Here is a 112,331-nt window from a genome sequence, read left to right as displayed (position 1 = left end):
GCGAGGAGAGCGACGACGAGTCGCTCGGCGGAGCCGACATGCACGCCCGGACCTCCGGACTCGCCGACTACTACGCCCTGGACGAGCACGACGCCATCCGCCAGGCCCGCCGCGTCGTCGCCCGCCTCAACCACCGCAAGGCGCATCCCGATCCGCTGCCGGCCGAGGAACCGCTGCACGACCCCGAGGAGCTCCTCGGCATCGTCCCGGCCGACCTCAAGACCCCTTTCGACCCCCGCGAGGTCATCGCCCGCATCGTCGACGCCTCCGACTTCGACGAGTTCAAGCCGCTCTACGGCACCAGCCTCGTCACCGGCTGGGCCACCCTCCACGGCTATCCGGTCGGCATCCTCGCCAACGCCCAAGGGGTGCTGTTCAGCGCGGAGTCGCAGAAGGCCGCCCAGTTCATCCAGCTCGCCAACCAGCGTGACATCCCGCTGCTCTTCCTCCACAACACCACCGGCTACATGGTCGGCAAGGAGTACGAGCAGGGCGGCATCATCAAACACGGCTCGATGATGATCAACGCGGTGTCGAACTCGAAGGTCCCGCACCTCTCGGTCCTCATCGGCGCCAGCTACGGCGCCGGCCACTACGGCATGTGCGGCCGCGCCTACGAGCCCCGCTTCCTCTTCGCCTGGCCCAGCGCCAAGTCCGCCGTCATGGGGCCCGCCCAGCTCGCCGGGGTGCTCTCCATCGTGGCCCGCCAGTCCGCCGCCGCGAAGGGCCAGGCGTACGACGACGAGGCCGACGCCGGCATGCGCGCCTTCGTGGAGGCGCAGATCGAGTCCGAGTCCCTGCCGATGTTCCTCTCCGGGCGGCTGTACGACGACGGGGTCATCGACCCGCGCGACACCCGCACCGTCCTCGGCCTGTGCCTGTCGGCCGTCCACAACGCCCCCGTCGAGGGCGCCCGTGGCGGCTTCGGCGTCTTCCGGATGTGAGCCCGCACATGACGAACCTGACCTCGCTCCTCGTCGCCAACCGCGGCGAGATCGCCGTCCGCGTCCTGCGCACCGCCCGGGCGCTGGGCCTGGACACCGTCGCCGTCCACTCGGACCCCGACGCGGACGCCCTGCACGTCCGCGCCGCCGACGCGGCCGTACGGCTGCCCGGCGCGTCCCCCACGGACACCTACCTGCGCGGCGACCTGGTCATCGAGGCCGCCCTCGCGGCCGGGGCCGACGCCGTCCACCCCGGCTACGGATTCCTCTCCGAGAACGCCGGCTTCGCCCGCGCGGTGCGGGCCGCCGGGCTCACCTGGGTCGGACCGCCGCCGGCCGCCATCGAGGCCATGGCCTCCAAGACCCGGGCCAAGGAGATCATGCGGGCCGCCGGGGTCCCCCTCCTCGACCCCGTCGACCCGCACGGGGCCACCTCCGCCGAACTCCCCCTCCTCCTGAAGGCGGCGGCCGGCGGCGGAGGCCGCGGCATGCGGGTCGTACGGGACCTGGACGCGCTCGAGGAAGAGCTGGAGGCGGCCTCCGCCGAGGCGCGCTCCGCCTTCGGCGACGGCGAGGTCTTCGCCGAGCCCTACATCGAGCGGGGCCGCCACGTCGAGGTGCAGATCCTCGCCGACTCCCACGGCACCGTCTGGGCGCTCGGCACCCGCGACTGCTCCCTCCAGCGGCGCCACCAGAAGGTCATCGAGGAGGCCCCGGCGCCCGGACTGCCCGAAACCCTGCGCGCGAGCCTGTACGAGGCGGCCACGGCCGCCGCGCGCGCGGTCTCCTACGAGGGCGCGGGCACCGTGGAGTTCCTCGTCACCGCCGACGGGCGTCCGTACTTCCTGGAGATGAACACCCGCCTCCAGGTGGAACACCCGGTCACCGAAGCCGTCTTCGGGATCGACCTCGTCGCGCTCCAGCTGCGGATCGCCGAGGGCGCCGCCCTGCCGGCGACCCCTCCGCAGCCCGCCGGCCACGCCGTCGAGGCCCGTCTCTACGCCGAGGACCCGGCCCGGGACTGGCGTCCGCAGACCGGGGTCCTGCACACCCTCGCCGTTCCCGGCGAGGTCCGCGTGGACACCGGGTACGCCGACGGGGACACCGTCTCCGTCCACTACGACCCGATGCTCGCCAAGGTCGTCGCCCACGCCCCGACCCGCGCCGAGGCGGTACGCGCCCTCGCCGCCGCCCTCGCCGGAGCCCGGATCCACGGGCTCACCACCAACCGGGAGCTCCTCGTACGGTCGCTGCGGCACCCGGACTTCGCGGCCGCGCGGCTCGACACCGGCTTCTACGGGCGCCACCTGCCCGTCCTCACCGAAGCCGCCCCGGACGACCCGGCCCCCGCGCTCTCGGCGCTGGCCGCCGCCCTCGCGGAGGCCTCCCCCGCCCCGGACGCCCCGCTGGGCGCCCGCCTCGGCGGCTGGCGCAACCTGCGCTCCCAGCCCCAGACCCGGCGGTACATCCTGGCGGGCGCCGCCGACGGCGCCGCGTACGAGGTCCGCTACCACCACGCCCGCAGCGGGCCCCCGGAGCTCGTGGACCGGCCCGGCGTCCGCGTCCTGGCCGCCGCGCCCGAACGCGTCACCCTCGAAGTCGACGGCGTCCGGCGCGTGTTCCACGTGAGACGTCCTACGAACGGGACGGGCGCCGGCGGCCCCGGCGACATCTACGTGGACTCCGCGTACGGCGGCGGCCACACCCTCACCCCCGTACCCCGGTTCGCGGACCCCCAGGACCGCACCGAACCGGGCTCCCTGCTCGCCCCCATGCCCGGCACCGTCGTCCGCGTCGCCGAGGGCCTCGCCCCCGGCAGCTCCGTCACCGCCGGGCAGCCCCTGCTCTGGCTGGAGGCCATGAAGATGGAGCACCGCATCCTCGCTCCGGCCTCCGGCACGCTCACCGCGCTCCACGCCGTCACCGGCCGACAGGTCGAATTCGGCGCCCTGCTCGCCGTCGTCCAGGAGGAACCGCCCGCATGAGCAACACCGTTGTGGAATCCGATGAGCACAAGGCCCTGCGCGCCGCCGTCGCCGCCCTCGGGCAGCGCTACGGCCGCGAGTACCTCGCCCGCGTCGCCGACGAGGGCGCCCACCCGGACGAACTGTGGGCGGACGCCGCCAAGCTCGGCTACCTCGGGGTCAACCTCCCCGAGGAGTACGGCGGCGGGGGCGGCGGCATCGCCGAGCTCTCCATCGTCCTGGAGGAACTGGGCGCCGCGGGCTGCCCCCTCCTCATGATGGTGGTCTCTCCCGCCATCTGCGGCACGGTCATCGCCCGCTTCGGCACCGAGGCCCAGAAGCGTGCCTGGCTGCCCGGCCTCGCCGACGGCACTCGCACCATGGCCTTCGGCATCACCGAGCCCGACGCCGGATCCAACTCCCACCGCATCACCACCACCGCCCGCCGGGACGGTGACGCGTGGGTGCTGACCGGACGCAAGGTCTTCATCTCCGGCGTGGACATCGCCGACGCCACCCTCATCGTCGGCCGCACCGAGGACGCCAGGACCGGCCGCCTCAAGCCCTGCCTGTTCATCGTCCCGCGCGACACCCCCGGCTTCACCCGCTCCGTCATCGACATGGAACTGCACGCGGCGGAGAAGCAGTTCGAACTGGTCCTGGACGACGTGCGCCTTCCCGCCTCCGCCCTCGTCGGCGACGAGGACGCGGGCCTCCTCCAGCTCTTCGCCGGCCTCAACCCCGAGCGCGTCATGACCGCCGCCTTCGCGATCGGCATGGGCCGCTACGCCCTCGCCAAGGCCGTCGACTACGCGAAGACCCGCCAGGTGTGGAAGGAGCCCATCGGAGCCCACCAGGCCATCGCCCACCCCCTCGCGGCCGCCCACATCGAACTGGAACTGGCCCGTCTGATGATGCGCAAGGCCGCCCTGCTGTACGACGCGGGCGACGACATGGGCGCCGGCGAGGCCGCGAACATGGCAAAGTACGCGGCCGGCGAGGCCTGCGTACGGGCGGTGGACCAGGCCGTCCACACCCTGGGCGGCAACGGCCTCACGCGCGCATACGGCCTCGCCGCCCTGATCGTCGCCTCCAGGGTCGCCCGCATCGCCCCCGTCAGCCGCGAGATGATCCTCAACTTCGTCTCCCACCAGACGCTGGGCCTGCCGAAGTCGTACTGACCGCCCCCGTCGCCGCGTCCGGGCGGAGCCCGGGCAACGGCGGAAGAAGGGGTCCCCGGACGGAGTCCGGGGGAGGGTGGGGGACGGGCCCGCGCAGCGGTACCCCGCCCCCGCCCGCCCCCACCGCAGGCGACCCCCTCCCCGCAGGGGATACTTCCCGACCGAACCACCCCTCCGGAGGAGACATGCCCCCACTGGTCCACGCCGCGCGAGCGCCCCTCACCACGCTCACCCTCGACTCCCCGGCCAACCGCAACGCGCTCTCCGCCGACCTCGTCGCCCAGCTGCGCGAAGAGCTCGCCGCGGCCGCCGCCGACCCGGCCGTGCGGGCCGTCGTCCTCACGCACACCGGCACCACGTTCTGCGCCGGCGCCGACCTCAAGTCCCCCTGCGACCCCGCCGACTTCCTGGCCCTGCTCCGGGAGATCAACGACCTCCCGCTGCCGGTCGTCGCCCGCGTCACCGGACACGTCAGGGCGGGCGGGCTCGGGCTCCTCGGCGTCTGCGACATCGCCGCCGCCGGGCCCGGGTCCACGTACGCCTTCACCGAGACCCACCTCGGCGTCGTCCCGGCCGTCATCTCCGCGCCGCTGCTCCCGCGCCTGGACCCGCGCGCCGCCGCCCGCTACTTCCTGACCGCCGAGACCTTCGACGCCGCCGAAGCCGCCCGCATCGGCCTGCTGACCCTCCACGGAGACGACGTGGACCAGGTCCTCGCCCCCGTCCTGGCCGGCCTGGCCAAGGCCGGACCGCTGGCGCTCGCGGCGACGAAGCGCCTGGTCACCGAAGGAGTGAGGACCGCCCTGGAACGGGACGGAGCCGCGCTCACCGAGCTGTCCGCCCGCCACTTCGCCTCCGCCGAGGCCCGGGAGGGCATCACCGCCCGCTTCGAGCGCCGGGACCCCTCGTGGCTGCGCTGACCGCGACCGGCGGCCCCAAGCAGGCCCGCAGCCGGGTCACCCGCCGGCACCTGCTCGAGGCCGCCGTCGCCTGCCTCGCCGAACAGGGCTGGGCCCGTTCCACCGTCTCCGTCGTCGCCGAGCGCGCCGGGGTCTCGCGCGGAGCCGCCCAGCACCACTTCCGCACCCGCGAGGAACTCTTCACGGCCGCCGTCGAGTACATGGCCGAAGAGCGCTCCGCCGCGCTGCGGGACCTCTTCCCCCACGGCGCGGCGGGCGCCGCCCGCGCCGACGTCGTCGCCGCGCTCATCGACCTGTACACCGGCCCGATGTTCCGCGCCGCCCTCCAGCTGTGGGTCGCCGCCTCACACGAGGAACCGCTGCGCCCCCGCGTGGCCGAGCTGGAAGCCCGCCTGGGCCGCGAGACCCACCGCATCGCGGTGGAGCTGCTCGGCGCGGACGAGTCGGTCCCCGGCGTACGGGAGACCGTGCAGGGCCTGCTCGACATGGCCCGCGGCCTGGGCCTGGCCAACGTCATCACCGACGACGCCGCCCGCCGGGCCCGCGTGGTCGCCCAGTGGTCCCGGATCCTGGACGCGACCCTCACGCCGTGAACGCGCGACGGGCGCCGCACCCCCGGAAGGGGTGCGGCGCCCGTCGATCGCGGCGGCCCTGTGCGGTGGCAGCCTGCGCCGGCCTGCCCGGATCAGGCGGTCTCGGCCATGTCGGCGTAGCCGGCGATCTCGTGCGGGTTGCGCACGCCCGGCCCGGTGTAGCGGGCCGAGGGGCGGACCAGGCGGCCCGTGCGCTTCTGCTCCAGGATGTGCGCCGACCAGCCGGCGGTACGGGCGCACGTGAACATCGAGGTGAACATGTGCGCCGGGACCTCCGCGAAGTCCAGCATGATCGCGGCCCAGAACTCCACGTTGGTCGCGAGCACCCGGTCGGGGCGGCGCTCGTGCAGCTCCTGCAGGGCGGCCTTCTCCAGGGCGGCCGCCACCTCGTAGCGGGGGGCGTTCAGCTCCTTGGCCGTACGCCGCAGCACGCGGGCGCGCGGGTCCTCGGCGCGGTAGACCCGGTGGCCGAAGCCCATCAGCCGCTCGCCCTTGTCCAGCGCCTGCTTCACGTAGGCCGTGGCGTCGCCCGAGCGCTCGATCTCCTCGATCATGCCGAGGACGCGGGACGGCGCCCCGCCGTGCAGCGGCCCGGACATGGCCCCGACCGCGCCCGACAGGGCGGCGGCGACGTCGGCGCCGGTGGAGGCGATGACGCGCGCGGTGAAGGTGGAGGCGTTCATCCCGTGCTCGGCGGCCGAGGTCCAGTACGCGTCGACGGCCTTGACGTGGCGCGGGTCCGGCTCGCCCCGCCAGCGGATCATGAACCGCTCGACGACGGACTCGGCCTTGTCGATCTCGCTCTGCGGGACCATCGGCCGGCCCTGGCCGCGGGCGGACTGGGCGACGTACGACAGTGCCATCACGGCCGCGCGCGCCAGGTCGTCGCGGGCGGTCCGCTCGTCGATGTCGAGGAGCGGTTTCAGACCCCACACCGGGGCGAGCATGGCGAGGGCGGACTGCACGTCCACCCGGATGTCACCGGAGTGGACCGGGATGGGAAAGGGCTCGGCGGCCGGCAGGCCGGGGTTGAAGGCACCGTCGACCAGCAGACCCCAGACGTTCCCGAAGGAGACGTGGCCCACGAGGTCTTCGATGTCGACGCCCCGGTAGCGCAGAGACCCGCCCTCCTTGTCGGGTTCGGCGATCTCCGTCTCGAACGCGACGACTCCTTCGAGCCCGGGTACGAAGTCGGACATCAGGCGGCTCCTCAAATAGTGCGAACACGCGCGGCTCCCGGCGTGATTCGCGGTCCGGCGCGGTCATCCCCGTTGATGCCCGGAACGGCCGATGGTCACCCGTACGGGACCGTCGGACCGGCCCCAAGATTTTGTCCGTTCCCCATGGCGCGGGGAAGCGTGACATACGGCACACTCGTATCCGCCCTGCTGGGGCAGGATGGCCGTGTGACCGATCAGCACCATGACCCAGCCGTCATGCGCAAGCAGTACCGCTCCCACCTCGTCGCCGAGGAGAGCCTCGCCGAAGACCCCATGGGCCAGTTCGCCCACTGGTTCAAGGACGCGGCCGAGGCGAACGTCTTCGAGCCCAACGCCATGATCGTCTCGACGGCGACGCCCGACGGGCGCCCCAGCTCCCGCACGGTGCTGCTGAAGCGGTTCGACGCGCGCGGCTTCGTCTTCTTCACGAACTACGGCTCCCGCAAGGGCCTCGAGATCGCCGCGAACCCCTTCGTCTCGCTGCTCTTCCCCTGGCACCCGATCGCCCGCCAGGTCGTCGTGACCGGCACGGCCGCGCGCATCGGCCGAGACGAGACGGCGGCGTACTTCCGCTCCCGCCCCCACGGCTCCCAGCTGGGCGCCTGGGCGAGCGAGCAGTCGACGGTCGTCGCCTCGCGCGCGGAGCTGGACCGCCGCTACGCGGAGCTGGAGGCCCGCTACCCGGAGGGCGAGCAGGTCCCGGTCCCGCCGCAGTGGGGCGGCATCCGGGTGGTGCCCGACGCGGTGGAGTTCTGGCAGGGCCACGAGAACCGCCTGCACGACCGTCTGAAGTACGTCCTGGACGCAGGCTCCGAGGCCGGCGGGGCCGGGACGTGGCGCGTGGAGCGCCTCTGCCCCTGAGGGTCCCGCGGCGCCCGCGAACGCAGGCGACCCGCGGGCTCGGGTCTCTCCCCCTGCAGTGGGAGAAGCCGGCCGGACGTACCGGCGAGCCCGCGGGTCGGGTGACTGCTTGGGATTGGCGCCGGCGACTCCGCCGGGCACCGCACTGGGTGCGTGCGACAACGGGCGCTTTAGCCCGCAGCCACCTCACGCGTCCGGTTTCCGTACATTGCGGCAACCACCTCCCTTCTCGTGTACGACAGAGCCTAGGCACACGGGCGCGGGGCGACAACTGTTTATTCCGGCCGCCGAACCAGGGGGGCACATGACGCAGGTGGCGCTGCCGCGCGAGTACCGCAGCAGGCCGGGATCGGGGACCAGGGCGTACGGCTTCCTGGCACTCGTCTGGTTCTGGGGGGTCTACGAGATGTCGGCCGCCCGTCACCTGCCGGTCTGGTTCAGAGTGGCGCTCCCGGTCATGACGGCGGCCTTCATCGCGTTCCTGGCGTACTCGCGCCCCCGCCGGTTCACGGTGATCGACCGCGAGGGGATCTCCGTGCGCAACGTTCTGCTGGTCCGGCGGCTGCGCTGGGCGGAGCTGCACGACATCCGGGTCGAGTCGCCGGCCGGGCGGTCCGCGGCGAAGGGCGGTCCGAGGGCCTTCGCCTGCGCCTACCTCGCCGACGGCAAGCGGGTGGGGCTGCCGTGCGTCGACGAAATCGAGACGCCTGCGATCCGTACCGAGGCGGCCCTCGTCAGGTCGCTGTGGACCGAGCTGCGCGGGCCGCAGTGGCGGCCGGAGCCGGACGCGGAGGCGCGGATCGCCCGCGCCGCGGCCCGGCGGGAGTGGTGGACGGGGTCGGGGTCGGCGCGATGGGGCGTACCCGTCGCGGGCGCCGTGCTGACCGCCGCCCTCATCACGCTCTCCGTGGTGTTCCTCGGCTGAACGGCAGCCCCGAAGACGGGACATAACGGGAGGATTGCAGGAACGGGATGTGGGCTGCGTCACGTTCCAGTTCAATTGCGTGACGTGCCGCACACGCGAACACCTGTAGGGGGCCCAGGTGACTGCTTCCGGGCGTAGTGAGACCGCCGACGATCTGCTCGCAGCGCTGCTGGACGGGATGGACGCGGCCTTGTGCGCGTTCGACGGCTACGGCGTGATCACCCACTGGAACCGCGAGGCCGAGCGGATCCTGGGCTGGTCCGCGGCCGAGGCCGTGGGCCGCAAGGGGTTCGCGGGGTGGGCCGTCCGGGCCGCCGACGCGCAGGACGTGCAGGACAGGCTCATGTCCGCCCAGGAGGTGTCGGGCCGGCAGGTGCACGAGTTCGCCCTGCTGACCAAGGACGGCGGGCGCGTCCTCGTCCGCACCCAGTCCGCCGGGGTGCCGGGCGCGGACGGGAGGCCGGCGGGGGTCTACTGCGCGTTCAGCGAGGTGCACGCGCAGATCGACCTGGAGCGTGCCATCGCGCTGAGCGAGTCCCTCATGGACGACGCCTCCTGGGGCGTCGTCCTCGTCGACGTGGACCTGCGCCCCGCCGTCGTCAACGCGCACGCCGCCCGCGCCTTCGGCTCCGGGCGCGGCGCGCTGCTCGGCCGGCCGCTGGGGGAGCTGCTGGCTCAGGGCGTGGAGGAGCTGGAAGGGGCCTTGCAGCACGTACTGGCCGAGGGTGCGCCCCCGGCACCCGTGGAGCTGTGGGTGTCGGTACGGACCCCCGAGGGCGTGCGGCGGCGGTGCTGGCGGTGCGGGTTCCTGCGCCTCGCGTCACCGCTCGCGGAGGAACCCGTACCGCTCGGGGTCGGCCTGCTGTTCCAGGACGTCACCGAGGCCCGGCAGGCGCAACTGGACACGGCGCAGCTGCGGTTCCGCTCCCACCAGCTGTACCGGGCCGGGCGGGCGGCCGCCGAGTGCGAGGACCCGGCGGAGGCGGCGGCCGTGCGGCTGGAGTTCGCCCTGGCGGGCTTCGCCGAGCACGCACTGCTCGACGTACTGGACCACGGGCCCGCGCCGGAGACCGGCTCCGGTGCCGATGCCGCGGGTCGGGGGCGGCTGCTGCGCTGGGCGGCGTGTCCGCCGGGGCTGCCGGGCCTGCCCGAGCCCGGGGTGATCCCCGTGCCGTACGAGTCCGGGCACCCGGCGGTGCAAGCGCTGGACCGGACCGGCTCGGTGCGCGCGAGTGTGCCGCCCGGGGAGGCCGATGGGCGGGCGGCCGGGCAGTGGGCGCAGGACCGGAGGTGGCCCGAGGGCGCGGCGCACGCGCTGTGCACGGTGCTGCGCAGCCGGGGGCGGAGCCTGGGGACGCTGACGTTCCTGCGCGGGCCTTCGCGGGCCGCCTTCGAGCGCGCGGACGCGGCGTACGCGGAGGAGGTCGCGGCCCGGGTCGCGGCGGACCTGGATCTGCTCGGGACGTGAGGGCCCGGGCGTGACGGCCCGGGCGTGAGGGCCCGGGCGTGAGGGCCGGATCCGGCCGGATCCGGAAGGGGCGGCCTAGTGGCGGAAGAAGATCCGGTCGCCGTACTCCTGCATGACGCGGCCGTTCCACTCGTGGCCGCCGTCGACGTTGCCCGAGCGCAGCAGCGGCGGCTCGAGCCCGCGGGCGGCGAGCTCGCCGGCCGCGGCGGCCATGACCGCCTGCATGATCGCGCTGGTCACGACGGTGGAGGCGGGCGCGAAGGGCGCCTCGATGCCGTCGAGGGTCAGCTCGGCGTCGCCGACCGCGATCTTGCTGTCGAGGACGATGTCGCAGTGGTCCTTGAGGAAGCTGCCGGAGACGTGCCGGGACTTGGTCCCGGTCGCGTACGCCACCGAGGTCACGCCGATGACCTTGAGGCCGATCGCGCGGGCGTTCATGGCCATCTCGACCGGCAGCGCGTTGCGTCCGGAGAGGGAGATGATCACGAGGACGTCGCCGTCGGAGGCCGGGCTGCTGTCCAGGACCGCCCCGGCGAGGCCGTCGACGCGCTCCAGGGCACTGCCGAGGGTGGCCGGCATGACGTCGATGCCCGCGGTGCCGGGGACGGCGAGGAAGTTCATCAGGGCGAGTCCGCCGGCCCGGTACACGACGTCCTGCGCGGGGAGCGAGGAGTGCCCGGCGCCGAAGGCGAAGAGCTTGTTCCCCGCGGCGACCGCGTCCGCGATGGCCGCGCCGGCCTCGCCGATGCGCGCGGACTCCTCGTCCCGTACCCGCTCCAGCAGGCCGATCGCGGCGTCGAAGAACTGACCGGCCAGCTTGCTCTCGCTCATACGCCGATGGCCTTCCGGGGTGGGGAGTTGGGTGAGGTGGTCGTCCGTGTCCGCCGCTCACCGTGCGGTCTGGACCAAGGGCGTGTCAATACGAGAGTCAACCCGTGGGACGAAAGGCCCGGTGAGAGGCGTGAGGAGACGGGCGGGGAGGTGACCTCGGCGTGTCGCCCGTCTGTCCGGTGCACGTCCGGATCGGGCCTTGACCTCCGGCACGGGACGGTTCACGGCGCGATGCGTCAGAATTGGGTGCAGGGCCAGCGCACGATATCCGAGGGGCACGAATGTCCGGACTGATCGATACCACGGAGATGTATCTCCGCACCATCCTCGAGCTGGAAGAGGAAGGCGTGGTCCCCATGCGCGCCCGTATCGCCGAGCGGCTCGACCAGAGCGGTCCGACGGTGAGCCAGACGGTGGCGCGGATGGAGCGCGACGGGCTGGTGGCCGTCGCCACCGACCGGCACCTGGAGCTGACGGAGGAGGGGCGGCGGCTGGCGACGCGCGTGATGCGCAAGCACCGGCTCGCGGAGTGTCTGCTCGTCGACGTCATCGGCCTGGAGTGGGAGCAGGTGCACGCCGAGGCCTGCCGCTGGGAGCACGTGATGAGCGAGGCGGTGGAGCGGCGGGTGCTGGAGCTGCTGCGTCACCCGACCGAGTCGCCGTACGGCAACCCCATCCCGGGCCTGGAGGAGCTGGGGGAGAAGGCCGAGGCGGACCCGTTCCTGGAGGACGGCATGGTGAGCCTGTCCGAGCTCGACCCGGGCTCGGAGGGCAAGACCGTCGTCATCCGCCGGATCGGGGAGCCGATCCAGACGGACGCGCAGCTGATGTACACGCTGCGGCGTGCGGGCGTGCAGCCCGGCTCGGTGGTGAGCGTGACCGAGTCGCCGGGCGGCGTGCTCGTCGGCAGCGGCGGCGAGGCCGCGGAGCTGGCGGCGGACATCGCCTCCCACGTCTTCGTGGCGAAGCGCTGACGCGCCGACGCGTTGCGGCGTTGACGCACGGATGGGCTGATGGGCTGATGGAGGAAGCGTCGGCCCCTCGGACGCTGACTCGTCGAGTGCTCGCTCGTTGAGTGCTGGGGGTCGAGCGCCGCGGGGATCGCGCGGGGCGACGGAGCGCTACGCGGGAAGGCGCCGCGCACGATGGGGATTGACGGACGGACGTTCGAAAGGGTCGCCTGTGCGAGCGGATCAAGCCGGTGTCGATCGTCGTGGACCGGCTCGGATCGGTATGGATGGTCCCGGCGCCTTTCGGCGCCGGGACCAGTCCTCCCCTGTTGACCTGGAGCCCCGAGCTCTCAAGGTCGTCCCCTTCGGACCGTCTTCCCCGAGCGGCCCGCCTCCCTGTTGAAAGGATCTCCATCGGCAGCGGCGGCCAATCCTTGAGCAAGGTCACTCGAAAGAGCGGTGTTGTCGGCGAGAACCCGGTTTTCGAATGCGGGTTCGATACTGTGGCCGGGAGCGAAGGGGGTGCATCGGCGGTGGTTCAGCGCTTCGATGTGACAGGAGCCGATGGCGTACGCCTGGCTGCCTGGGAGTTCCGGGAAGCGGCCGCGGAGCCGTCGGGCGAGCCCGCGGCCCTCTTACTCCACGGCCTGATGGGCCGCGCGTTCCACTGGGCGGGCACCGCGCGCTGGCTCGCCGAGGGCCGCCGCGTCGTGGCCCTGGACCAGCGCGGCCACGGCCAGAGCGAGCGCCCGCCCGCCGCGCCGGGCAGTTCGACGCCGTTGGGGCGCGAGGCGTTCGTGGCCGATGCCGAGGCCGTCATCGAGCAGCTCGGGCTCGCCCCGGTGACCCTGATCGGCCACTCCATGGGCGCCCTGACCGCCTGGCAGCTCGCGGCCCGCCGGCCCGACCTGGTGGCGGCGCTCGTCATCTGCGACATGCGGGCCTCGGCACTCGGCGAGGCCTCGCAGCAGGAGTGGGAGGACTGGTTCCTCGGCTGGCCGCTCCCCTTCCCGACGCAGGACGCCGCCCGCCGCTGGTTCGGTGAGGACGACCCCCGCGTGGAGCGGCCGGATCCCGGACGGGGCCGGTTCTTCGCCGAGGTGATGCACGAGGCCGAGGACGGCTGGCGCCCGCTGTTCTCGCGCCGCCAGATGCTGACCGTGCGGGAGACGTGGGTCCACGACGCGCACTGGGAGGAACTCGCCCAGGTCCGCTGCCCGACGCTGGTCGTCCGCGGCCTGGACGGGGAGCTGGGCCGGGCCGAGGCCCAGGAAATGGTCCGTGTCCTCCCGGCGGGCCAGTACGCGGAAATCCCCGACGCCGGCCACTACCTCCACTACGACCAGCCGGCAGCCTGGCGGGCGGCGGTGGAACCCTTCCTGGAGGGGATCAGGGCGACGGCGTGAGGCCGGGCGGGCGGCCGCCGCGGTGGGCGGCGCCCGGCCCGGCCGGGCCCCGGTGGACGGTCCGGGGCGACCCGGCCCGCCTCAGCCCCTGCTGACGGCCAGGAGGATCTCCGGGAGGCGGCGGGCCACCGCCGGGGCCGCCAGCCGCAGGCCGGACCAGGTGGCCAGCGTTCCCCAGGCCACGCCCAGGGGGAGCAGGATCCAGGTCAGGGAGTGCTGGTCCGCCACGTGGAGGTAGATCGCCAGGGCGATCAGCGGGGCGCTGATCAGCGCCGAGGCGAACAGGCCGCCGAAGATGCCCATCCACGCCAGGGCGCCCTGGCCCGGGGCGACGTTCTTGAAGGCGCCGTCCGTCGGGATGGAGTAGGGGAAGCGGGCCGAGGTCAGGGCCCCCGTGCACAGCATGGAGCCGAGCAGGGCCAGCGCCAGGCCCAGGGCGCCGGCGAAGCCGGGCCAGTCACCGACCAGTGCGGCCGTCACGGCGGCGACCAGCGCCGTGTACGGGACGGTGATCAGGCCGAGGGCGAGGGCGCGGGCCCGCAGTTCCGTGTACGCGTCGCGCGTGCTCGAGATGGTCTGCGCGACCATCCAGAACGCCGAGCCGTCCTGCCCGAACTGGTTGTACATCTGGACGCCGAGCATGCCCGAGGCGAAGCAGACCAGGTAGACCGATCCGGCGCCCTGGAGGGCGTTGGCGGCGGGCACGATCACGCCGACCACCAGGGCCGACACCCAGGCCGCCTTGGTCTTCGGATCGCGGACGATGTAGCGCAGGGTGCGCCGGACGACCGCGCCCGTACGTCCGTCGTCGGGGAGGAGGAACCGCGTGCCCGTGCCGCCGGCGGCGTTCGCTCCTCGCTGCTTCCCCGGCTTGGCGGCGGCGATCGTCGAGCCGTCCGGGGTGACCATGAGCTGGGTGAGGGTGCGCTCCCAGAACCGCAGGAGCAGCGCCAGGGCGGCGAGCGTGACGGCCAGTTGGGCCGCCGCCGTCCCGTACGCGCCCCGGCTCGCGGAGTCCACCATGCCGATGGCCGACGCGGGCGGCAACCAGCGGACGATCTCCTCGGCCGGCTCCAGCCGTTCCAGTCCGCCGCTCTGGAACAGCCGCTGGCCGGCCAGGTTCGCCACCTGGGCGCCCACCGCGATGACCAGGCCGCTGAGCAGCGCGAGGTCACGCCCCTTGCGGCTGGTCAGCAGCCGGACGTTGGCCGTGGCCACCGCGCGGGCGAGCGCGACGCAGCCGAGCAGCAGGAGCGGCACGGCCACCACGGCCGCCACGGTGCCCGCAGCGCCGTGGGCGAGGGCGATCGCGGAGCCGACGGCCAGGCACAGGGTGAACAGCGGCCCGACGCCGACGAGGGAGGAGACCAGCAGGGCCCGGACGAGCGGGCGCGGGCGCAGCGGCAGCATGACCAGCCGGCTCGGGTCGAGGGTCTCGTCGCCGGTCGGGAAGAACAGCGGCATGAAGGTCCAGCCGAGGGCGAGGACCGCCGCCAGCAGGACGACCACCGCGCTCGCGTGCTCGTTCCCGCGCAGCAGGGCGAGGCCGAGCGTGACGAAGAAGGCGGCGACGAGGGCGAAGGCGAGGGCGCCGAAGTACGCGGCCTTGCGCTTGGAGGAGCCCCTGAGACCGTTGCGCAGGAGCGACAGCTTGATGCGGACGAAGAGCGGCGTGAGGGAGACCGGGGCGGGCGCGGGGGGGGAGGCGGCAGCTCCGGCCGCGGCCACCGGCGAGGGCGCGGGCGCGGACGGGGACGTGTTCATCGGACGCCCGATCCGGTGCCGGTGCCGGTGCCGGTGTCGGCGCCCGTACCCGTACTGCCGGTGCCGGGGACCCCGCCCCTGCCGGCCGCTGCGCCGCCGCCGAGCCAGTCCAGCGACTCGCCCGTGGCCCGTCCCTGCGCGCCGACCAGTTCGAGGAACGCGGCCTGCAACGAGGGCGCGTCGCCCCGTACGTCGGCCAGCGGACCCGCGGCCCGGATCCGGCCGGCGGCCATGACGGCGACCCAGTCGCACAGCGACTCGACGAGCTCCATGACGTGGGAGGAGAAGACGACCGTGGCTCCGGAGGAGGTGAATCGTTCCAGCACTCCGCGGATGGTCTGCGCGGACACCGGGTCGACGCCTTCGAACGGCTCGTCCAGGAAGAGGACTTCGGGGTTGTGGAGCAGCGCGGCCGCCAGGCCGATCTTCTTCCGCATGCCCGTCGAGTAGTCGACGATCAGCTTGTGCTGCGAACCGGCCAGGTCCAGGACCTCCAGCAGCTGGGTGGCCCGGCTGTCCGTCTCCCGGCCCGGAAGTCCCCGCAGCCGGCCCATGTAGCCGAGCAGCTCGCGTCCCGACAGGCGCTCGAACAGGCGCAGCCCCTCGGGCAGTACGCCGATCCGCGACTTGACCTCGACCGGGTCGGCCCAGACGTCCTGTCCGGCGACGCTCACGCGCCCCATGTCAGGACGCAGCAGCCCGGTCACCATCGACAGCGTGGTGGTCTTGCCCGCGCCGTTCGGCCCCACCAGACCGATGAACTGTCCGGCGGGCAGCTCCAGATCGATCCCGGCGACGGCCACCTGCTCGCCGAACCGCTTCCACAATCCCTCTACCCGCACGGCGGCCGCGGCCGGCGGCGCGGTCCGCGCGCCGCCACCCACTCCGTCCGTACCGACCGTCCGGGCGCCCTGGTCCGACATGCGCCTGCCTCTCGTTCTGTTCCCCGTGTCCTGCTTTCCTCACCATAGGAGGAGGGGGAGAGGGCGGAGCAGTTACGTATGTCATGAGTTCCCCGGCGGAAATGTCCGGTCCGCGCCCCGGCCTCCGCGCCCGGCCTCCGCGTCACGCCCCGCGCCGGGCCCGCTCCGCCGCCGCCTCGCGACCGCACGCGTACGCCAGCGCGTCGATGAGCTCCTCCACGTCCGGCAGCCACCGGTTCGAGGCCGTCGGCGGCTGCGCCCACTGGACCGACCCGCGGCCGCCGATGCGGGTCGGCGGCGCGGCCGTGTACGCGCCCTCGCCCCGGGTGTGCAGGTCGAGCTGGGGCGGCTGCCAGCCGAGCTTGCGCAGCAGGTCCGGCACCTTCGCCCCGGCGCCCGGCAGGACGAAGAACAGCATCCGGCCGGCGGGGGTGGCGATCACCGGGCCGAGGGTGCGCTGCATGCGCTCGAGCCGGGCCAGCGCCAGGAACCCGGCCGAGTCCGGCACGTCGAGCGCGTCGAAGGTCCGGCCGGTCGGCAGCAGGATCGAGGCCTTCGGGTTTTTGGTCCAGAGCCGCCGCACCTGCACGGCGCTGCCCGAGGCCAGCGAGGCCCAGTCCTTCACCGACGGGTGCGCGCCCGGCGCCGGACAGTCGGCCGCCCCGCACGAGCACTGCTCCCGGCCGTCGGCGGACTCCAGCCAGGTGCCGGCGAAGACATCCCAGTGCCGTTCCTCCGTGTACCGCAGGGCATGGTCCAGCAGCGGCTCGCTGCGCTGCGGGGGGATGGGCGCGGTCTCCGTGACTCCGATGGTCTCTTCCACGTGCAACACAACTCTTGCGGTCACCGGGGGTTACGGGCGTAAACCCGCCGGGAGCCGGAGCATCGATCCTGCATACGGGGCGCATCGGTGCATCGCGGGGGGCGCGTGGGAGGGCGGGGCGCCGGAGGTGGGTAGCGACAGCACGCAATGGGGAAGATTCCCCGCACAACAGGCGGGAAGTGATCATTCCATCGGTCACCCGCGGCCTCTGGGGGTTTTTCATGGCAGCCAGGCCTCTCGTCGCCCGCCAGCCGAACGAACGGCTGCAGGCGCTCATCCAGGAAGCCGGGTGCTCCAACGCCGGGCTCGCCCGGCGCGTCAACATGTGCGGGGCCGAACACGGTCTCGACCTTCGCTACGACAAGACGTCCGTGGCCCGCTGGCTGCGCGGCCAGCAGCCGCGCGGGCGGGCCCCGGGGATCATCGCCGAGGCGCTCGGCCGCAAGCTCGGCCGGACCGTCACCATCGACGAGATCGGCATGGCCAACGGCAAGAACCTCGCCTCCGGCGTCGGCCTGCAGTTCTCCCCGACCGTCGTCGGCGCGATCGAGCAGGTCTGCGAGCTGTGGCGCAGCGACGTGGGCCGCCGCGATTTCCTCTCCGGGTCCAGCGTGGCCTCCTCGGCGCTCGTCGAACCGAGCCGCGACTGGCTGATCACCGGGGCGGACGTGCAGGTCGCGCGCAGCGGCGGCTCGCGGGTCGGGATGTCGGACGTGGAGGCCGTCCGGGCCACCACCGAGGCGCTGAAGGACCTCGACCACCGCTTCGGCAGCGGGCACGTGCGGCCGGTGGTCGTGCACTACCTCAACTCGGTGGTCTCCGGGCTGATCGGCGGCTCCTATCGCGAACCGGTGGGCCGCGCGCTGTTCGCGGCGGTCGCCCGGCTGACCGAGCTGGCGGGCTACATGGCGGTGGACACGGGCCAGCCGGGGCTCGCCCAGCGCTACTACATCCAGGCCCTGCGGCTGGCCCAGGCGGCCGGTGACCGGGCGTACGGGGGCTACGTGCTGGCGGCCTCCATGAGCCACCTGGCGGCGGAGCTGGGCAATCCCCGGGAGATCGCGCAACTGGCCAGGGCCGCGCAGGAGGGCACGCGCGGGCAGGTCACCCCCCGGGTCGAGGCGATGTTCTACGCGGCCGAGGCGCGGGGGCACGCCCTGCTCGGCGATGTGCGGGCGACGGCGGTGCTGTCCTCGCGGGCGGTGACGGCGCTGGAGCGGGCGGAACCGGAATCGGGCGACGACCCGGTGTGGATCGGCCACTTCGACCGGGCGTACCTCGCCGACGAACTGGCCCACTGCCACCGGGACCTGGGTCAGGCGGACGCGGCGGCGAGGCGGGCGGAGGAGGCGCTGCGGGACCTTCCGGCGGGCAAGGCGCGGCGCCGGGCGATCGGCCTGCTCCTGCTGGCGGCGGCGCGGGTGCAGCAACGGGAGGTCGAAGCCGCCTGCCAGACGGCCGCGCAGGCGGCGGACGTCCTCTCGGGGATCAGGTCGAACCGGGGCGCGGTGTACCTGGAGGACTTCCGGGCGCGGGTGGAGCCCTACCGGGACGAGCCGGCGGTACGGGAGTTCGGGGCCCGCCTGGAGGCGGCGTCCTGACGGGCGCCCTGACGGTGGTCCTGACAGGCGTCGTGACAGGCGTCCTGACAACTGTCGTGCCGGCTGTCCCGAGGTCCGTCCCGACGGCTGTCCGGACCGGTGCCGGGGCCGGCGGACCGCCCGCCGTCGCGACCGGTGGCCGGGGAACCGGCCGGGAGCGGGAGGGGGGAGGCCTGACGAGGAGGGGCCGGGACCGGGTAGCGTGAGCTGACGTTCCGAAGGTTCGGACAGGTCGGAGAGGGAGACCCGGTGACGGAGAGCGGACAGGACGGCCAGGGCGGCCAGGGCGGCCAGGGCGGAAGCCCCCGGGCCGGCACGCCGTGGGGCCCTCCCATGCCTGCCCAGCCGGACGCGCAGCCGGAGTACCCGCACGGCCGGCACTCCGAGGGAGGGTTCGTGGACGGCGAGCCCGCCTACGGCTACCCCGCGCCCGGCGGCTCGGCCCCCTCCTACGGCTACCCGCAGGGTCACGTCCTGGGCCCCGGCTACGAGGGCCCGGGCGAGCCGCACGGCTACGGCTATCCGCCGCTGCCCGAGGCGGTCACGCAGTACATCGCTCCGGTTCCTGCCGCTCCCGCGCACGAGGAGGCGGCGACCCAGTACCTTCCGCCGGTTCCGGCCGCTCCCGCGCACGAGGAGGCGGCGACCCAGTACATCGCTCCGGTTCCGGCCGCTCCCGCGCACCAGGAGGCCGCGACCCAGTACCTTCCGCCGGTCCCCGCCGCTCCGGCGGACCCGGCCGCCGGGTTCGACGGGCTGTTCCGCGGTGATCCCCCGAACGTGCCGACCGCGCAGGAGCCGGGGCCGCGCAGGCAGCAGCCGCGCCCGTACCCGCCGCAGCAGCCCCAGCCGTTCCAGCAGCCCCAGCCGTTCCAGCAGCCGCAGCCGTTCCAGCAGCCGCAGCGCCCGCAGCGCCCGCAGCAGGGTTACCAGCAACAGGGCCACCCGCAGCAGCCGTTCCCGCAGCAGGCGCAGCAGTTCGCGCCACCGGAGGCAGCCGCCGCGCGCAGGGTCTCGCCCGCGATCATCGCCGCCGTCGTCATCGGTCTGGCCGTCGTCGGACTCGGCGTCGGCGCGGTGCTCAGCGACGACAAGGCCCAGAACAACGACCCCGGTGCGCAGGCCGGCACCCCCACCGCAGGCGGTTCGGCCAAGGCCGGGGGCGAGGCGCCGATCGACCCGGCCCAGCCGCAGGCCGTCCAGCTGGACAAGCTGCTCGCGGACAGCAACGACAGCCGCGCCTCGGTGATCAAGGCCGTGGAGGACGTCAAGGGCTGCCGCAACCTCGACCAGGCGGCCAACGACCTGCGCGACGCGGCGCGGCAGCGCGAGGAGCTGGTGACCCGGCTCCAGGAGCTCAAGGTGGACCAGCTCCCGGACCACGCGAAGCTGAGCGCCTCCCTCACCAAGGCGTGGAAGTCATCCGCCGAGGCCGACAACAGCTACGCGGCCTGGGCGGACGACCTGAAGGGCGACGCCGAGAAGTGCAAGGACGGGAAGGCGAAGTCCACGGGCAACGACAACGCCGGCAACAAGGCGAGCGGTGAGGCCACGAAGGCCAAGGAGTCGGCGGCCGGCCTGTGGAACACGATCGCCGGCAAGTACAACCTGACCAAGCGGGACAAGAGCCAGCTGTAGCCGGCGGGCGGGACGGTCCTCCGTCCGTCCGGCCGTCCGTCCGTCCGGCCGGACACGGCACTAGCTGGCGCGCGGTGCCGATTCCAGGGTCCGGGTCATGTCCAGGGACTGCTCGCCCGGCTGGGTCACGAGGCGGCCCTGCTGGACGACCTGGAAGGTGACCTGGCCGTTGACGATGCGGGGGAAGCCGGCGACGGCGCGCATGTCCTGGTAGCGCCAGCTCAGGTCGGGGGTGAGGCCGCCGGTCTTGAAGGGCTCGGCCTGGTTGAGCTTCTGCGCGAGCTTGCGCGACGTGATCGGCTCGTCGGCCTTGAAGCGCTTCACCGCCTCGCTGAACACCGTGTACGCGATCCAGGTGGTCTGGGCGCCGCTGTCGTCGGGATCCACGGAGTTGTCGCCGAAGGCCTGCTCGGTGATCGCGCGGCGCATCGGCTCCCAGAGGGGATCGGAGGCGACCGGGTACCAGCTCGTGACGTACGCGCCCTCGAAGGGGCTGTCCTTGCCGCCGGTGCGGTCCACCATGGCCTGGCTGACGGAGCCGAGCACCGAGGAGATCTGCGGTTTGCGGTTCTGGGCGTCGGCGCGGCGGAAGGCGTCGAAGAAGGTCTCGGTGCGCGCCCCGAGGACGGCGGCCACACAGCCCTTGTCCTTGCCGTCCTTGACCGGGGCCGCGCCCTTGGCCGGGGCGGCCGGCGAGGAGTCGGTCAGCGCCTCGCGGGCCTGCGGGGTGTAGTCCGCGGAGTCCTCGGCGGCCCGGATGTCGCTGGCCTCGGGCACCTGGTTGGTCTTGAGGCCGGCGTTGAGCTGGAGGGGCAGGGAGTCGCCCGCGAGGGTGTCCGGGCGGACGAGGGCGACCTTGGCGCAGGCGCGGCCCAGCTGGTGGCCGGCGCCGGCGAGGAGGACGGGCTGGCCTCCGTTGACGGGGTAGGACAGCGTCGACTGGAACTCCTCGGAGGACACCCCGTACCCGCCGATGAACGGGATGCCCTCGGCCTCCAGCGGGGCCATGAAGGCGCGTCCGTGCTGGCTGTACGAGCCGACGACGGCGACGGCCTTCTCGGCGATCGCCCTGCGGGCGCAGTCGGCGGCGCCGCCGGCCGTGTTGTGCTCGTTGCAGGTCAGGACGCGGATCCTGTGACCGTTGATGCCGCCCTTGGCGTTGACCCAGCGCTCGTAGGTCTGGGCCATGCCGGGCATGCCGGGCATGTTCGTCGCTCTGGAGTCCTCGGGCGCGAAGGTCATGACGGTGAGGGTGGAACCGGCGCCCCCGGAGCCCCCCGAGCCTCCGGGGAGCGCCCCGCAGCCGGCGAGGAGACACGCACCCGTCGCCGTGGCCAGGAGGGTGCGGGAAAGGGCTGTCACGCGTCGCCGGGTGGTCATGTGCATGCACCATTCCGCCCCGCGGGTAACTGAAGTGTGAGGTGTGCACAACACGGGGTGACGGCCAGGTGAATTGCGGGTGGCGGCCGCGCGGAGGGCCGACGCGGTGGCGCCCGCGGGGGGACCCCCGGACCTGCGCACGGGCGCTGCAAGATCGCATATGAGGGGAACGTACGATCGAAAGCGTGACATTCGCCCAAGGTTCGAAGAACTCTTCCCGCCGCGGCGGCCGCTCCTCCACCATGGGCGGCATGCCCCTCAACAACATGCCGTGGTGGCGCTGGCGCAGCAACGTGCGCTCGGCGCTGCACATGCTTTCCGACCCCGCTTTCCAGGAGGACACCTGGCTGGCCGGCGCCCAGGGGTACGGGGACGTCACCGACGCCGTGTACCGGCTCGTCGAGGACACCTGGCTGGACAGCTGGTCCGCGGACAAGTACGTCGGCACGATCTTCCGCGACCCGCAGGAGGCGGCCCTGGTCGACCTCGCCGTGCTGCGCGTGCTGCGGATCATGCACCAGATCGGCCCCGACGCCCCCGTCTCCGGATACCTGGAGCACCACGCCTGGCCGGAGGCCGTCCGGGCCGCGCGCGAGGCCCACGTACGGCTGTCGACGGCGGACGGGGACGACCCCGACGCGCGGCCGACGTCACTGGACGTCCTGAGGATCCTCACGCGCGCGGTGTGAGGGGTGCGGTGTGAAAGGCTATGCGGTCATGAGCGATGACCCGAAGCCGCAGACCACGGCCCCGCAGCAGTACGTACTGACCCTCTCCTGCCCCGACAAGCAGGGCATCGTGCACGCGGTGTCCAGCTATCTCTTCATGACCGGGTGCAACATCGAGGACAGCCAGCAGTTCGGCGACCGCGACACCGGCCTCTTCTTCATGCGGGTGCACTTCGAGGCCGACGCCCCGGTGACGGTGGAGAAGCTGCGGGCGAGCTTCGCCGCGATCGGTGACTCCTTCAAGATGGACTGGCAGATCCACCGCTCCGACGAGCGCATGCGGATCGTGCTGATGGTGTCGAAGTTCGGGCACTGCCTCAACGACTTGCTGTTCCGCCACCGGATCGGCGCGCTGCCGGTCGAGATCGCGGCGGTGGTGTCGAACCACACCGACTTCGAAGAGCTGGTCGGCTCCTACGGGATCCCCTTCGTGCACATTCCCGTCACGAAGGACACGAAGGCGGCGGCGGAGGAGCGGGTCCTGGAACTCGTGCGCGCCGAGAACGTCGAGCTCATCGTGCTCGCCCGGTACATGCAGGTGCTGTCGGACACCCTGTGCTCGGCGATGAGCGGCCGGATCATCAACATCCACCACTCCTTCCTGCCGAGCTTCAAGGGCGCGAAGCCGTACCACCAGGCGCACGCGCGGGGCGTGAAGCTCATCGGCGCGACCGCGCACTACGTGACGGCGGACCTGGACGAGGGCCCGATCATCGAGCAGGAGGTCGAGCGGGTGGGCCACGAGGTCACCCCCGAGCAGCTGGTGGCGATCGGCCGCGACGTGGAGTGCCAGGCGCTGGCGCGCGCGGTGAAGTGGCACAGCGAGCACCGCGTGCTGCTGAACGGGACCCGCACGGTCGTCTTCCGGTAGACCGACCGGCCCCGGGCCGTCCCGGACGGCCCGCCCCGGACGGCCCGTCCCGGCTGGAGGCGGCTAGAGGCGGCTGAGCGAGGCCGCCGCGAAGAGCACGTCGCGGATGGCCTCGCGGTCGCCGGTCTGGCCGACCGCCGCTTCCTCCGGGGAGATGTGCCCGGCGGCCAGCTGGCAGAACTCGACGCCGTCCAGGGCGATCCGGGCCACCGTGTGCTCCGCCGAGGGCTTCGCCGCCGGGGAGTCCAGCGAGATGTCCCAGCCGCCCCCGCCCGCGCCCTCGATCTCCAGGTGCAGCGTCCGGCCCGGGGCCCCCGCCGCGACGAGCCCGCGCGGCGGTGCGGCGAGCCCCGCCCGCCGACGCCCGGCCAGGGCCTGCGGCAGCAGCCGGGCCGCCAGGTCGATCATGCGGTGCAGGTGGGGCGCGGAGGGCGGCTCGTACGGATAGTCCACCGCGTCCGCGATGTCCACGGCGTGGACCCAGCACTCGAAGGCCCGCTCGAGGAAGGCGTCGCTCAGGGGCAGCGCGAAGGGCCCGTAGCCGACCGCGAGTTCGGCGGCTCCCTGTCCCGCGAAGGAGACCGTGCGGACCAGGGTGTGGCCCTGCTCCCGCCACGGCTCGCGGACCCGGCGCGTGGGCGGGTAGGGGGCCGACTCCCAGAAGTGCTCCGTGCGGTCGGCCGGTCCGCTCCGCGGGGCGTCCGGGCCCAGCGGGTCGTCCAGTCCGAGTGCCGCCGCGACCAGGCCGTCCACCGACATCAGGTGCCCGATGACTCCGGCCACCGTGGTCCGGCGGGCCCGGGGTCCCTCGTCCTCGAACCACTTCAGCCGGACCGGGGTGTGCCACTCCGAGTCCCCGAAGTCACGCAGCAGTGCGTCGAGCCGCGCCGTCTCGGTGTCGTACGGGGTCGCCCACGCCGGCACCGGGATGCGGGCCGGCCGCCTGCCGAGGCAGTCCTCCAGCACGCGCGAGCGCAGCAGCGGCTTGAGGTCGAGGCTGTCCTCCGGGTGCAGCAGGCCCACGGCGTCGCGCAGCCGCAGGGCCTCCTCGGCGCAGGGCGCGCACTCGGTGAGGTGGTCCTCGACGTCCTGGGTCTCCTCGGCGGAACAGGCCGCCAGGGCCCAGGCGCCGAGCAGGGACTTCAGCACGCCGTGGGTGGGCGGCGCCGAGGGCGCGGGCGGAGGCGGGGCCGGGGCCGCGGGACCTTCGGGGGAGTCGGTGGCTTCGGTGGCTTCGGTGGGGTCCGTGAACTCGGGGAACTCGGGGAACTCGGGAAATTCGGGGAGGTCGTCGGCCTCCGGGTGCCCGGTGGGGTCGACGACGCGGGGGGCGTCGAGGGGGTCGAGGGGGGTGAGGTCCTCGAGGTCGTCGGCCGCCGCGCGCGGGCCCGGCAGGCGCGCCGGCCCGCCGCCGCCCGGGGGCCGCTCGTACGGGTCGTCGGCGTCGAAGGGGCTGGTCATCGGGACGTTCCATATCCGGAGGGTCCGTGTCCGGACGGTCCGTATCCGGGCGGGGTGGCTTCTTCTCGCGGGACGGCATTGGCCGTCGCCAGCAGTTGCAGGCCCAGCCGGAGCCGGCGCCGGGCCTCGTCCTCGCTGATCTGCAGGTCGGCGGCGGCCTGGCGGTAGTCGCGGCGCTTGAAGTACGCGAGTTCGAGTGCGGCGCGCAGGGGCGCGGGCATGGAGGCGACGATGAAGTCCGCGCGCGCGGCCGCGTTGGCGCTGCGCACCTTCTGCTCCAGTTCCTCGCTGGAGCCGCGGCCCAGCTCGGCCTGGCGCAGGCGGGCGACCGCCTGCCCCTGGGCGGTCCGGGCGACCCAGGAGCGCAGGGAGCCCTGCTTGGGGTCGTAGGCGTCCGGGTTCTCCCAGATGTAGCCGAACACCTCGCGGGTGACCCGGTCGGCGGCCTTCTCGTCACCGAGGACCCGGTGGGCGAGGTGGTGCACGAGAGAGGCGAAGCGGTCGTACAGCTCGCCGAGCGCGGCGGCCTCGCCGCGCGACAGGCGTTGCTGCATGCGACGGTCCCACCGCGGTGGAACGTCCTTCGCCATCGTGCCCCCAGCCGGCTTCCCGGTCTCACCGTCGTGCGTGTCGACCACTCGAATGTAGTGGGCACACAGCTGTCCGCGCCCGAATTGGGCGAACCTTCCTTCGGAATCCCGCCCTCCGTGGTAGAGGGGTGACACGGCGTGAACGGCGGGGCGGGGCACGCCGCATGGGTACAGGCGTACGCGCCCCGCCGCGCTCCTCGTGCGCTGGTTCGATGCGGCCACCTGCTTGCCCGCTTCGCTTAACGCGCAGGCCACGTAGGCCTTACGCTCCTGCCTTGTCTTGAACTGCACCCCACCGCACATGTGAAGGCGGAACGCCGAATATGGACAGCGCAGAATACGAGCGCAAGATCGCCGCCCGATTCGCCACCTTCGACCAGGACGGAAGCGGCTATATCGACCGGGAGGACTTCAGCGCGGCAGCGAAGGCGGTGCTGGCCGAATTCGCCGTGGCGGCCCGCTCCGACCGGGGCCAGGCGGTCTTCGCCGGCGCGGAGGCCTTCTGGCAGGGCATGGCCGGCATCGCGGACGTGGACGGCGACCAGCGCGTGTCCCGCGACGAGTTCATCACGGGCGCGGCCAAGCGGCTGCGGGACAACCCGCAGCGGTTCGCGGAGATCGCGCGGCCGTTCCTGCGGGCCGTGATCGCGGTGGCGGACACGGACGGCGGCGGCGCGACCCCGGAGGCCACGGCGCGCGTCCTGCGCGTGCTGGGCACCCCCGGGGAACTGGCCGCCCCGGTGGCGGCCGCCCTGGACGCGGACGGCGACGGCCGCATCACGGAGGACGAGATGCTGGCGGCCTTCGCCGGCTACTGCGGCGTGGCCGCTCCGGACGCGTAGCCCCGCGGCGACGGGCGGCCGGAGACGTACGAAGCGTCGTGCGCCCCCGGCCCCCCGTCGGCGTGCCCTCCACGGCACCCGGGACCGCCCTAAATCGTTTGTCGCGGGCCGGCCCGGTCGGATAGGAAGCTCGCATGCTGAAGGGCAACAAGGTCGGGCTCAGGGCCCGGCACGAGGACGACGTCCCGATCCTGCTGGCCGAGCTCTACGACGACGTGGTCAACTCCTCGCGGGCCGAGAGCGGGCCGTGGCGGCCGATCACGCCCGGCTCGAAGGACCCGCGGCTCGTGGTGGACGACACGGTTCAGGGGCACGTCCCCTTCTCGGTCGTGGAGTTGGACGGCGGCACGCTGGTCGGCAGCGCGACGCTGTGGGGCATCGACAACCACAACCGGTCCGCGCACATCGGGTTGGGGCTGCTGCCGGCCGCCCGCGGGAAGGGCTACGGCACGGACGTCGTCGCGGCGCTGTGCCATTACGGGTTCGTCGTGCGCGGTCTGCAGCGGCTCCAGATCGAGACGCTGTCGGACAACGCCGCGATGCTGGGCTCCGCCGAGCGCAACGGATTCGTCCGCGAGGGCGTGCTGCGCTCCTCGGCCTGGGTGATGGGCGAGTTCCTGGACGAGGTGCTGCTCGGGCTCCTCGCCCGTGACTGGAAGCCGGTCCCGGCCACCCTCTAGGGGGTCGCGAGGGCCGGCACGCCGCGCAGGGCGCGGCGGGCGACGTCGGCCCGGGAGGCGACCTCGGCGGGGGAGAGCGGGGCCCTGGAAGCCTCGGTACGGGCGGCCGCCGCCGGCCGGAGGGCCGTGCGGGGTTCCGTACGGGGTTCCGTACGGGCTGCGGAGCAGCTGCCGCACGGCGCGTCAGGGCTCGGCAGGGGGTCGCGGCAGACGCCGCATTCGGCGGGTGGCGCGGCGGGAGCGGCGGGGTCCCTGCGCAAGCGGGGCGGCGGGAGTTTGCGGACCAGACGGTTCGCGAGCAGGGCGCGCGCGGAGTGGACGAAGCTCGGTAGGCCGTCGGCGAGCAGCGAGCGGGCTTCCAGTTCGGACACCCCGTGGGCGAGCCACTGTTCGGCGAGCGGGGCGAGTGCGAGGGTCTCGGTGACCCCGAGGGTGAGCCGCGGCTCGAACGCGGCGATCCGCGCGAGCAGCGAGGCCCCTCGGCCGGAGGCCGTCGCCAGTCGCACGGGCTCGGGGAGGGAGGGTTCTTCTTCCCCAGTACTTCTCCCCAAGGGGGACGCTCCCGTCACGCCGTCCGCCCCCTCACCGGTTCCCGGGTCCGGCGCTTCGTCCGGCGCTTCGTCCGGCGCGGGGTCCGGTGCCGGTTCGCTCGCAGGGGTGAGCTTCGGATCGTCCTCCGGGGCGGTGCGGGGCGGCGGTGCCCCGTCCGGCCGCTGCCATGACTCCGTGCCGGGGGCGTCGGAGACGAAGGTCTCCGTGCGGACGTGCCCGGTCCGCGTGTCACGGACGGTCCGGCGCCCGTAGTACCCGTACCGGACCAGCTCGTCGACGGCTTTGGCGACTCCGCGCCGGCCGACTCCGGGGTGCTTGTCGGCGAGCGTGCGGACGTCCTCGCGGGAGCCGTCGGGGAGGGAGAGGAGGTATCCGAGGATGCCCCGTGCGGTGAAGCTGAGGCGCCGGTCCCGCAGGACTTCGTTGCCGAGGACGGTGAAGGCGCGCTTGCGCGGGCTAAGGTGGATGCGCACTGAAGTGGTTTCCTTCGGTGTCGGACCCCGGGGTGTTGGCGCACCGCCGGGGTCACCTGACTGTGTGGAGTTCGTGTCCAGCCGGGACGGTAGCGCACCCTTTTCGGCATATACCAGCCGTGGCCAATGGTGTTAACCATGCGTAGTTCCGGCCGAGTTGACGTTGGGACGTCCCGTCTCCGGGCGTGCGTTCAGGTTTGCAGGTGGCGCCGCACCTGGGTGATCACCTGTTGGGCCTCGGACCCGAAGACGGCTGACCTGTTCAGGGTGGCCCAGACCCGTTGGTAGGTGGCGACCGCGTGGCTGTCTTCCAGCCAGCGTTCCGCGTCCCAGTCGTCCGTGATCGCCAAGCGGCCGTCGAAGATCCAGAAGGGGTTGCCCGGGGGAAGTCGCAGCGAGGCGCCGAACGGGACTATCCCCAGGTTCAAGGTATCCATGCCAATGGCCCCGAGCAGGCGGTCGAGCTGCGCGGCCATGACGGTCGACGGGCAGAGCCGGGCGCGCAGAGCGCCTTCCCAGATCAACAGGTTCAGGCGGTTGCCTGGCCGGTACATCCAGTTTTGCCGCTGCATGCGGACGCGTACGGCGTCGTCGGTGTCCCGAGGGGAGTTCTGCAGCGTCTCGTAGTGCTGGAATATGTGGCGGGCGTAGTCGGCGGTCTGCAGCATGCCGTTGACGGCATTGTTCTCCCACACGTGCATGACGCGGGTGTCCGCGACGAGGGCGTTCCACGTTTCCTGCACGGGGCGGTGCCCGGCGGCCAGCTGCCGCCGCCAGGACCGGACCTGTGACTCCAGACTTCTCAGGCGGCTGTGCAGTTCGGCGTACGCCTCGGGCCGCCCCGTCGCCTCGGCCCACTGGCGGAGGTCGTCGAGTGTTGCCGTCTGGCGCCCGTTCTCCAGCTTCGAGACCTTGCTCTGCCCCCAGCCGAGGCGTTCGGCCAAGGCGGTACCGGTGATGCGCCCCTCAGGGCTGGACTCGCGCAGCTCTCGTAGGCGCAGGCCCAAGACCTCGCGTGCCTTTTGGAAATCCGTCACCGGTACCCGATCTGACTACTTGCCTGCGGAGAGTCCCGCCACGAACGTCTCGTACGGAACGGCATGGTGCCACGCCGCGTCGCGTACGAGGGACCTCTGGACGACCTCGGCCGGCTCCGTGATCAGCTCGACGTCCAGGAGCTGATCATCCTCGTCGAAGTTCAGAACCGCGACGATCCGCGAGTCGGACAACCAGTAGTCCTCGTGTGGAAGTTGCAGAACGTCTGCGTCCCTGCGCCAGAGATTCCTGATGTCCTCGCCGAGCGCGCTGTTTCGCTTGGCATTGTCGAAAAGATACAGCTGCCCCGGAGTGGGAGGGTTGTCCACGATGCGTACCCGCTCGACACGCTTGCCCTGCGCGGTCTGCGTACGGATCAGCTCGCAGTACGGGTCCTCCGGGTTCCACCGGGCAGCACCCGATTCGACGAACTGGCGGTAGGTGGCGGTACTTTCGTCGCTGGCGTAGCGGGTTCGCGTCTCCAGTCGCCAGGCCGTGTGCTTGAACGTTCGGAAGAGATCACCGAAATCGTCCAGGTCGATGATCCGCGCCCTACGGGTCACGTCCTTCGGTGCGTAGTCCACCAGTAGCTCCCTCGGGACGATCACTGCCACCTCCCCCTCGGACAGGTGCTGGAGCTGAGCGATGTCCTGCGGGTTCGTCAGTGGCGGACCGTGAACGATCACCTCGCGGCTGTCCAGGTCTTCATGAACCGAAGGGCATCCTGTGCCGCCGCTGCCCGTGCCGTTGAAACGTAACCTTCGTGCCGTCACTCGGAAACCACCTCTCCTACGGAAGGACCTGCCGCAAGAGTGACGGCTGCCCTCCGGGAAAGTCGAGGCATAGCCGGGCGAAGCGTGAGAATAGTCGGGAATAGTCTCCGTGCGGCACGCCCGTCCTTCTCTACGGTTCCGTCCATCAGCGCGATGGAGCTCGAGGGAACGGATGGTGCGACGTGGCCGTCACCAGCAAGAAGTTGTGGGAGCAGGTCTCCCAGTCCGACCCCTTCCCGAGGCCGGATGCCCTGCCCTTCCCCGGCTGCGATGTGTGTGCAGCCTTGGATGAGCAGCGCACGGAGTACCGCACGCTCCGGGACCGGAGCGGGGCGACGGACTGCAATGTCGAGATGCGACAGCACCCACACGGTGCGAGCAAGGGTTCTTCCGACCTCGGCGCGCATCTCGAACCAGTCACTGCGCGAGCGGAGAAGGCCAGGGACGGCAAGCACGCCGGGCCTCCGCAGGACAAGCCGTGGACGCCGCCGTCCCCGCCCTCCAGTCCGGACGGGAGCCGGCCCGCGCAGCCGTCCGCCCCGCCGGCTTCCCCGCCGCCGGGGAAGAAGTGAACCGGGCGGTCTGCCGTGCGGCCCTCGTGACCGCGGGGCTGCTGCGCGAGCCGTGGCTGGCGCAGGCTTTCGACGCGGTCGACCGGGAGGCCTTCGTTCCGGCGGCGGTGTGGCTCGACGTCCTGGACGCGGAGGGGCGCTGGACCTCCGTCGACCGCGCGGAGGAGCCGGACGTCTGGCGCCGCGCGGTATGGGACCCGCACCGCGCCGTGATCACGCAGCTCGACGACGGCGGCGGCGACGGTGCCGGCGGGACGGGCGCCGGCCAGTTCACGTCGTCCGTCTCCGCTCCCGACATCGTCCTGCGCAAGCTCCAGCGCCTGGACCTGGAGCCGCGCGCCCGCGTGCTGGAGATCGGCTACGGCTCCGGCTATCACACCGCCCTGCTGTGTGAGCGCGTCGGAGCGGGCCGGGTGGTGGCCGTCGAGGTCGACGCGGAGGTGGCCCGCTCCGGCGCCTCCCGACTCGCGGCCGCGGGCTACGCGCCGGAACTGATCGTCGCGGACGGTCTGCGGGGTGCTCCCGGTCGGGGTCCGTTCGACCGTGTCATCAGCACGGCGGCCGTGCGGCGCGTGCCGTACGCCTGGATCGAGCAGTCCCGGCGCAACGGTGTGATCCTGACGCCGTTCGGGACGGCGTACAGCAATGCCGGGCTGCTGCGGCTGCGGGTGGACGGGACGGGCGCGAAGGCAGAGGGCCGGTTCGTCGGCGAGGCCTCGTACATGTGGATCCGCTCGGAGCGGCCGGACGTGCGCCTCGAGGTGCCGGACGGGCCGACCGGCCGGAGGTCGCCGATCGATCCCGCGCAGGTGCTGGGGCTCGGCCATCTCCAGGACTTCGCGATCGGCCTCCAGGTTCCGGACGTTTCCTTCTCCCACCGGGGGGACGGCGGCTCCCGGCAGGTCCAGTTCGTCGACGCGGCCGGCACGTCGGCCACGATCGTCCGCTACGCCGACTGGTGGGAGGAGGGCGCGGTGCGCTCCTGGGGACCCCGCGACCTCTGGGCGGAGGTGACGGGGGCCTACACGTGGTACGAGGTGCGGGGGCGCCCGCACCTCACCCGCTTCGGTGTCACGGTCGACCGGGACGGACAGTACGCGTGGCTGGACGAGCCCGGCCGTCGGTTGGGCCGCTCACCGCGCTAGGCGTAGCGTTCGCGGAGTTTGTACTTGAGGACCTTGCGCAGGGCGTCGTTGCGCGGCAGGGCGTCCACCAGTTCCAGCTGTTCCGGGAGCTTGTGGGGGGAGAGGCCCTCGGCGCGCAGGTGGTCCGTCAGGTCGGCCAGGGTCAGCGGGGCGGCTCCCGCGGGCTGTTCGACCACGGCGCAGACGCGTTCGCCGCGTTCCGGGTCGGGGAGGCCGATGACCGCCACGTCGGCTATCGCGGGGAGCCGGTGCAGCAGGTCCTCGATCTCCTTGGCCGAGATGTTCTCGCCCTTGCGGATGATGACGTCCTTGCTGCGGCCCGTCAGGACCAGGTAGCCGTCCGCGGTGAGGTGGCCGAGGTCGCCCGTGACCAGGTAGCCGTCGGGGTCGAAGACCCCCGTGTCCTCCTCCCGGTTGAGGTAGCCCTGGCAGACGGCCTCGCCGCGCAGGCGGACCTCCCCGTCGGTGCCGGGGGGCAGGACGGTCCCCTCGGGGGTGGTGATGCGGATGGACATGCCCGCCGGGGGGCGGCCCTCGGTGGTGGCCAGGTTCTCGGCGGTGTCGTCCGGGGCGCCCATGGTGATCATCGGGACCTCGGTCATGCCGTAGCCGTGGGTGAGCTGGCAGCCCAGTTCGCGGACGACGGCGTGGTAGATCTCCGGGGGCTTGGGGGCGCCTCCGCCGGCCAGGAGGCGCAGGGTCGGGATGAGCCTGGTCGCGGGGTCCTTGCGCTGCTCGGTGAGGAACATCGAGTAGAAGGCCGTGGAGCCGCCGGCGACCGTGACGCCGTGGCGGCGGTAGCCGTCGAGGGCGTCGGGCATCGCGAACTTCTCGAAGAGGACTGCCGGGAACCCGTAGAGCAGCAGCATGACCGTGTAGTCGGGCCCGGCGATGTGGGCGAAGGGGAAGGCCATCGAGCCGACGTCGGCGGGCGTGAGGTGCAGGGCGTGGGCCAGGCAGGAGCCGCCCGCGATGAGGGAGCGGTCCGTGTGCAGGACGCCCTTGGGGTCCGAGGTGGTGCCCGAGGTCCAGTAGATCCAGCGGACCGAGACGCCGTCCCCGGGGGGTGGGGGCAGCACCGCGGGGTCTCCGTCGGGGAGGGACGCGTAGGCCTCGAAGACGCCGCGCGCGCCGAGGCGTTCGGCCATGGCGGTGTGGTCGAAGCCGCGCCAGACGCCGGGGACGGCGAAGAACTCCGCCTTGGACTCGCGCAGCGCGAAGCCGACCTCGCGGTCCCGGTAGAAGGGGATGACGGGGGTCTGGACGGCGCCGATGCGGGCGAGGGCGACCGAGAGCAGGACGGTCTCGATACGGGTGGGGAGCTGCCAGGCGACGACCGTCCCGGGGCGCACGCCCCTGTCGTACAGGCCGGCCGCGACCCGCTCCGAGCGGTCCCGCAGTTCCCCGAAGGTGAGCCGGCGGTCGTCCACCGGGTTCGCGGCCGCCTCGACGAGGACGGGGGCGTCGGGGGTCAGCGCGGCCCGGCGGGCGACGAGCTCCCACAGGGTCCGGGACCGGCCGAGCTCGACTGCGGTGTTGTCCGTCATCCCGGACCGACCTCCCCTGGCCGACAAGACCTGACGGTGAGTCAGATCAAGGGCAGAGCGTAGAGCGCGGACGCTTGTCGGTCCAGGGGTGACGGGGCTAGCTTGGATCGAGATTTCTGACGCACCATCAGATTTACGCGGGGTGCACCGGAATCAGCGCGATCAACGGAACCATTCGGCATGCGGCGAGGGGACACCATGGAACTGCCTCGGATCATCAGCGTCGACGACCACGTCATCGAGCCCGCCCACCTCTTCGACGTCTGGCTCCCGGCCAGGTACCGCGACCGGGGACCCAAGGCACTCACCGCCGGCATCGGCGAACTCGCCTACACCGGCGGCAAGTACGTGATCACGATGGACCCGGACGGTCCGCCCACCGACTGGTGGATCTACGAGGACCTGAAGTTCCCGTACAAGCGCAACATCGCCGCCGTCGGCTTCGACCGGGACGAGATGACCCTGGAGGGCATCACCCGCGAGGAGATGCGCCGCGGCTGCTGGGACCCCAAGGCGCGGCTCCTCGACATGGACCTGAACCACGTCGAGGCCTCCCTGTGCTTCCCGACCTTCCCCCGCTTCTGCGGGCAGACCTTCGCCGAAGCCCACGACAAGGAGGTCGCCCTGGCCTGCGTGCGCGCCTACAACGACTGGATGGTCGAGGAGTGGTGCGGCGACAGCGGCGGCCGGCTCATCCCCCTGTGCATCATCCCGCTGTGGGACATCGGCCTGGCCGTCGCGGAGATCCGGCGCAACGCCGCGCGCGGGGTGCGGGCCGTGACCTTCTCCGAGATCCCGACCCACCTGGGACTGCCGTCCATCCACTCCGGGTACTGGGACCCCTTCTTCGCCGTCTGCCAGGAGACCGGCACCGTCGTCAACATGCACATCGGCTCCAGCTCCCAGATGCCCGCCGCGTCCCCCGACGCGCCGCCCGCCGTTCAGGCCTCGCTGAGCTTCAACAACGCCATGGCCTCGATGATGGACTTCCTCTTCAGCGGGGTCCTGGTCAAGTTCCCGACGCTGAAACTGGCCTACAGCGAGGGCCAGATGGGCTGGATCCCGTACGCACTGGAGCGCGCCGACGACGTGTGGCAGGAGCACCGCGCCTGGGGCGGGGTCAAGGACCTGATCCCCGAGCCGCCGTCCGCGTACTACTACCGGCAGATGTTCTGCTGCTTCTTCCGCGACAAGCACGGCATCGCCTCGCTGGACGTCGTCGGCCGCGACAACGCCACCTTCGAGACCGACTACCCGCACGTCGACTCGACCTTCCCGCACACCAAGGAGGTCGCCCTCGACCACGTCAAGGGACTCGACGAGGAGACCGTCTACAAGCTGATGCGCGGCAACGCCATCCGCATGCTCGGTCTCGACCTCGACAAGGACCGGCGGACGGGGCGGTAGGCGCGGTGGACCTCACCTACACCGAGGAGGAGCAGGAGTTCCGGGCCCGGCTGCGCGCCTGGCTCGCCAAGGTGCTCCCCGAGCTCCCGGCGAAACCCTCGCCCGACGACTGGCCGGGCCGCCGCGCCCATGACACGGGCTGGCAGCGCAGGCTGTACGACGCCGGGTACGCGGGGCTGCACTGGCCGGTCGACGCGGGCGGGCGCGGGGCCACCCCGACGCAGCACCTGATCTTCCTGGAGGAGACCGAGCGCGCGGGCGCCCCGTACGTGGGCGCGAACTTCGTCGGGCTGCTGCACGCCGGCCCGACCATCGCCGCCGAGGGCACCGCCGGGCAGCGGGCGCGCTGGCTGCCGCCCGTGCTGCGCGGCGACGAGGTGTGGTGCCAGGGGTTCAGCGAGCCGGACGCCGGCTCCGACCTGGCCTCGCTGCGCACCCGGGCCGTCCGCGACGGCGACGAGTACGTGATCACCGGGTCGAAGATCTGGACCTCGCACGCGGAGGTGGCCGACTGGTGCGAGCTCCTGGTGCGCACGGAACCCGTCAGCGCGACCGTGCCCAAGCACCGCGGGATCAGCTGGCTGGCCATGCCCATGGACGCGCCGGGGGTGACCGTCCGGCCGCTGCGGACCCTGGCCGGGTCCACGGAGTTCGCGGAGATGTTCCTCGACGAGGTGCGGGTCCCGGTCGCCCACCGGGTCGGGGAGGAGAACGACGGCTGGCGGGTCACCATGGTGACCCTGTCCTTCGAACGCGGCACCGCCTTCGTGGGCGAGGTCGTCGCCTGCCGGCGGACCCTGGGCGAGCTCGCGCGCACCGCGAAGGCGAACGGACGCTGGGACGACCCGGTCCTGCGCCGCCGCCTCGGCCGGCTGTACGGCGAGTTCGGCGCGCTGTGGCGGCTCACCCAGTGGAACGTCAGCGAGTCCGAACGCTCGGGCGGCGTCCCGGGCATCGGCGGCAGCGTCTTCAAACTGGCGTACTCGCACGCGCGCCAGGAGCTGTACGACACGGCCGCCGAGGTGCTCGGGGCCGCAGCGCTCTCGCTGGACGAGGAATGGGCCCTGGACCGGCTCTCCTCCCTCTCGTACACGATCGCGGCCGGCACCTCGCAGATCCAGCAGAACATCGTCGCCGAGCGGATCCTCGGCCTTCCGAAGGGCAGGTGAGCGTTCCGTGGACTTCCAGCCGACGCAGGACCAGCGGGACCTGCGGGCGGGCGTACGGGACCTCCTGGCGGGCCGGTACGGGCGCGAGGCGCTGCGCGCCGCGGCCGACGGCGGGGCGTGCGTGGACCGGGCGCTGTGGCGGGAGCTGGGCGAGGCCGGATTCTTCGCGCTGCGGCTCCCCGAGGAGCAGGGCGGGGTAGGGCTCGGCATGCCGGAGGCGGTCCTCGTCTTCGAGGAGGCCGGGCGGGCGCTGCTGCCGGGTCCGCTGGTCGCCACCCACCTGGCCGCCGGGTCGGTGCCGGGGGCCGCGCAGGGCACGGCGGTGGTGACGGCCTTCGACCTGGAAGGCCCCTGGGTGACCCACCTCGGGGAGTCGGACGCGGTGCTCGGCGCCGCGGCCGTGCCCGCCGGGGAGGCGGTGCGGCCGGCGGATCCGCTCACGCCGCTGTCCCGGGTCCGCGCACGGGACCCCGCGTCGGCCGGGGCGTCCGAGGCGGCCGACGCGTACCGCGACGAGGGCGCGCTGCTGACGGCGGCGCTCCAGCTCGGCAGCGCGCTGCGCACGCTCGAGCTGGCGGTGGGCCACGCCAGGGAGCGCGAGCAGTTCGGGCAGCCGATCGGGGCGTTCCAGGCGGTCAAGCACCTGTGCGCGCAGATGCTGGTGCGGGCCGAGGTGGCCCGTACGGCGCTCTACGCGGCCGCGGTGACGGGCGACCCGGGGGAGGTGGCCGGGGCGAAGCTGCTGGCCGACGAGGCGGCGGTGCGGGGCGCCCGGGACTGCCTCCAGGTGCACGGCGGGATGGGCTTCACCTGGGAGGCCGACGTGCACCTGCACCTGAAACGGGCGTGGGTGCGGGCGGAGCAGTGGCGTACCGCGGCGCGGGCGGAGGAGGCGCTGGCGGCGGAGCTCCTCGGGGCCGGGCTGCCGGAAGCGGGCGTGGAGTAGCTCGCTGTGACGGCGGGCACGGGAGGGACGGCGCGGGACGCATGTCCGATTACAGAGAGTTGATATCGGTTTGTGTCCTTCGCCCTCCTCATTGCGGCCCGGTCGCGGGGGGTGGCTCCGGTACGCTCCCGGGAATGCGAGCGGTTGAGCGGCGCGAGCGCCGCACAGTATGCACCATGCCTACTCCTTCGCGCTGGAATATGCCCGAAGCGCTTGTCGTGGTGACGGAACGTCAACCATGCTGCTCCGCAAGGGGGTCACGGTCGGTGACCCCGTCCTGTCGCGAGGCGAAGTGTCCGCCGGTTCGGATGGTGTGAGCGGTGCAGGTGCTTCAGGTGCAGCTGGAGGTAGGACCGGATCCCGCCGAGGTCGGCCGGGCGCGCCGGTGGGCCCGTTCGCGGCTGGCGGGCTCGGGCATAGGGGAGGACGAGCCCCTCGCCGAGACGCTGATCCTGCTGATCTCCGAGCTGGTCACCAATGCCGTCGTGCACACCGGCTGCCCGGCCGTGCTGCGCATGCTGTTCGGTGAACCGGGGGTCCGCGTCGAGGTCGCCGACGCGAGCGACCGGGCGCCGGCCCGCCGGCAGGCCGCCGGGGACGACACGGGCGGGCGCGGTCTGGAACTGGTGGACGGTCTGGCGGACCGCTGGGGCTGGCAGCCCGAGGGCGCGGGCAAGCGGATCTGGTGCGAGGTCGACCGGGCGGAGAAGGCCGCGGCGGACCGGGCTTCGGACGGACCGGACATCCAGGAGCCGACGCACGCCCCGACGCACGGCCCGACGCACGCCCCGACGCATGCTCCGGCGAGCGGCGCGCACCGTGATCCGATCCGGGGCTCGGCCCGGGAACCGCGCTTGTACCTCTAACGAGGTGTTGACGGTTCGTCACCTGTTGATCACTCTTGTGTTGAACGATTCGTCGCGAGGGGACGCCAAGGGTTCAGTCCTGCCTTGACGAGTGCGGGTCGTGGGGTGGCGGCCGCCGTGCCGCGCTCGGGGCGTGCACGCGCGCCGCCGCCACCCACAGCGTGTCCCTGTCCTGCCCGCCCTGCCCGTCAGAGGTGCACGGGCAGGCTGAGCAGTCCCCGGTGGCGAGGGTTGGACTGCCAGCGGGCCTCGTGCTCCTCGTGCGGCCGGAGCCCGGGGAAGCGGTCCAGCAGCCGCGTCAGCGCGATCTCGGCCTGGAGGCGGGCCAGGGGAGCGCCGAGGCAGTGGTGGATGCCGTGGCCGAAGGCGAGGTGCCGGGCCGCGTCGGGCCGCCGGATGTCGAAGGTGTCGGGGTCGGCGAACACGGCCGGGTCCCGGTCGGCGCCGAGCAGGCAGATCTGTACGAAGTCGCCCTCGCGGATCGTCGCCCCGTTCACCTCGATGGTCGTGGTGGCGTAGCGGAACGAGGCCAGGCCGGACGGGGACTCGTACCGCAGGGCCTCTTCGACCGCGCCGTGCACCAGCGTCCGGTCGGCGCGTAGGGCGGCGAGCTGCTCCGGGTGGGCGAGCAGCGCGTGGATCCCGTTGGCGAGCAGGTTGACCGTGGTCTGGTGGCCGGCGACGAAGAGGAGGAAGGCCATCGAGGTGATCTCGTCCTCGGTCAGCGCGTCGCCGTCCTCCTCCCGCGCCGCGAACAGGGCGGACAGGAGCCCGTCCTCGTCCGGGTGCTCGCGCTTGAGGGCGATCAGGGCGCGCAGGTAGGCCAGCATGCTCTCCGCCGTGAAGACGGAGACCTCGCCGTCGCCCTGGCCGCCACCGAGGCTGTTGCCCCGGATCTGCAGGATCTCGTGGTCCGTGTCGGAGGCGCCGAACAGGTCGAACACGACCGCGACGGGCAGCGGCAGCGCGAACTGCGAGATCAGCTCCGCCTCGCCGGCCGTCCCGCCACCGCCTCGGCCCCCGCCGCGCGGGCCCTCCGCCTCCAGGGCGTCGAGGAGCCCGTCCACGTGCTTCTCGATCATGGGCCGCAGGCCGGCGGTGCGGCGCGCGGTGAACGCCTTCTGCACCAGGCTCCGCAACCGGGTGTGGTCGGGCGGGTCGGAGTTGAGCATGTGCGAGAACATCGCCGCGCCCGGACCCTGCGTGAGCCCGACCTGCTGTCCGAACCGCTGCACCGCCTGGTTCTTCGACAGCCGCGGGTCGACCAGCAGTGCCTTCGCCTCCGCGTGCCCGGTGACGACCCAGCCTTCGACGGCGCCGGGGCCGGGGTAGCGGACGTAGCGGATGCCGCCGGTCTCGCGCCAGCCGCGGTAGAGCTCGTGGGCGTGGTCCTGCCAGGACTCCTCGAGGACGGTGACGTCCTGCCGGTCGGCCGCGCCGCGGGCCGTGCGGTCAGCCATGGTGCACCTGCTCCTTGTCGCGTGCGCCGGCCCGGTTCGCGCTGTTCGCGCTGCTCGCGCTGCTCGACCGGTTCGCGTGGGCCGTCCGGCCCGCGCGGCCCACGTGGACGGTCTTCACGCCGAGGAGGCCGACGAGCGGCACCTCGGCGGTGAGCTGCCCGGGGGCCACGACGAGCCCCGTGCCGCGGATGTGGTCGAGCAGCTTCTCCGCGAGCGGCATGACCATGTGCCGGCCCCAGCAGCGCTCGCTGACGTGGCCGAAGGGCATGTAGCCGGGGGTGTCGTCCGGGTCGAGCGCGTCCCAGCGCTCGGGCCGGAACGCCTGCGGGTCCTCCCACAGCGCCGGGTCGCGGTGGCTGAGCAGCGGCAGCATCAGCAGGTCGTCGCCGGGCCCGATGCGGGAGTCGACGAGCGGGTACTCGGGGCCGCGGTTGCGCAGCAGGTTCCAGGACGGGGGCAGGAGCCGCATGGCCTCGTAGAGGATGTTGCGGTTCGAGACCCCGTCGTCGAAGGGGGAGCCGAGCCACAGCGCGTTCGCGACGAGTGTGGAGATGGTGAAGCACACGGGCGCCGCCGCACGCCGGTACATGCCCATGGCGTACCGGCGGTCGTGATAGCCGCCGGCCTCGGCGAAGAGGTTCGCGATGTGCGTCAGGTGCGGGCCCGGCTCCGGCCGCCGCGGCAGCAGGGCGCCGGCGACGATCGTGGTCCAGGTCAGCTTGGGATCGATCTCCAGCTTCCGGGACATCAGGATCCGCAGCCGGTACGGGTCCTCGCGCAGGAGCAGGTCCCGCAGGAACAGGTGACCGGTGAGGGGCCACGGCCCGGAGAGGTCCTTGTCCTCGGGTATCGGCTGGTCCAGGGCCCTGCGGACGTCCTTGCCGATGGTGCGCATCACGGACGCGGCCTCGGGCTTGTCGATCGACCGGCCGTGCAGCGGCTTGAAGGTCGGCCGTTCGGTCTCGGTGGCCTTGCGGGCGGCGAGGATCCGGTGGGAGAGTTCGGCGCCCGCGATGCCGATGGTGTCGGGCTCCAGGCGAACGAGGTCCTTGCCGAGGTGGTCGTCCAGGAGCGCCTGCAGGCGCGGGGCGAAGACGGTGGCGCGGCGCGTGCTGGGGTGCGAACCGTGCGAACCGGGTCGGGGCTCGGGCGAGGCGGTGGGCGTGGTCATCAGGGGCTCCGGGGGAATGCGAAGGGCCCGTACACGGCAGGGCCGGAGGGTCGATCGGCTCTGCCGGGTACGGGCCCGGTGCGTGGATCTACCGGCCTAGTACCAGAAGTACCAAGCGCTCTGCTTCAGGCTCGGCTCGCTCTTCTTGACGAAGCCGAGCTCGCGGCAGACCGGGACGCTGCGCAGGGTCGCAAGAATCATCTTCGACATGGCTGTTCCCCTCCATTCCTGTGCGCTGTTGCGCATCAACTGGCCGTCCAGACACCGAAGTTCACCGTCATTTGTGATGGCGGCCACTTCGATGCGTGGTTGATGCAAGGAGTGAATAGGCAGGTGGCGGGGGTTGTCAACGATTCTGGTTCGGGCGGGCTGTCCGGATCGAAGGCAACCAACCGCACGGCCTGAACCTCCACTTGGAGCCCGCCCGTTAGGGCCGGACGCACCCCGCCGCGGCCTCCGTCCGACCCCTGATGCCCAGGCCCCGCGCGGTGAGGATCTCCCCCGCGCGGTCCGCCGTGACGTGGCCGCGCAGACGCGGCCGCCGTCGTGGGCGCCGTGTCAAGGGGGCGAGATCCGGCCAATAACTGGTCAGAGGACGGCCACCGGGGCGACCGGGGTGCCCACCGCGCCCACGAAGGGTTCGGGCATGGCGGAGAGGAGGAAGGAGAAGCGGGATTCTTCTGCACAGGCTGTGGACAACTTTTCGAGGTTCCAGTTCTGGCCCTGGTGCATGCCCATCTCGACGAGGTGCAGCGCGTGCACCGGAAGCCACAGGCCCTCGATCTCCGGCGGGAAGACCTCGAAGGTCAGGGTGTCGTTCGCGACGGCCGCCACGTCCCGGGCGTGGAACCACTCGGGCGTGCGGACGGACAGACCGGGCGAGGGATAACCGTATCCGTGCTTGTCACCGGCCAGGTACACCTGGACCTGGCCGGTGCGGACCAGCACGATGTCGCCCGCGCGGACGGTGACGCCGCCGAAATCCTCCGCCTCCGCGAGGTCCTCCGGAGTCACCGCGTGGCCGCCGGGGAGCCGGTCCAGGCCCTTGGTGCGGGCCACGTCCAGCAGTACGCCGCGCGAGACGATGGGGCCGGCCTTGTCGATGCCGCTGAACTCGGCGCGCCCGTGCGCGGTGATCGTGCCGGCCGGGCGGCCGTTGTAGATCTTCCCCGAGTGCGAGACGTGCGTGAGTGCGTCCCAGTGCGTCCCGGCCTGGAGTCCGAAGGTCACGGCGTCGTCGCTGCACGCCACCGTGCCCGGACCGAAGAGCTCCTGGTTGATCTGCACCATCGTGTGCAGCGGGTTGACGCGGCCGGGGATCATGCCGGACTGCACCCCGTCCTCCTTGAGGGGGAGGGCCAGCGGGATGCGGCGGCCGGTGCGGATCTCGGCCGCGGCCGCCCGTACGACCTCGTCGGTGACGAGGTTCAGCGTGCCGATCTCGTCGTCGGCGCCCCAGCGGCCCCAGTTGTTGACGCGTTTGGCGATGTCCTGGAACGCGGCGGGCATGCCCATGGATCCCATCAGCTCCTCGCATGAGAGAGACGTTCCCTACGTGAACTAGGGCTTGTGTTCCTGCGGCTGACTGCCCATAGAATCTAACGGTCCGTCAGAAATTGCGGAAAGGGGCCGGACGTGGGGAACTTCTTGGCAGGCAAGGTCGTCGCCGTCACGGGCGCCGGCCGGGGCATCGGACGGGCCGTGGCACTCGCCGCGGCCGCCGAGGGCGCCAAGGTCGTCGTCAACGACTACGGAGTCGGCATCGAGGGCGGGGAACCGACCAGCGAGATCGCCGAAGCCGTGGTGAAGGAGATCGTCGCGGCGGGCGGCGAGGCGGTCGCCGTCGCCGACGACATCTCGACGATGGCGGGCGGGCAGCGCATCGTCGACACCGCGCTCGCCCGGTACGGGCGCATCGACGGCGTCGTGTGCGTGGCGGGCATCCTGCGCGAGCGGATGCTCTTCAACATGTCCGAGGAGGAGTGGGACCCCGTGGTCGCCACCCACCTCAAGGGCACCTTCACCGTCTTCCGGGCCGCCTCCGCCGTCATGCGCAGGCAGGGCGCGGGCACGCTGATCGGCTTCACCAGCGGCAACCACCAGGGCTCCGTCGCCCAGGCCAACTACAGCGCGGCCAAGGGCGGGATCATCTCCCTCGTCCGCTCCGCCGCGCTCGGCCTGGCCAAGTACGGGGTCACCGCCAACGCCGTCGCGCCCGTCGCCCGGACCCGGATGTCGGCCAACGTGCCCATGGAGCTCAAGGAGATCGGCGAGCCCGAGGACGTGGCGGCGCTCGTCACCTACCTGCTCTCCGACAAGGCCGTCGCCGTCGGGGGCGAGAGGATCACCGGGCAGGTCTACACGATCGCCGGCCCGAAGATCGCCGTGTGGGCCCAGCCGCGCGAACTGCGCGCCGGCTACGCCGAGGGCTCCTGGACCCCCGAGAAGATCGCCGACTTCCTGCCCGGGACGGTGGGCACCGACCCGATGCCGATGCTCGTGCAGCTGGAGGCCATGGCCAGGGCGGCCGCCGCCAAGGACCGCCCCAACGCGTAGGCCCCGGCCGGGCGGTCCACGCGGCCCGGCCCGGGGCCCAGAGCCTCGGGCCCGCGTGGATCCGGACAGGGCCCGCGCGGCCGGGGGCGGGGAAATCGAGGACAGGGGAGCCACAGGACATGGACTTCAGCTTCGGCGAGGAGGACGAGGAGCTGCGCGGCCGCGCCCGGTCGTGGCTCGCCGAGCACCTCGTGGGCCCGTATGCGCAGGCCGTGGGCCTCGGCGGGCCCGGCAGCGAGCACGAGGGGGTGGAGGTCCGGCGCGCGTGGGAGCGCGAGCTGGGGCGCGGCGGCTGGATCGGCCAGGGCTGGGAGACGGAGGGGACCGGCGACGGGTACGGGAACCGGCGGCTCTCCCTGACCGGACAGGTGGTGTGGGCGGAGGAGTACGCCGCCGCGCGGGCCCCGGCCCGGGTCGGCCACATCGGCGAGAACCTCCTCGCGCCGACACTGATCGCCTACGGCTCCCCGGAGCAGCGGGCCCGCTTCCTCCCCGCCATCGCCCGCGGCGAGGAACTGTGGTGCCAGGGGTACTCCGAACCCGGCGCGGGATCCGACCTCGCGGGCATCCGCACCACGGCGGTGGCGGATCGGGCGGACGGGCTGCTGCGCGTCACCGGGCAGAAGATCTGGACCTCCCTCGCGCGGGACGCCGACTGGTGCTTCGTCCTGGCCCGCACGGAGCCCGGCGCGAAGCGCCACCGGGGACTGTCCTTCCTCCTCGTACGGATGGACCAGCCGGGGAAGGTCGAGGTCCGGCCGATCCGGCAGATGTCGGGGACCTCCGAGTTCAACGAGGTGTTCTTCGACGGAGCCGTCGCCGCCGAGGTCGTGGGCGGGGAGGGAAACGGCTGGACCGTGGCCATGGGGCTGCTCGCGCTGGAGCGGGGCGTCTCCACGCTCGTCCAGCAGATCGGCTTCGCGGCCGAACTGGAACGGGTGGTCGCCTCCTACGTGGGCGCGGGCGCGGGTGATCCGGTGCTGCGCGAACGCCTCGTACGGCAGTGGGCCGAGTTGCGCACGATGCGGTGGAACGCGCTGCGGACCCTGGGGTCCCCGGCTCCGCCCCCGGGTCCGTCCGCGCACCCGTCCGCGCACCCGTCCGGGAACGCGGGCGGCGGGGATCAGGGCGCGCCGAGCGTGGCGAAGCTGCTCTGGGGCGGCTGGCACCGGCGGCTCGGCGAGCTGGCGGTGGCGGTCCGGGGCGCGGCCGCCACGGCCGGGCCGGGCGACTGGGCGCGGGACACCCCGTACGAACTCGGACTCGACGAGGAGCAGCGGCTGTTCCTGTTCACCCGCGCCGACACGATCTACGGCGGCTCGGACGAGATCCAGCGCAACATCATCGCCGAGCGCGTGCTCGGCCTGCCTAAGGAGTCCAGGTGAGAGGCGTCGTGTTCGACGGCAAGCAGGCCCAGGTGGTCGACGACCTGGAGGTTCGTGATCCGGGGCCGGGCGAGGTGCTGGTGGCGATCTCCGCGGCCGGGCTGTGCCACAGCGACCTGTCGGTGATCGACGGGACGATCCCGTTCCCGCCGCCGGTGGTGCTCGGGCACGAGGGCGCGGGTGTGGTCGAGGCGATCGGGTCCGGCGTGACGCACGTGGCACCCGGGGACCACGTCTCCCTCTCCACGCTCGCCAACTGCGGGGCCTGCGCCGACTGCGACCGCGGGCGGCCGACCATGTGCCGCAAGGCGATCGGCAGGCCGGGACAGCCGTTCTCCCGGGGCGGGGAACCGGTCTTCCAGTTCGCCTCCAACTCCGCCTTCGCCGAGCGGACCGTCGTCAAGGCCGTCCAGGCGGTGAAGATCCCCCGGGACATTCCGCCGGCCTCGGCGGCGCTGATCGGCTGCGGGGTGCTGACGGGCGTGGGCGCCGTACTGAACCGGGCGAAGGTGGACCGGGGCGAGACGGTGGTCGTCATCGGCACGGGCGGCATCGGGCTGAACGTGCTCCAGGGCGCCCGGATCGCGGGCGCGACGACCATCGTGGCCGTGGACGCCAACCCGGCGAAGGAGGCGGTGGCCCGCCGGTTCGGCGCCACGCACTTCATCGACGCCTCGGCCGTGCCCGACTCCTCGGCGGCCGTGAAGGAGATCCTGCCGACCGGCGCGGACCACGCCTTCGAGTGCGTGGGCAACGTCAAGCTGATCCGGCAGGCCATCGACCTGCTGGACCGGCACGGACAGGCGATCCTGCTCGGCGTGCCCGGCTTCACGCAGGAGGCCTCCTTCCAGGTCTCGTCCCTGTACCTGGACAAGGCGATCATGGGATGCCGGTACGGTTCCTCGCGCCCGCAGCGGGACATCGCGCTCTACGCCGAGCTCTACCGGCAGGGCAAGCTCCTGCTGGACGAGCTGGTGACGGAGGTCTACCCGGTCGAGGACTTCGCCAAGGCCGTGGACGACGCGCACCACGGGCGGGTGGCGCGCGGGGTGCTCACCTTCTGAGACGGCCGGCGTCAGGGCGGTCCGCGTGCGGGCGGGGTCCCGGCCGTTCCACGGCCGGGACCCCGCTTCCGTGTGCCCCCGTCCGTCCGCCCGTGGCCCGTGGCCGGTGGCCGGTGGCGGGAACGGAGCGGGAGGGGTTCGGGAACGGCGGGAGGGAGTCTCTGTCAGGAGAAGGGCTGCCGACCGGGCGGCCGGGAGAGATGGGGGTCTCATGGCCAAGTTCGTCCTGGTATCCGGAAGTACGAGCCGGGAGTCGGTGAACGGCACCGTACTGGCGACCGTGCGGCACCTCCTGGCGGGTCTGCCCGGCGCCCACGAGGCCGAGTGGCTCCCCATCGCGGACCTGCCGTTCTACGAGACCTCCCTGGAACGGGCCGGCGGCTCGCCGGCCGTGCGCGACGCCAAGAAGGCGGTCGCCGGGGCGGACGTGCTCTTCATCAGCACCCCCTCGTACAACGGCGAGATGCCCGGCGTGCTGAAGAACGCGCTGGACTGGCTCTCCCGGGCGGGCTGCGGGGCGAGCCCGCTGGCCGGCAAGGTGACGGCCGTGACCAGCGCCTCCCCCGGCGCGCGCGGTGCGATCGACGCCCAGCCCGGGCTGATCGGCGTACTCGGCCGCTGTGGCGCGCGGGTCGTCGAACGCGAGCCGGTCGCCGTGGGCGGTACGGGGTCCCTGGCCGTCGAGGACGGCCGCTACACCGATCCGGAGCTCGTGGCCCGGCTCGAGGGCCTGGTCCTGGCCGCGCTCGCCGAATTCGCCGAACTCGACGCCGTGGACGAGCCCGAGGCCGCGGACGGGGTCGACGCCGCCGACGCGGTCGGCCATCGCGTCGCAGTGCTCGTCTGAGAGGAAACGGGACGTGACGGTGGTGACGGTGGTGGCGGAGACGGACGGTCCGCCGGTGCGCGGCGGCCGCGAGGCCGCGGGTCGGCGGCTGCGCCTGCGCCTGCGCGTCGTGCGCACGACCGCGCGGGCCGTCTCCTGGTACGCCCGCCGCGACCCCCGGCCCGTGGCCGCCGCTTCCCGGAGGAATCCCGACATGCCGCAGACCACCGCCGGAAGCGCGTCGTGACCGGCCCCAGCTGTACGGGCCGGCTGCTGATGGTGATGCCGTACGAGGAACTCGTCCGCAAGGCCGTGGAAGCGGGCTTCCGGGTCTGGTCGATCTGGGATCCCAAGCTGCGCCCGGCCGCCTACCTCGACCTGGTCGCGGCCCATTCCGAGGAGCTGGCCCTGGCCGACTTCGACGACGAGGCCGCGCTGCTCGCCCTGGTGGCCCGGATGGCCGAAGAGCACCACGTTCAGCACGTCCTTCACCTGGGCGGCGGCGCAGGCCCGGCCCCGGTGCCCGCCGGAGCCGGGGCCGAGGCCGAGGCGAAGGCGCTGGGCCGGTCGGGGAGGGGCGCGGAGTCCGTCCGGCTGCTCAACGACCGGAACGCGATGAGCCGGCTGCTCAACCGCAACGGCGTTTCCGTCGTTCGCGTCCGGGAAGCCGCGACGTATGGTGAAGTCGGCCTGCTCCTCAGGGAGTTCGGCCTGCCGGCCGTCGTCACCCCGGTCAACTCGCCCGCCGGGCAGGGGGTCGCCCTGGTCCGTACGGACGCCGACCTCGCACGGTGGGCGGAGCCGGCCGGGTCCGCCGGAGCCGCCGCGCTCGAAGGGCCCTTCACGGTGGAGGACTTCCTCGAAGGCCCGGAGTTCAGCGTCGAGACCCTGACCGTCGACGGCATGCACCTGGTCGCCGGGATCACCGCCAAGGAGGCGCTCGGCGGCCCGTACGGCGCCACCTGCTCCACCTGTGCGCCGACCGAGGGCGGCACGGCGGGAACGGCAGGCACGGCAGGAACGGGCGGGACGACCGGGCCGGCCGTACCGATCGAGCCCACAGGAATCACAGGAACCACCGTAACGACCGAGTCCGTCGCCGGCCCGGCACCGCTCGGGGAGGTCGAGGAGGGTGCGATCCGCGCCACCGTCGCCGCCCTGCTCGACCTCGCCGGCCACGAGTTCGGCCCCGCGCACACAGAAGTGGTCCTCACCAGGACCGGACCGCGCATCCGGGAGTGCCGGACCCGCCTCGGCGGCGACCGGGCTCCCCTGCGCGTGGGGGCGGGCACCGTCGGGCGGACCCCCGCGGCCCACCCCTCCTCGCGCAGCGCCACATCCACCCCCGCCCAGAAGGAGGCCCTGCGATGACCACGAACAACGTGCCCGCCGATGCCCTGCCGATGGCCGAAGACACCGGCTGGGGCGGCACCCCCGCAGGCCGGGCCCCGGCCTCGGGCCAGGCGCCGGTCGTGCCGGCATGACCGCGCTCGTCCTGCACCGGTTCCCGCTCGATCCGTTCCCGTACGACCGGTGGCTGTCGGACTTCGACGGCGGCGTGGTCATGATCGCGGCCCGCGACGCCATCGCGGCGGGCGGCGAGCAGCTGCCGACCGGCCTCGGCGGCTACCGGCACCTGGAGATCGTCGACACCTTCGAGGACGGGGAGCTCGTCGACCGGCTGGCCCGGGATCTGGCCTACGAATACCAGGTCACACACGTCATCGCCCACCACGAGGCCGATCTGCACCGTGCCGCCGCGCTCCGCGAGAAGTTCGGCCTGCCGGGCCAGCTGCCCGCCGGACTGGCGTCGTTCAGGGACAGGGTCCTGATGAAGCGGAAGCTGGCGGCGGCGGGCCTCGAGGTCGCCCCGCACGCGCCGGCGGGGACCGCGGCCGAGGTGCGGGCCTTCGGGGCCGTGCACGGCCTGCCGCTGCTCTTCACGGACCTCGACGGCCCCGGCTCCGGCACGGGCCCGGCCGGGCCGGCCGGCCCGCGGATCGTGCGGACCGGGGAGGAACTGGAGCGGTACCTCGCCGAGGCCTTCGCACCCGCCGCCGGGCCGCGCGAGGACCTGCTGGTGGAGGCGTTCGTGGCGGGCCGGACCTGTCACGTGGACGGGGTGGTGGCGGGCGGCCGCACGGTGATGGCCTGGCCCTCGCGGTACGCGGACGACCCGGGTTCCTTCCGGAGCGGCGGCGGGGCGCTCGTGGACCTCACCCTGGACCCCTCCGACCCGCTGACCCCGCGGCTGCTGACGCTGGTCGAGGATGCCCTCGGGGCGCTGGAAGGGCCCGCGGACCACGCCTTCCACGCGAAGGTGTTCCACACGCCCGACGACCGGCTGGTGCTCTGCGAGATCACGGCCCGGCCCGCGGGCGGCCGCGTCCAGGACGTGCTGGGCGCGGTCTTCGGGGTGCATCCGGTGGAGCTGGCGGCGCGCGCCCACGTGGGCCTGCGGCTGCCGGCGGTGGAGGCCCGCGCGCGGTCGGGCGGGCGGCTGGAACCGGTCCGCATGGCGGGCCAGGTCCTGATGAGGAAACGGATGGGAACGGTCCGCGCAATTCCCACCACACCCGAGGAGCCGTGGGTCGAGTTCTACGGAGTCTTCGCGGAACCGGGAGAGGTGATCGGGGATCCCGTCGACGCCTGCGATTTCCTTGCGGTTGCGGTGCTTTCGGCCCCTACTCGGTCGGAATGCGAGAAACGTCTGCGGGCTTTGGGGGGACATTTTGAGACAGAGATCGTGGTGGGTTGACGCATTGTCGGCCAACCGGATATCCCGCCTTCGAAACGTGGACTAGCCCTGGATCCCGCCTAGTTCCCGTTGTACTGTCCGTGCGTGGTATCGGAGGGGGAACCGTTGGGGAACGGTCCCGGGGAACCTCTGATGTGTCGAGAGCGGAACGCACGACTTCACAAAACAAGGGGCGGGGAAAAAGAAATGCGCACCAAGCTGGCCGGAATCGTCGGAATCGCCGGAATCATCGCGCTGGGCCTGACGGTCGTGCTCGGCGTAAGCGGAGACCTGGAATCCAATTCCGGTAAGCAGCCGTCGGTGCAGGCCGAGGACGTCGGCCCGCGCAACCCGTCGCCCGCCCCCTCTCCCGGCGTCTGACACCGACGCCCAGGCGCCTGACACCGGCGCCCGGCGCCCGGCGTCCGGAAGCGGCGCCCGGCACCACGACGCACGGCGGCCCGCCCCTGTCCGGGGCGGGCCGCCGTCGTACACCACCGCGGGGCCGGGCAGGTCAGCGCGGGTCGCGCGCGTCCTGCGGCACACCCATCGAGTCGAACAGCGCCTCGGACCGCCTCCGGTACTCCCCGGCCCGTACTCCGTCCCCCAGCGCGGCGGAGGCCTGCGCGATCCCGGCGAGGGCACGGGCCTCCTCCATCCGGTACTCCGCCGCGGACGCGCGGCGGTGCACGCCCTCGAACAGCTCCAGCGCGAGGGCGTGCTCGCCGCGGTCCAGCCGCAGGGTGCCGACGAGCCGCTCGACCTTCATCTGCCGGGCCGGTGACGCGCGGCGCCGGACCAGCTCCATCGCCTGCTCCTCGCACCGCCGCGCCTCCCCGGCCTCGCCGAGAAGGTGGCGGACGTGCGCCATCAGGGCGAAGGTCACCGCGAGGTTGTCGGGCTGCCGCGATTCGTCGACGAACTGCAGCGCCCGGACCAGGCACTCCTCGGCCTCCGACACGCGCCCCAGAGCCAGCAGCGCGCTCGCGAGGTCGTTGCGCGCGGCGACCTCGCCGTCCAGGCTGCTCACCTCGCGCGCGAGCTCCACGGCCCGCTGCGCCGCCCCGAGCGCGTCCTTCGGGCGACCCAGCGACCCGTAGGTGGTGCTCACCGAGCACATCAGGTGCAGTGCGGCCTGGACGTCCCCGGTCTCCTGGTGCACCTCCACGGCCAGTTCCTGGTAGCGCAGCCCCTCGGAGAGCTCGCCGAGGCTGCTGTGCAACAGCCCGAGCATCTCCAGGCAGCTGCCCTCCCCGATGCGCTCGCCCTCCGCGCGCGCGAGCGCGAGCGCCTCCTCCGTGAGGGTGATGCCCTCACGGAGCCAGCCGAGTTTCCACAGCGGGACCACCTGGTTGGTCAGGCTGATCCGCAGTCCCTGTACGTCGCCCAGCCGACGGGCCGCCGCGATCGCCATCTCGCCCACGCGGCGGTACTGCTCCATGTAGGTGCGCATGTTCAGGAAGAAGGCCAGGTTGCGCGTCGTGTACACGACGTGCCGCAGGAAGCCCCAGGTCTCCGCGAGGGAGAGGGCCGCGGCCACCGCGCCGGCCTCGCGGTCGAACCAGGCGGTGGCCGCCTCGGCGCCCGCCAGCGGGGGGAGCGTCGCCGGCGTGTCCCTCAGGCCCGTCTCGTACGGTGACCGCGCGGGGAACAGCGCCGCGCACGCCGCCTCCGTGGCCGCGTAGAAGTAGTCCAGCAGCCGTTCCACCGCCGCCGTGTCGTCCGCCGCCGTCTCCGTGTTGCGCAGGCTCTGCGCGAAGCTGCGCACCAGGTCGTGGAAGGCGTAGTAGCCCAGCTCGTGCTGCTGGACCAGGTGCATGTCCAGGAGGTCCTCGAGGAGGTCCTCCGCGACGCGGGTGTCCGTGGCGAGCAGGGCGGCCGCCGCGTGGAGGTCGATGTCGGTGCCCGGGTGCAGGCTCAGGAGCCGGAAGGCGTCGCGGTGTTCCTCGTCCATCGCCTGGTACGAGAGCCGCAGGGTGGCGGCGACGCTGCGTTCGCCCGAGCTCAGCTCGTCCAGCAGCCGGGTCTCGTCGCCCAGACGGTCCACCAGGTGCTGCACGGTCCACCGCGAGCGGTTGCGCAGCCGGGCGGTGGCGATGCGCAGGGCCAGCGGCAGGTGGCCGCACAGGGCGGCCAGCGACCGGGCGGCCCCGGGTTCCCGCTCGGTGCGCTCCCGGCCCAGGGTCTCGGTGACCAGCGCCATGCTGTCCTCGGGGGACATCACCCCGATCGAGATCCACTGCGCGCCGTCGAGCTCGACCAGCCGGGCCCGGCTGGTGACCAGGACGAGGCAGCCGGGCGAGGCGGGGAGCAACGGATGCACCTGGGCGGCGTCGCAGGCGTTGTCGAAGAGGAGGAGCAGCCGCCGGCCGACCAGGGTGGCCCGCCATAGGGCGGCGCGCCCGGCCGGGTCCTCGGGGATCCGCTCGCCGGGCACACCGAGGGTGCGCAGCAGACCCGCGATCACCGAGCCGGGCTGGAGTGGCTGCTCGCCCGGGGTGTAGCCGCGCAGGTCGACGTGGAGCTGGCCGTCGGGATACTGCTCGGCGAGCTGGTGCGCGACGCGGACCGCCAGTGCGGTCTTGCCGGTGCCGCCCATGCCGTCGACGGCGACGATCCGGGTGCGGGCGTCGGCGCCGTCCGGACCGTCCGCGTGCGCGCTGCCCGCGGCGGCCAGCAGGGAGCCCAGCTCCCGGCTGCGGCCGCTGAAGTCGGAGAGGTCGTACGGAAGGGTGCAGGGCGTGACGCCGGCCCCGGTCGCCCCGGTGGCCTTGCGGGCGGAGGCGGCCGCGGCCGGTGCCGGCGCGGCGGGGCCGGAGCCGGAGGCCGGGGCGGTGGAGCCGGCGGCCCCGGCCCGGGCGGGCGCGGGGGAGGAGGCCCGGGCGGCGGCCGGCGCGGGCCGGTCCGGGGCTCTGGGGGCCGCGAGTTCCGGGCTGTCCCGCAGGATGCCCTCGTGGAGCCGGCCGAGCCGGGGGCCGGGGTCGACGCCGAGCTCCTCGACGAGGAGCTCGCGGACCCGGCCGAACTCCTCCAGGGCCTCGGCCTGGCGTCCCGAGCGGTACAGGGCCAGCATCAGGTGGCCGCGCAGGGTCTCCCGCAGTGGGTGGGAGTCGACCAGTTCGCGCAGGTCCCCGACGAGTTCGGCGCTCTCGCCGTGGTCCAGGCGGAGCTGGTAGAGCTGTTCGGCGGCGGTCAGCCTGCGCTCTTCCAGAGCGGTGGCCGCGGCTTCGACGACCGGTCCGCCGGCGCCGGCCAGGACGGGCCCCCGCCACAGTCCCAGCGCGGTGCGCAGTGCGGTCTCGGCGTCCGAGGAGCGTCCGGCGGCCAGTGCCTCGCGGGCCAGCCGGGTGTGCAGCTGGAAGAGGGAGAGGTCGAGCTGCCCGTCTTCCAGGACGGCCCGGTAGCCGGGTCCGTCGGTGGCGATGAGGTCGCTTCCGCCGGGTATCCGCCGACGGAGGTCGGCGACCGCCTTGCGGATCTGGTGCGAGGCGGTGATGGGGGATTCGTCCTCCCAGGCGGCTTCCACGAGCCGGGCCACGGGAACGACGCGGCCCGGTTCCAGAAGCAAAGTGGCAAGCACTCTTTCCTGGATGGGGCCGCCAAGTCTCAGCCGGTTTCCACCGGACCAGCCCTCCAATGAGCCAAGGAGATTGAACCTCACCTTCGTATCGTTTTGCTCCGCCATGTCCCCCACCAGTCGTACGCGCAAACCCCCAGGCAGAGGGCACGCATGAGGAAGAGACTAGAGGGTTCCGGGTAGGAGCGGTACTGGTCCGGGAGGGGATCGGGGAGGCCGAAACTGAAGCTTTACGGGTGGTGGAACATCGCGCGAACGGAGTGTCCGGGAGGGAATTCAGACGCCTCGGGGGGAGTCGGGCGTGTGCCTCGCGAGCGTTCGCATTGTGTTGTTTCGTCCTCGCTCCGGGGCGCCGGGCGACGGGCCGGCACGGCCGCGCGGGGTAGCCCGGGACGCCCGTCAGTCGGCGAAGCGTCCGAAGCGTCCCTTGTGGAAGAGGAGCGGACCGCCTTCGCCGGCGGCGCCCATGGCCTCGACCTTGCCGACGACGATGAGGTGGTCCCCGCCCGTGTGCACGGCGTGGATCCGGCAGTCGATCCACGCCGGGACCGCGTCGAGCTGCGGTGATCCGGTGGCGGGGGCGGGCGTGTGCGCGACCCCGGCGAACTTGTCGGCGCCGCTGACGGCGAACGCCCGGCACAGCGCGCCCTGTTCGGCGCCGAGGATGTTGACGCAGAACACCCCGGCGCGCGCGATGCGGGGCCAGGTGGTCGACGTACGGGCCACCATGAAGGTGACCAGCGGCGGGTCGAGGGAGAGGGAGGCGAAGGACTGGCAGGCGAAGCCGGCCGGGCCCTCGTCGTCCGTGCCGGGCGGGGCGGTGATGATCGTGACCCCGCTGGCGAAGTTCCCCAGTACGGCCCGGAACTCGGCCGGGCTGACGGGTGCGCGTTCGTCCTCGCCGACGGCCCGCAGGGCGGGGCGCGGGGTCGGGTCGACATGGCCGGGCCCCGGCTCCGGCTCCGCCGCGGCGGAGGTGGGGGAGCCGGCGGATCTGAGGTATCGGACGACGGTGGCCGCCATCCCTGCGTGTCCCATCACACGACCGATTGAAGCTGACGGAGCGTCAGATGGGAAGGGCGGTGCAGGGCCCGCGTCGAGCGGAGGGGCGGCCGTGGGGGCCGTCAGGGTGAAACCAGGACCGTGCGGGGGCACGCAGCCCGCGGGCCCGGTGCCCGCTCGGCATCGTGGCGGGGACCGCGTGACGGACCACCGACCGACCGCACGGACCCGACCCAGGGAGAACGCTCATGCTCGGCACCGACTTCCGTACCGGATCGCCCAACTGGCTCGACCTCGCGAGCCCCGACACCGGAACGGCCCTCTCCTTCTACACCGGCGTCTTCGGCTGGGACTTCCTCGCCCTCGGGCCGGAGGCGGGTGGCTACGGCTTCTTCCAGATCGGCGGGAAGACGGTCGCCGCGCTCGGGCCCCTCACCGAGGAGGGCGCCTCCTCCGCCTGGATGCTGCACTTCTGCACGCCGGACGTCCAGGCCACGACGGAGGCCGTCAAGGCGGGCGGCGGAACGGTGCGCGTGGAGCCGACGGACGTCATGGGCGAGGGCGTGCTCGCGCAGTTCACCGACCCGCAGGGCGCGGAGTTCGCCTGCTGGCAGCCCGGGAAGACCGCCGGGCTGGACCTGGCCTCCGCCGTGAACACCCTGGTGTGGGCGGAGCTGCACGTACCCGACCCGGTCGCCGGCATCGCCTTCTACGGCGGCCTGTTCGGATGGCGCTCCGCCGAGATGCAGGCGCCCGGGATGACCTACCGCGTGCTGAGCACCGCCGACGGGGACCAGGAGGAGGCCTCCTTCGGCGGCGTCGCGCCGCAGGGCGAGGGGGCGGGCGCCGGATCGAACGAAGTGCCGCGCTGGGTACCGTACTTCCACGTAGCCGACGTGGACGCCACCGTCGCCGCGATCCGGGGCAGCGGCGGCTCGGTGCTGATGCCGGCCGCCGACGTGCCGGAGGTCGGCCGGATGGCGTGGACCGCGGACCCGGCGGGCGCGGTGTTCGCGCTGCTCACGCCGGACCCGCGGATGTGAGGCCGCCGCGGGCCGGGTGCCGGTGCGACGACAGGGTCTCGTGCCTTGACCGGAAGGGTGAACCGGTCACAGCACTAGCGTCCGAGGTACTTGGGCGTGCGCCGCTCCACGAAGCTGGCCACTCCCTCGTTCGCGTCGGCCGTGGTCATGTTGAGTTCCTGGGCGGTGGCCTCGGCGGCCAGGGCAGCCGCCCGGTCGCCGTCCAGCGAGGCGTTGACCAGCTGCTTGGTCATGGCGAGGGCACGGGTGGGGCCCTGCGCGAGGCGCTCGGCCCACTCCCGGGCGGTGTCCTCCAGCGCCTCGGCCGGGACGACCTTGTTGACCAGGCCGAGGCGTTCGGCCTCGGCCGCCGGCACGGCGTCGCCGAAGAACATCAGCTCCTTCGCCTTCTGCGGGCCGACGAGGCGGGGGAGGAGGTACGCGCCCCCGCCGTCCGGTACCAGGCCGCGGCGGACGAACACCTCGATGAAGCGGGCCGGTTCCGCGGCGATGACCAGATCGCAGGCGAGCGCGAGGTGCGCGCCGATGCCGGCCGCCGTGCCGTTCACGGCGGCGACGACCGGTTTCTCGCAGTCGAGCACGGCGGTGATCAGCCGCTGGGCGCCGAGCCGGATCATGCGGGCCACGTCGCCCGCGACGCGTTCCGCCGTGGCCGGCGCCCCGCGCAGGTCGGCGCCCGCGCAGAAGCCCTTGCCGGTGGCGGTGACGACGACGGCCCGCACGCCGGGGTCGGCGGAGGCCTCGGCGAGCAGCGCGATGACCCGCTCGCGCTGGTCCCAGGTGACGGCGTTCATGGCCTCGGGACGGTTGAGCGTGATCCACGAGACGCCGTTGTCGATGCGGTGGAGGACTTCGTCCTCGGGAGTGGGGGCCATGGTGGAACTGCCTTTCGGGGGAGGGTGGGGCGTGCCGGGCACGTGCCGGCCGCGGGGCCGGTCCCGGCCCCGCGCCTGGGACGGCGCGGGGCCGGAGCCGTCAGCGGCAGATGGCCAGCGCGTCCAGCGCCACCGCCCCCTGTCCGCGCGGCAGCACCATCAGCGGGTTGACGTCCAACTCGGAGAGCTCGTCGCCCAGCTCCAACGCCATCCGCTGCACCCGCAGGATGACTTCCACCAGCGCGTCGACGTCCGCCGGCGGGGCCCCCCGTACGCCTTCCAGCAGTGCGTGCCCGCGCAGCTCCGTCAGCATCGCCCGGGCCTGGTCCTCGCCGAACGGCGGCACCCGTACCGCCGCGTCGTGCAGCACCTCCACGAGTACGCCGCCCAGGCCCACGGTCACCGTCGGGCCGAAGAGGTCGTCCCGCGTGACCCCGACGACCATTTCGACGCCGCGCTCCACCATCTGGCAGACGAGGATCCCGTCCAGCGGGACGTCCTCGTAGCGTGCGATGTCCGTCAGCTCCCGGTAGGCGTCGCGGATCTGGCTCGCCGAGGTCAGGCCGATCTTCACCAGACCCAGCTCCGTCTTGTGCGCGAGCTGGGGGCCCGAGGCCTTCATGACCACCGGGTAGCCGACCAGTCCGGCCGCCCGTACGGCGGCCGCCGCGCTGGTCACCAGCTGCTCCCGGGGCACTCGTATCCCGTAGGCGCGCAGGAGCTGCTTCGCCGCGTGCTCGCTGAGCTGCTGGCCCGGGCGCATCAGCGCCTGCGCCTTGCGGAAGGACGGTGACAGGGTGCGCGGGGCGTCGTCGAAGGGGGAGCGGTAGGCGGCGGTGAAGCGGTGGTGGCCGAGGTAGGCGCGGACGGCGGTGATGCAGTTGCCGAAGGTACGGAAGGTCGCCACGCGGGAGGATCCGAGGAGCGTGGTGCGGTAGGCCTCCTCGGTGCCGACCGGCGAGCCCCAGATCACGCAGATCAGCTTGTCGGTCCGCTCGGCCGCGTCCACCAGGTCCTGCGCGAGCTTGTCGCTCATGGGCGGGAAGGGCCCGGTGATCGGGCAGATCAGGACCCCTACGGAGGGGTCCGCGAGGATCGCGTCGATGATCTTGCGGCCGCGCCAGTCGCCGACGGGGTGGCCGCCGTTGTCCACGGGATTGGAGACGCCCAGGTACTCCGGGATCCACTGGTGGAGCTCGTCCTGCTTGGCCTGGGAGAGCGTCGGGATGCTGAGCCCCGCCTCGGTCGCCAGGTCGGAGAAGTGCGCGCCGGTGCCGCCGGAGATGGAGTACACGACGACCCCGTCGGCGAGCGGCTTGCGTGCGCGGGCCAACAGGGCCGCGGTGTCCTGGAGTTCGTCCAGTCCGTCCACCCGGATGACGCCGAACTGCCGCATGGCGGCGTCCACGACGGTGTCCGCGCCGGTCAGCTTCCCCGTGTGGGAGGCGGCCATCCGGGCGCCGGTCTCGGTGCGGCCGACCTTGACGGCGATGACGGGTACGCCGTTGCGCGCGGCCCGGTCGGCGGCGAGGAGGAACTGCCGGCCGTCCTTGAGGCCCTCCACGTAGCAGGCGATGGCTCCGACCTCGGGCTGCTCGGCGAAGTAGGAGATGAAGTCGGAGGTCTCCAGGTCCGCCTCGTTGCCCGTGGGGGCCCAGTGGGAGAGCCGGATGCCCAGCTCCTGGAGGGTGTAGACGGGCCGGCCCTGGTGGCCGGACTGGGTGATGAGCGCGATGGCCGGGCCGTCGAGGTCGTCGCGGAACTCCTCGAAGGCGTTGAGGTTCGTGTTGGGGCCGAGCAGGCGCAGGCCCGAGCGCCGGACGGCCGCGCCGAGGCGGGCCTGGGCGGCGGCGCCCTCGTTGCCGGTCTCGGCGAACCCGGAGGCGAAGGCGACGGCGAACTTCACCTTCGCCTCAGCCAGTTGCTCGACGACGGGCAGCGGGTCGGCGACGAGGAGGACGGCGAGGTCCACCTGTTCGGGGAGATCGGCCACGGAGGCGTGGCAGGGCAGCCCGAAGACGCTGCTGCGGGTGGGGTGGACGGGGTGGAGCCGGGCCCCGACGCGTTCGGCCCAGGCGATGAGCTGCCGGGTGATGCCCGTGTTCGGTCTGCCGTCGGCGTCCGAGGCGCCGATGACCGCCACGGACTCGGGCCGGAAGAACCGGTCCAGGTCGGGAGCGTCGGCGTGCAGGGGTCGACCGCTGACGTCCAGCGCGACCGTGTCCTCGGCGGATGGCGCCGCCGTGGAGTGGACGGCCGTCCTGGGGCTCTCCCCGCAGGCCTCGACGCGTGCGCGGAAGTCGGTGGTGAGGGTGCCGTGAGTAGATCCAAGCATCGTTCCGCCCGCTCCTGCTCGATGAACCTCGATAACTGACGCGTAGTCAGATTACTGAACTGACGCGTCGTCAGGAACAGGGATGCGCAGGAAAGGTGGTGGAGGTGGTGTGTGGAACACCGTCAGATGTCCAGGAACGGTCTCAGATCACCCCTGGGGAGGTCCAGACCGGTATTCGGCCGAGGTCGCACGCCACCGTGCGGTGCCTCGCCACGGACGCGCCGGGCACCGCGGGCAGGACCGACACGATCCGAAAGGGACGGCCTTGTGCCGCTAGTGCCGCGTCCGGAGAGTGCGGGCGACCGCCCTGGCGATCTTCTCGGCGTCCAGGGACAGTTCGCGGAAGTTGCCGCTGATGGGGTTGGTGAAGCCGGTGAAGTAGAGGTCGGGGGCCTCGGCCGGGGTTCGGGCGCCGTGCACGCGGGGACGGCCGCGGCCGTCCAGTACCGCGAGGTCGCCGACCAGCTCCTCCAGCGCACGGCGGTAGCCGGTGGCCGCGATCACCGCGTCCGGGGTGATGCGGGAGCCGTCCGCGAGGACCACCTCGGCACCGTCGAAGGAGGCGACCGCGGCGACCGGTTCCACGCGCCCGGCGCGGACCGCGTCGATCAGACCGACGTCCTGGACGGGGATCGCGCCCTGCTTCACCCTGCTGTACAGGCCTGCGGTGGGGCGCGGGAGCCCGTACGGCGACAGGTCCGGGACGGAGATCCTGCCGACGATCGCGCCGAGCCGGTCGACGAGGGCGACCGGGAGCCTGCGTACGAGGATCCCCGTGCGCTGGGCCGGCCAGCCGGCGGTGGAGCGGCGCAGGATGTGCGGCGCCGTGCGCACGGCCAGCCGGACCCGGGCGGCGCCGCCCTCGGCGAGGTCGACCGCGATCTCCGCGCCGGTGTTGCCGACGCCGACGACGAGGACGTCGCGGCCGGCGTAGGGGGCGGGGTTGCGGTAGTCGGCGGCGTGCGCGAGGTCTCCCGCGTACTCCTCCCGGCCGGGCCAGTCGGGGATGACGGGCGTGTGGTTGAACCCGGTGGCGACCACCACCGCCCCGGCGGCCAGAGTCCGGCCGCCCGAGGCGTGCAGGGTCCAGCCCGCGCCGTCGGTGGAGCGCTCGATCCGGGTCACCTCGATGCCGGTGGCGAGCTCCAGCTCGTGGAACTCGGCGTACTTCTCCAGGTACCGCACGACGTTGTCACGCGCGACCCAGCGTCCGAAGCGTCGCGGCATGCCGAGGCCGGGGAGCGCGGACAGGCGGCGCGTGGTGTGCAGGTGGAGCCGGTCGTAGTGCCGCCGCCAGGAGGCGCCGACGGCTTCCGACTTCTCCACGACCACCGTGCGGACCCCCCGCGCGCGCAGCGCGGCGGCGACGGCGAGGCCGCCGGGACCGGCGCCGATCACGTAGACCGGGCGGGGCTGGGTGGACATGTCGAGTGCTGCGGGGACTCCGGGCATGAGGTGTGAGCGTATCGACCCACGGAGCCGGTGGGTCTCGGACGAGGAGGGAATCGATTGCGGATCGATCACGGGGCTCTTGTGGGACGGGCCGCGATCCGCTGAACTGACGGTGCGTCAGGAGCGTTGCTCCATCGACGCGCCCGACGAAGGAGCGGAGTGGCGTGGTGAGCGACACGAGTGTGACGGCGGGGACGACCGGTGCGCGGTTCGACCTGCCGGAGATCGACGACTTCACCCGGCCCTACTGGGACGCGGCGTCCCGGGGCCGGCTGCTGCTGCGGCGCTGTGGAGAGTGCGGGAAGGCGCACCACTACCCGCGGGAGTTCTGCCCGGTGTGCTGGGCCGGGGAGGACCGGGTGACGTGGGAGACGGCGAGCGGCCGGGCCGCGCTGTACACGTGGTCGGTGATCCACCGCAACGACCTTCCCCCGTTCGACCGGCGCACGCCGTACGTGGCGGCGGTGGTCGACCTGGCCGAGGGGCCCCGGATGATGACCGAGGTCGTGGACTGCGAGGAGGCCGCCCTGCGCATCGGCATGCCCCTGTCGGTGACCTTCCGCGAGGCGGCGCAAGGCATCTGGACGGCGGTCTTCACCCCTGCCGCCTGACCCCCGCCCCGGCGCCCCGGGGTCAGGGCCACAGGAGGTGGCGGGCCCAGGCGGCGGCGGGGGTACGGGTGTACTGGAGGCGGGTGTGGCGCCGGGTGGCGTCGCCCTGGAAGAACTCGACCTCGGTCGGCGAGAGGACGTACCGGGTCCATGTCGGAGCCGGGGCGTCCGGCTCCGCACCCGCCCGCTCCCAGGCGGCCTCCGATACGCGGGCCAGTTCCTCCGGAGAGGACAGCACCTCGCTCTGCCGGCCCGTCAGCGCCGCCGCGAGCGCGCCGCGCGAGCGGACCGCCAGGTCGGCACGGCTCTCCGCCGCGTCGCACGCCGTGACCCGGCCCCGGATCCGGATCTGGCGGGCCACGGCGGGCCAGTAGAACCCCAGCGCGGCCTCCGGCCGCCCGGCCAGCTGCCGCCCCTTCGCACTGGTGGAGTGCGAGGCGAAGTGCCAGCCGCGCTCATCGGCCTCGTGCAGCATCAGCGTCCGCACGTCGGGCCGCCCGTCCGCGTCCACCGTCGCCAGGCTCATCGTGTGCGGCTCGGGCTGTCCCGCCCTGGCGGCGTGCGTGAACCACTCCCGGAACAGCGCCAGCGGCCCGTCCGGCGCGGCGGCCACGTCGAAAACGGGCAGCGGCCCGTCCCAGACGCGCAGGGAGTGCAGGACGGCGTGAAACTCGTCCGGGTCGGACGCGGAACGCCCGTGATCGCTGGTCGTAGACATGCCCTCAGGCTAGGGGACTCCCGGGACGCCACCGGGGACTGTCAACGCCCCTGAAAAGACAGCAGCCCAAGCCCACGACGTGCCCCACCCCCACTTCCCAAAGGTCACCCCCACCCCACCCCTCAGTCCCGTCCCAGGATGACCGTCCCCGAGGAGCAGAACCATCCCCCCGTGCCCGAGGCGAGGGCGACGCGGGGGAGGGCTCCGTCGCGCTTGAGGACCTGGCCCTCGCCCGACTCGCCGCGCAGCTGCCGTACGGCCTCGACCAGGAGGAACAGGCCGCGCATGCCGGGGTGGCAGGCGGACAGGCCGCCGCCGTCCGTATTGACCGGAAGCTCGCCGTCGCGGAGGAGCCGGCCCTTCTCGACGAAGGCGCCGCCCTCGCCCTTGGCGCAGAAGCCGAGGTCTTCCAGCGTCACCAAGGTCATGTACGTAAACGCGTCGTAGATCTCGGCCAGGTCCACGTCCGCCGGGGTGAGCCCGGCGCGGGCGAAGGCCTGGCGGCCGGACACCGCCGCGGGGGAGACCGTGAAGTCCTCCCATTCCGACATGGTGGTGTGTGACACCGAGGTGCCCGAGCCCAGGATCCAGACCGGTTCCTTCGCGGTGTCCGGTACGTAGTCCTCCGCCGCCAGCAGCACCGCGCACCCGCCGTCCGAGCGGATGCAGCAGTTCAGCTTCGTGAAGGGGTCCGCGATCATCCCGGAGGACAGGACGTCGTCGACCGTGATGGGCTCGCCGAACATCGCGTCCGGGTTGGTGGCGGCGTTCGCCCGCGCCTGGACGGCCACCTCGGCGAGCTGCTCGAGCGTGGTGCCGTACTCGTGCATGTGGCGGCGCGCGGCCATCGCGTACTTGGAGACCAGCGTGTGCCCGTAAGGGACTTCGAACTGCAGCGGCCCCCGCGCGCCGAAGGAGAGGTTCGACGTCCGGCGACGGGCCTTGATGTCGGCGCGCGCGGTGGAGCCGTAGACGAGGAGCACCGCGTTGGCGTGGCCGGCCGCGATGGCGTCCGCCGCGTGAGCGGCCATGACCTCCCAGGTGGAGCCCCCGACCGACGTGGAGTCGACCCAGGTGGGCCGCAGGCCGAGGTACTCGGCGACCTCGACCGGCGCGAGGATCCCGAGGCCGGCCGAGGCGAAGCCGTCGATCACCGAGCGGTCGAGGCCCGAGTCGGCCAGGGCCCGGCGGGCGGCCTGCGCGTGCAGGGCGTACGGGGTGGGACCGTCCACCCGGCCGCAGTCCGACAGGGCCACACCGACGACGGCGACACGCCGACGGCCCCCGGGCGACGGCGAAGAAGGCAACGAAGACGAAACCGAAACCGAAGACGAAGACGAAGACGAAGACGACAACGAAGACGAAACCGAAGACGACAACGACGCCCCCACCGGAGTCGCGGGCCCGCTCACGGGGCCGGGCATGGGTCCAGGCATGGCCCGACCGTACATCTGACGGCCAGTCAGTTCTAGTCCGCCGTTCTAGCCCGCAGTTTTAGCCCGCAGTGCCAGCCCGCGCGGCAAGACCCGCGCACTGGGATCCGCCGCCCCCTGTGCATCTGGCGCCACCCGCCCTAACATGACGGCCCGTCAGATACGGGGAGGAGCCCGACGATGGATGCCGCCTTCACCGCGGAGCAGGACGAGATGCGCCGTACCCTGCGCGAGATCCTGGGCAAACGCTGCGGCCCGGACGAGGTCAAGGCCGCCGTCCGCACCGCCGCCGGACACGACCGCGAGCTGTGGCAGCAGCTCTCCCAGCAGCTCGGACTGCCGGGCATCGCCGTAGCCGAGGAGTACGGAGGCGTCGGCTGCGCCCCCGCGGACCTGGCCCTGGCCTGCGAGGAGACCGGGCGGGTGCTGCTGCCCTCGCCCCTGCTGGCCACCGCCGTGCTCGCCGCGCCGCTGATCGCCGCCCTGGGTACCGGGGCCCAGCGCGCAGCCCTGCTGCCGTCGCTCGCGACCGGCGGGCTCACCGCCGCCCTCGCCGTACCCGGGCCGGCCCTGGGCACCGCCCTCGCGCTGACCGGGGACAACGCCGGAGGCGACTGGGCGGGCGGCGGCCGCGCCGGCGGGGTCCAGGCCCGAGCCGTGGACGGCGGCTGGCGCCTGTACGGGGAGGTCGCCCAGGTGCTCGACGGGCACAGCGCCTCGCTGCTGCTGGTCGCCGCGCACGCGGGAGGCTTCGCCCGCAGCCGCACGCTGCTCTTCCTCGTACGGGAGGACGCGCCCGGCCTCGTCCGGTCGCGGCAGGCGACCCTGGACGAGACGCGCCCCCAGGGCCGCGTCCAACTGAGGGACGTGGAAGCCGAAGTGCTGGGCGAAGGCCCGGACGACCCCGGCGGAGTCCTCGCCGCGCTCGCCGGCACCGGCCGCACCGCCGCATCCGTCCTGGCCGCCGAGGCGGTCGGCGCGGCCGGACAGGCGCTCGCCCGCACCGTGGAGTACGTCCGCCAGCGCGAGCAGTTCGGCCGGGCCATCGGCTCGTTCCAGGCCGTCAAGCACCGCCTCGCCGACCTCTACGTACAGGTCCAGGCGGCCCGTTCCGCCGCCTATTACGCGGCCTGGGACCCGGCGCAGGGCGGACTCGCCCTCGCCCAGGCCCTGGAGGCCCTGCGGATCACCTCGGGCGAGGCGATCCAGTTGCACGGCGGCATCGGCTTCACCTGGGAGCACGACGCCCACCTGTACTTCAAGCGGGGGGCTGCCGACGAGCTGCTCTTCGGCCCCGTCCAACAGTTGCGCGCCCACGCCGCGGACGCGGCCGGCCTGTTCACCCCAGCCCCCCGGAACGAGAAGAAGGAGGTGGCCGCGTGATGGCCGACGCCCCCGACGCCGACTCCGGCTCTGACGCCGACGCCGACGCAGCTCCCCACACCGCTCCCCGCACCGCTTCCCACGCCAACTTCGGCGTGAAGCTCATGCAGAAGGTCTCCTCGACCCTGCTGTTCGCCAAGATCGCGCCGCACTTCATCCCCGCCATGGACAAGGCGGTGCACAAACTGACCCGCGGCAAGGTCATCCTGAGCGCCCAGATGCTCCCCGGCGTGATCCTGACCGCCAAGGGAGCGAAGACGGGCGAGCCGCGCGTCACGCCGCTCGCGTGCATGCCGGAGCAGGACGGCGTGACCTGGCTGCTGATCGGCTCGAACTTCGGCCGCCCCGGACACCCGGCATGGACCGGGAACCTGCTGAAGAATCCGGACGCGGACGTGAGTTGGAAGGGCGAGGACATCCCCGTGCGCGCCCGCCTGCTGGCGGGTGAGGAGCGCGCGGAGGCGTGGCGGGCGGCGCTGAAGTTCTGGCCGCCGTACGCGACGTACCAGGCGCGCATCGAGCGCGAGATCCGGTTGTTCCGCCTGGAGCGTCGCTGATCGCGGCGGAAGTCCGTCAGGGCGAAGCGGGGCCGCCCGCACCACGGGGCTGGTGAACACCACGGGGCTGGTGAACACGATGGGGAGGGTGAAGGCGGCGGGCCCTGCGGTCAGGGTCCGCCGTCACTTCGTCGGCTTCTTGCCCGTGATGCCCAGGTGGACGAGCAGCGCCAGGTTCGGCTTGAGCTCGGCCTGCTTGACGCCCCAGGTCTGGAAACCCTTCTGGTGGGAGGCCACCGCGGCCAGCATGGCGACCAGCGAACCGGCCATCGCGGCCGGGCTGACGTCCTTGTCGACCTTGCCCTTGGCCTGGAGTTCCTTCACCGACTCCGTCAGGGAGTTGGTGACGGAGTTGAGGATCTTCATGCGGATCTTGTAGAAGCGCTTGTCGCCCTCGGCCGCGCCCAGGTCGACGACCCGCAGGATCGCGTCGTTGCGCCGCCAGAACTCCAGGAATCCCTCGACGAGTTCCTCGGCGGCCGCCCAGCCGGCCTTGCCGACCCACGCGCGCCCCTCGACCAACGCGGTCAACTGCGCACCCTCGTTGGCCATGCGCTCCGCGATCTCCAGGACGGCGCCCTCGACGTCCGGGAAGTACTGGTAGAAGGTCGCGGGAGAGGTGCCGGCCTTGCGGGCGACGTCGATCACCTTGACGTCGCGGTACGGCGAGGAGCTGAGCATCTCGCTGAGGCAGTCAAGCAGCTTCTGCCTCGTCGCCTGACCGCGCCGACCGGCAACGCGGCCGTCGACGGTACGTACTTGTCCTGTCATGCCGTCAGCTTACCGAGGGGTGATCGGGGCGCGATTCGGCCGCCTGCAAATGGGGTCACGGAGCGCCTGGCCTGGGCGTATGCCGGCCCCACCCGGTCCCGACGGCGGATTCCGGCCGCGTGGACGCCCCGGGCGCGCCCTCCGGGTTCAGGGCGTATCCCCCGAATAGTCTTATCAACAGGCTGTGGACAAGTTTTCGGGCACATCATGATCCGGAGGTGCATGGCTGGGCGAGTAGGGCGGGATGCCACACATCCCCGCACAACGGAAGGAACCGGGCTCATGGCCGCATTCGCGGAAGGCGCACCCTGCTGGGTCGACGCCTCGCTGCCGGACGTGGAAGCGGGCAAGCGCTTCTACGGTGAGCTCTTCGGGTGGACCTTCGCCGAGGGCGCGGGAGCACAATACGGCCATTACACCCAGGCCTACAGCCGCGGCCGCAACGTCGCCGCCCTCGCCCCCAAGCCCGACGGCCGCATGCCCACCGTCTGGGGGGTCTACCTCTACACGACCGACGCGTACGCCTGCGCGCAGCGCATCCGCGCCGCCGGCGGCCAGCTGGTGATGGACCCGATGCCCGTCGGCCCGTACGGGACCGCCGCGATGGCCGCCGACCCCGGCGGGGCCGTCTTCGGCCTGTGGCAGCCCGGCACCCACCACGGCTTCGACGCCCAGCAGGAGCCGTACACGTACTGCTGGACCGAGGTCTACACCCGGGCCCGCGACGCCGTCGACGTCTTCTACGCCAAGGTCTTCGGCTACGTCCCGCAGGACCAGGACGACAGCGGCGGCTCCGAATACCGCGTCTGGTCCCCGCCGGGCAGCGCGCCCGGACCGGACAGCGCCGTCATGGGCCGCAGCCTCATCACCGACGCCTTCCCGGCCATCATGCCCGCGCACTTCCTCGTGTACTTCGCCGTCCCGGACTGCGACCAGTCCGTCGCCATGGTCCAGCGGCTCGGCGGCCGGGTCACCGCCGATCCCTTCGACACCCCGTACGGGCGGATCGCGGTCGTCGCGGACAACCAGGGAGCGGTCTTCGGGCTGTTGTCGGAGCCGCGCACGAGGCCGGGCTCCTGATCGGCCTCCCGACCGGCCTGCGACCCGTTCCCCACCGGTGTCCGACCGGTTCCCACCGGGCCCGTCGCCCGTCTCCCCACCGGTCCCGTCACCCGTTTCCCGGCCGTCCCCGGCGCCCGTCGCGCACCCGCCCGGGCGGCCGGCGCGTTCAGCCTCACACGAACCCGCCCGCGTACCCGGGGCCGGACGGAGCGCGGGCCTGACAGAATCGGGGTGCGCTACTGCGGGCGGAGCCCGCGGTGAGACGCCGCACCCGCCGACCGCCGGGTAGCGGTGCGCTCGCCGGTGGCGTGCTTGGCGAAGGAGCGGGCCCCGCGCAAGGAGCCCGTACGGGGATGGGTGTGGAGGCGAGTGGTGGAGCAGCTGACGCAGCACGACCCGAGACGGATCGGCCCCTTCGAGGTGCTGGGACGGCTCGGCGCCGGCGGCATGGGGCTGGTCTATCTCGCGCGGTCGGCGTCCGGACGCCGCGTGGCGATCAAGACGGTCCGCACCGAGCTCGCCGAGGACCAGCTGTTCCGCGTGCGCTTCACCCGTGAGGTGGAGGCCGCCCGCGCCGTCTCCGGCTTCTACACCGCGGCCGTGGTCGACGCCGACCCCCGCGCCGCCGTGCCCTGGCTGGCCACCGCGTACGTACCGGCGCCCTCCCTGGAGGAGATCGTCCACGAGTGCGGGCCCATGCCCGCGCAGGCCGTGCGGTGGCTCGCGGCCGGCATCGCCGAGGCCCTGCAGTCCATCCACGGGGCGGGCCTGGTCCACCGCGACCTCAAGCCGTCGAACGTGCTCGTCGTCGAGGACGGCCCGCGCGTGATCGACTTCGGCATCGCCAGCGGCGTCTCCAACACCCGCCTGACGATGACGAACGTCGCCGTCGGCACCCCCGCCTACATGTCGCCCGAGCAGGCGAAGGACTCGCGCAGCGTCAAGGGCGCCAGCGACGTCTTCTCGCTCGGCTCGACGCTCGTCTTCGCCGCCACCGGGCACCCGCCGTACCACGGGGCGAACCCGGTGGAGACCGTCTTCATGCTGCTGCGCGAGGGGCCCAACCTCACCGGCCTCCCGGACGAGCTCCGCCCGCTCATCGAATCCTGCATGCAGATGGACGCCACGAAGCGGCCCACCCCGGCCGACCTCCAGGCGCAGCTGGCCCCGCACCTCTTCGAGGGCGGCGACGAGAGCGGCACCGCCTCGGCATGGCTGCCCACCCGGGCCGTCGCGATGATCGAGGCCAGGCGGGCCGGCCACCGCAACGCCGCCGCCGCTTCCGCCGCCTCGGCCGCCGTCGTACCGTCGCCCGCCCCGGCACCCCCGGCCCGGCCCGGCTCCGCCCCGCCCTCCGGGCCCGCCACCCACCGCCGCCAGCGCGGCGGCGCCGACCCCTGGGCGGACCCGCGGACCGGTCAGGCCGTCCCGCAGCGCCCCGAGCGCCCCCCGATGGCCCCCTCCGGCGAGCCCGTCCGCCTCGGCGGCTCCCCGGTACCGATCGGTCCCGGCCCGCACGTGTCCGCGGCGACCGCCGCGCACGCCGTCGCCGCGGACTCGGCGACCGGCTGGATCCGCCCGCCGGGCGGCGGCCCGGCTCCCGCGGTCTCCCCGGCCCCCGGCTCCTCCGCGCCCGCCGTACCCGGCCCGGGACCGGCCCCGGACAGCGGCCGCTGGCGCCCGTGGCGCTTCCGCATGTCGAACGAGGTCTGGGGCACCCCCACCGTCGCGGGCGACATGCTCTACGTCACCTCCTTCGAGGTCCACGCCCTGGACGTGGCCAGCGGCCGCCGCCAGTTCAAGACGCGCGACGTCGCCTGGTCCATGGCCGTCTCCGACCACCGCATCCACGCGTCCGACGGCCCCTCCCTCTACGCCCTCGACGCCGCCGACGGCTCCGAGCGGTGGCGGCTGTCCACCGACGCCTGGGTGTACGCCCTGCGCGCCGACCGGGGCACGGTCGTCACCGCCACGCGCGGCGGCGGCGTACAGGCCTGGGAGGCGTCCAGCGGGCAGAAGCTGTGGGAGCTCTCGGGCGCGCAGAGCGACTTCGAGACCAACGAGGCGTCCCCCGTCCTCCACGACGGCACGGTCTACGTGTGGCAGGACGCCCGGCTGCGCGCCCTCGACGCCCGCTCCGGCCGCGAGTCCTGGTCGTACCCGGTCGGCGACGCCGGCTCCTGCGGAAACGTCCCCGTACGGGTCACCCCGGCCCCCGACGGCAACGTCTACGTCGCCGCGGGCACCCGGGTGATCTCCATCGACCGGGCCTCGGGCCGGGTCCGCTGGCACTTCGAGGCCCCCGCCGTCTTCCTCGCGCCCCCGGCCTTCGCGCCCGGCGCGGCGGTCACGGGCGGCGGCGTCTACCTCGCGGACTACCTGGGCACCGTCTACGCCCTGGACGCGGCCAACGGCAAGGACCGCTGGCGCATCGCCACCGAGCCCCGCCAGTCCGCCGACCCCGTCCTGGTCGCGAGCGGCAACGTCCACCTGGGCGCGGGCAGCGCCCTGTACACGCTCGACGCGGTCACCGGCACCCCGAAGTGGCGGTTCGCGGCGGGCGGCGAGATCACGGGCGCCCCGGCCGTCATGGACGGCCGGGTCCACTTCGGCTCCGCCGACCACTGCCTCTACACCCTGGACGCGGCGGGAGGCCAGCTCCGCTGGAAGCTCGCCACCGGCGGGGAGATCACCGGAGCCCCGGTGGCGGAGGCGGGCGTGGTGTACGCGTGCAGCAAGGACCGCTGCGTCTACGCTCTGGACGCGGCGAAGGGCACGGGCACGCGCACGGGTGGCTGAGGGCCGGCTGAGGGGCGGCTCGGCCGGGGCTCCGGACGCCCGTCCGGCGCCTCCCGCGACACCCGCTCGGACGCCGTTCCGGGCCCCTCGGACGCGCGCAGCGCACCGGGAGTGACAGGATGGACCCCATGAGCAACGTATTCTTCGACATCGCCATCGACGGCCAGCCCGCCGGCCGCATCGTCTTCAACCTCTTCGACGAGGTCGTCCCGAAGACCGCCCAGAACTTCCGCGAGCTCGCCACCGGCCAGCACGGCTTCGGCTACGCGGGCTCCCCGTTCCACCGCGTCATCCCGCAGTTCATGCTGCAGGGCGGTGACTTCACCAACCAGAACGGCACGGGCGGCAAGAGCATCTACGGCGAGAAGTTCGCCGACGAGAACTTCGAGCTGAAGCACACCCGCCCGTACCTGCTCTCGATGGCGAACGCCGGCCGCAACACCAACGGCTCGCAGTTCTTCATCACCACCGTCGTCACCCCGTGGCTGGACGGCAAGCACGTCGTCTTCGGCGAGGTCGTCGAGGGCCAGGACGTCGTGGACGCCATCGAGAAGCTCGGCACCCCCTCGGGCTCCACCCGCGGCAAGATCGAGGTCGCGGCCTCCGGCGTCGTCGAGGCCTGATCCCCACCCGCCTTCACGGCTGGCCGGCCCCGCCCCCTCACGGGGTCGGGGCCGCCGTCATGTCCGGGGCCGGGTGAGGGCCGGGGCCGGGGCCGGTAGGAGACGGGCCACCGAAGCGGAATTGAACCCTCCCGATACGGGGCGCGGAACCCCTGGTACGGTGCCGCAATTGCCCACGGGGAGAGGGGTGGCCATGAAGGTCACGGGACGGCGGGTCCGGTTCGCCGCAGTATTGGTGGGAGTGGTGCTCGCGCTGACGGGCTTCTCGTCGAGCGGCGGCAGCGGCGGCAGCGGGAAGAGCAAGAGCAGTGGGGGCGGGTGCTCCAGCTCCAAGAGCAAGTCCAAGTCCAAGTCCAAGACCAAGACGCACTCCTCCGGCAGCTCGGGCAGCGGCACGAGCACGACCGCTTCGCCCACCCCCACCTCGACCGGTCCGCTGGCGCACGCGGAGGTCGTCGCCTGCGCCGGTCCGGGCCGTGCGAAGGCCACGCTGAAGGTCACCTCCGAGTCGGCGTCCGGACACGCCTTCCGCGTGCCGCTGGTCTTCGAGGGTGCGGCCGGCCGGGTCGACTCGGCTTCCGTCGACGTCGAGCTCAAGGCGGGCGAGAGCCGGACCGTGGAGCTGCCGATGGCGAGCGCGGACAAGGCCGGGGACGTCCAGCGCTGCGTCGTCGGACGGATCGACCTCGTCCCGTCCTCGGCGTCCTCCTCCACGCCCGGCTCCGGCTCCGGCTCCATCCCGAAGCCGAAGTCCACGAAGAAGCCTTAGGCCGGCCGGGACGACGGTGCCGGACCGCGACCGGGGCACCGCGACCGGGTCACCGCGACCGCGGCCCCGTCACCGCACTCGCGGTCCCGGTCCCGGTCCCGGTTTCCGCCGTCCCGCGAAGAGTTCCGCCTGCCGCTGCGGTGCCAGGTTCCCCAGCGAGATCAGCGCCGGAGCCTGGGACAGGGCCTGGTGCAGCGCCGCCTGTTTCGCCGACCACAGGGCGCGGACCGTGCCCTGCACGGCCTCCGTCGGGAACCCGGCCATGGTCTCGGCCGCCCGCAGGGCCGCGGGGAGCAGCCCGGCCGGCTCGGCCAGCTCGGAGACCAGCCCGATCTCGTACGCCCGCCGTGCGGACAGCCGCTCCGCGGTGCCCATCAGGGACATCCGGGCGGCCTCGCCGAACGGCATGCGCTGGGCCATGTACACCGCTTCGTAGGCGCTGACCATGCCGTAGCTGGTGTGCGGGTCGAAGTACGTCGCCGTGGTGGCGGAGACGATGAACTCCGATTCGCCCAGCAGGTAGAACGCCCCGCCGCACGCCATGCCGTTGACGGCGGCGACCACCGGCTTCCACAGGTCGTTCGCCTTCGGGCCGATGGCGAGGAGCGGGTCGTCCACCGAGTACGGGGACGAGGGCTGGCGGAGGGAGACGTCGCGGTCGATGCCCGTGCAGAAGGCCGCCGCTCCGGCGCCCGTGAGCACGACCGCCCGTACGTCGTCCTCGTGGCGGAACTCCCGCCACACCGCCGCGAGTGCGGCGGCCGTCTCCAGGTCGATCGCATTGTGCTTGTGCTCCCGGTCCAGGGTGAGCACCGCGACCCCCGTCGCCTCGTCCCGCTCCACCCGGAGCCCCTGGCCGGCCGTCACGACTTCTCCAGCACCCAGCGCGGCACGGCCACCCCGCCCGTCTCGGTGAACACCACCTGGACCCGCGCCCCGATGCGCAGCCGCGCCGGGTCCACCGAGTCCAGGGGGGCGTCGGCCGAGGCGACGAGGTTCCCGACGAGGCGGATGTGCGGGGCGTCGGCGAGCTCCACGAGGATCACGTTGTACGGGGCCTGCGCGGCGTACGCGGGAAGCAGCGGAGGGTGCGGGCGCACGTAGGACCAGATCCGGCCGCGTCCGCTCATCGGGCGCCACTCGGATTCGAAGGACCGGCAGTGCGGGCAGCAGGGGCGGGGCGGGAAGCGGAGCTTCCCGCAGGCGGGCTCGGCGCAGGCCTGGACGCGGAGCTCGCCCCGGGCCGCGTACTCCCAGAAGGGGGCCCCGTCCTCGTCGGGGACGGGGAGGAGGAGTTCGTCCGAAGCGGCGGCGGTCGTGGTGGTCATGGTCGGCAGCTCCTCAGGCGCGCAGCAGGATCGCGGACGTCGGGACACCCTCGCCCGCCGTCACCAGGCAGGTCGAGGCGTCGGGCACCTGGGCGGTGGAGATGCCGCGCAGCTGCTTGACGCCCTCGTTGATCAGGTTGAAGCCGTGGACGTAGGCCTCGCTCAGGCCGCCGCCGCCGGTGTTGATGGGCAGCCGGCCGCCCATCTCCAGGGCGCCGCCCTCGGTGAAGGCGGCGCCCTCGCCGCGTCCGCAGAAGCCGTAGCCCTCCAGGGAGAGCGGGATCAGCGGGGTGAAGGCGTCGTAGATCTGGGCGACGTCCACGTCGGCCGGGCCGAAGTCGGCCTGCTTCCACAGGTGTCGGGCTGCGGTCCAGGCGGGGCCGGACAGCGGGTCGTCGTTCCAGTAGTTGACCATCCCGTGGTGCTGGGCGGGCAGGCCCTGGGCGACGGAGTGGACGTAGACGGGCTTCTGGCGGCAGTCGCGGGCACGCTCGGCGCCGACGATGACGCAGGCCAACGCCCCGTCCGTCTCGAGGCAGTTGTCGAAGAGGCAGAGCGGGTCGCTGATCATGCGGGAGGTCATGTACATCTCGCGGGTCAGCGGACGCTCGTACATCATCGCGGCCGGGTTCTCGTTGGCCCGGTTGCGGCAGGCCATCGCGACGTTGAAGAGGTGGTCGCGGGTGGCTCCGTACTCGTGCATGTAGCGGCGGGCCAGCATCCCTATCTCGTCCGCGGGGCGCAGCAGCCCGAAGGGGCGCGTCCACTGTCCGGGGGTGGGGAGCTGGACGGCGGTGTTCTTCCACGGGCGGGGGCCGGAGCCGCGCTTGCGGGAGCGCCAGGCGACACCGACGGAGGCCTGCCCGGTGGCGACGGCCGCGGCCAGGTGGCCGACGGTGGCGCAGGAGCCGCCGCCGCCGTAGCCGATCTTGGAGAAGAAGGTGACGTCGCCGGCGCCGATGGCCTTGGCGACCTCGACCTCGTCGGTCTCCTCCATCGTGTAGGAGGAGAAGGCGTCGACCTCGGAGGGGTCGATGCCGGCGTCGGCGAGCGCGGCGAGGATCGCCCGGCACGCCAATTCCTTTTCGGACTGCGGCAGTTGTTTGGCAAAGGCGGTTTGGCCGATGCCGACTATCGCCGTAGCGTCCTTGAGCGTTGCCGCCATCGCCACCTCCGGGGTGCACCAGTACTGACAGCGGCGAAGGCTACAGCTAATCTGACGGTTAGTCAGCTACTGGTGTCGCAGGGAGGGGCGGGCGATGGACGAGGACGGGCACGGGGTCGCGGGCACGGCCGGGGGCGGGGCGGCGGGGACCGGGGCCGGGACGGGGTCCGGAGCCGAGGGTCCGGACCGCCGTCCCGGTGCGGGGACCTCGTCGGGGGATCGGCTCGCGGAGCTCCCCTGGACCAGCATCGGCGCCCTGGTGCGCGACGCCGCCACCCGCTACGCCGGCCGCGAGGCCGTCGTCGACGGCCGCGTCCGCATCGACTACGCGCAGCTCGGCGAGCGCGTCGAGCGCGCCGCGGCCGCCTGCATGGCCGCCGGGGTCGCACCGGGGGACCGGGTCGCCGTCTGGGCGCCCAACACCCTCGAATGGATCGTCTCCGCACTCGGCGCGGTCTCCGCGGGAGCCGTGCTCGTTCCCCTCAACACGCGCTTCAAGGGCACCGAGGCCGCATACGTCCTCCAGCGCAGCCGCGCCCGGCTCCTCTTCGTCACCGGCACCTTCCTCGGCACGTCCTACGTCGCCTCGCTGCGCCGCGCCGCCGCCGAGGGCGAAGGCTCCGGGCCGCTGCCGGGCCTGCCCCACCTGGAGCAGGTCGTGGTCCTGTCCGACGACGCCCCGGACTCCTTCCGCACCTGGAAGGACTTCCTGGCCGGAGGGGACCCCGTACCGGCCGAGGCCGTGCGCGCCCGCACCGACGCCGTCCCCGCGGGCGCCCCCTCGGACATCATCTTCACCTCCGGCACCACCGGCAGCCCCAAGGGCGCCGTCATCACCCACGCCCAGTCCCTGCGCTGCTACGACGTGTGGAGCGAGCTCGCCGGACTCCGCGAGGGCGACCGCTACCTGATCGTGAACCCCTTCTTCCACACCTTCGGCTACAAGGCCGGCATCATCGCCTGCCTGATGCGCGGAGCCACGATGATCCCCCAGCCCGTCTTCGACGTGGACACCGTCCTCGCCAACATCGCCGCCGAGCGGATCTCCGTGCTCCCCGGACCGCCCACGCTCCACCAGTCCCTCCTCGACCACCCCCAGCGCGACCACCACGACCTCTCCGCGCTGCGCCTGGTCGTCACCGGCGCCGCCGTCGTCCCGCTCCAGCTCGTCGAACGGCTCCGCGGCGAGCTGCGGATCGCCACCGTCCTCACCGCGTACGGGCTCTCCGAGGCCAGCGGCATCGTCACCATGTGCCGCCGCGGCGATCCCGCGGAGGTCATCGCGGCCACTTCGGGGCGGGCCATCCCCGGCACGGAGCTCCGTATCACCGGGGCCGACGGGCAGGCGCGGGGCACCGGACAGGCCGGGGAGGTGTGGGTACGCGGCCACAACGTCATGCGGGGCTACTTCGAGGACGAGGCCGAGACCGCCGAGGCCATCACACCCGAGGGCTGGCTGCGCACGGGCGACGTCGGTGTCCTCGACGCCGCCGGGAACCTGCGCATCACCGACCGGATCAAGGACATGTTCATCGTGGGCGGCTTCAACGCCTACCCCGCCGAGATAGAGCAACTCCTCGGGCTGCACCCGGACATCGCCGACGTGGCGGTGGTCGGCGTCCCCGACCCGCGTCTCGGCGAGGTCGGCAAGGCCTACGCGGTCCGCCGCCCCGGCGCGGTCCTCACGGCCGACGACCTGATCGCCTGGTCCCGCCGCGAGATGGCCAACTACAAGGTCCCGCGCCAGGTGGAGTTCGTGGCGGAACTCCCCCGCAACGCGAGCGGCAAGGTCCTCAAACGCGAACTCCGCACCCGCTGACCGCAGAGCCGCTCAGGTCCCGTGGGCGCCGCGCGTCTCGCCCGTCCCGGGCGGACCGCAGTCGTTGCAGCGGCCGCCCCGGGTGGGGCTGCGGTAGGCGCGGTCGCACCCGTCGCAGATCTGGAACGGGTCGGGCGCCACGAAGGCGGCCCGGCGCGGGGCAGGGGCCACCGCGGGCGGCAGCTGGGCCGAGAGCCGGTGGGCGATCAGCCCGGCCGGGTTGCGCGGGGGGTCCGGGAGGTTCGCCGTCAGGGCTGCGACCAGTGCGTGCACGGTGGCCCCGCGCTCCAGCCAGGCCTCGACCCCGCCCGCGAGGTACGTGATGTCCCGAGCCCCGAGCAGCAGCCGGGGATCGGCGAGGCGGAGCTCGGCGAGGATCTCGGTCGCGAGCCGGCGGCGGAGCGCGTTGTCCCGGTCGCGCGGTACGGGAACGCGGGCGGCCGCCGGGCCGGAGGACACTTCGGCCGATGCCGCCGCCGGTGCTGCCGGTGCTGCCGGTGCCGCCGCTCCGGGCGCGGGCGCCGAGGCGGCCGCAGGCTCCGGGGCCGCCGGTGCGGGCTCCGCAGCCGGTACCGGTTCCGGATCCGCTGCGAGGTGTGGTCCCCGGTCAGCCACCAGCGGCGGAGGCGACGGAGGCGGCGGTGCCGGTGGGGGAGGGGCGTCGGTGACGGCCCGGGGATGGTTGTAGGACACCGTACGGGTGACGATCCGCCCGCCCGGCAGGCTCTCCAGGGACCGTTCCAGGTATCCGAACCGCACCAGCTCCCGGAGCCCGCCCGCGATGGAGGTCTCGCCCAGCGGAAGCTGCCTGGCCAGGTCCTTGATGCCGATCGGGGTTCCGGCGGGCAGCGACTGGATGTAGATCCCGAGGATCCGCGCGACCGCCGACATCTCGGGGTGCTGGATCAGGTCGTTGCTGATCACCGTGAACCGGCCGGTGAGGCGGATGTTGGAGTGGCGAACGCCGTATGTCGCGCGGGTGGGCGCGGTAAACTGCACAGAAGCCATGGGGAAGGGCTAATTCCTCGTTGGTCAGGCCCTCGATCGGGATTCGCAGTCCCGGCGGGGGCCGTCTCATGTCTGGGTTGTCGGGGCGAGCATATGCCAGACAACCCCCTCCAAATCCAGCCTAGTTGCGTGATTCACCCATGTGGGTGACCGGTCGCGCCGCGGGAGGCTGGAGGGGTCTGGCAAGAGGTTCTTTCTCTGAGTACTTCCACCAAAAGAAGCATCGTCCGCCACCGGGACGCGTCCCCACGCGTCCCGGCGACACCGCACCCCCGCACCACAGTTCGACCCCGCGGCCCCCGCCCTGCCTCCCGCGAACCGGTCAGGAATGGAGAAGCAGATCCCGGGGGGCCGCTCGTAGCGTGGAACGCATGGACATCACACTCGCGCAGTGCTTCATCGCCGTCGACGACCACGACAAGGCCCTCGGCTTCTACCGGGACGTGCTCGGACTGGAGGTGCGCAACGACGTCGGGTTCGAGGGGATGCGCTGGGTCACCGTCGGTTCGCCCGCCCAGCCCGGGGTGGACATCGTGCTCGAGCCGCCCGTCGCGAACCCGAACGCCTCGGCCGCCGACAAGGAGGCCATGGCCGAGCTGCTGGCCAAGGGGCTGCTCCGCGGGGTGATCTTCGCCACCGACGACTGCGACGCGACCTTCGAGCGGATCCGCGCCGCCGGCGGCGACGTGCTCCAGGAGCCGATCGACCAGTTCTACGGGGTCCGCGACTGCGCCTTCCGCGACCCGGCCGGCAACATGCTGCGCTTCAGCCAGCCCCGCGGCCGGTAGGAAGCGCGGGCGGAACGGGAGCGGGACGTACGTTCCGCTCCGCCGCCGAAGAGGCCCTCGTTGCGGCACCCCTGGCGGCGCCGCCGATCAGGTAGACAGAGGGCTCGCGCCCGACGGATGGAGACAGCCACGATGAGCAAGGCCCCGAGCAAGGACCCGAACACGGCCTCCGGCCAGGCCGCGGAGACGGTCGTCCCGCACGTCGCCGACAGCCACGGGCTGATCCGCGTGCACGGCGCGCGCGAGAACAACCTCAAGGACGTCAGCGTCGAGATCCCCAAGCGCCGGCTCACCGTGTTCACCGGCGTCTCCGGATCGGGCAAGAGCTCGCTGGTGTTCGACACCATCGCCGCGGACTCGCAGCGGCTGATCAACGAGACGTACAGCGCCTTCGTCCAGGGCTTCATGCCGACGCTGGCGCGCCCCGAGGTCGACGTGCTCGACGGACTGACCACCGCGATCATCGTCGACCAGCAGCGCATGGGCTCGGACCCCCGCTCCACCGTCGGCACCGCGACCGACGCCAACGCGATGCTGCGCATCCTCTTCAGCAGACTCGGCACGCCGCACATCGGCTCGCCGGGCGCGTTCGCCTTCAACGTCCCCTCCGTCCGCGCGAGCGGCGCGATCACCGTCGACCGCGGCAACAAGAAGACGGTGAAGGCGACCTTCAGCCGCACCGGCGGCATGTGCCCGCGCTGCGAGGGCCGGGGCAGCGTCTCCGACATCGACCTCACCCAGCTCTACGACGACTCCAAGTCGCTCGCCGACGGCGCGTTCACCATCCCCGGCTGGAAGTCCGACAGCTTCTGGACCGTACGGGTCTACGCCGAGTCGGGCCTCCTCGACCCGAACAAGCCGATCGCGAAGTTCACCAAGAAGGAGATGCAGGACTTCCTGTACCGGGAGCCGGTCAAGGTGAAGGTCGAGGGGGTGAACCTCACCTACGAAGGACTGATCCCCAAGATCCAGAAGTCCTTCCTGTCCAAGGACCGCGAGTCGATGCAGCCGCACATCCGCGAGTTCGTCGACCGTGCGGTCACCTTCGCCACCTGCCCCGAGTGCGAGGGCACCCGGCTCAGCGAGGCCGCCCGGTCCTCGCGGATCGGCGGGACCAGCATCGCCGACGCCTGCGCGATGCAGATCAGCGACCTGGCGCAGTGGGTACGGGGCCTCGAGGACGCCTCGGTGGCGCCCCTCCTCGAGGCGTTGCGGCAGACCCTCGACTCGTTCGTGGAGATCGGGCTCGGCTACCTCTCGCTCGACCGGGCCTCGGGCACGCTCTCGGGCGGCGAGGCCCAGCGCGTCAAGATGGTCCGCCACCTCGGCTCCTCGCTCACGGACGTCACCTACGTGTTCGACGAGCCCACCACGGGCCTGCACCCCCATGACATCCAGCGGATGAACGACCTGCTGCTGCGGCTGCGCGACAAGGGCAACACGGTGCTCGTCGTCGAGCACAAGCCGCAGACGATCGCGATCGCCGACCACGTCGTCGACCTCGGCCCCGGCGCCGGCCAGGCGGGCGGCACCGTCTGCTTCGAGGGCTCCGTGGCGGGGCTGCGCTCCTCCGGCACCGTCACCGGCCGCCACTTCGACGACCGGGCCGCCCTCAAGGAGACGGTGCGCAAGCCCACCGGAGCGCTGGAGGTCCGCGGCGCGACGGCGCACAACCTGCGCGAGGTCGACGTGGACGTCCCGCTCGGGGTGCTCACCGTGGTCACCGGCGTCGCCGGCTCCGGGAAGAGCTCGCTCGTGCACGGTTCGCTGGTCGGCGCGTCGGGGGTCGCGGGCGAGGGCGTGGTGTCGATCGACCAGACGCCGATCCGCGGTTCCCGGCGGAGCAACCCGGCGACGTACACCGGACTCCTCGAGCCGATCCGCAAGGCCTTCGCCAAGGCCAACGGGGTGAAGCCGGCGCTCTTCAGCGCCAACTCCGAGGGCGCCTGCCCCCAGTGCAACGGCGCCGGCGTCGTCTACACCGACCTCGCGATGATGGCCGGCGTGGCCAGCACCTGCGAGGAGTGCGAGGGCAAGCGGTTCGAGGCCTCGGTCCTGGACCTCCACCTCGGCGGCCGCGACATCAGCGAGGTGCTCGCGATGTCGGTGACCGAGGCCGAGGAGTTCTTCGGCTCCGGCGAGGCGCGCATCCCGGCCGCGCACGCCATCCTGAGCCGGCTCGCGGACGTCGGGCTCGGCTACATCAGCCTCGGGCAGCCGCTCACCACCCTGTCCGGCGGCGAGCGGCAGCGGCTCAAGCTGGCGTCCCGCATGTCGGAGAAGGGCGGGGAGGGGCTCGTCTACGTCCTCGACGAGCCGACCACCGGCCTTCACCTCGCCGACGTGGAGCAGCTGCTGGGCCTGCTCGACCGGCTCGTGGACTCCGGCAGGTCGGTCATCGTCGTCGAGCACCACCCGGCGGTCATGGCGCACGCCGACTGGATCATCGACCTCGGTCCCGGCGCCGGGCACGACGGCGGCCGCGTCGTCTTCGAGGGCACCCCGGCCGACCTGGTCGCCGCCCGCTCCACCCTCACGGGCGAGCACCTCGCGGAGTACGTCGGCGCCTGAGGCGAAGCCTGGATCCGGGGGGGGCCGGAGTCTTGCGGGTCCCCGGGCCCCGGCGACCCGGCCCCCCCAGGGCGCGTACGCGTTCCGCCGGGCCCTCAGGCCGTCCGGCGGGCCAGGACCAGGCGCCAGCGCGGTGCGCCGTCCGGGCGGTGGCCGAAGTGGGAGAGGGGGACGGTCTCGACGGTGAAGCCGGCCGCGCGCAGGTCGGTGCGGACGCCGCCCAGGGGGAAGGTCCGGTAGTACATGACGAACGGCGGCCGCCACACGGCGTTGCGCACCCGCATCGCGGCGTCGAAGCCGGCCACCGCCCACCACGCCGGGTGGCTCGGCGGGATCGGCGCGCCGATGGGGAAGGCGAAGACGCCGCCCGGCCGCAGGGACGCGTGGACCCCGGAGAAGACGGCGGGGCGCTCGGCCGGGAGGAAGTGGCCGAAGGCGCCGAAGCTGACCGCCAGGTCGTAGGAGTTCCCGAGCGCGGCCGGGAGCGCCCGCGCGTCGACGCGCACGAATTCCACCCGGCGCGGGCCGGTCGGCCCGCCGGTCTCCCCGCCGCCGCGTTCGGCGCCGCGTTCGGCGGTGAGGACGTCGCCCGCCGCGTGCGCCCGCTCCGCCTCCGCCAGCATGCCCGCGCTGAGGTCCACCCCGGTCACCCGGCCCCGGCACAGCCGCCGCAGCATGCCGATCCCCGCGCCCGTCCCGCAGCACACGTCCAGCCCGGCGCCGAAGGAGCCTTCGCGGTCCGCGAGGGTCTCCTCGACCGCGTCGAGCATCCGGTCGGGGGTGCGGAAGGGCGTCTGGTCGAACGTGGGGGCCAGCAGGTCGTAGCCCCGCTCGACGGAGGACAGGGCCTGTACGGCCAGTTCGCGGAGGGTCGGGCCCTGGGAGGTGAACACACCGCCAGCCTAATCCTGGCGCACTCGGCGAGCGGGGCCACGGCGTCGGCCCGCGCACGGGCCGCACGGGCCGGGGCACGGGCCGCACGGGCCGCTGACCTCGGCGGCCGGCCCCGGACACGGGCATGCGGCGGCCGCGGTGGTCCCCCTCCTGGCCACCGCGGCCGCCGTTCCCCCGTGCACCCCGGTCGGTCCCCCGTGACCTCCGGTCCCCCGTGGTACTCCGTGCCGTACGACCCGGTCCCCCGTGTCCCCCCGTGGTCCACGACCCGGGCCGTACGTGTCCTGATGGACCTACAGACCCGGACCCGACGCGTGGTTGTCCAGCGTCACGATGTCCTCGTCAGAGGCGTGATTGTCGAGAGGCTTGATCTCGGCACCCGACGCGTGGTTGTCGAGCGGCTTGATTTCGACGCCCGAGGCGTGGTTGTCGAGCGGCTTGATGTCACCGTCGGTCGGCAGGATGTTCTCGTTCGTCGTCATCGGATCTCCTGATGGATGGGTCGGGCCCGTTCGGCGATTCCCCCGCGGACCGCCGAACGGGTGGTCCTCCAGCCGGCTCGGGTGCCCCCCCGGTACCCCGAGTCGATGAACACCATCGTGGCGGGAGGCGATAAACGAACGATGAACGCCTCATTCAGCGCGGCAGCGGCGGGCGGGCGCCCCTCCCCGAGGGTCTGAGGACCGCCCCGCCCGGCACGCGCCTCAGGCGGCGATCTCGGCCGCCAGTAGCGCCCGCACCTCGGACAGCTCCGGCGACTTCAGCTGGGTGAACACGACCTCGGCGTCCCGCCAGCACACCCGGGCCCGGTCCCGCTGCCCCAGCTGCCGCAGCGCCCGTCCGAGCACCGTCAGCACCGTCGCGCGGCGCCACTCGCCGCCGATGCCCCGGAGCGCGATCGCCTGTTCGGCGTGCGAGGCGGCCAGCGTGGGCCGTCGCGCGGCCAGGTGGACCTTGGCCAGCCGGAAGTGCGTGACGCCCTCCCACAACGGCTGGCGGTTCTCGTGGAACAGGGTGAGCGCCTCGCTGAGCTGCGCGTGCGCCTCGGAGAGCCGGTCGGCCTGGGTGAGGGCGATGCCGAGCGCGTAGCGGCCGTTGGCCAGCCGCAGCGTCAGTCCCATCCGGTCGTAGATGGCGATGCCCTGCCGGGCGAGGTCGATGGCGCTGCTCAGCCGCCCCAGCTCCACGTGGATGCGGGAGAGGTTGCACAGGGCGCTGGCCTCGCCGACGTAGTTGGCGTCGGCCCGGAAGTTGGCGATGGCCTCCAGAAGGTACCGTTCGCCGTCGCTGTAGCGGCCCTCGTAGAGGGCGATGATCCCGCGGTCGTTGGGCGCCCAGCAGCTGGGCAGCGGGTCCCCGGCGGCGCGGGCGAGCAGCGTGGCCTGGCGTGCCTCGTCGTCCGCCTCGGCGAACCGGCCGGCGACCAGGTGCGTGTTGGTGAGCGTGGTGCGGGCGCGCCCCTCCGCGTACGGGTCCTTCGCGCCGTGCGCGGCGTCGCGCAGCGCGGTGGCCGCCGATTCGTACTGCTTGGAGTTGGCCCCCGACTCGGCGAGGTCCTTGGCGGCCCACAGCAGGTCGACGGCGCGGCGCAGGACGTCGGGCGCGACGCCCGGCCCGGCCCCCGCCCCGGCGCCCGCCGGTCCGTCCGCCCGCGGCCCGGCCGCGTGCGCGGCGGCCTGGCGGACGCACGCGAGCAGCGGGTCGGCCTCGGCGTACAGCCAGTCCTGGGCGGAGCGCGGCTCGGTGAAGACCAGCCCGGGGTAGCGGGTGGCGGACAGGTGGGCGACGAGGCGGTCACCCGGGCGCTCCAGCCCGTACACCCCGGCGGCGGTGGCCAGGTAGAAGTCGAGCAGCCGGTCCAGGGCCGCGTCGCGTCCGCTCGGCGGCTGCTCGTCGCGCTCGGCGCATGCACGCGCGTAGAGGCGTACGAGGTCGTGGAAGCGGTAGCGGCCGGGCGCGGCCGATTCCAGGAGGGAGCAGTCGACGAGGGCCTCGAGGAGGTCCTCGGTGGCGTGCTCCGGGCGGTCCAGTACGGCGGCCGCGGCGGCGAGGGAGATGTCCGGGCCGTCGGGGAGGCCGAGCAGGCGGAACGCCCGCTGCTGGGCGGGCTCGAGCTGGCCGTAGCCGAGCTCGAAGGTGGCCTTGACGGCGAGGTCGCCGGCCTGGAGCTCGTCGAGGCGGCGGCGCTCGTCGGCGAGCTTGGCGGCGAGGACGGACACCGTCCAGGTGCGCCGCGCGGCGAGGCGGGAGGCGGCGATGCGGATGGCCAGGGGCAGGAACCCGCAGGCGCCGACCACGTCGAGCGCGGCCTGCCGTTCGGCGCGTACGCGTTCCTCACCCACGATCCGGGTGAACAGCTGCAGGGCCTCCTCGGGGCTCATCACGTCGAGGTCGACGAGATGGGCCCCCGCGAGGCCCGCCATGCGGACCCGGCTGGTGACGAGGGCGGCGCAGCCGGCGGTACCGGGCAGCAGGGGCCGGACCTGGGCGGCGTCGCGGGCGTTGTCGAGGAGGACGAGGACGCGGCGGCCGTCGAGGGTGGAGCGGTAGAGCGCGGCCCGTTCGGCGGGGGAGTCGGGGATCGAGGCGTCCGGGGTCCCGAGGGCGCGCAGGAAGGAGCCGAGGACGGCCTCGGGCTCGGCTGGGCGGGCCTCGGTGCCCTGGAGGTCGACGTAGAGCTGCCCGTCGGGGAAGTGCGGGCGCGCGGCGTGCGCGACGTGCACGGCGAGGGTGGTCTTGCCGACGCCGCCGATGCCGGCGAGCGCGGAGACGGCCATGACCTGGCCTTCGACGCCGGAGAGGATCTCGCCGAGCTCGTTCACGAAGCTGGCGCGGCCGGTGAAGTCGGGGACGGTGGCGGGCAATTGGGCGGGCCTCACGTGGACGGGCGCGGCGGCGGGTGCGGGGTCCTCGGCGCGGGCGAGTTCGGCGTCGGCGCGCAGGATGCGCTGCTGGAGGTCGGAGAGTTCGGGGCACGGGTCGACGCCGAGTTCGTCGGCGAGGAGCCGGCGGGTGTCGGCGTACACGGCGAGGGCCTCGGCCTGCCGGCCGCTGCGGTACAGGGCGAGCATCAGCAGCTCGCGCAGCCGTTCCCGCAGGGGGTGCGCGGCGGTGAGGGCGGTGAGTTCGGAGACGGCCTCCGCGTGGTGGCCGAGCTCGAGGTCGAGGTCGAGGCGGGTCTCCAGCAGCTGGAGGCGCCACTCGGCGAGCCGGGTGCGTTCGGTTTCGGCGTGCGGTCCCGGTACGCCGGCCAGCGGTTCGCCGTCCCACAGGTCCAGGGCGCGTGCCAGCAGCGTACGGGCGAGCGCGCGGTCCCCCTTCTCGTTCCGCGCGGCCTCGGCGTCGGCGGCCACGGCGCGGGCGATGCCGAGGTCGAGGGCCTCGGGGTGGGGCAGGCGGATCGCGTAGCCGCCGGCGTCGCTGACGAGGAGACCGGGGTCGAGGACCTTGCGCAGGCGGGAGGCGTAGGTACGGATGGTCGCGAGCGCCTGCTGAGGGGGGTCCTCGCCCCAGATGGCGTCGATGAGTTCGGGCGCGGTGGCGGTGCGGCCGTCGCGGAGCAGCAGCACGGCGAGCAGGGCGCGCTGCTGCGGGGTCCCGGAGGGCAGCGGATCGGCCCCGCGCCAGGCGCGGAGGGGGCCGAGGACGGCGAATCGGTTGCGGGCGGCGGCGTCGGCGTGGGCATCGGCGGCGCCGCGGGCCGGGTCGGCGTGGCCATCTGCGGTGCCGGTTCCGGCCGTTGTGGCTCTCGCGGCTCCGGTGTCGGCTCCGGTGTCGACTCCGGGTACGCCTGCGGTCACGACTCCGGTCACCGCGGCGGCGTCACCGGTCTCGGGGTGGTTCCGCTGGTGCGGGATGGCCGGTATGCCGTCCATCTGGTGTCCCCCCTGCCTTCCTTAGGTGTAAGGGTCAGTCTGCCCTGTGTTGCGCGTACACGTCAGCCCGTAGTGGTTCCGGTCCCGGCGGATCCGGGACCCTTGGCCGTCCAAGTAGCTGACGGTTCGTCAGATTGACGCTACCGTGAACCCATGGAGACCTTCCCGAAGATCATCTCGGTGGACGACCACACGGTTGAGCCCCCTCACGTCTGGCGGGACCGGCTCCCGTCCAAGTACCACGACATCGGCCCCCGCATCGTCCGCGCGCCCCTGAAGGAAATGACCTTCCTCGGAGGGAAGTTCGCCCCCGTCATGGGGGCCAAGGGCGACGACGGACCCATAGGCGACTGGTGGGTGTACGAGGACCTGCACCGACCCCTCACCCGGCTCGACACGGCCGTCGGATACGACCGTGACGAGATCAAGCTCGAAGTCATCACGTACGAGCAGATGCGCCCGGGCTCCTTCTCGGTTCCCGACCGCCTCGCGGACATGGACGTCAACCACGTCCAGTCCGCCCTCTGCTTCCCGACCTTCCCGCGCTTCTGCGGACAGACCTTCACCGAGGCCAAGGACCGCGAGCTCGGCCTGCTCGGCGTGCGCGCGTACAACGACTGGATGGTGGAGGAATGGTGCGGCCCGGACGCCCGCGGCCGCCTCATCCCGCTCACCCTCGTCCCGCTCTGGGACGCCCGCCTCGCCGCCGCCGAGGTCCGCCGCAACGCGGCGCGCGGGGTCCGGGCGGTCGCCTTCTCGGAGATCCCGCCCCACCTGGGGCTCCCCTCCATCCACACGGACGACTGGGATCCCTTTCTGGAGGCGTGCGACGAGACCGGCACGGTCATCGCCATGCACATCGGCTCCTCCTCGCGCATGCCGTCCACCTCGGCGGACGCCCCGCCGGCCGTCGGCTCCACCATCACCTTCGCCAACTGCTGCTTCTCGATGGTCGACTGGCTGATGAGCGGCAAGTTCGAGCGCTTCCCGAACCTCAAGATCATGTACGCGGAGGGCCAGATCGGCTGGATCCCGTACATCCTGGAACGCGCGAACGTGGTCTGGGAGGAGAACCGCGGCTGGGGCGGCGTCGCCGACAAGGTGCTGCGCCCGCCGTCCGAGCTCTTCGCCGAGCACGTCTTCGGCTGCTTCTTCGACGACGCCTTCGGCCTGAAGAACCTGGACTCGATCGGCGTCGCGAACGTCCTCTACGAGACCGACTACCCCCACTCGGACTCCACCTGGCCCAAGTCCCGCGAGGTCGGCGAGTCCCAGATGGGCCACTTGGCCCCGGACGTGGTCGACCGCATCGTGCGCGGCAACGCGATCGACCTCCTGGGCCTCACCCCGGAAGGGCTCTGGCCGGGGGCGTAGCCCGCAACGGCTCGCACCGGGGCCCGGTCCGCACCGGGGCCCGGTCCGCACCGGGTCCGGCTCGCACCGGGTCCGGCTCGCATCGGGGCCCGGTCCTCACCGGACCCGGTCCTCACCGGACCCGGTGCGGACCCGCCCGCGTGCGCCCGGTCATCGCCCGTCCGGCCGGTGCGGGCGGCAGTCCGGGTCGTCCGGCGGGTGCTGGTGCCGGTCCGGGCGGGCGCCGGACGCCGAATCCACCGGGATCGTCTCGGCCTCGCCGTGGATCACGCGGTCGCAACGGCAGCAGATGCGCATCACGACCGCTCCGGTGCCGGACACGACCAGACCACGGCGGAGGTGACGTGGACACCCTGCGCGCCGTGGACGGTCCCGCGCTCGACGGCGCCCGCCGCGAGCAGGACGCCGCAGGAGACGCAAGCCCGGCCGAGGGCCTGGTCGTGGGTGAGCCGGGAGACCGATTCGGGCAGGAGCGCCAGGTGGCAGGCCACGGCCGGTGCGGCGATCACCGGCCCACCCCGCTCTCGACGTGCCGCGGACACTTCACGATCGGCCATCTCATGCTGAAACCCGCGACGATCGCCTCGCCCGCCGGGAGCAGCTCCTCTCCGACGGCACCGCAATCCCAACAGGCCTGTCCATGCAGGCGCTCTACGCTCACGTCCGCGACGTCGGCTACGACCGGATCGGCCATGGCCCCTCCCCTCTGCTCGTTCCGTGCGGGCAGACAGATGATGGGCCGGGAAAAGGCCCGCAACGGATACACGGTGTAGCCCCTCGAGGGTTCAACCCGTCTGGTGCTGTGACCGGAAAGGTCCACCGGGTCGCGGCGCTAGACCGCGCCGATCCATTGCGCGAACGAGCTCAGCGACCCGGTGTCGGCGCGCTTGATCCGACGGATCGTCTCGATGTCCTCCCGGGCCCAGGGGTGTTCGCGGACGTGCTGCGGTGCCAGACGGCGGGCCGCCTTCAGCGACTCGAACGCGGCGTCCGGCCGGCCGGCCCAGAGCTGGGCGCGACCGATCTCGACGTGGAAACCGCTCCGCCGTTCGGCGGGGATCTCGTCGCCCGGCGTCCAGCTCCCCGCCATTTCCAGCGCCCGTCCGATGTGGTCGCCGCCGAGGCTGACGGCCACCGCCACCTTGTGGATGCGCACGCTGGACGGGCCGAAGGCCGTACCGAGGTAGATGCCCTCCTCCAAGTGCTCGGCGAACCGCCCGGCCTCCCGCAGGTGGGCGTGCGCCGCGTCCGCCGCACCGGCGCGGGCGGCCACCACGGCCGTCCGCATGTGCAGCGCCCCCCGGAGAGCGGCCGCCTGATCGGTGGCCGGGCGGGGCCCGGCGTCCAGTGCCCGCTCCAGGGTGATCTGCCCCGCGTGGTGGGCGCGGGCCGCGAAGAACGTCTCCGCGTGGACGTACGCGGCGACCGCGCCGATGTCGGGATCCTCCGTCTGCACGGCCGCCCAGCGCATCACGTCGATCAGCCGCGCGGACAGGTCGTGCGCGCCGACCTTGTAGGCCACCGCGTCGGCCGCGCGGGCAGCCGCCACCACCAGCCGGGCCGCCGATGCCCGGTGGACACCCGACGCGGCGTGCAGATGGGCCAGTGACTGCGTCAGCAGGCCCGGTGCCTCGGCGGCGATCCGCCCGTACTGGGCGGCCAGCCGCCATCCGGTCGCTTCGGCGACGGCGGACGCGAGCTCGGGGCGCGGGCGGCCGGGCGGCGCGAGCGGGACGTCGTACCCCGCGATCGCGGCCGAGATCGAGGGCAGCGCCGTGTGGACCCTGCGACGGGTGCCCGTGTACGAACGGTCCAGCCTCGAGGGGTCCACGCCGAGCGCCGACGCGAGCGCCTCGAGAAGGGCCGCGGACGGGGTACGGGCGCCACGCTCGATCGACTTCACCATGGCGAGGGAGACGTGGGACTCGCGTGCGAGGTCGGCTTGGGTCAGGTGTCGGACATGGCGCCGTGCTGCGATGCGCTGCCCGATGTGATCGGCCATGCACGCACCGTACTGGTCCGGACCCGCGCGGCGCCCGCTACGCCCCTGCGGCGACCAGCCCGGCCAGTTGTGCCAGCGAGTCGATCGAGAAGTCCGCCGTCCGCCGCGCGCGGACCTCGTCGGCCCACCAGAAGCCCCACGGCCCGCGCCGCAGGTGGGCGGTCAGCAGGCCGGCCGCGCGCGCCGGGACGAGGTCGTGGGTCGGGTGGTCGCCGACGTACAGGGTCTGCGCCGCAGGGGCGCCGGACACCTCCAACACCTTTTCGAAGAAGCCGGGTGCGGGCTTGGCCACGCCCCACTCCCCGGACGTCACGACCAGGTCCGCCGGCAGGCCGAGCGCGCGCAGCATCGTGCCGGCCTTCGGGCTCTGGTTTCCCGCGACGACGACGCGGACGCCGGCCGCTCGGAGGGCGCGGAGGGCGGGGCGGACGTCCTCGTACAGGTCCGTCTCGTCGAGCTGTTCGCCGCGGCCCGCCGCCTCGCGGGCCGCGTACTCGGCCTGGACGTCGATGCCCGGGCGGAGGAGACGCAGCGCGTCCGCGTTGTCGCGGCCGTCGATGACCACCGCGCCCACGAGGGCGGACAGGGTGTGCCGTGGCACGCCGAGCCAGTCGGCCCAGCACCCCCAGTAGCGGTCATCGCGGGTCAGGGTCTCGCCTACGTCCAGGACGACGGTGCGGATCATCCGGTCAGCGTACGGGCCCCGGCGGCCCACCCCCAGCACTACGGGGTGTGACCCGTGCCCGGCGCGGCCGTGAGGAGGGGGCGGACATGGGTCAGGAGGAGGTCCAGGAAGCGGTCCGGGCGGCGGAAGGAGGCGAAGTGGCCACAGTCCTCGATCAGGGCGAAGTGCTTGAACGGGGCCTCGACCTCGTCGAAGTACGCGCGGGCGGCGGCCGGCGGGGTGAGGACGTCGTGTTCGCCCTGGAAGACGAAGAAGGGCATCTCGAAGCGCGTGCCGTCGGCCCGGTCGTCGAACCCGGCCGTCCCCGCGGTGATCCGCTCCGAGAAGGACTGCCCCTTGAAGAAATCCCGCAGGTCGCGCAGCGAGTGCAGCGGTGACAGCCACATCGAGCCCAGCACCACCTTCTTGAGGGTTTCGAGCGTCAACGGGTCGCTCTGCGCGGAGAGTTTGGCGTACGTCGCCCGCTGCCGCGGCGTCCACGCGTACGGGTCCGGGCCGATCTCGCGTACCCGCGCGAGCTGTCTGCGCTTCCCGGCGGCGCGCAGCCGCTCCAGCAGCCCGTCGTAGGCGGAGGTGTCGCGGCCGCCGGTGTGGACGTTCTGGTCGGTGCCGACGTACGCGGAGTAGAGCTCGGGGTGCGCGCGGGCCAGCCGCAGCCCGAAGGCGCTGCCGTAGGAGTTGGCGAGGAGCACCACCCGGTCCGCACCCAACAGCCTCTGGGCGTAGCGGGTGACCTCCAGTGCGTCCTCGTGGAGCCGCTCGAACGTGGCTTCGCCCTGGCCGTCCGGGCCGCCCCGGCCGAAGGTCTTGCCGGCGCCGCGCATGTCCCAGCGGACGAGGGTGAAGTGGCGCTCCCAGGCGCGGGTGCGTGCCGTGTAGACCGAGTTGGGGGCGCCGGGGCCGCCGTGGACCTCGACGACGACGGGGTTGGACCGGTCCTCTCCGCGCACCGAGATCCACTGGTCGATGCCGCCGATGCGGACGAAGCCGCGCTCGTCGATGCCGCGGGGGGAGTCGATCCGCAGGGAGTCCGCGGCCCGGGCGCGGCGCAGGGCGCGGTGGGCGAGGAGGCCTGCGGCGGGGGTGGCGAGGGCGGCGGTGGCGAGGGTCGCGACAGCGGCAATCATTGTGTCCTCCGTAAACTGTTTCCAGTGGATACGGATGAGTGTGGGGCGGGGGCCGCTCGCTGTCAACGGGCCTGGAGGGGACGACCGGTGGGGTCGGCCGGGATGCGCCTTGCGGCAGTCGCGGTCCGCAGGGCATGCTTCGCCACAGCAAAGTGGGGAGGGATGTCTGTGGTGGACAAGCGGACCGTGGTGACCGGGGTGTTGTGCGCGGTGGCGGCGCTGGCGGCGTCCGCCGCGATGACGAAAGTGGTGCCGGTCGACGACGGCAAGGCCTCCGCGCATGCGCAGGCGGCAGCCCCGACGACGTCCTCCACCACCCGTCCATCGCAGTCGCAATCACCGAAACAGCCGCAACTGTCGACCGGTGCGACCAGCCCGAGCCCCGGGCCGTCGGCTTCGGCGTCCAGGGCCGGCGGGCCTGCGGCGTTCGCCGGGGCGCTGTTCGAAGGCGATGTGACCGGGGATCACTTCTGCACGGCCACGGTCGTGCACAGCCCCGCACGCAACCTGATCGTCACCGCGGGCCACTGCCTGCTCGCGGGCCAGGCCGGCGAAGGCGGGGCGATCTTCGCACCCGCGTACGAGGACGGGCGCGCCCCGTACGGCACCTGGAAGATCCAGGAGGTCTTCGAGGACGCCCACTGGTCCGACGACACGGACGACGACTACGACCTCGCCTTCGCCCGCCTCGCCCCCGACGCCTCGGGCCGGAACATCGAGGACGTCACCGGCGCCGCCGTCCTCGACACCACGGGCCGCACGGGCGAGGAGGTGACGGTGACGGGCTATCCGGCGGACCGCAAGGTCCCGCGCACCTGCACGTCGCGCGCGATCCGGTCCACCCCGACGGAACAGCACTTCGACTGCGCGGACTTCCCGGGCGGCACGAGCGGCAGCGCCTGGATCGCCGCCGACGGAAAGATCATCGGAATCCTGACGGGCGGGGACACGGACGACGTCTCGACGAGCACGATCCTCAACGGCTACGCGGCGGCGCTGTACGCGCGGGCGACGGCCGGTACGGGCGCGGCCGCGGGGTGAGCCAGTACTACGACGTCGGCGACGAGACGGTCTGGAACCCCTCGAACGGCGCCGCCCGGCTCTTCCACGCCCAACTGGGCGTCTTCGAGGCCGAGCTCGGCGTCCCCTCGGGCATCGGCCCGCTGGAGAACGACGAGTGCCGGATCGACCCGGCGGCCCTCGGCGTCTTCACCGGGGCCCTCCTCGCCCGCCACGGGAGCACCGGCCACGCGGTCGTCATCGCCCTCTCGCAGGGCTTCGTCGCCACCGTGCTGGTCCTGGCGGAGCGCGCGGGCGCGCACGTGCGGTGGCCGCCGCCCCCGGCGGCCGGGTCGCCGGAGGGGGGCCGGGACGTTCAGCTCCGGCTCCGGCCCCCCGGCCCCACGGCGACGCTCCCGCCCCCCGCCGGGCCCTCCTCCCGGGCCTCCGGCTCCTACGAGGCCTCGCGCCTGGCCGAGCTGCGGTCCGCCGCGCGGGAGCTGTCCGGGTCGATGCCCCGCTGAGCGTGGCGGCGACCGGGAGACCGGCCGCTCCGCGAGGGCCTCAGGCGATGAGCCCCAAGTGCACGGGCTCGGCCGGGGCTTCGCCGAGCAGCTCGGCGAGCCGCGGGGGCCAGAGCGGCTCGCCGAGGGTGGCGAGGTTCTGCGGCGACAGCCAGCGCCAGTGGGCCTCGGGGTACTCGGGGACGGGGTCGCGGTGCGGGCCCGTCGTGACGTAGATGTACTCGTGCTGGCGCACGGGGGTGCCCTGGTACGTGAAGTCGTGCTCCCAGGTGCAGAGCAGCCGCTGAGGCTCCAGGTCCGTCCACCCGGTCTCCTCCCGCAGCTCCCGCCGCACGCACTCCTCGGGCGTCTCCCCGGGATCGATCCCGCCGCCCGGCGGCAGCCAGTGGATGCCGACCTCGATGTTGTTCTCGCGGAACAGAAACACCGATCCGGCGGGGTTGAGTACGACAATCCTTGCTGCCTGCCGTGGAGTTCGCATCAGATCAGCGTACGACGGTGCCGCGGGGGACGGCAGGGGTTTGACGGGGTGTGGGGGCGGGGGTGGGGTGGGGCTGCGGCGGTGGTGGGGGCGTTGAGGGGGTGGGCGGGGAAGGGGGTGGGGGTGGGGCGGGGCTGCGGGTGGGTGGTGGCGTTGACTGTTCCTGGGGGCGTCCCGGGAGTCCAGCGTCCTTCCGGTGCGGGCCGCCCCGTCAAGGGCGCTCCCTTCGGTCGCGTCGCTGCGCGATGGCCTGCGGCCACCCTTGACCGACCGGCCCACCCCGGAACGCCACAAGACTCCCGGGATCCCCCCGGAGGGGGGATGCCCTGGGGGTGTGAGGGGGAGGGGCGGCCGGATCAGGGATGCCGGTGTCCGGTCCCGCCGGCCATCCCGCACGAGAGGTCGACGGGAAGCGCCTGGCGGTCCGTCGGACGCGTCAGATCGCTACACAGTCACTCTCGGCATAGCGGATGCGGGCCGGCAGGGGCTGATCAGAGGCCGCGAACGGTCCGGGGGCGGCTGATGTCGTCTAGCGACGGTCTCTTCGTCCTCAGAGCCCGAGAAGTGATCGTTTGACCCCCAACCAGCCATCAAAACGGGACGAATGCCCCCACGGCCCCCCATGGGGTGGATGGGGGTGGCACGGCTGGCCCGCAGTCGCGTTCCTGCGGTTTGCGGGACGGCCGTGGGCGGCTTATGTCCAGCCCCAGGCGGGCCGCAGCCGCTAAGCCGAGAGCGGCTGTGTAGCGATCTGACGCGCCTCAGGGCCCGGGAGGGTGCTCCTGCCGTCCTCCCGAGGGTCCCGCCTCCCCCCACCTCCGGGCAGGCGGCCACTCCCGACCGCCGGAACCGTTGGCTGACCGGCGGGACCGGGCTCGACGCCTCCCTGATCCGGCCGTCCCTCCCCCTCACACCTCAGGGCATCCCCCCTCCGGGGGGATCCCGGGAGTCTTGTGGCGTTTCGGGGTGGGCCGGTCGGTCAAGGGTGGCCGCAGGCCATCGCGCAGCGACGCGACCGGAGGGAGCGCCCTTGAGGGACCGGCCCGCACCGGAAGGACGCTGGACTCCCGGGACGCCCCCAGGAACTGTCAACGCCACCACCCACCCGCAGCTCAGCCTCCTGGGCCGTCCCGTGCGGAACCCGTTGGCCATGCGGTACGTCACCATCGCGACACCATCGCGCGGGCGGATGCCTCGGAGGGGGCGGCCTCCTCCGACGGGGTGCTGACGGTGTGCAACACCGGTCCGGTGATCGCGCCGCAGGACGTGCCGGGGCTCCTGGAGCCCCTCCGGCGGAGGGTTGAGCGGCGACACGCGGCGGGCGAGGAGGCCGGGTTGGGGTTCTCGATCGTCGCGTCGATCGCGCGGGCGCACGGCGCCGAGCTGACGGCGCGGGCCCGTCCGAGCCCCGGGGGCGGGCTGACGGTCCGGGTCGTGTTCCCGGTGGCTTCCACGGTGGGGGAAACGCCCGGCCGTTTGACCGGTCAACCAAACGGAAGATCGACTGTGTACGGTCGGGACAATGAGCAAGCACGCCCGAGCCGGCTCCCGTACGCCTCGCCCGTCCCGTCCGTCCCGATCGACCCGTTCGTCCTCCCGGGAGGGCAGCCCGTTCCGCGAGAACGGCCGGCCCCTGGAGGGCGGTCCTCGCGAGGAGGACCGCCCGTCCGGTGAGAACCGTCCCTCCGGGCGCGGCGGACGCCGCCGGGGCGCCCGGCGCTCCCGCGCCGCCGCCGGGCCCCGTGCGCTGCGCACCTCCCGCCCCCTCGCGGCCGTGGCCGCCCTCGGCCTCCTCGGCTTCGGCGCGGCCTGGGTGCACATCGCGCACGAGCCCCCGGCCAACGCCGCCCCGCGGGCCGCCGACGCCCGCCCGCCGGCCGGCGTGCGCGCCGCGCGCGGCACCGAGCGCGATGGTCTCCAGGGCCTGCCCGACGTCAGCGAACAGACCCGCGCGAAGATCCCCGCGGACGCCCGCCAGCTCGTCCTCGTCACCGGGAAGGCGGCGGACTCCTCGGAGTCGACGGCGGCCCTGTACACGCGCCCGGCGACCGGGGCCGACTGGGTGAAGAGCGCGAGCTGGCCCGCGCGGAACGGGGCGAAGGGATGGTCCGCGGAGCGTACGTACGGGGACCTGACGTCCCCTGAGGGAGTGTTCGCGCTCACCGACGCGGGCGGGCTGCTGCCGAAGCCGCCGGGCACGAAGTTCCCGTACGACCAGGACCGCTCCTTCGTGGCGACGGGGCTGGGGGTGGAGGGCGAGTCCCTGCGGGGCTCCTTCGACTACGTCGTCGCCATCGACTTCAACCGCAAGCCGGGCGTGAGCCCGCTCGACCCGACGAAGCCGGAGGGCGAGGACAAGGGCGGCAACATCTGGCTCCACGTGGACCACGACGGTCCCTCGCAGGGCTGCGTGGGCATCCCGAAGGACGCGATGAAGAAGGTCCTGGAGACCCTCGACCCGGCGGCGAAGCCGGTCATCGTGATGGGTCCGAAGGGCTTCTGAGCGCGGAGCGGGCGCCGGCGCCGGGGCGGGCGGAGAGGCCGCCCGCCGATCCCGCGCGCACGCCGCTCCCGTCCGCCGCCGGGTCCGACGCCGCAGGGTCCACCGCCAGCAGGGCGACGTACGCGAGGTCGAAGACCGCGCACAGCAGCCCCAGCCCGAGGACGAGCGGCGCGTCCTCGAGGATCCCGAAGAGGAAGGTCGGCGCGAGGGTGCCGAGCCATTTGGCGACGGCGATGACGAGCGACTGGCCGTGCCGGCCGCGCCGGCTCGCGTAGAGGGCGATGAAGAGCCCCGACATCAGCAGGTTCTGCAGGAACGCCGAGTAGCGGGACGCGTCGTGCGTGCCGAAGTGGGCGAGGAACAGCCACTGCACGGCGAAGGCCGTCACGAAGACGAGCGCGCTCCACAGGGCGAACAGCGGTCGGGTCACGAAGCCGGGCAACTCGGCCCGCCCGTAGCGCAGATACGTGTACACGATGAGGATGTCGGCGACGGCCCAGACCACGTTGACGACGCCCTGGGCCGAGACTCCGGAACGGAACTCGTTGACGGCGTAAGTCGATTCCCACGCGAAGTTCAGCGCGAGGGCCGCCACGGGCATCGCGTACGTCCGGTCCCGCAGCCCCACCCGGATCGCCTCGACGTACACGGCGGTCCACGCCACCCCGCTGACCAGGGTCAGAAACAGATCCACGCGCGCACCTTAGCGGGCGCCCGGCAGCGGCACATAGCCCTCGGTCCTTGCCCGCGTGCCGCACGACGGCCTCGCTCGGGGGGACGATGTTCACGCGGGAGCCCGCGTAGTCGAATCGGGCCTGGTTCACCCGGGGGTCGCGCGCCTCGACGAGGGTGACCGAGCTGACGACCACCCGGATGTCCTCCGCTTCCGCAGCCGTGAGCCATTCCAGCAGGCCGGGGTCCTGTCGCACGAGCAGGGAGAGACCTTCGCAGTCGAGGACCAGGGCCCCGCTCACGCGGCGTCCGACGGAGCCGCCGCGCAAGATCGCCCGCTTTGCCTCGACCGCCACCGGGTCGGCCTGGCCGTTGACTCATGTCATTCGGCTCGACTCCGGGCCCCCGCGGCCTCCGCATCTCGTCACCCCCCTTGCCTGACGGATCGTCAGCTACGACGATGGCCCCGACCGTCGGTATGACGAATCGGCAGACGAGGACGAGGCGGGTACGGCCCATGGCGCGCGTGTTTCCGGAAGGTCGGCTGGTCTACGGGATGCAGCTCCCGATCCAGTCGCAGAGCACCATCTACGCCGAGCCCTGGGAGGCGACGGCCGGCGCGGCCGATCTCGCCGCGGTCGCGCGGGCGGCCGACCGGGCCGGCTTCGGCTACCTCGCCACCTGTGACCACGTGGCCATCCCCCGGCGCATGGCCGGCCCCATGAGCACCGTCTGGTACGACCCGGTGGCCACCCTGTCCTTCCTGGCCGGGATCACCGAGCACGTGCGGCTGCTCAGCCACGTCGCGATCCTGGGCCTGCGCCACCCGCTGCTCAGCGCCAAGCAGTACGCCACCGTCGACCACCTCTCCGGCGGCCGGCTGATCCTCGGCGTCGGCGCCGGACACGTGCGGGAGGAGTTCGAGGTCCTCGGCGTCGACTTCGCGCGGCGCGGGGCCGTGCTCGACGAGACCCTCGACGCCCTGCGCGCGGCCCTCGGGCCCGAGGAGTACCCGGAGTTCGAGGGCGAACTGTTCTCCTTCAAGGACCTCGGGCAGCTGCCCCGGCCCGCCCAGGAGCGCATCCCCGTCTGGGTCGGCGGCTCCTCGCCGGCCGCCGTCCGCCGGGCCGCCGTGCGCGGCGACGGCTGGCTGCCGCAGGGCGACCCCCGCGACCAGCTCCCGGCACAGATCGCCCGGATCAGGGAGCTCCGCGAGCAGGCCGGGGTCACCGGCCCCATCGAGTTCGGCGCGATCACCGAGGCGCTGTACGTCGGCGAGCCCGGCTGGGACACCGGCCGCCGCACCCTCACCGGCAAGGCGGAGGCGCTCGCGGAGTCCCTGCGCGCGTACAAGGCGCTCGGCGTCGACCAGATCCAGGTCCGCTTCCGCAACCGGGACCGGGCCGAACTCACCGATCAGATCACGGCGTTCGGGTCCGAAGTGGGCCCCCTACTCAACGACTGACCACGGAGGGGCGAACATGGGCAAGCCAGGCAAGCTGGACGGGCGCGTCGTCATCATCACCGGTGCGGCGCGCGGGCAGGGCGAGCAGGAGGCCCGCCTCTTCGCCGCCGAGGGCGCCAAGGTGCTCCTCGGTGACGTGCTGGACGAGCAGGGCGCGGCGGTCGCCAAGGACATCGGCGGGGACCGGGCCCGGTACGTACGGATGGACGTGAGCCGGGAGGAGGACTGGGCGGCCGCCGTCGCCGCCGCGAAGGAGGCCTTCGGCCCGGTCGACGGACTGGTCAACAACGCGGGCATCCTGCGGTTCAACGAACTGACCACGACCCCGCTGGAGGAGTTCCAGCAGGTGGTCCAGGTCAACCAGGTCGGTGCCTTCCTCGGCATCAAGGCGCTGGCCCCCGAGATCGAGGCGGCCGGCGGCGGCACGATCGTCAACACCTCCTCGTACACCGGCCTGACGGGCATGGCGTACGTGGGCGCGTACGCGGCGACCAAGGCGGCGATCCTCGGCCTGACCCGGGTGGCGGCGCTGGAGCTGGCGGCGAAGAACATCCGGGTCAACGCGATGTGCCCGGGCGCCGTCGACACCCCCATGGCCAATCCGGGGCTGCTGGACCCGGACAACATGACCGACGAGGCCCGCGACGCCATGGCGGAGCTCTACAAGCGGGTGGTGCCGATGGGGCGGGTGGGCCGTCCCGACGAGATCGCGAAGCTCGCGCTGTTCCTGACCGGCGAGGACTCCTCCTACATCACCGGCCAGCCGTTCGTGATCGACGGCGGCTGGATGGCGGGCGTCAGCATCCTCTGAGCGGCCTCCGCCCCCTCCGAGCAGTGCTCCAGGTCATCCGATGGGGTCACCTGATGGAGCGTCAGGTATTGACGCTCCCGCCCCCGCGATGGAACAGTCGTGGCATCGAATCTGACGCAACGTCAGAAACAGAAGGACGGTGAATCCCCTTGGAATTCGGGCTCTTTGTGCAGGGATACGTGCCTGAGGCGCGGTCCAAGGTCGACCCCGAGGCAGAGCACAAGGCGCTGATCGAGGAGACCGAGTACGTCATTCAGGCGGACAAGTCCAACTTCAAGTACGCCTGGGCCTCCGAGCACCACTTCCTGGAGGAGTACTCGCACCTTTCGGCGAACGAGGTGTTCCTCGGGTACCTCGCCCACGCCACCGAGCGCATCCACCTCGGCTCCGGCATCTTCAACCCCCTCGCCCCGGTCAACCACCCCGTCAAGGTGGCCGAGAAGGTCGCCATGCTCGACCACCTCTCCAAGGGGCGCTTCGAGTTCGGCACCGGCCGCGGCGCCGGCAGCCACGAGATCCTCGGCTTCCTGCCCGGCATCGAGGACATGAACGGCACCAAGGAGATCTGGGAAGAGACCATCGCCGAGTTCCCCAAGATGTTCCTCCAAGAGGAGTACGAGGGGTTCCAGGGCAAGCACTGGTCGCTCCCGCCGAGGAAGATCTTCCCCAAGCCGTACGGCAAGGCCCACCCGGCGATGTGGTACGCCGCCGGCTCCCCCTCCTCGTACGCCATGGCCGCCAAGAAGGGCCTCGGAGTCCTCGGCTTCAGCGTCCAGAAGGTCTCCGACATGGCCTGGGTGCTGGAGCAGTACAAGACCGCGATCCAGGAGGCGAAGGCCATCGGCGCCTTCGTCAACGACAACGTCATGGTCACCTCGACCGCGATCTGCGCCGAGACCCACGACAAGGCCGTCGAGATCGCCGTCAACGCCAACATGAACCGCTTCCAGTCGCTCGTCTTCCGCTACCACGACACCTTCCCGCGGCCCGAGGCCATCCCGGAGTGGCCCGAGACGCTGCCCGAGTACAACGCGGAGATCATCGAACTCCTGATCGCCGAGGAGCTCCTGATCTGCGGCGACCCGTCCGAGGTCCGCGCGCAGTGCAAGCGCTGGGAGGAGGCCGGCGCCGACCAGCTCTCCTTCGGCCTGCCGACCGGAGTGTCCTACGAGGACACGATGACCAGCATCAAGCTCATCGGCGAGCACGTGATCCCGCACATCGACACGGACCCGGTGCACCGCACCACGCGCTTCCGCCAGGCCGCCTGACCCGGCGGGGGGAACGGGGGCGGCGTCTTCCCGGACCGCCGCCCCGAACCGGCCCCGGCCGGAGTCATGCCGTGGCCGCGGCCGGCCCGGCGGGCTCCGGCCGGGGCACGCGGGGCCCGGCGCCCCGCACTCCGCGGGCGGAGCCCCAGGACACGGCGCGCACCGCGCACACCGGCAGAAGGGACGTCATGCTCGACCACCTGATCAAGGGCGCCACCGTCGTGGACGGCACCGGCGCCCCCGCCCGCGTCGCGGACGTCGGCCTACGCGACGGCCGGATCGTCACCATCGGCGCACCGGGGACGGTCACCGAACCGGCCACCACCAGCGAGGACGCGACCGGCCTCGTCCTCACCCCCGGGTTCATCGACCCGCACACGCACTACGACGCCCAGCTGTTCTGGGACCCGTACGCGACCCCCTCCATGAACCACGGCGTGACCACCGTCGCCGGCGGCAACTGCGGATTCACCCTGGCCCCCCTCAACCCGGCACGCCCCGACGACGCCGACTACACCCGCCGCATGATGAGCAAGGTCGAGGGCATGGCCCTCAAGGCCCTCGAAGAAGGCGTCGACTGGACCTGGTCCACCTTCGGCGAGTACCTCGACGCGCTCGACGGCCGCATCGCCGTCAACGCCGGCTTCATGGTCGGCCACTGCGCGCTGCGCCGGCACGTGATGGGCGAGGACGCCGTCGGCGGACAGCCCACCCCCGAACATATGCAGGCGATGCTCGACCTGCTCCACGACGCCATGAACGCCGGCGCCTGGGGCCTGTCGACCACCCAGTCCTCCACGCACTCCGACGGCTCCGGCGCCCCCGTGCCCTCCCGGCACGCCCGGCCCGCCGAGCTGCTCGCCCTCTCCCGGGCCGTCTCCGAACACGAGGGCACCCAGCTCGAAGCCATCGTCGCGGGCTGCCTCGACCAGTTCGCGGACGAGGAGATCGACCTCTTCGTCGACATGAGCGCGGCCGCCGGCCGGCCGCTGAACTGGAACGTCCTGACCGTCGACGCCTCCGTCCCCGAGCGCGTGCCGCGCCAGCTGATCCCGAGCGAGCGCGCCCGCAAGGCGGGCGGCCGGATCGTGGCGCTCACCATGCCGATCCTGACGCCCATGAACATGTCGCTCGGCACGTTCTGCGCGCTCAACCTCATCCCCGGCTGGGGCGAGATCCTCGCCCTGCCCGTCCCCGAACGGATCGCGAAACTACGCGAAGCCGATGTACGGGCCGAAATGCTGCGCCGCGCCGACAGCAAGGAGGCCGGGGTCTTCCGGCGCCTCGCCCACTTCGGCCGCTACGTCATCGGCGACACCTACAGCGAGGCGAACGAGGGCCTGTCCGGACGCGTCGTCAACGACATCGCGGCCGAACGCGGCCAGGACGCCTTCCACTGCCTGGTGGAGATCTGCGCCAACGACGACCTGCGCACCGTGCTGTGGCCCATGCCCACCGACAACGACCCGGCGAGCTGGGCGCTGCGCGCCGAGACCTGGCAGCACGAGGACGTCATGCTCGGCGGGTCCGACGCGGGCGCGCACCTGGACCGCATGTGCGGGGCCCCGTACACGACCCGCTTCCTCGGGGACTGCCTGCGCGGCCGCAAGCTGGTGCCGCTGGAGCAGGCGGTGAGGATGCTCACCGACGATCCGGCCCAGCTGTTCGGGCTGCGCGAGCGCGGCCGGATCGCCGAGGGGTTCCACGCGGACCTGGTGCTCTTCGACCCGCGGCGGATCGAGGCCGGACCGGCGACCCTCGTGCACGACCTGCCCGGGGACAGCCCGCGGCTGGACGCGCGGGCGGTCGGCATCGTGTCGGTGCGCGTCAACGGAGTGGAGACCGTCCGCGACGACGAGATCACGGGGGCGGTCCCCGGGATCGTGCTCCGGTCGGGCCGGGACACGAGGACGGTGAGCACGCGATGAGTTCCCCGCAGCCCCGCAAGCCACAGCCCCAGAAGCTGTACATCGGCGGCGAGTGGGTCGAGCCCGCCGGCGGCCACTACGAAGTGGTCAACCCGGCCGACGAAGCCGTCGTCGGCCTGGCCCCCGAGGCCTCGCGCGCCCAGGTCGAGGACGCGGCGCGCGCCGCGGCCGGAGCCTTCGCCGGCTGGTCCCGTACGCGGCCGGAGGAGCGGGCGGCGATCCTGGACCGGGCCGCCGACATCATCCAGCGGGAGTACGAGCCGTGGGCGGCCCTGGCCCAGGCGGAGACGGGCGCCACGACCGCCACCGCGCGGGGCATGCAGGTCGGCGTGGGCGTGACGCGCCTGCGCCGGTACGCGAAGGGTGCGCTGGAGCCGGTCGAGCGCGGGCTGCCGCCACAGGTCACCGAGGCGGGCCCGATGGGCGCGGCGAGCGTGCTGGGCGCGCTCGAGGTGCGCCAGCCGGTCGGGGTCGTCACCTGCATCACCTCGTACAACAACCCCTGGGCCAACCCGGCGGGCAAGGTGGCCCCTGCGCTGGCCATGGGCAACACGGTGGTCGTCAAGCCGGCCCCGCAGGACCCGCTGTCGGTGTTCCGGATGGCCGAGGCGCTGCACGAGGCCGGTGTCCCGGCGGGCGTGGTGAACGTGGTCTGCGGCACCTCGGTGGAGGTGGGCGAGGCGGCCGTGGACTCCCCGGACGTGGACATGGTGTCGTTCACCGGTTCCACGGGCGTCGGGCAGCGCATCGCCGAGGTCTGCGGCCGGACGATGAAGCGGCAGCTGATGGAGCTGGGCGGCAAGGGCGCGGCGATCGTCCTCGCGGACGCGGACCTGGACGCGGCGGTGCAGGGGATCGGTACCACCTTCTCCTTCTACTCCGGGCAGATCTGCACGGCTCCGACCCGGGTGATCGTGCACCGGTCGGTGTACGAGCAGCTCGTGGAGAAGCTGACGGGCTACCTGGCCTTCATGAAGGTCGGCGACCCCACCGTGCGGGGCACGGTGGTGGGCCCCGTCATCTCGGCGGCGCACCGGGACCGCGTGGAGTCGTACGTCGAGCTGGGGAGGAAGGAGGGCGCGCGGATCGCCTTCGGCGGAGAGCGCCCGGTGGTCGGTGCCCACGGCAAGGGGTTCTACGTGGCCCCGACCCTGCTGGTCGACTGCACGAACGACATGCGCGTGGTCCGCGAGGAGATCTTCGGCCCGGTCGTCGTGGTCGTCCCCTTCGACGGAGCCGCCGGGGACGACGACGAGGCGGTGGCGCTGGCCAACGACAGCGACTTCGGGCTGCTGAGCTACGTCTGGTCCCGGGACGCGGCGCGCGCCTTCAGGGTGGCGCGGCGGCTGCGCGCGGGCGGCGTCGGCGTCAACACCATCGGGCGGAACATGGAGGCGCCGTTCGGCGGCTTCAAGCGCTCGGGCGTGGGACGGGACGTGGGCTCGTACGCGCTGCAGGCCTACAGCGAGATCCAGTCGATCGTCTGGACGGGCTGACCGCTCCGGCTGACCGCTCCGGCTGACCGCTCCGGCAGGCCGGGCCGGGGGGAACCCCGGCCCGGGCGGCTCAGTTGCCGCTGAAGTAGTCGGTGAGGACGCAGCCCTTCACGAGGGCATCCGCCTTCACGTAGCCGCTGGGGGCGGTGAACTGCGGGTGGCAGTTCAGGATGAGGAGCCCGCCCGGCTTGCTCAAGGCGGCGATCGCGGACTTGCTGTCGGCCACGACGGCGAAGTCCTGGCCGATGAGGAACCCGCCCTTGAGGCCCGTGGTCGGGGACTCCTTGAGCTTCTGGTCGAGGTCGGCCTTGTAGGCGGCCTGGAAGACCTTGGCGTCCTTGTACAGGAAGATGCGGGTGCCGTGGCCGCAGTAGCCGTGTTCGGTGACGGACCACTTGGCGTCGTACTTCTTGTCGTCCGGGTCGGGGGACTCGTCGTCGGTGGGCTCGGTGGAGAGGGAGGCGCACCGGGTGTACCCGTTGACGAACCGGGCGGCGGCGGCCATGGTGCCCGCCTTGGGCAGCTGCTGGAAGGGCGTGCCGTCCTTGGGGGCGTTGCCGCTGACCCCGCCGTTCTTGGTGGGGTTCTCCAGCGTTCCCTCCATGCCGCTGCCGTCCCCGTCGCCGCCGGTGCCGTCACCGCCGCCGTTGGCGCCACCGACCGCGCGGCTGCCCGCGGCCGCGGCGTCGCCGTCACCGCTTCCGCACGCGGTGAGGGTGAGCAGGGCCGTGACGGCCGTGGCAGTGGTGAGCAGTGCTCTGAAGCGCATGGGACGTCTCCCCGTGTAAATGACCTTGAACGGCCGCGACTATAGAAGATCGGCATGTTCACGGCAAAAAGCTGGGCGGCGCGGGGTGGCCGACGCGCCGGGGAAAGTCACACGGGAAAGATTAAAAACACCCAAAACGGACACGCCTTCGGTTTCCGCATGTCGGAAGGCCACGCCCGGTGCCTGCTGAAGCGAGCTTGAACGTAAGGCGAACCTTGTATTACCAGCTCATCGGGGGCGTTGACCTCAGGTTTTAAAGGTCATCCGGTCGGAATGAATGCGGACTTAAGTCCTCCATATATGGAAAACGCAGCGTCTAACGTCCTTGTCCATGACACAGCTGGACGTTCGGCCCCCGGTCGGGGACACGGTAAGCGGCGCCACCGCCGAGGGCGGCGCCGACGGTGACGTCCGCGGCAAGGGCCTGGGCAGAGGCTCCGTCGGCCTCGTGGGAAGCGCGGTCATCGGCATCTCCACCGTCGCCCCCGTCTACTGCCTGACCTCGACCCTCGGCTCCACCGCCGGTGAGGTCGGCGTCCAGATGCCGGCCGTCTTCCTGGCCGGCTTCCTCCCGATGCTGCTGGTCGCCTTCGCGTACCGCGAGCTCAACAAGGCCGTGCCGGACTGCGGCACCTCGTTCACCTGGACCGTCAAGGCCTTCGGCCCCCGGATCGGCTGGATGTGCGGATGGGGCCTGGTGATCGCCACGATCATCGTGCTCTCCAACCTGGCCGGCGTCGCCACCTCCTACTTCTGGCTGCTGGCCGGAGAGATCACCGGCAACGGGGCGATCTCCGCCCTCGACGACAACAAACTCGTCCACATCGCCACCTGCCTGACGCTCATCGCCGCCGCGACCGCCATCAGCTACCGCGGCATGACGGCCACCAAGGGCGTCCAGTACACGCTGGTCGGCCTCCAGCTCGCCGTCCTCGCCCTCTTCGTCGCGATGGCCTTCCAGAAGGCATCGGCCGGCACCTTCGACACCGGCCTGGACTTCTCCTGGCAGTGGATGAACCCCTTCGCGGTCGAGTCCATGGCGGCCTTCACCGCCGGACTCTCGCTCTCGATCTTCATGTACTGGGGCTGGGACGCCTGCCTGGCCACCAACGAGGAGACCACCGGCTCCGCGAAGACCCCCGGCCGCGCCTCGCTCATCGCGATGGTCGTCCTGGTCGGCTCCTACCTCGCCACCGGCATCGCCGCGCAGATGGCCGTCGGCTCCGGCACCGTCGGCTTCGGCCTCGGCAACCCGGAGACCTCCGGCAACGTCTTCGCCGCCCTCGCCGGCCCGGTGATGGGCCCGATGCTCGGCATCCTGCTCTTCGTCGCCGTCCTCGCCTCCGCCACGGCCTCCCTGCAGACCACCTTCATCCCGGTGGCCCGCACCGTACTGGCCATGTCCACCTACGAGGCGCTGCCGTCCTCGTACGCCAGGGTCCACCCGAAGTTCAAGACCCCGGGCCGCGCCACCGTCATGGCGGGCGTCGCGACCGGCGGCTTCTACACCGTGATGACCCTGCTCAGCGAGAACGTCCTGACCGACACGATCTTCGCGCTCGGCCTGATGATCTGCTTCTACTACTCCCTGACGGCCTTCGCCTGCGCCTGGTACTTCCGCGGCGACCTGCGCACGTCCGCCCGCGACCTGTTCTTCAAGGGCGTCTTCCCCGTCCTGGGCGGCCTGCTGCTCGCCACCGTCTTCTGCAAGACCCTGATCGACATGTGGAACCCGTCGTACGGCTCCGGCTCCACGGTCCTCGGCGTCGGCAGCGTCTTCGTCATCGGCGTCGGCCTGCTGGCCCTCGGCCTGGTCGTCATGTTCGTCACCGAACGCCGCAGCCCGGCCTTCTTCCGCGGCGAGGTCCTGACGAAGTCCACCCCGGCCCTGGTGGTCGAGGACTGACCAGCCCCGCCCCGGTACCAGGACCCTTCCTGCCGGGTCCTTCCCGCGGCCCCACGGGGCGTCCTCCTCCTGCTGTCGTTCTCCTCCTCGCGGAACGGGTGCGGGCCGGGCGGTGACCGGGGTGGGGGCGGGGTCGTTCTGGTCGGTATGAACGCCATCAAGCGCAGCCTTGCCGCCCTGGTCCTCTCCGGCGGTGCGGCCCTCGCCCTCACTCCCGCCGTCGCGCACGCCGCCGACGAGCCCGCCGTCCAGGGGCCACCGATCACCCAGCGCGTCGGCGACATCGTCGACCACCCCGGCGGCGCGATCAAGGACGCCAAGACGGCCGTGGAGGTCACCGCCTCGGCCGCCGGGTCCGCGTCGAAGGCCACCGACGCCTCCCTCGGCGGGGCCGGCACGGCGCTGACCGCCGGGCTGCCGAAGCCCCCGCAGGTGAAGGCCGGCTGAGCGGACGCGCACCCGCCCCCCGGGAGACCCGGCAGGTGGCTCAGGCCGTGCCCGACGGCCCCGACACCCCCGAGACGCCGGACGCCCCGCACCCCCCGGCGGCGCCAGTGGTACGGGTCACCAGGACCAGCGGGATCGCGCGACCGGCCGCCGTGGCCGCCGCGTCCCGGTGCGCCGCGTACGAGGGCATCGCGGCCACCACCACCGGCCACAGCCGCTCCACTTCCGCCGGGGACGGCCGGCAGGGCCGCGCCGTCGTCAGGGGCGCGGTCACGCGGTCGTCACCCCCGCGTGCGCGCCGTGCACGGTCGGGGCCAGGGCCTCGTCCAGCACCGCCCGTGCGAAGTCCGCGTGCGTGATCCGGCCGTCGGCATCGGCGGGGGCGAAGGCGTAGCCGCCCCCGGCCTCGCCGACCGCGAAGTCCCCGGCCGGGCTCAGCACCGCCCAGTCCAGCCCCCGCGGCGCGGCCGCCCGCAGGGCCTCGGTGCCGGCGCCGTGCCCGAGGTAGAACTCCCGCCACTCCTGCGGGTAGCCCGGCGTGTCCATCAGGAGCGCACCGGAGGCCGTGGGCAGGACCGACGCCAGCCCCACCGACACGAAGCGGCGTACCCCGGCGCGGGCCAGGCCCGCCGCCAGGGCGCGCGCGGCCGCCGGGAAGAACTCGCCGGGGACGGCCCCCATGTCGTACGCCGCCGCCACCGCCACGTCGTGCCCGGCGGCGAGCCGCGCCACGTCGGCCGCCGAGGTGACGTCCCCGTCGGCCCGGCCCGCCTCGGTGACCTCGTGGCCCCGGGCCCGCGCCTCGGCGACGACGGCCCGGCCGACGCGTCCCCGTGCGCCGAAGACAATGACCTTCTCGCGTCCCTGCTCGTGATTCCTCATGTCACGGAGCCTAGGGACAGGGGTGGTTACCGATCGGATACCGGCCTACGGTGTGGATCGTGACGCAGACGAACCCGCCCCCGCCCCAGCCCCCGCGCCTGGACCCGGAGATGTTCGACCCCGTCTGCCCCTCGCGCCTGGTGCCCTTCCGGATCGGCGACAAGTGGGCCACGCTGATCCTGCGTTGCCTCCAGGACGGCCCGCGCCGCTTCTCGGAACTCAAAGTCCCGCTGCGCGAGATCACCGCCAAGTCCCTGACGCAGTCCCTGCGCGCACTGGAACGCGACGGCTTCGTGGCGCGCACCGCGTACGAGGGACCGCCGCGGCGCGTCGTGTACGCCCTCACCCCGCTCGGGCGCGGCCTGCTCGGGCCGCTCGACGCGGCCTGCGCATGGACCCGGGAGCACTGGGACGAACTGCTGGACGCGCAGGAGGCCGGCGCGACGGGAGGGACGGTTCAGCCCCAGGTGCGGGAGCAGAGGACCAAGCGGTAGCCGTCCGGGTCGGCGACGGTGACCCCGTACTCGTCCCAGTACGGGTTGTGGGAGGCCACGCGGGTCCCGCCGTGCTCGACGAGCCGGGCCACGAGGGCCTCGTCGGGGGCCTCGCCGAGGTAGACGACGAAGAGGTCGTCCACGGTCGGGGAGGGGGCCACGGGGTTCTCCGGGTCGTGGGTGAGCTCGAAGTGCCAGCCGCCGCCGGCGGGCCCGACCATCACGAGGTCGTGCTCCCCGGACACGCGCTCGGTGGTGCGCCACAGGACCGCGAGCCCGAGCCCTCCCACGTAGAACCGCTCGGCGGCGGCGAGGTCGAGGGAGGGGCGGGCGACACGGACGTGCGTCTGCGAGTCGATCATGGAGGAGAGGGTATGGCCGGTCCGTCAGAGGAGGGCGGACAGGTCATAGGTCTTCAGCCGGTCGGGGTCGGCGATCACGTCGATGGCGACGATCCGGCCCCCGGTGACGGTGAAGGCCATCACCGACATCAGACGGCCCTCGACGACGCACACCACCCCGGCGGCCCCGTTGACGAGCGCGGGGACGACGAAGGGGGCGAGGCTCCGGTAGAGGGACGCCTGCGAGGCCACGGTTCCCGCGCCGGCCAGGACCACCGACTGGCGGGCGCGCGCGACGCCACCGTCGGAACGCAGGACGACGTCCGGGTGGAGCAGGGCGACGAGCGCGTCGAAGTCCCCGTCCCGGGTGGCCGAGAAGAACGCGCTCACGGCCTCGCGCTGTCGCGACAGGTCCGCATCCGGCACCGGCGCCCGCCCCCGCACCCGGCGGCGCGCACGGCTGGCGAGCTGTCGGGTGGCCGTCGGCGTCTTGTCGAGCATCGGGGCGATCTCGTCGAAGGGCACGGCGAACATGTCGTGCAGGACGAACGCCAGCCGCTCGGCGGGCCCGAGGGATTCGAGGACCACCAGCAGCGCCAGACCGACGGAGTCGGCCAGCAGGACCTCGTCCTGCGGGTCGATCGCGCCCTCCCGGCTCAGCACCGGGTCGGGCATCCGGGCCGGGCCGTCCGGCCGGGCCTCCAGGGAGTCCTCGCGGCGCGTCTCCCGCGCGCGCAGCCCGTTCAGGCACAGCCGGGCCACGACCGTCGTCAGCCAGCCCCCGAGGTTCTCCACCTCGCTGACGTCGGTGCGGCTCAGCCGCAGCCAGCCCTCCTGGACGGCGTCCTCCGCCTCACCGATCGAGCCGAGCATCCGGTAGGCGACGGCACGGAGGTGGGAGCGGTGCTCCTCGAAGCGGGCGGCCAGCAGCTCTTGATCGTCCACGTCCCGTGTTCCTTCCTCAGCAGGTCCCAGAAGTAGATCATCGGAGCGGCGGTGAACGAAGGCCCTCCTGGGCGCTGTTGCGTGCGGACCGGCTCGGCCCGGGGGCGACCCGGGGCCCGGGGTCAGTCCTTGCGTCCGGTCACGGCGACGGTCACACCGAGCCCGATCATCGCGAGCCCGCCGGCCCCGCCGATCGCGGACAGCCGCCGGGGCGACCGCGAGAACCAGCTGCGGGCGGTCGCCGCGGCCATGCCCCACGTGCTGTCGCAGACCACCGCGATGAGGTTGAACACCAGGCCCAGGAGCAGCATCTGGGCCGCTACGTGGCCCTGGGAGCGGTCCACGAACTGCGGGAGGACGGCGGCGAAGAACACGATGGTCTTGGGGTTGGCCACGCCGACGGCGAAGCCCTCCCAGAGCGAGCGCCAGGTCCCGTACGCGGCCCCGCCCGCACCGAATTCCGCCTGGAGGGAGCTCCGCTGCCGCCACGCCTTGACCCCGAGGTGGACGAGGTACGCGGCGCCCGCGAGCTTGAGCGCGGTGAACACGACCACCGACCGCTCCACGACGGCGCCCACGCCGAAGGCCACGGCGATCACGAGCACGTACGCGCCCAGCGTGTTCCCGGCCACGGTGGTCAGCACGGCCCGCCGCCCCTGGGACAGGGCGCGCCCGATGACGAAGAGCACGCTGGGCCCGGGGATCAGGATCAGCAGCAGCGACATCGCCGCGAAGGCGAACAGCCGGTCGGTGGAAACCATGCGGACCATCGTTCCGGACGGGGGGTGGGAGGGAAAGGGGATTTCGGGTGGGGGTGGGCCGGTCGGTCAAGGGTGGCCGAAGGCCATCGCGCAGCGACGCGACCGGAGGGAGCGCCCTTGACGGGGCGGCCCGCACCGGAAGGACGCTGGACTCCCGGGACGCCCCCAGGACCTGTCAACGCACCCGACCCGCCGCAGCTCAGGCTCCGGTGACCCCGCCCACGAACGCAGCCCAGGATCCGGGCGTCACCGACAGTTCCGGTCCCGCCGTCACCTTCGAGTCCCGGACGTGGACGGAGTCGGCGCAGGCGGCCACCTCGACGCAGCTGTCGCCGTCGCCGCTGCTGTACGTCGACTTGTGCCAGGACAGGGCCACCTCGACGCAGTTGTCGCCGTCGCCGCTGCTGTAACTGCTCTTGAACCAACGCAACTGGGAGCTGTTCACAGGGATCCTCGCATTCGCATCAACAGGCCCGCGCTGTCCGCAGGATTGAGGGCCTGGATGCGAAGTTTGGCATACCGCTGGTGGAGGAGGCTGAGGTCTTTCGGGTCGGTGAGCACCCGGCCCGACTGCTGCCCCTCGCTGTAGCCCATCCACTCGTGCTCCTCCGTCTCAAGGAGACAAAAGGGCCCGCCCAGCCCAGCGTGTTGCGGGCTGACCTTCGGCATGATCTGGAGGTCGACATTGGGCAGCTTGGCGCACTCCAGCAGGTGGTTGATCAGCTCTACCGTCACTTCCCGCCCGCCGGTCTGTCGCTCGATCACGGCCTCGTCGAGGATGAAGCTGAAGACCGTGTACGGCGTGCGCACGAGGAGTTCCTGCCGGGCGAGCCGAGCCACGATGCGGGCTTCGACCTCCTCCGGTGTCGGTGGCGGCAGGACCGCTTCGATCAGGGCGCGCGCGTAGGACTCGGGCTGCAGCAGTCCGGGAACGGAGCGGGACTCGTAGGTGTTCAGCGTCACCGCGGCGTTCTCCAGCTCCGCCCACCGCCGGAACCAGGACGCCAGCCCCCGCCTCCGCTGCAACTGCCTCGCCGCGATCTTGATGACGCCGAAGGCGTCCAGGACTTCCTCCGCCCGTTCCACGAAGCGCGGGGACGGATGTCGGCGGCCCTGTTCGACCGAGCCGATGTACTGAACGGAGTAGCGGACCTTGGGGTGTAACTGCTCTTGGGTCAGGCCGGCTCGTTTGCGAAAGGCCTTGACCATCTCGCCGAAGTTCTTCAGGTCACCATCGGGCTCGACCTCGCTGTCACCGCTGTCCTCGACACTCACCATGGAGGTCACCTCCCCGCGACATCCTCACGTTCGGTGACTGAAGCTGTCCAGAAGGTGAACTCGTACAGTTGAAAAGTAGCGGTTGTCTTGCTGGAGAAGACCCCTCCCCACACGGGACGTTGCTCCCATGACCGCACCTGCTCAGTCCCCCCGAGCCCTCGCACGCGTGTTCACGCAGCGTTTCACCTCCACCCGGCGCGGCGCACGCCTCGCCCGCCAGCTCAGCCTCGTGGAGCTGCACGACTGGGGCGTCCCCGACCGCACCCGCCTGTCCGAGGACGCCGGGCTCCTCGTCGCCGAGCTCGCCACCAATGCCGTCACCCACGGGCACGTCCCCGGCCGGGACTTCGAGCTGCGGATGACGCTCTTCCCCCCGCCCGGGGCCCTGCGCATCGAGGTGTCCGACGCCCGCCGGGACCGGCGGCCGGTCGTGCGACCGCGTTCGTACCAGGCCGGGGGCGGCTACGGCATGCGGATCGTCGACGCCGTCGCCGCCGACTGGGGGGTCTTGGACCGGGTGATCGGGAAGACGGTCTGGGCGGAGCTCAGGGTGTAGCCGGGCGGGTGTCCCGCCAGCGGGGGAGCTGGTCGTCCGGTGTCCCCGGGCTCGCGAAGTGGAACGGGACCCCCAGGTGGGCCGCCAGCGCGGTGCCCGCGCGGGTGGCCGCGGCGGCGTGCGGGTCCAGGGGGCCGGAGTCGGCGCCCTCGGCTTCGAGGGCGCGCACTCCCGTACCCCAGTAGACCGTGGCCAGCGCGTGGTCCCCGGGCGGGTCTTCGGTGACGGCCCGGAGCAGGACGAACCAGTCGTGCACGGTGTCCCCGTCCCAGACGGCCTCGACCGCCACCACCCGGGCCGGGATGCCGGAGGCACGGGCGGCGAGGGATTCGAGGTCGAGCGGGGAGTCGGGGGTACGGGCCACCCGGTCGCCGAGGTGCTCGTACCGGGCGGAAACCAGTTCCTGGGCCCCGTAGAGGCCCATCCCCTGGGCGCGGCCCGCCTCCCAGACGGTGCGGACGGCATACATCAGCCGGTCCTGGAGGACGTACCCGTCGACCTGTCGGCGGATGCCCTCGGGGAGTCGTTCCCACGCGTCGTCCGTCACTCGGAGGCCTCCGGTACGAAGACGCTGACGCGGTACGTCGTCGGAAACTCCAGGCGGCCGCAGAACGTGTCCAGGCGCAGCTGGTCCGCGTCGGTCCCCTCCGAGCGGAGCCGGCGGACGTACGCCTTCAGCTCCACCGCGTCCTCCGTGGAGAACAGCGGCTCCCAGCGGCCCGGGACGGCCGTGCGGGCCCGCTGCCGTTCCCTGCTGCGTGCGCGCTTGCGCTGTCCTGGCATGGAGGCATTCTCGGGGCGCTCGCGGCTCGGATCAACGGGTTTGGTGCGGGCGGGTGCGACGCCGCCAGTGGCACTGCGGCGAGCTTCGGCCGCGACGGCCCGCTCGACGAGGAGCGGGTGGAGCGTACGGAGCCCGGGGCCGTCCGCCGGCGCGGCGGCGACGGCCCCGCCGTGGCCCGGGAGACGGCGCTTCGGCCGTGCGGAAGGGGCGGCCGCCGCCGTGGAGTCCTGAGGTCGGGCGCGGCGGCCCCGGGGGTCAGAGGTACCGCGCGAAGCCGTCCAGGACGCGGAGGATCTCCGGTTCGGTCTCGGAGGGGAGCTGGAGGACGACCTCCTCGATGCCCAGGTCCGCGTAGTGGCCCATCTTCCCGGGGGTGGGCTGGACCGCGTACGGGACCACCTGGAGGGACTTCGGGTCGCGGCCGGCGGCTTCCCAGACCTGTCGCAGGACCGGGAGGGACTCCGTCAGGCCGCCGCCGCCGATCGGGAGCCAGCCGTCGGTGTGGTCGGCGATGGCCGCGAAGAGCTTCGGGCCGGCCTGGCCGCCGATCAGGGTGCGGGGGCCGTACAGGGGGAGGCCCGGGGCGAGTTCGCGCGGGCCCTGCGCGGGCTTGGGGTGCGCCGCGCTGGCCCGGACCGAGGAGAACTGGCCGACGTACGCCGTGGGTTCGGGGGCCCACAGGGCGCGCATCAGGGCCATGCGGTCGCGGACCAGTTCGCGGCGGCTGCGCCACTCGACTCCGTGGTCGGCGGCCTCCTCCACGTTCCAGCCGTAGCCGATGCCGAGGGTGAACCGGCCGCCGGACAGGTGGTCCAGCGTGGCGATCTTCTTCGCGAGGTCGATCGGGTCGTGCTGGGCCACGAGGGTGATGCCGGTGCCGAGTCCGAGCGTCTCGGTGACGGCGGCAGCCTGGCCGAGGGCCACGAAGGGGTCGAGGGTGCGGCCGTACATCTCGGGGAGCTCGCCGCCCATGGGCGCGGGCGTGACGCGCTCGGCCGGGATGTGGGTGTGCTCCGGGAGGTAGAGGCCGGAGAACCCGCGTTCCTCGAGGGCGCGGGCGAGGCGTACGGGAGAGACGGTGCGGTCGGTGAGGAAGACGGTCGTGGCGATCCGCATGTGCGCTGGCACCTCCGTGACGTGGGAGGGCCAAGGTACGGCTTCGCGTGCGAGGAGGGCAGGGGCGCGAGTCGGCCATGTCGTGGCTCTGGGCGTGGCATCTGTGGAGCCGTGGAGCCGTGGAGCCGTGGAGCCGTGGAGCCGTGGAGCCGTGGAGCCGTGGAGCCGTGGAGCCGTGGAGCTGTGGAGCTGGGCGGCCGTGCCGCCGTGCCGTGCAGCCGTGCCGTGCTGTGTCGTGCGTACGTGGGCCCGCGGGTTCGTGCGCCCGGGGGCCGCCGGTCAGCCGCGCGGGTAGCGGGTCAGCCAGCCCGAGGAGGGCAGGGCCGGGCCGTGGAGGGCGGGGCCCTGGGTCATCTCCAGGGCGAAGTCGTCGGCGAGTTCCAGGACCGTGGCGCGGCCCTCGAGCTCCGCGAGCCAGCCCGCCGGGAGGGCGGTCTCGCCGTGCTGGGCGCCGAGCAGCGCCCCGCACAGGGCGCCGGTGGCCGTGGAGTCTCCGCCGTGGTTCACGGCGAGGCGCAGGCCGTGGGCCACGTTCTCGGCGACGAGGGCGCAGTACACGGCGATGGCGAGGACGTCCTCGGCGCTGTGACCGGCGCGGTCGGCGGGGTCGGTGTGGTCGGTTTGGCCGGTGTGGTCTGCGTGCCCTGCGTGGCCCTCGCGGTCGTGGCCGGGGACCAGGGCCTCGACCGTCCGTGCCGACGGGACTCCGAGGGTGACGGCCGCGAGGGCGCGTTGCAGGGCGTCGGTGACGGGCTGGTGGCCGGGGCGGGCGCCGAGCAGGCCGAGCGCGCGCTGGACGGCGGAGTCGAGGGACTCGCCGCGGGTCAGGCCGTGGACGATGACGGCGAAGGCGCCGGCCGAGAGGTACGCGGTCGGGTGCCCGTGGCTCTGCGCGGCGCACTCGACGGAGAGCTGGAGGACGAGCGCGGACTCCCAGCCGACCAGCAGTCCGAAGGGCGCGGAGCGGGCGGCGGCGGCCGCGTCCCGGGCGGCGGGGTTCTTCGGCTGGTCCGGGGTGCCGAGGAGGGCGTCGGCGAATCCGGTGAGGCAGGCGCGGGCGGGGTCGCGGCGGGTGTAGAGCCACTCCTGCTGTGCGAGCCAGCCGTTGTCCTCGCGGCGTTCGTCGGGGCCCCAGTCGGACTGGGTGGCGGCCCAGCGGAGGTACGCGCGGTGGACATCGGTCGGCGGGTGCCAGGCGCCGGTGTCCCGGCGGACGTGGGCGCGGATGAGGCCGTCGACGGTGAACAGGGTGAGCTGGGTGGCGGCGGTTATGGCGCCCCTCCCCTGGCCGGGGGTTCCGTGGGCCCGGGCCAGGGCCCGGCCGCGGGCGTGGCCCGGGGGCAGGGGCGGGGCCGGGGGCGGGGCGGGTTCCGTCAGGCCGGCCGGGCCGTGGGCCTCGTGGATGGCGTCGAGGGTGAGGGCGGCCACCGGGGCGCCGAGGGCGTCGCCGATGGCAGAGCCGAGGAGCGCTCCTCGGACACGGCTGCGGAAGTCCTGCTGCTCGGCGCGGCCCCACAGGCCGGTGGTGACGGCCGTGCGGCCGCTGAGGGTGTCGCCGGTGGCGGGGCCGAGGCCGGTGTGTGGGTTCGGGTTCGAGGGATGGGCCGTGCCGGCCGGGCTCTGATGCTTTCCGGACGTTTCCGTCGCCGTGTCCATGTCGATCCCCCCGGGCTGCGCGCGCGTGCGCTCGCGTGCGCCTGCGTGCTTTGGCGGGCACTGTAGTGGACAGGATCGGTCGGGTCCGGAAGTAGTCGGTCATGCGAGGGGTGTCCGGGGCGGGAACGGCTGGTTTCGGTCGGTCCCTGCGGGATGCGGGGCCCCGGCCGGGGGCGGGTGCGGGCCGCTGCGCGGTGCTCTCCCCGACCCGCCCTTCCACCGTTCCCCGGGCCGGCCCGGACCCACTACCGCTACCGGTTCGGGCGCGGCGCCGTTGCCGGGGGCCAGCCCCCGGACCCCCGCGCCTCAAACGCCGGCGGGGCTGGGAGGGGGCGGCGCCTCGAGCGTCGGC

The 112,331-nt window shown here is 73.0% G+C and carries 102 protein-coding genes and 1 pseudogene (1 of these 103 running past the window's edge); 54 read left to right on the top strand and 49 right to left on the bottom strand.

What is annotated here, in order from left to right:
• From ABZY44_RS06470 to ABZY44_RS06450, 5 genes are all read left to right on the top strand, one after another.
• Positions 1-944 carry the 3' portion of a carboxyl transferase domain-containing protein gene (locus ABZY44_RS06470; RefSeq protein WP_356650511.1) on the top strand. The gene continues 655 nt to the left of window position 1, outside the view, so only the last 944 of its 1,599 coding nucleotides appear in the window; its start codon lies beyond the left edge, outside the window; its stop codon occupies positions 942-944.
• A gap of 8 nt (positions 945-952) precedes the next feature.
• Complete coding sequence (locus ABZY44_RS06465; RefSeq protein WP_356650509.1) at positions 953-2,929, top strand: biotin carboxylase N-terminal domain-containing protein; 1,977 nt, start codon at positions 953-955, stop codon at positions 2,927-2,929.
• Positions 2,926-4,089, top strand: coding sequence for an acyl-CoA dehydrogenase (locus ABZY44_RS06460; protein ID WP_356650507.1), 1,164 nt, complete (start codon positions 2,926-2,928; stop codon positions 4,087-4,089). Before ABZY44_RS06465 ends, ABZY44_RS06460 begins: the two co-directional genes overlap by 4 nt.
• 185 nt (positions 4,090-4,274) lie before the next feature.
• Positions 4,275-5,009 carry an enoyl-CoA hydratase family protein gene (locus tag ABZY44_RS06455; RefSeq protein ID WP_356650505.1) on the top strand — a complete coding sequence of 245 codons (735 nt, stop codon included), beginning with the start codon at positions 4,275-4,277 and terminating at the stop codon, positions 5,007-5,009.
• Positions 4,997-5,602, top strand: a complete 606-nt coding sequence (locus ABZY44_RS06450) for a TetR family transcriptional regulator (RefSeq protein ID WP_356650503.1) — start codon at positions 4,997-4,999, stop codon at positions 5,600-5,602. The genes ABZY44_RS06455 and ABZY44_RS06450 overlap by 13 nt, the downstream gene beginning before the upstream one ends.
• 92 nt (positions 5,603-5,694) lie before the next feature.
• Here the strand turns inward: ABZY44_RS06450 and ABZY44_RS06445 are convergent, their stop codons facing one another.
• Positions 5,695-6,801: a citrate synthase 2 gene (locus tag ABZY44_RS06445; RefSeq protein ID WP_356650501.1), complete on the bottom strand. Its 1,107-nt coding sequence runs from the start codon at positions 6,799-6,801 to the stop codon at positions 5,695-5,697.
• Between the two features lie 237 nt (positions 6,802-7,038).
• Between ABZY44_RS06445 and pdxH the strand changes: the two genes are divergently transcribed.
• The 3 genes from pdxH to ABZY44_RS06430 all read left to right on the top strand — a co-directional run bounded on the left by pdxH (position 7,039) and on the right by ABZY44_RS06430 (position 10,076).
• The gene (gene pdxH, locus ABZY44_RS06440) at positions 7,039-7,683 is read left to right on the top strand and encodes a pyridoxamine 5'-phosphate oxidase (RefSeq protein WP_356650587.1); all 645 of its coding nucleotides are present in this window, start codon (positions 7,039-7,041) and stop codon (positions 7,681-7,683) included.
• A gap of 304 nt (positions 7,684-7,987) precedes the next feature.
• On the top strand, positions 7,988-8,608 hold the full coding sequence (locus tag ABZY44_RS06435; protein ID WP_356650499.1) for a PH domain-containing protein: 621 nt from the start codon (positions 7,988-7,990) through the stop codon (positions 8,606-8,608).
• A gap of 118 nt (positions 8,609-8,726) precedes the next feature.
• Positions 8,727-10,076, top strand: a complete 1,350-nt coding sequence (locus tag ABZY44_RS06430; RefSeq protein WP_356650497.1) for a PAS domain-containing protein — start codon at positions 8,727-8,729, stop codon at positions 10,074-10,076.
• A gap of 75 nt (positions 10,077-10,151) precedes the next feature.
• Here ABZY44_RS06430 and ABZY44_RS06425 read toward each other — a convergent pair whose 3' ends face one another.
• Positions 10,152-10,907 carry an SIS domain-containing protein gene (locus ABZY44_RS06425; RefSeq protein ID WP_356650495.1) on the bottom strand — a complete coding sequence of 252 codons (756 nt, stop codon included), beginning with the start codon at positions 10,905-10,907 and terminating at the stop codon, positions 10,152-10,154.
• Positions 10,908-11,188: 281 nt separating this feature from the next.
• Here ABZY44_RS06425 and ABZY44_RS06420 point away from each other — a divergent pair, with 281 nt between their 5' ends.
• Together ABZY44_RS06420 and ABZY44_RS06415 are read left to right on the top strand one after the other, a co-directional pair.
• Complete coding sequence (locus ABZY44_RS06420) at positions 11,189-11,881, top strand: metal-dependent transcriptional regulator (protein WP_356650493.1); 693 nt, start codon at positions 11,189-11,191, stop codon at positions 11,879-11,881.
• Between the two features lie 509 nt (positions 11,882-12,390).
• Positions 12,391-13,263, top strand: a complete 873-nt coding sequence (locus ABZY44_RS06415) for an alpha/beta hydrolase (protein WP_356650491.1) — start codon at positions 12,391-12,393, stop codon at positions 13,261-13,263.
• Positions 13,264-13,344: 81 nt separating this feature from the next.
• On the opposite strand, the gene ABZY44_RS06410 is transcribed toward ABZY44_RS06415, so the two are convergent.
• From ABZY44_RS06410 to ABZY44_RS06400, 3 genes are all read right to left on the bottom strand, one after another.
• Positions 13,345-15,027 carry a transporter gene (locus ABZY44_RS06410; RefSeq protein WP_356650489.1) on the bottom strand — a complete coding sequence of 561 codons (1,683 nt, stop codon included), beginning with the start codon at positions 15,025-15,027 and terminating at the stop codon, positions 13,345-13,347.
• Entirely contained in the window at positions 15,024-15,950 is a 927-nt protein-coding gene (locus ABZY44_RS06405; protein ID WP_356650487.1) for an ABC transporter ATP-binding protein, read from the bottom strand. The genes ABZY44_RS06410 and ABZY44_RS06405 overlap by 4 nt, the downstream gene beginning before the upstream one ends.
• 142 nt (positions 15,951-16,092) lie before the next feature.
• Positions 16,093-16,773: a bifunctional DNA primase/polymerase gene (locus tag ABZY44_RS06400; protein WP_356650485.1), complete on the bottom strand. Its 681-nt coding sequence runs from the start codon at positions 16,771-16,773 to the stop codon at positions 16,093-16,095.
• A 221-nt stretch (positions 16,774-16,994) separates the two neighbouring features.
• Between ABZY44_RS06400 and ABZY44_RS06395 the strand changes: the two genes are divergently transcribed.
• Both ABZY44_RS06395 and ABZY44_RS06390 read left to right on the top strand, forming a co-directional pair.
• Entirely contained in the window at positions 16,995-18,374 is a 1,380-nt protein-coding gene (locus tag ABZY44_RS06395; RefSeq protein ID WP_356650483.1) for a transcriptional regulator, read from the top strand.
• Between the two features lie 249 nt (positions 18,375-18,623).
• A complete protein-coding gene (locus ABZY44_RS06390) occupies positions 18,624-20,012 on the top strand; it encodes a hypothetical protein (RefSeq protein ID WP_356650481.1) in 1,389 nt (462 codons plus the stop codon).
• A 60-nt stretch (positions 20,013-20,072) separates the two neighbouring features.
• Here ABZY44_RS06390 and ABZY44_RS06385 read toward each other — a convergent pair whose 3' ends face one another.
• Complete coding sequence (locus tag ABZY44_RS06385; RefSeq protein ID WP_356650479.1) at positions 20,073-21,392, bottom strand: ABC transporter substrate-binding protein; 1,320 nt, start codon at positions 21,390-21,392, stop codon at positions 20,073-20,075.
• 242 nt (positions 21,393-21,634) lie between these two features.
• Between ABZY44_RS06385 and ABZY44_RS06380 the strand changes: the two genes are divergently transcribed.
• Positions 21,635-22,081: a hypothetical protein gene (locus tag ABZY44_RS06380; protein WP_356650585.1), complete on the top strand. Its 447-nt coding sequence runs from the start codon at positions 21,635-21,637 to the stop codon at positions 22,079-22,081.
• A gap of 28 nt (positions 22,082-22,109) precedes the next feature.
• A complete protein-coding gene (gene purU / locus ABZY44_RS06375) occupies positions 22,110-22,991 on the top strand; it encodes a formyltetrahydrofolate deformylase (protein ID WP_356650477.1) in 882 nt (293 codons plus the stop codon).
• 63 nt (positions 22,992-23,054) lie between these two features.
• Here purU and ABZY44_RS06370 read toward each other — a convergent pair whose 3' ends face one another.
• Positions 23,055-24,452 (bottom strand): maleylpyruvate isomerase N-terminal domain-containing protein, encoded by a 1,398-nt coding sequence (locus tag ABZY44_RS06370; RefSeq protein WP_356650475.1) that lies wholly within the window; start codon positions 24,450-24,452, stop codon positions 23,055-23,057.
• Complete coding sequence (locus ABZY44_RS06365; RefSeq protein ID WP_356650472.1) at positions 24,449-25,042, bottom strand: sigma-70 family RNA polymerase sigma factor; 594 nt, start codon at positions 25,040-25,042, stop codon at positions 24,449-24,451. The genes ABZY44_RS06370 and ABZY44_RS06365 overlap by 4 nt, the downstream gene beginning before the upstream one ends.
• Before the next feature lie 323 nt (positions 25,043-25,365).
• Here ABZY44_RS06365 and ABZY44_RS06360 point away from each other — a divergent pair, with 323 nt between their 5' ends.
• Positions 25,366-25,884, top strand: a complete 519-nt coding sequence (locus ABZY44_RS06360; RefSeq protein ID WP_356650470.1) for an EF-hand domain-containing protein — start codon at positions 25,366-25,368, stop codon at positions 25,882-25,884.
• Between the two features lie 134 nt (positions 25,885-26,018).
• Positions 26,019-26,564, top strand: a complete 546-nt coding sequence (locus ABZY44_RS06355; protein ID WP_356650468.1) for a GNAT family protein — start codon at positions 26,019-26,021, stop codon at positions 26,562-26,564.
• Here the strand turns inward: ABZY44_RS06355 and ABZY44_RS06350 are convergent.
• The 3 genes from ABZY44_RS06350 to ABZY44_RS06340 all read right to left on the bottom strand — a co-directional run bounded on the left by ABZY44_RS06350 (position 26,561) and on the right by ABZY44_RS06340 (position 29,397).
• The gene (locus ABZY44_RS06350; protein WP_356650466.1) at positions 26,561-27,589 is read right to left on the bottom strand and encodes a helix-turn-helix domain-containing protein; all 1,029 of its coding nucleotides are present in this window, start codon (positions 27,587-27,589) and stop codon (positions 26,561-26,563) included. The two genes, ABZY44_RS06355 and ABZY44_RS06350, sit on opposite strands and share 4 nt — an antisense overlap.
• A gap of 191 nt (positions 27,590-27,780) precedes the next feature.
• Positions 27,781-28,626, bottom strand: coding sequence for a helix-turn-helix transcriptional regulator (locus ABZY44_RS06345; protein ID WP_356650464.1), 846 nt, complete (start codon positions 28,624-28,626; stop codon positions 27,781-27,783).
• Between the two features lie 15 nt (positions 28,627-28,641).
• The gene (locus ABZY44_RS06340; RefSeq protein ID WP_356650462.1) at positions 28,642-29,397 is read right to left on the bottom strand and encodes a DUF6879 family protein; all 756 of its coding nucleotides are present in this window, start codon (positions 29,395-29,397) and stop codon (positions 28,642-28,644) included.
• Positions 29,398-29,875: 478 nt separating this feature from the next.
• Here ABZY44_RS06340 and ABZY44_RS06335 point away from each other — a divergent pair, with 478 nt between their 5' ends.
• Positions 29,876-31,114 (top strand): methyltransferase domain-containing protein, encoded by a 1,239-nt coding sequence (locus ABZY44_RS06335; protein ID WP_356650460.1) that lies wholly within the window; start codon positions 29,876-29,878, stop codon positions 31,112-31,114.
• Here ABZY44_RS06335 and ABZY44_RS06330 read toward each other — a convergent pair.
• On the bottom strand, positions 31,111-32,661 hold the full coding sequence (locus ABZY44_RS06330) for an AMP-binding protein (RefSeq protein ID WP_356650458.1): 1,551 nt from the start codon (positions 32,659-32,661) through the stop codon (positions 31,111-31,113). The genes ABZY44_RS06335 and ABZY44_RS06330 overlap by 4 nt on opposite strands.
• Before the next feature lie 198 nt (positions 32,662-32,859).
• On the opposite strand from ABZY44_RS06330, the gene ABZY44_RS06325 reads away from it, so the two are divergent.
• The 4 genes from ABZY44_RS06325 (at position 32,860) to ABZY44_RS06310 (ending at position 37,049) form a co-directional block, all read left to right on the top strand.
• On the top strand, positions 32,860-34,068 hold the full coding sequence (locus tag ABZY44_RS06325) for an amidohydrolase family protein (RefSeq protein WP_356650456.1): 1,209 nt from the start codon (positions 32,860-32,862) through the stop codon (positions 34,066-34,068).
• 5 nt (positions 34,069-34,073) lie between these two features.
• Positions 34,074-35,237, top strand: coding sequence for an acyl-CoA dehydrogenase (locus ABZY44_RS06320; RefSeq protein WP_356650454.1), 1,164 nt, complete (start codon positions 34,074-34,076; stop codon positions 35,235-35,237).
• Positions 35,238-35,244: 7 nt separating this feature from the next.
• A complete protein-coding gene (locus tag ABZY44_RS06315) occupies positions 35,245-36,183 on the top strand; it encodes an acyl-CoA dehydrogenase family protein (RefSeq protein WP_356650452.1) in 939 nt (312 codons plus the stop codon).
• Positions 36,184-36,503: 320 nt separating this feature from the next.
• Complete coding sequence (locus tag ABZY44_RS06310) at positions 36,504-37,049, top strand: ATP-binding protein (RefSeq protein ID WP_356650450.1); 546 nt, start codon at positions 36,504-36,506, stop codon at positions 37,047-37,049.
• A gap of 188 nt (positions 37,050-37,237) precedes the next feature.
• Here ABZY44_RS06310 and ABZY44_RS06305 read toward each other — a convergent pair whose 3' ends face one another.
• The 3 genes from ABZY44_RS06305 to ABZY44_RS06295 all read right to left on the bottom strand — a co-directional run bounded on the left by ABZY44_RS06305 (position 37,238) and on the right by ABZY44_RS06295 (position 41,195).
• Positions 37,238-38,509: a cytochrome P450 gene (locus ABZY44_RS06305; protein WP_356650448.1), complete on the bottom strand. Its 1,272-nt coding sequence runs from the start codon at positions 38,507-38,509 to the stop codon at positions 37,238-37,240.
• Positions 38,502-39,680, bottom strand: a complete 1,179-nt coding sequence (locus ABZY44_RS06300) for a cytochrome P450 (RefSeq protein ID WP_356650446.1) — start codon at positions 39,678-39,680, stop codon at positions 38,502-38,504. Before ABZY44_RS06300 ends, ABZY44_RS06305 begins: the two co-directional genes overlap by 8 nt.
• Positions 39,681-40,268: 588 nt before the next feature.
• On the bottom strand, positions 40,269-41,195 hold the full coding sequence (locus tag ABZY44_RS06295; RefSeq protein ID WP_356650583.1) for a cyclase family protein: 927 nt from the start codon (positions 41,193-41,195) through the stop codon (positions 40,269-40,271).
• A gap of 120 nt (positions 41,196-41,315) precedes the next feature.
• Between ABZY44_RS06295 and ABZY44_RS06290 the strand changes: the two genes are divergently transcribed.
• The 8 genes from ABZY44_RS06290 (at position 41,316) to ABZY44_RS06255 (ending at position 48,629) form a co-directional block, all read left to right on the top strand.
• A complete protein-coding gene (locus ABZY44_RS06290; RefSeq protein ID WP_356650444.1) occupies positions 41,316-42,236 on the top strand; it encodes an SDR family NAD(P)-dependent oxidoreductase in 921 nt (306 codons plus the stop codon).
• A gap of 119 nt (positions 42,237-42,355) precedes the next feature.
• Positions 42,356-43,621: an acyl-CoA dehydrogenase family protein gene (locus ABZY44_RS06285; protein ID WP_356650442.1), complete on the top strand. Its 1,266-nt coding sequence runs from the start codon at positions 42,356-42,358 to the stop codon at positions 43,619-43,621.
• Positions 43,618-44,685 (top strand): Zn-dependent alcohol dehydrogenase, encoded by a 1,068-nt coding sequence (locus tag ABZY44_RS06280; protein ID WP_356650440.1) that lies wholly within the window; start codon positions 43,618-43,620, stop codon positions 44,683-44,685. Before ABZY44_RS06285 ends, ABZY44_RS06280 begins: the two co-directional genes overlap by 4 nt.
• Positions 44,686-44,896: 211 nt before the next feature.
• Positions 44,897-45,532, top strand: coding sequence for an NADPH-dependent FMN reductase (locus ABZY44_RS06275; RefSeq protein ID WP_356650438.1), 636 nt, complete (start codon positions 44,897-44,899; stop codon positions 45,530-45,532).
• A gap of 13 nt (positions 45,533-45,545) precedes the next feature.
• Positions 45,546-45,758, top strand: a complete 213-nt coding sequence (locus tag ABZY44_RS06270) for a hypothetical protein (protein ID WP_356650436.1) — start codon at positions 45,546-45,548, stop codon at positions 45,756-45,758.
• Positions 45,755-46,882, top strand: a complete 1,128-nt coding sequence (locus tag ABZY44_RS06265; protein ID WP_356650434.1) for a phosphoribosylglycinamide synthetase — start codon at positions 45,755-45,757, stop codon at positions 46,880-46,882. Before ABZY44_RS06270 ends, ABZY44_RS06265 begins: the two co-directional genes overlap by 4 nt.
• 109 nt (positions 46,883-46,991) lie before the next feature.
• Positions 46,992-48,269, top strand: coding sequence for a hypothetical protein (locus ABZY44_RS06260; protein WP_356650432.1), 1,278 nt, complete (start codon positions 46,992-46,994; stop codon positions 48,267-48,269).
• A gap of 186 nt (positions 48,270-48,455) precedes the next feature.
• The gene (locus ABZY44_RS06255) at positions 48,456-48,629 is read left to right on the top strand and encodes a hypothetical protein (RefSeq protein ID WP_356650430.1); all 174 of its coding nucleotides are present in this window, start codon (positions 48,456-48,458) and stop codon (positions 48,627-48,629) included.
• A gap of 133 nt (positions 48,630-48,762) precedes the next feature.
• On the opposite strand, the gene ABZY44_RS06250 is transcribed toward ABZY44_RS06255, so the two are convergent.
• Positions 48,763-51,816, bottom strand: a complete 3,054-nt coding sequence (locus ABZY44_RS06250) for a BTAD domain-containing putative transcriptional regulator (protein ID WP_356650428.1) — start codon at positions 51,814-51,816, stop codon at positions 48,763-48,765.
• A 408-nt stretch (positions 51,817-52,224) separates the two neighbouring features.
• Positions 52,225-52,848 (bottom strand): flavin reductase family protein, encoded by a 624-nt coding sequence (locus ABZY44_RS06245; protein WP_356650581.1) that lies wholly within the window; start codon positions 52,846-52,848, stop codon positions 52,225-52,227.
• Positions 52,849-53,075: 227 nt separating this feature from the next.
• Here ABZY44_RS06245 and ABZY44_RS06240 point away from each other — a divergent pair, with 227 nt between their 5' ends.
• Positions 53,076-53,870: a VOC family protein gene (locus ABZY44_RS06240; protein WP_356650427.1), complete on the top strand. Its 795-nt coding sequence runs from the start codon at positions 53,076-53,078 to the stop codon at positions 53,868-53,870.
• Positions 53,871-53,944: 74 nt separating this feature from the next.
• Here ABZY44_RS06240 and ABZY44_RS06235 read toward each other — a convergent pair whose 3' ends face one another.
• From ABZY44_RS06235 to ABZY44_RS06225, 3 genes are all read right to left on the bottom strand, one after another.
• A complete protein-coding gene (locus ABZY44_RS06235; RefSeq protein WP_356650426.1) occupies positions 53,945-54,745 on the bottom strand; it encodes an enoyl-CoA hydratase-related protein in 801 nt (266 codons plus the stop codon).
• Between the two features lie 100 nt (positions 54,746-54,845).
• Positions 54,846-57,080: an acetate--CoA ligase family protein gene (locus ABZY44_RS06230; RefSeq protein ID WP_356650425.1), complete on the bottom strand. Its 2,235-nt coding sequence runs from the start codon at positions 57,078-57,080 to the stop codon at positions 54,846-54,848.
• Positions 57,081-57,353: 273 nt separating this feature from the next.
• Positions 57,354-58,532, bottom strand: a complete 1,179-nt coding sequence (locus tag ABZY44_RS06225) for an NAD(P)/FAD-dependent oxidoreductase (RefSeq protein WP_356650424.1) — start codon at positions 58,530-58,532, stop codon at positions 57,354-57,356.
• A 167-nt stretch (positions 58,533-58,699) separates the two neighbouring features.
• Between ABZY44_RS06225 and ABZY44_RS06220 the strand changes: the two genes are divergently transcribed.
• Complete coding sequence (locus tag ABZY44_RS06220) at positions 58,700-59,143, top strand: Zn-ribbon domain-containing OB-fold protein (protein ID WP_356650423.1); 444 nt, start codon at positions 58,700-58,702, stop codon at positions 59,141-59,143.
• A 22-nt stretch (positions 59,144-59,165) separates the two neighbouring features.
• On the opposite strand, the gene ABZY44_RS06215 is transcribed toward ABZY44_RS06220, so the two are convergent.
• Both ABZY44_RS06215 and ABZY44_RS06210 read right to left on the bottom strand, forming a co-directional pair.
• The gene (locus tag ABZY44_RS06215; RefSeq protein WP_356650422.1) at positions 59,166-59,861 is read right to left on the bottom strand and encodes a pyridoxal 5'-phosphate synthase; all 696 of its coding nucleotides are present in this window, start codon (positions 59,859-59,861) and stop codon (positions 59,166-59,168) included.
• A gap of 122 nt (positions 59,862-59,983) precedes the next feature.
• Complete coding sequence (locus ABZY44_RS06210) at positions 59,984-61,168, bottom strand: acetyl-CoA acetyltransferase (protein ID WP_356650421.1); 1,185 nt, start codon at positions 61,166-61,168, stop codon at positions 59,984-59,986.
• Between the two features lie 306 nt (positions 61,169-61,474).
• On the opposite strand from ABZY44_RS06210, the gene ABZY44_RS06205 reads away from it, so the two are divergent.
• Positions 61,475-62,677 carry an acyl-CoA dehydrogenase family protein gene (locus ABZY44_RS06205; RefSeq protein ID WP_356650420.1) on the top strand — a complete coding sequence of 401 codons (1,203 nt, stop codon included), beginning with the start codon at positions 61,475-61,477 and terminating at the stop codon, positions 62,675-62,677.
• Between the two features lie 104 nt (positions 62,678-62,781).
• On the top strand, positions 62,782-63,234 hold the full coding sequence (locus ABZY44_RS06200) for a nitroreductase family deazaflavin-dependent oxidoreductase (protein ID WP_356650579.1): 453 nt from the start codon (positions 62,782-62,784) through the stop codon (positions 63,232-63,234).
• A gap of 123 nt (positions 63,235-63,357) precedes the next feature.
• Here the strand turns inward: ABZY44_RS06200 and ABZY44_RS06195 are convergent, their stop codons facing one another.
• Positions 63,358-64,005, bottom strand: a complete 648-nt coding sequence (locus ABZY44_RS06195; RefSeq protein ID WP_356650419.1) for a TetR family transcriptional regulator — start codon at positions 64,003-64,005, stop codon at positions 63,358-63,360.
• Between the two features lie 282 nt (positions 64,006-64,287).
• Here ABZY44_RS06195 and ABZY44_RS06190 point away from each other — a divergent pair, with 282 nt between their 5' ends.
• The 4 genes from ABZY44_RS06190 (at position 64,288) to ABZY44_RS06175 (ending at position 69,258) form a co-directional block, all read left to right on the top strand.
• Positions 64,288-65,085 (top strand): VOC family protein, encoded by a 798-nt coding sequence (locus ABZY44_RS06190; protein WP_356650418.1) that lies wholly within the window; start codon positions 64,288-64,290, stop codon positions 65,083-65,085.
• Between the two features lie 354 nt (positions 65,086-65,439).
• The gene (locus ABZY44_RS06185) at positions 65,440-67,866 is read left to right on the top strand and encodes a PQQ-binding-like beta-propeller repeat protein (RefSeq protein WP_356650417.1); all 2,427 of its coding nucleotides are present in this window, start codon (positions 65,440-65,442) and stop codon (positions 67,864-67,866) included.
• 128 nt (positions 67,867-67,994) lie between these two features.
• Positions 67,995-68,489 carry a peptidylprolyl isomerase gene (locus tag ABZY44_RS06180; RefSeq protein WP_356650415.1) on the top strand — a complete coding sequence of 165 codons (495 nt, stop codon included), beginning with the start codon at positions 67,995-67,997 and terminating at the stop codon, positions 68,487-68,489.
• Between the two features lie 193 nt (positions 68,490-68,682).
• Complete coding sequence (locus ABZY44_RS06175) at positions 68,683-69,258, top strand: hypothetical protein (protein ID WP_356650414.1); 576 nt, start codon at positions 68,683-68,685, stop codon at positions 69,256-69,258.
• 69 nt (positions 69,259-69,327) lie between these two features.
• Here ABZY44_RS06175 and ABZY44_RS06170 read toward each other — a convergent pair whose 3' ends face one another.
• The 3 genes from ABZY44_RS06170 to ABZY44_RS06160 are packed head-to-tail and all read right to left on the bottom strand — an operon-like array spanning position 69,328 to position 71,751.
• A complete protein-coding gene (locus tag ABZY44_RS06170) occupies positions 69,328-70,125 on the bottom strand; it encodes an enoyl-CoA hydratase/isomerase family protein (protein WP_356650412.1) in 798 nt (265 codons plus the stop codon).
• The gene (locus ABZY44_RS06165; protein WP_356650411.1) at positions 70,122-70,586 is read right to left on the bottom strand and encodes an OB-fold domain-containing protein; all 465 of its coding nucleotides are present in this window, start codon (positions 70,584-70,586) and stop codon (positions 70,122-70,124) included. Before ABZY44_RS06165 ends, ABZY44_RS06170 begins: the two co-directional genes overlap by 4 nt.
• 13 nt (positions 70,587-70,599) lie before the next feature.
• A complete protein-coding gene (locus ABZY44_RS06160; protein WP_356650410.1) occupies positions 70,600-71,751 on the bottom strand; it encodes a lipid-transfer protein in 1,152 nt (383 codons plus the stop codon).
• Between the two features lie 94 nt (positions 71,752-71,845).
• Here ABZY44_RS06160 and ABZY44_RS06155 point away from each other — a divergent pair, with 94 nt between their 5' ends.
• On the top strand, positions 71,846-73,570 hold the full coding sequence (locus ABZY44_RS06155) for a FadD3 family acyl-CoA ligase (RefSeq protein WP_356650409.1): 1,725 nt from the start codon (positions 71,846-71,848) through the stop codon (positions 73,568-73,570).
• Positions 73,571-73,582: 12 nt separating this feature from the next.
• Here the strand turns inward: ABZY44_RS06155 and ABZY44_RS06150 are convergent, their stop codons facing one another.
• Positions 73,583-74,578, bottom strand: coding sequence for a helix-turn-helix domain-containing protein (locus ABZY44_RS06150; protein WP_356650408.1), 996 nt, complete (start codon positions 74,576-74,578; stop codon positions 73,583-73,585).
• A 371-nt stretch (positions 74,579-74,949) separates the two neighbouring features.
• Between ABZY44_RS06150 and ABZY44_RS06145 the strand changes: the two genes are divergently transcribed.
• Both ABZY44_RS06145 and ABZY44_RS06140 read left to right on the top strand, forming a co-directional pair.
• Positions 74,950-75,366: a VOC family protein gene (locus ABZY44_RS06145; protein ID WP_356650407.1), complete on the top strand. Its 417-nt coding sequence runs from the start codon at positions 74,950-74,952 to the stop codon at positions 75,364-75,366.
• A 132-nt stretch (positions 75,367-75,498) separates the two neighbouring features.
• Positions 75,499-77,937, top strand: a complete 2,439-nt coding sequence (locus tag ABZY44_RS06140; protein WP_356650406.1) for an excinuclease ABC subunit UvrA — start codon at positions 75,499-75,501, stop codon at positions 77,935-77,937.
• A 95-nt stretch (positions 77,938-78,032) separates the two neighbouring features.
• Here ABZY44_RS06140 and ABZY44_RS06135 read toward each other — a convergent pair whose 3' ends face one another.
• The 3 genes from ABZY44_RS06135 to ABZY44_RS06125 form a co-directional block, all read right to left on the bottom strand.
• The gene (locus ABZY44_RS06135; RefSeq protein ID WP_356650405.1) at positions 78,033-78,830 is read right to left on the bottom strand and encodes a methyltransferase domain-containing protein; all 798 of its coding nucleotides are present in this window, start codon (positions 78,828-78,830) and stop codon (positions 78,033-78,035) included.
• 294 nt (positions 78,831-79,124) lie between these two features.
• Positions 79,125-79,313: a hypothetical protein gene (locus tag ABZY44_RS06130; RefSeq protein ID WP_356650404.1), complete on the bottom strand. Its 189-nt coding sequence runs from the start codon at positions 79,311-79,313 to the stop codon at positions 79,125-79,127.
• A gap of 222 nt (positions 79,314-79,535) precedes the next feature.
• The gene (locus tag ABZY44_RS06125; RefSeq protein ID WP_356650403.1) at positions 79,536-82,706 is read right to left on the bottom strand and encodes a BTAD domain-containing putative transcriptional regulator; all 3,171 of its coding nucleotides are present in this window, start codon (positions 82,704-82,706) and stop codon (positions 79,536-79,538) included.
• Positions 82,707-82,859: 153 nt separating this feature from the next.
• On the opposite strand from ABZY44_RS06125, the gene ABZY44_RS06120 reads away from it, so the two are divergent.
• Complete coding sequence (locus ABZY44_RS06120; protein ID WP_356650402.1) at positions 82,860-84,080, top strand: amidohydrolase family protein; 1,221 nt, start codon at positions 82,860-82,862, stop codon at positions 84,078-84,080.
• Between the two features lie 296 nt (positions 84,081-84,376).
• Here the strand turns inward: ABZY44_RS06120 and ABZY44_RS06115 are convergent, their stop codons facing one another.
• The 4 genes from ABZY44_RS06115 to ABZY44_RS06100 form a co-directional block, all read right to left on the bottom strand.
• Entirely contained in the window at positions 84,377-84,589 is a 213-nt protein-coding gene (locus tag ABZY44_RS06115; protein WP_356650401.1) for a hypothetical protein, read from the bottom strand.
• A gap of 323 nt (positions 84,590-84,912) precedes the next feature.
• Complete coding sequence (locus ABZY44_RS06110; protein WP_356650400.1) at positions 84,913-86,082, bottom strand: helix-turn-helix transcriptional regulator; 1,170 nt, start codon at positions 86,080-86,082, stop codon at positions 84,913-84,915.
• A 37-nt stretch (positions 86,083-86,119) separates the two neighbouring features.
• A complete protein-coding gene (locus ABZY44_RS06105; RefSeq protein WP_356650399.1) occupies positions 86,120-86,767 on the bottom strand; it encodes an HAD family hydrolase in 648 nt (215 codons plus the stop codon).
• Between the two features lie 38 nt (positions 86,768-86,805).
• Positions 86,806-87,894 (bottom strand): alpha/beta hydrolase, encoded by a 1,089-nt coding sequence (locus ABZY44_RS06100; protein ID WP_356650398.1) that lies wholly within the window; start codon positions 87,892-87,894, stop codon positions 86,806-86,808.
• A gap of 162 nt (positions 87,895-88,056) precedes the next feature.
• Here ABZY44_RS06100 and ABZY44_RS06095 point away from each other — a divergent pair, with 162 nt between their 5' ends.
• Together ABZY44_RS06095 and ABZY44_RS06090 are read left to right on the top strand one after the other, a co-directional pair.
• The gene (locus ABZY44_RS06095) at positions 88,057-88,935 is read left to right on the top strand and encodes a trypsin-like serine protease (RefSeq protein WP_356650397.1); all 879 of its coding nucleotides are present in this window, start codon (positions 88,057-88,059) and stop codon (positions 88,933-88,935) included.
• Positions 88,932-89,417 (top strand): DUF6086 family protein, encoded by a 486-nt coding sequence (locus tag ABZY44_RS06090; RefSeq protein ID WP_356650396.1) that lies wholly within the window; start codon positions 88,932-88,934, stop codon positions 89,415-89,417. The genes ABZY44_RS06095 and ABZY44_RS06090 overlap by 4 nt, the downstream gene beginning before the upstream one ends.
• A 40-nt stretch (positions 89,418-89,457) precedes the next feature.
• Here ABZY44_RS06090 and ABZY44_RS06085 read toward each other — a convergent pair whose 3' ends face one another.
• Positions 89,458-89,898: an NUDIX domain-containing protein gene (locus ABZY44_RS06085; protein WP_356650395.1), complete on the bottom strand. Its 441-nt coding sequence runs from the start codon at positions 89,896-89,898 to the stop codon at positions 89,458-89,460.
• A 966-nt stretch (positions 89,899-90,864) separates the two neighbouring features.
• Between ABZY44_RS06085 and ABZY44_RS06080 the strand changes: the two genes are divergently transcribed.
• Together ABZY44_RS06080 and ABZY44_RS06075 are read left to right on the top strand one after the other, a co-directional pair.
• Positions 90,865-91,572: an ATP-binding protein gene (locus ABZY44_RS06080; RefSeq protein ID WP_356650577.1), complete on the top strand. Its 708-nt coding sequence runs from the start codon at positions 90,865-90,867 to the stop codon at positions 91,570-91,572.
• Positions 91,532-92,401 (top strand): hypothetical protein, encoded by an 870-nt coding sequence (locus ABZY44_RS06075; protein ID WP_356650575.1) that lies wholly within the window; start codon positions 91,532-91,534, stop codon positions 92,399-92,401. Before ABZY44_RS06080 ends, ABZY44_RS06075 begins: the two co-directional genes overlap by 41 nt.
• Here the strand turns inward: ABZY44_RS06075 and ABZY44_RS06070 are convergent.
• Positions 92,373-93,095 carry a hypothetical protein gene (locus tag ABZY44_RS06070; protein ID WP_356650394.1) on the bottom strand — a complete coding sequence of 241 codons (723 nt, stop codon included), beginning with the start codon at positions 93,093-93,095 and terminating at the stop codon, positions 92,373-92,375. The two genes, ABZY44_RS06075 and ABZY44_RS06070, sit on opposite strands and share 29 nt — an antisense overlap.
• A 46-nt stretch (positions 93,096-93,141) precedes the next feature.
• Positions 93,142-93,375: pseudogene (locus ABZY44_RS06065) on the bottom strand (DNA-binding protein); the annotation flags it as partial.
• Between the two features lie 215 nt (positions 93,376-93,590).
• On the opposite strand from ABZY44_RS06065, the gene ABZY44_RS06060 reads away from it, so the two are divergent.
• The 5 genes from ABZY44_RS06060 to ABZY44_RS06040 all read left to right on the top strand — a co-directional run bounded on the left by ABZY44_RS06060 (position 93,591) and on the right by ABZY44_RS06040 (position 100,044).
• A complete protein-coding gene (locus ABZY44_RS06060; protein WP_356650393.1) occupies positions 93,591-94,538 on the top strand; it encodes an LLM class F420-dependent oxidoreductase in 948 nt (315 codons plus the stop codon).
• 16 nt (positions 94,539-94,554) lie between these two features.
• Complete coding sequence (locus tag ABZY44_RS06055) at positions 94,555-95,349, top strand: glucose 1-dehydrogenase (RefSeq protein ID WP_356650392.1); 795 nt, start codon at positions 94,555-94,557, stop codon at positions 95,347-95,349.
• Between the two features lie 149 nt (positions 95,350-95,498).
• On the top strand, positions 95,499-96,620 hold the full coding sequence (locus ABZY44_RS06050; RefSeq protein ID WP_356650391.1) for an LLM class flavin-dependent oxidoreductase: 1,122 nt from the start codon (positions 95,499-95,501) through the stop codon (positions 96,618-96,620).
• Between the two features lie 188 nt (positions 96,621-96,808).
• Positions 96,809-98,548 carry a D-aminoacylase gene (locus ABZY44_RS06045; protein ID WP_356650390.1) on the top strand — a complete coding sequence of 580 codons (1,740 nt, stop codon included), beginning with the start codon at positions 96,809-96,811 and terminating at the stop codon, positions 98,546-98,548.
• Complete coding sequence (locus tag ABZY44_RS06040; protein ID WP_356650389.1) at positions 98,545-100,044, top strand: aldehyde dehydrogenase family protein; 1,500 nt, start codon at positions 98,545-98,547, stop codon at positions 100,042-100,044. The genes ABZY44_RS06045 and ABZY44_RS06040 overlap by 4 nt, the downstream gene beginning before the upstream one ends.
• A gap of 70 nt (positions 100,045-100,114) precedes the next feature.
• Here ABZY44_RS06040 and ABZY44_RS06035 read toward each other — a convergent pair whose 3' ends face one another.
• Entirely contained in the window at positions 100,115-100,813 is a 699-nt protein-coding gene (locus ABZY44_RS06035) for a hypothetical protein (protein ID WP_356650388.1), read from the bottom strand.
• Between the two features lie 331 nt (positions 100,814-101,144).
• Between ABZY44_RS06035 and ABZY44_RS06030 the strand changes: the two genes are divergently transcribed.
• Entirely contained in the window at positions 101,145-102,719 is a 1,575-nt protein-coding gene (locus ABZY44_RS06030; protein ID WP_356650387.1) for an APC family permease, read from the top strand.
• A 147-nt stretch (positions 102,720-102,866) separates the two neighbouring features.
• A complete protein-coding gene (locus ABZY44_RS06025) occupies positions 102,867-103,166 on the top strand; it encodes a hypothetical protein (protein ID WP_356650386.1) in 300 nt (99 codons plus the stop codon).
• 40 nt (positions 103,167-103,206) lie between these two features.
• On the opposite strand, the gene ABZY44_RS06020 is transcribed toward ABZY44_RS06025, so the two are convergent.
• Both ABZY44_RS06020 and ABZY44_RS06015 read right to left on the bottom strand, forming a co-directional pair.
• Positions 103,207-103,440, bottom strand: coding sequence for a hypothetical protein (locus ABZY44_RS06020; RefSeq protein WP_356650385.1), 234 nt, complete (start codon positions 103,438-103,440; stop codon positions 103,207-103,209).
• Entirely contained in the window at positions 103,437-104,048 is a 612-nt protein-coding gene (locus tag ABZY44_RS06015; protein ID WP_356650384.1) for an NAD(P)H-binding protein, read from the bottom strand. Before ABZY44_RS06015 ends, ABZY44_RS06020 begins: the two co-directional genes overlap by 4 nt.
• Before the next feature lie 110 nt (positions 104,049-104,158).
• On the opposite strand from ABZY44_RS06015, the gene ABZY44_RS06010 reads away from it, so the two are divergent.
• A complete protein-coding gene (locus tag ABZY44_RS06010) occupies positions 104,159-104,542 on the top strand; it encodes a helix-turn-helix domain-containing protein (protein WP_356650573.1) in 384 nt (127 codons plus the stop codon).
• Here the strand turns inward: ABZY44_RS06010 and ABZY44_RS06005 are convergent.
• From ABZY44_RS06005 to ABZY44_RS05985, 5 genes are all read right to left on the bottom strand, one after another.
• On the bottom strand, positions 104,506-104,904 hold the full coding sequence (locus tag ABZY44_RS06005; protein ID WP_356650383.1) for a VOC family protein: 399 nt from the start codon (positions 104,902-104,904) through the stop codon (positions 104,506-104,508). The two genes, ABZY44_RS06010 and ABZY44_RS06005, sit on opposite strands and share 37 nt — an antisense overlap.
• A gap of 24 nt (positions 104,905-104,928) precedes the next feature.
• Positions 104,929-105,828, bottom strand: a complete 900-nt coding sequence (locus tag ABZY44_RS06000) for a sigma-70 family RNA polymerase sigma factor (protein WP_356650382.1) — start codon at positions 105,826-105,828, stop codon at positions 104,929-104,931.
• A 122-nt stretch (positions 105,829-105,950) separates the two neighbouring features.
• Positions 105,951-106,589, bottom strand: a complete 639-nt coding sequence (locus ABZY44_RS05995; protein ID WP_356650381.1) for a LysE family translocator — start codon at positions 106,587-106,589, stop codon at positions 105,951-105,953.
• 199 nt (positions 106,590-106,788) lie between these two features.
• Positions 106,789-107,034 (bottom strand): DUF397 domain-containing protein, encoded by a 246-nt coding sequence (locus ABZY44_RS05990; RefSeq protein ID WP_356650380.1) that lies wholly within the window; start codon positions 107,032-107,034, stop codon positions 106,789-106,791.
• Positions 107,031-107,867 carry a helix-turn-helix transcriptional regulator gene (locus ABZY44_RS05985; protein WP_356650379.1) on the bottom strand — a complete coding sequence of 279 codons (837 nt, stop codon included), beginning with the start codon at positions 107,865-107,867 and terminating at the stop codon, positions 107,031-107,033. The genes ABZY44_RS05990 and ABZY44_RS05985 overlap by 4 nt, the downstream gene beginning before the upstream one ends.
• A gap of 127 nt (positions 107,868-107,994) precedes the next feature.
• Between ABZY44_RS05985 and ABZY44_RS05980 the strand changes: the two genes are divergently transcribed.
• Complete coding sequence (locus ABZY44_RS05980; protein ID WP_356650377.1) at positions 107,995-108,423, top strand: ATP-binding protein; 429 nt, start codon at positions 107,995-107,997, stop codon at positions 108,421-108,423.
• Here the strand turns inward: ABZY44_RS05980 and ABZY44_RS05975 are convergent.
• The 4 genes from ABZY44_RS05975 to ABZY44_RS05960 all read right to left on the bottom strand — a co-directional run bounded on the left by ABZY44_RS05975 (position 108,413) and on the right by ABZY44_RS05960 (position 111,841).
• Positions 108,413-108,970 (bottom strand): hypothetical protein, encoded by a 558-nt coding sequence (locus tag ABZY44_RS05975; RefSeq protein WP_356650376.1) that lies wholly within the window; start codon positions 108,968-108,970, stop codon positions 108,413-108,415. The genes ABZY44_RS05980 and ABZY44_RS05975 overlap by 11 nt on opposite strands.
• A complete protein-coding gene (locus ABZY44_RS05970) occupies positions 108,967-109,206 on the bottom strand; it encodes a hypothetical protein (RefSeq protein ID WP_356650375.1) in 240 nt (79 codons plus the stop codon). Before ABZY44_RS05970 ends, ABZY44_RS05975 begins: the two co-directional genes overlap by 4 nt.
• A gap of 256 nt (positions 109,207-109,462) precedes the next feature.
• Positions 109,463-110,323: a TIGR03619 family F420-dependent LLM class oxidoreductase gene (locus ABZY44_RS05965; protein ID WP_356650374.1), complete on the bottom strand. Its 861-nt coding sequence runs from the start codon at positions 110,321-110,323 to the stop codon at positions 109,463-109,465.
• A gap of 279 nt (positions 110,324-110,602) precedes the next feature.
• Positions 110,603-111,841 carry an ADP-ribosylglycohydrolase family protein gene (locus tag ABZY44_RS05960; protein WP_356650571.1) on the bottom strand — a complete coding sequence of 413 codons (1,239 nt, stop codon included), beginning with the start codon at positions 111,839-111,841 and terminating at the stop codon, positions 110,603-110,605.
• Positions 111,842-112,331 lie beyond the last annotated feature (490 nt).

The organism is Streptomyces sp. NPDC006544 (assembly GCF_040611715.1).
GTDB lineage: Bacteria > Actinomycetota > Actinomycetes > Streptomycetales > Streptomycetaceae > Streptomyces.
This window is presented reverse-complemented; position numbering and strand designations above follow the sequence as displayed.

Coding starts and splice junctions, on each gene's coding strand:
- ABZY44_RS06465 (WP_356650509.1), top strand. CDS start 953: ATGACGAACCTGACCTCGCTCCTCGTCGCCAACCGCGGCGAGATCGCC.
- ABZY44_RS06460 (WP_356650507.1), top strand. CDS start 2,926: ATGAGCAACACCGTTGTGGAATCCGATGAGCACAAGGCCCTGCGCGCC.
- ABZY44_RS06455 (WP_356650505.1), top strand. CDS start 4,275: ATGCCCCCACTGGTCCACGCCGCGCGAGCGCCCCTCACCACGCTCACC.
- ABZY44_RS06445 (WP_356650501.1), bottom strand. CDS start 6,801: ATGTCCGACTTCGTACCCGGGCTCGAAGGAGTCGTCGCGTTCGAGACG.
- pdxH (WP_356650587.1), top strand. CDS start 7,039: ATGCGCAAGCAGTACCGCTCCCACCTCGTCGCCGAGGAGAGCCTCGCC.
- ABZY44_RS06435 (WP_356650499.1), top strand. CDS start 7,988: ATGACGCAGGTGGCGCTGCCGCGCGAGTACCGCAGCAGGCCGGGATCG.
- ABZY44_RS06425 (WP_356650495.1), bottom strand. CDS start 10,907: ATGAGCGAGAGCAAGCTGGCCGGTCAGTTCTTCGACGCCGCGATCGGC.
- ABZY44_RS06420 (WP_356650493.1), top strand. CDS start 11,189: ATGTCCGGACTGATCGATACCACGGAGATGTATCTCCGCACCATCCTC.
- ABZY44_RS06410 (WP_356650489.1), bottom strand. CDS start 15,027: ATGAACACGTCCCCGTCCGCGCCCGCGCCCTCGCCGGTGGCCGCGGCC.
- ABZY44_RS06405 (WP_356650487.1), bottom strand. CDS start 15,950: ATGTCGGACCAGGGCGCCCGGACGGTCGGTACGGACGGAGTGGGTGGC.
- ABZY44_RS06395 (WP_356650483.1), top strand. CDS start 16,995: ATGGCAGCCAGGCCTCTCGTCGCCCGCCAGCCGAACGAACGGCTGCAG.
- ABZY44_RS06385 (WP_356650479.1), bottom strand. CDS start 21,392: ATGACCACCCGGCGACGCGTGACAGCCCTTTCCCGCACCCTCCTGGCC.
- ABZY44_RS06380 (WP_356650585.1), top strand. CDS start 21,635: ATGGGCGGCATGCCCCTCAACAACATGCCGTGGTGGCGCTGGCGCAGC.
- purU (WP_356650477.1), top strand. CDS start 22,110: ATGAGCGATGACCCGAAGCCGCAGACCACGGCCCCGCAGCAGTACGTA.
- ABZY44_RS06370 (WP_356650475.1), bottom strand. CDS start 24,452: ATGACCAGCCCCTTCGACGCCGACGACCCGTACGAGCGGCCCCCGGGC.
- ABZY44_RS06365 (WP_356650472.1), bottom strand. CDS start 25,042: ATGGCGAAGGACGTTCCACCGCGGTGGGACCGTCGCATGCAGCAACGC.
- ABZY44_RS06360 (WP_356650470.1), top strand. CDS start 25,366: ATGGACAGCGCAGAATACGAGCGCAAGATCGCCGCCCGATTCGCCACC.
- ABZY44_RS06355 (WP_356650468.1), top strand. CDS start 26,019: ATGCTGAAGGGCAACAAGGTCGGGCTCAGGGCCCGGCACGAGGACGAC.
- ABZY44_RS06330 (WP_356650458.1), bottom strand. CDS start 32,661: ATGACGGACAACACCGCAGTCGAGCTCGGCCGGTCCCGGACCCTGTGG.
- ABZY44_RS06325 (WP_356650456.1), top strand. CDS start 32,860: ATGGAACTGCCTCGGATCATCAGCGTCGACGACCACGTCATCGAGCCC.
- ABZY44_RS06305 (WP_356650448.1), bottom strand. CDS start 38,509: ATGGCTGACCGCACGGCCCGCGGCGCGGCCGACCGGCAGGACGTCACC.
- ABZY44_RS06300 (WP_356650446.1), bottom strand. CDS start 39,680: ATGACCACGCCCACCGCCTCGCCCGAGCCCCGACCCGGTTCGCACGGT.
- ABZY44_RS06295 (WP_356650583.1), bottom strand. CDS start 41,195: ATGGGCATGCCCGCCGCGTTCCAGGACATCGCCAAACGCGTCAACAAC.
- ABZY44_RS06285 (WP_356650442.1), top strand. CDS start 42,356: ATGGACTTCAGCTTCGGCGAGGAGGACGAGGAGCTGCGCGGCCGCGCC.
- ABZY44_RS06275 (WP_356650438.1), top strand. CDS start 44,897: ATGGCCAAGTTCGTCCTGGTATCCGGAAGTACGAGCCGGGAGTCGGTG.
- ABZY44_RS06260 (WP_356650432.1), top strand. CDS start 46,992: ATGACCGCGCTCGTCCTGCACCGGTTCCCGCTCGATCCGTTCCCGTAC.
- ABZY44_RS06255 (WP_356650430.1), top strand. CDS start 48,456: ATGCGCACCAAGCTGGCCGGAATCGTCGGAATCGCCGGAATCATCGCG.
- ABZY44_RS06245 (WP_356650581.1), bottom strand. CDS start 52,848: ATGGCGGCCACCGTCGTCCGATACCTCAGATCCGCCGGCTCCCCCACC.
- ABZY44_RS06240 (WP_356650427.1), top strand. CDS start 53,076: ATGCTCGGCACCGACTTCCGTACCGGATCGCCCAACTGGCTCGACCTC.
- ABZY44_RS06235 (WP_356650426.1), bottom strand. CDS start 54,745: ATGGCCCCCACTCCCGAGGACGAAGTCCTCCACCGCATCGACAACGGC.
- ABZY44_RS06230 (WP_356650425.1), bottom strand. CDS start 57,080: ATGCTTGGATCTACTCACGGCACCCTCACCACCGACTTCCGCGCACGC.
- ABZY44_RS06225 (WP_356650424.1), bottom strand. CDS start 58,532: ATGCCCGGAGTCCCCGCAGCACTCGACATGTCCACCCAGCCCCGCCCG.
- ABZY44_RS06215 (WP_356650422.1), bottom strand. CDS start 59,861: ATGTCTACGACCAGCGATCACGGGCGTTCCGCGTCCGACCCGGACGAG.
- ABZY44_RS06205 (WP_356650420.1), top strand. CDS start 61,475: ATGGATGCCGCCTTCACCGCGGAGCAGGACGAGATGCGCCGTACCCTG.
- ABZY44_RS06200 (WP_356650579.1), top strand. CDS start 62,782: ATGCAGAAGGTCTCCTCGACCCTGCTGTTCGCCAAGATCGCGCCGCAC.
- ABZY44_RS06195 (WP_356650419.1), bottom strand. CDS start 64,005: ATGACAGGACAAGTACGTACCGTCGACGGCCGCGTTGCCGGTCGGCGC.
- ABZY44_RS06190 (WP_356650418.1), top strand. CDS start 64,288: ATGGCCGCATTCGCGGAAGGCGCACCCTGCTGGGTCGACGCCTCGCTG.
- ABZY44_RS06180 (WP_356650415.1), top strand. CDS start 67,995: ATGAGCAACGTATTCTTCGACATCGCCATCGACGGCCAGCCCGCCGGC.
- ABZY44_RS06175 (WP_356650414.1), top strand. CDS start 68,683: ATGAAGGTCACGGGACGGCGGGTCCGGTTCGCCGCAGTATTGGTGGGA.
- ABZY44_RS06165 (WP_356650411.1), bottom strand. CDS start 70,586: ATGACCACCACGACCGCCGCCGCTTCGGACGAACTCCTCCTCCCCGTC.
- ABZY44_RS06160 (WP_356650410.1), bottom strand. CDS start 71,751: ATGGCGGCAACGCTCAAGGACGCTACGGCGATAGTCGGCATCGGCCAA.
- ABZY44_RS06155 (WP_356650409.1), top strand. CDS start 71,846: ATGGACGAGGACGGGCACGGGGTCGCGGGCACGGCCGGGGGCGGGGCG.
- ABZY44_RS06150 (WP_356650408.1), bottom strand. CDS start 74,578: ATGGCTTCTGTGCAGTTTACCGCGCCCACCCGCGCGACATACGGCGTT.
- ABZY44_RS06145 (WP_356650407.1), top strand. CDS start 74,950: ATGGACATCACACTCGCGCAGTGCTTCATCGCCGTCGACGACCACGAC.
- ABZY44_RS06140 (WP_356650406.1), top strand. CDS start 75,499: ATGAGCAAGGCCCCGAGCAAGGACCCGAACACGGCCTCCGGCCAGGCC.
- ABZY44_RS06130 (WP_356650404.1), bottom strand. CDS start 79,313: ATGACGACGAACGAGAACATCCTGCCGACCGACGGTGACATCAAGCCG.
- ABZY44_RS06125 (WP_356650403.1), bottom strand. CDS start 82,706: ATGGACGGCATACCGGCCATCCCGCACCAGCGGAACCACCCCGAGACC.
- ABZY44_RS06120 (WP_356650402.1), top strand. CDS start 82,860: ATGGAGACCTTCCCGAAGATCATCTCGGTGGACGACCACACGGTTGAG.
- ABZY44_RS06110 (WP_356650400.1), bottom strand. CDS start 86,082: ATGGCCGATCACATCGGGCAGCGCATCGCAGCACGGCGCCATGTCCGA.
- ABZY44_RS06105 (WP_356650399.1), bottom strand. CDS start 86,767: ATGATCCGCACCGTCGTCCTGGACGTAGGCGAGACCCTGACCCGCGAT.
- ABZY44_RS06100 (WP_356650398.1), bottom strand. CDS start 87,894: ATGATTGCCGCTGTCGCGACCCTCGCCACCGCCGCCCTCGCCACCCCC.
- ABZY44_RS06095 (WP_356650397.1), top strand. CDS start 88,057: ATGTCTGTGGTGGACAAGCGGACCGTGGTGACCGGGGTGTTGTGCGCG.
- ABZY44_RS06085 (WP_356650395.1), bottom strand. CDS start 89,898: ATGCGAACTCCACGGCAGGCAGCAAGGATTGTCGTACTCAACCCCGCC.
- ABZY44_RS06060 (WP_356650393.1), top strand. CDS start 93,591: ATGGCGCGCGTGTTTCCGGAAGGTCGGCTGGTCTACGGGATGCAGCTC.
- ABZY44_RS06055 (WP_356650392.1), top strand. CDS start 94,555: ATGGGCAAGCCAGGCAAGCTGGACGGGCGCGTCGTCATCATCACCGGT.
- ABZY44_RS06045 (WP_356650390.1), top strand. CDS start 96,809: ATGCTCGACCACCTGATCAAGGGCGCCACCGTCGTGGACGGCACCGGC.
- ABZY44_RS06040 (WP_356650389.1), top strand. CDS start 98,545: ATGAGTTCCCCGCAGCCCCGCAAGCCACAGCCCCAGAAGCTGTACATC.
- ABZY44_RS06035 (WP_356650388.1), bottom strand. CDS start 100,813: ATGCGCTTCAGAGCACTGCTCACCACTGCCACGGCCGTCACGGCCCTG.
- ABZY44_RS06030 (WP_356650387.1), top strand. CDS start 101,145: ATGACACAGCTGGACGTTCGGCCCCCGGTCGGGGACACGGTAAGCGGC.
- ABZY44_RS06025 (WP_356650386.1), top strand. CDS start 102,867: ATGAACGCCATCAAGCGCAGCCTTGCCGCCCTGGTCCTCTCCGGCGGT.
- ABZY44_RS06015 (WP_356650384.1), bottom strand. CDS start 104,048: ATGAGGAATCACGAGCAGGGACGCGAGAAGGTCATTGTCTTCGGCGCA.
- ABZY44_RS06010 (WP_356650573.1), top strand. CDS start 104,159: ATGTTCGACCCCGTCTGCCCCTCGCGCCTGGTGCCCTTCCGGATCGGC.
- ABZY44_RS06005 (WP_356650383.1), bottom strand. CDS start 104,904: ATGATCGACTCGCAGACGCACGTCCGTGTCGCCCGCCCCTCCCTCGAC.
- ABZY44_RS05995 (WP_356650381.1), bottom strand. CDS start 106,589: ATGGTTTCCACCGACCGGCTGTTCGCCTTCGCGGCGATGTCGCTGCTG.
- ABZY44_RS05985 (WP_356650379.1), bottom strand. CDS start 107,867: ATGGTGAGTGTCGAGGACAGCGGTGACAGCGAGGTCGAGCCCGATGGT.
- ABZY44_RS05980 (WP_356650377.1), top strand. CDS start 107,995: ATGACCGCACCTGCTCAGTCCCCCCGAGCCCTCGCACGCGTGTTCACG.
- ABZY44_RS05970 (WP_356650375.1), bottom strand. CDS start 109,206: ATGCCAGGACAGCGCAAGCGCGCACGCAGCAGGGAACGGCAGCGGGCC.
- ABZY44_RS05965 (WP_356650374.1), bottom strand. CDS start 110,323: ATGCGGATCGCCACGACCGTCTTCCTCACCGACCGCACCGTCTCTCCC.